We start from the raw sequence: 90,466 nt of genomic DNA on the forward strand, positions 1-90,466 counted from the left end.
GTGGTCCAGGCCATCGAGCTCGTGGTCACCACCCAGTTCGGCTCCACGTCCATGCTGCAGCGCAAGCTGCGCGTCGGCTTCGCCAAGGCGGGCCGGCTCATGGACATCATGGAGAGCAGGGGAGTGGTCGGGCCGAGCGAGGGCTCCAAGGCCCGCGACGTGCTGGTGAAGCCCGACGAGCTGGACGCCGTGATCATGACGCTGCAGGGGGAGCTGTGACCGACACCGACGTGACGGAGGTCGACGTGAGCGAGGTCGACGGCACGGACCTCGGCGAGATCGAGGTCCCGGCCACCACCGAGGTGCGTCGACGCGTGCCCCTGGCCGCCGCCCTCGGCGTGGCCGGTGCGGTGCTGGCGATCGCCTACCTCGTGCGCGCCGTCGACTCCGGCTCCGCGCTCGACTGGTCGCTGTTCGCCTTCATGACCGTGCTCGGCGGGGTCTACCTCGCCGCCCTGGTCGACGCGCGAGCCCCGCTCCTGGTCGCCGACGGCCACGGGCTGCGCATCCGGCGCGGCCGGTCCTGGCACGGCCTGCCCTGGACCGAGGTCGAGCGCGTGGAGCACCTGGCCCCGCGTGGGCCGCTGCGCGACGGGCGGCTCGACGTCATCGGCGCCGACGGCACCGAGTGGGGGGTCCGGCTGGGGCTCGCCTCGCGCGTGACCGGTGCCGGCGACGACCTGGCCACCACGCTGCTCGCGCACTCCGGCTACACCGCCGACGTCGTCGAGATCGACCTGGTCCCGGCCGACGAGCTCGTCGCCGACGAGCCCGACGACGAGTCGGGCGACCGGCCCGACGACGAGCCCGACCGCCCCACCGAGGCCGAGGGCGACGTCGAGGTCCGCGACCCCGCGGTCGTGACCCATGCGCCCGACGCGGCCGTCGAGGCGCCTGAGGACCGGCGCGAGGCGCCGGAGGCCCCGGCTGCTCCGGCTGCCCCGGCGGCGCCGGTGGCCTTCGCGAGCCCCACCCCGAACCCGCTGCGGGCACTGGTGCGCGCGGCCCGCTCGGAGTCGCGGCGCCACCAGGAGCCCGGCGCCGAGCCGGCGCCCGTGCCGGTGGAGAACGTCCGGCCGCTCACCGGCGACGACACCCAGTCGTGGTCGATGGACGCCCTGCCCGCCGACGAGGACGGCACGGTCGTCATCGGCGACCTGTCCGACGTCCCGCTCGCGGTCGACCCGGTGGTCGGCCCCGAGCTGGCCTCTGCCCGCGCCCGCCTGGGCCTGAGCATCGACCAGCTCGCCGACCGGACCCGGATCCGCCCCCACGTGATCGAGGCCATCGAGGTCGACGACTTCGCCCCGTGCGGCGGCGACTTCTACGCCCGCGGTCACCTGCGCACCCTCGCCCGGGTGCTCGGCGTCGACGTGGCGCCGCTGCTGGCCGCCTACGACGAGCGCTACGCCGACGCCCCCGTGGACCCGCGCCGGGTCTTCGAGTCCGAGCTGGCGACCGGCTTCGGCGGCTCCATCCGCGGCACCCGCGGCGGCCCCAACTGGTCGGTGCTCGTGGCCGCCGTGATGGCGGTCGTCCTGGTGTGGGCCGTGGCCCGGCTGGTCACCGAGGGCACCGGCGCCGAGGAGGCCCGTCCCCGGCTGAACGCCAGCGGCGGCCTCGCCAACGGCACGACGGCCAACGCCGCCAAGGTTCCGGTCGTGCTGACGGCCACCGGCGGCGGCGCCACCGTGGTGGTGCGCGACGCCGGCGGCAACGTCGTCTACGACGGCGCCATCGCCTTCATGCAGAGCGTCACCCTCAAGGTGGCCCCGCCCGTGCGCGTCCAGTCCAGCGACGGCTCGGTGACCGTGAGCGTCGACGGGGACGACCGCGGCGAGATGGGCAAGACCGGCCAGGAGTCCTCCGCCACCTACGTGGTCCGCTGAGCGAGCGCGCGGCCCGGTCGTCGTTTCGACGGCGACCGGGCCCGACCGGCATACTCGACGTCAACCATGGCCATCCACACGACTGACTCCCGCCCCCTGCTCTCGGTGGCGATGGTGACCCTCGGGTGCGCCCGCAACGAGGTCGACTCCGAGGAGCTGGCGGGCCGCCTGGAGGCGGACGGCTTCCTCCTGGTCGACGACCCCGCCGCGGCCGACACGGTCGTCGTCAACACCTGCGGCTTCGTCGAGGCGGCCAAGAAGGACTCCGTCGACACGCTGCTCCAGGCAGCGGACCTCAAGCAGTCCGCCGACCAGGGCGGCCGAGCGCAGGCGGTGGTGGCCGTGGGCTGCCTGGCCGAGCGCTACGGCAAGGACCTCGCCGAGTCGCTGCCCGAGGCCGACGCGGTCCTCGGCTTCGACGACTACCCCGACATCGCGGCGCGGCTGCGCTCCATCGTCGCGGGAGAGACCCACCACCCCCACACGCCGCAGGACCGCCGGCTGCTGCTGCCGATCTCCCCGGTGGAGCGTGCCGCCTCGACCGCGCCCGTCCCCGGCCACGGCGACACCGACGTCACCACCGTGGGCCTCGGCGGACCGGCCACCGGACCTCGCGCCGTACGCCGCCGGCTGGACGCCGGTCCCATGGCGGCGCTCAAGCTGGCCAGCGGCTGCGACCGGCGCTGCTCCTTCTGCGCGATCCCGGCCTTCCGTGGCTCCTTCATCAGCCGACGGCCCAGCGACGTCCTGCAGGAGGCCCGGTGGCTGGCCGAGCAGGGTGCGCGCGAGCTGTTCCTCGTCAGCGAGAACTCCACGTCCTACGGCAAGGACCTCGGTGACCTGCGGCTGCTCGAGACGCTGCTGCCCGAGCTGACCGCCATCGACGGCGTCGACCGCGTGCGGGTGTCCTACCTGCAGCCGGCCGAGACCCGTCCGGGTCTGGTCGAGGCGATCGCGACGACGCCCGGCGTGGCGGCGTACTTCGACCTCTCCTTCCAGCACGCCAGCGCGACGGTGCTGCGGCGGATGCGCCGCTTCGGCGACCCCGAGAGCTTCCTGGGCCTGCTCGACCAGGTCCGCGCGCACGCTCCCGAGGCCGGCGTCCGCTCCAACGTCATCGTGGGCTTCCCCGGGGAGACCGAGGACGACCTCGAGACCCTGTGCGACTTCCTGGTCGCGGCCCGCATGGACGTGACCGGGGTGTTCGGCTACTCCGACGAGGACGGCACCGAGGCGGCCTCCTACGACGGCAAGCACGACGAGGACGAGGTGCGCGCCCGGCTCGAGCACGTCAGCGGCCTCGTCGAGGAGCTCAACGCCCAGCGCGCCGAGGAGCGCATCGGCGAGCGCGTCGTCGTCCTCGTCGAGTCCCTCGAGGGCGACCTCGCCGAGGGCCGGGGCGCTCACCAGGGCCCCGAGGTCGACGGCACCACGACCGTGACCGACCTGCCCGACGGCGTCCGGGTCGGCGACCTGCTCACTGCGGTCGTCGTCGGCACCGAGGGGGTCGACCTGGTCGCTCGCGCGGAGGTCTCCCCATGAGCGCCGTCGACCCGCAGATGTCCACCGGCTCCAACTGGAACCTCCCCAACGCGCTGACCACCCTGCGCATCCTGATGGTGCCGTTCTTCGGGTGGGCGCTGCTCGTCGACGGCGGCGACTCCGTGCTGTGGCGCTGCGTGGCCTACGCGCTGTTCATCGGCGCGATGATCACCGACAAGATCGACGGCGACATCGCCCGCTCGCGCAACCTGGTCACCGACTTCGGCAAGATCGCCGACCCGATCGCGGACAAGGCGATCACCGGGATGGCCTTCATCGGTCTCTCCATCGTCGGCGACATCTGGTGGTGGGTCACCATCGTGGTCCTGCTCCGCGAGTGGAGCGTCACGCTGCTGCGCCTCTCGGTGCTCAAGCACGTGGTGATCGCGGCCGCGCAGAGCGGCAAGCTCAAGACCGTCCTGCAGGCCGTGGCCCTCGGCGCGCTCACGCTCCCGCTGCGCCAGGTCGACGGGGCGCTGGACGTGCCCGGCGAGGTCCTGTTCTACGTGTCCCAGGTGCTGCTCGCCGGCGCCGTCGCGATGACGCTGTGGTCGGGCTACGAGTTCTTCCGCGACGTCCGCAGAGCCCGCCGCGACGCGAAGGTCTCACCCTCCGCTTGAGCCTTATCCCGTTCCAGGGCTGGGATGCAGGCAGAACACGCGTCCGTGTCGCTGCCGTTATCGAATAGTTCATCCAGCAGGGGATTTCAGCGGACGATCCGGGGTTAGGGTGACGCACGTCCCGGTCGGGACCCTCCCTTTCACCCCCTGGAGAACGCTTCATGTCCTCTTCTCGTCAGAGATTGGCCACGGCACTCGGTCTCACCGTCGCCGCGACCGGACTCTCGGTCATCACCCTGCCCGCGGCCTACGCCGCGCCGGAGGACCTCGTCATCAGCGAGGTCTACGGCGGCGGCGGCAACAGCGGCGCGACGCTCACGAACGACTTCATCGAGCTGTACAACCCCACCGCGGCCCCCATCGACGTCTCCGGGTGGTCGATCCAGTGGCGCAGCGCCGGCAACACCGGTGCCGCCACCGGCGTGACGCCGCTCAGCGGCTCCGTCCCGGCCGGCAAGCACTACCTCGTCCAGCAGGGCGCCGGCACCGGCGGGACCACCCCGCTGCCGACGCCCAACGTGACCGGGAGCATCGCCATGGGCGGCACGGCGGGCACGGCGATCCTGTCCAACGGCACCGCGCCGGTGGACCCGGGCGTCAACAGCCTGGCCGCCAACCCGGCGGTCATCGACCTCGTCGGGGTCAACAGCAACGTCTGGGAGGGCGCGGGCAAGGCCCCGGCCATGGCCAACGCGACGTCGTCGTCGCGCAACGCCGCGGGTGCCGACACCGACAGCAACATCGCCGACTTCACCACCGGCGCGCCGACGCCGACCAACGCGGCCGGCGAGGTGCCGGACCCGCCGCAGGAGGTCACCGAGAGCATCGCGGGGATCCAGGGCACCGGGGCCACCAGCCCCTACGCCGGCGACATCGCCACCACCACGGGTGTCGTGACCGCGAGCTACCGCACCGGCGGCCTCGGCGGGTTCTTCCTGCAGACCGGCGGCACGGGTGGCCCGACCGACGCGACCCCGGGCGCCTCCGACGGCATCTTCGTCTTCGCTCCGGCGCTGGGTGCGGCCATGCCCGCCGTGGGCGCCTCCGTGCAGGTGCGCGGCAAGGTCGTCGAGTTCGGCGGCCTCACCGAGATGACCCAGATCTCCGCCAACGTCCCGGTCACGGTGACCTCGGTCGCGGCCCTGCCGGCGGTCACGCCGCTGGCCACGGCCTTCCCGACCACCGACGCCGAGCGTGAGGCCCACGAGGGCGAGCTGGTCCAGCCGACCGACTCGTTCACCGTGTCCAACGCCTACACGATCAACCAGTACGGCGAGATCGGCCTGGCCGTGGGCGACGCCCCGCTGCGCCAGCCCACCGACGTCGGCCGGCCCGGCTCCACCGGGTTCCAGCAGGCGGTGACCGACAACGCGGCACGCAAGGTGGCGCTCGACGACGGCGCCTCGATCGACTTCCTCGACACCGACAACGACAACGACGGGGTGGAGGAGCGGGCCAACATGCAGATCCCGCTGCCGTGGCTCACCCCGACCAAGTCCATCCGCGTGGGGGCCCAGGCCACCATCGACGAGCCCGTCGTGCTCGACTTCCGCAACAGCAGCTGGAAGTTCCAGCCGACCGAGCGCGTCGAGGGCGCCGGCGACGACGTCGCCACCTTCGAGGACACGCGGCCGGCCAACGCCCAGCCGCAGGACGTCGGCGGCAACGTCAAGCTGGCGACGTTCAACGTCCTCAACTACTTCAACACCACCGGCGCGGCCTTCGAGGCCCGCGGCGGCACCTGCACCTACTACGGCGACCGCGACAACGACCCGGTGGCCAACAACTCCTGCAACCCCAACGGGCCGCGCGGTGCCGCGGAGCCGGGTGACCTCACCCGTCAGCAGAACAAGATCGTGAGGGCGATCAACACCCTGGACGCCGACGTGGTCTCGCTCGAGGAGATCGAGAACTCCGTCAAGCTCCTGGGCGAGACCAACCGCGACGACGCCGTCTCGGCCCTGGTGAAGGCGCTGAACACGGCCGCCGGCTCCTACCGCTGGGCCTACGTCGCGTCGCCGGCCGCCGACCAGCTGCCGGCCCTCGCGGAGCAGGACGTGATCCGCAACGCGTTCATCTACAACCCGCAGGTCCTCGCGCCGGTGGGTGCCTCCAAGGTCCTCGTCGGCTCGGCGGCGTTCGCCAACGCCCGCGAGCCGCTCGCCCAGGCGTTCAAGCGGGTCGGCTCCACCGACGCGGCCGCCTTCGGCGTGATCGTCAACCACTTCAAGTCCAAGGGTGCCTCCGGTGCCACCGGCGACAACACGGACAAGAACGACGGTCAGAGCGCCTTCAACGGCGACCGGGTGCGCCAGGCCACCGATCTGGTGACGTTCGCCGACGCGTTCGCCGCCGAGCGCAAGATCGACGACGTCTTCCTGACCGGCGACTTCAACGCCTACACCTTCGAGGACCCGATGCAGGTCCTCTACGACGCCGGCTACGCCGTCGTCCCGTCGGGCACGTCCGGCGAGTACTCCTACAGCTTCGACGGTCTGTCGGGCTCGCTCGACCACGTGCTGGCCAAGACCGCCACGCAGCAGGAGATGGTGACCGGTGCCGACCAGTGGGAGATCAACGCCAACGAGCCGGTCGCCTTCCAGTACAGCCGGTTCAACTACAACCCGACCCGCTTCTTCAACGGCAACGACCCGTTCGCGGCGTCCGACCACAACCCCAAGCTGGTGGGGCTCAACGTCGGGACCACCGGCACCGAGGTGCAGCTGCTGGCGACCAACGACTTCCACGGCCGCCTGCTCGCCAACGGCGCCGAGGGTGGTGCCGCGGTGCTCTCCGGCGCGGTCAAGCAGCTGGAGTCGGAGAACCCCAACACGGTGTTCAGCGCCGCCGGCGACCTGATCGGCGCCTCGACGTTCGAGTCGTTCATCCAGGACGACGAGCCCACGATCGACGCACTCAACGAGGCCGGGCTCGACGTGTCGGCCGCGGGCAACCACGAGTTCGACAAGGGCTACGAGGACCTCATCGGACGCGTCCAGGACGCGGCCGACTGGGAGTACCTCGCCGCCAACGTCGACGAGCCCGGCGACGCCGACGAGCTCGCCGACAGCTGGGTCCAGGACTTCGGTGACATCAGGGTCGGCTTCGTCGGCGCCGTCACCGAGGACCTGCTCACGCTGGTCAACCCCGACCTGATGGAGGGCGTGGCCGTCACCGACGTCGTCGCGGCGACCAACGCCGAGGCGGCCGCGCTGCGGTCGGGCCCCGACCCGGTCGACATGGTCGTCCTGCTGGTGCACGAAGGGGCGTCGTCCACCAACGTGGCGGACGCCACCAACGACTCGGCGTTCGGCCAGATCGTCACGGGCGTCAGCCCCGACGTGGACGCCATCGTGTCGGGCCACACCCACCTCGCCTACAACCACTCGATCCCGGTGCCCGCCTGGGCCGCCGAGGGCCGCGCGGTGACGGAGCGTCCGGTGGTCTCGGCCGGTCAGTACGGCATGAACCTGAACCAGCTGAAGTTCCAGTTCGACGCGGACGGCGAGCTCGTCGCCAAGTCGCAGGCGATCCTGCCGCTGGCCACCGACGTCGACGGCTCCGGCCCCGGCACGGTGTTCACCGCCAACTACCCGGTCGACCCGGCGACGAAGACCATCGTCGACGCCGCCGTGGCCACGGCCGACACCCTCGGCGCCGTGCCGCTGGGCCAGATCGGCGGTCGCTTCGACCGGGCCAAGGCGGCCGACGGCACCACCGAGAACCGCGGTGGCGAGTCGGCGCTGGGCAACCTGGTCGCCGAGGTCCAGCGCTGGGCCACGGAGAGCCCGGAGGCCGGGGGAGCGCAGATCGCGTTCATGAACCCCGGTGGTCTGCGCGCCGACATGGTCGGCACCGGCTCGGGGGCCTTCCCCCGGACGCTGACCTACAAGCAGGCCGCGGTCGTGCAGCCGTTCGCCAACACGCTGCGCAACATGAAGCTCAAGGGCTCCGACATCAAGGCGGTCCTCGAGCAGCAGTGGCAGCCCACCGGCTCCTCGCGTCCGTTCCTCAAGCTGGGGGCGTCCGAGGGCTTCGAGTACACCTATGACCCGGCCAAGCCCCAGGGCTCCCGGATCACCTCGATGTCGCTCGACGGGGTGCCGATCGTGCTGACGCAGACGTACTCGGTCACGGCCAACTCCTTCCTCTCCGCCGGTGGCGACAACTTCGGTGCGTTCACCGCCGGCACCGACCAGCGCGACACCGGCAAGGTCGACCTCGAGGCGATGGTCGACTACATGGAGGAGTTCGCCGACGAGGCGCCGCTCCCGGTCGACTACACCCAGCGCGCCGTCGGGGTCTCCTTCCCCGCGGGCGCCCCGGCGGCCTACCCGGCCGGCGGCACCGTCGCCTTCGACGTGTCCTCCTGGGCCTTCACGGCCCCGGGCGACCTGAAGGACACGGCGGTGGTGGTCTCCCTGGGCGACGCCGAGCTCGGCACGTTCGCGCTCGACAACGCCGCGGTGGCGGCCTACGACGAGGCCGGCAAGGCCGCCGTCAGCGTGACGCTCCCCGCCGGGGTCGCGTCGGGACGCCAGGTGCTGACGCTCACGGGCGCCACCACCGGCACCGAGGTCGAGGTGCCCGTCACCGTGGCCGCCAAGGCCCCGGTGAAGGTGCCGGCGCGCTTCAAGGTGGCGCACAGCCCGGCCAAGGTCGTGGCCGGCAGGACGCGCGCCAACCTGCGCGTTCAGGTCGCAGCGACCGGCGCCACGCCCACCGGGGTCGTCACGATCCGGGGCACCGGCAAGGGCACGATCAAGGTGCGCCTGGTCAACGGCGTGGCCAAGGTCAAGCTGGCCGTCTGGAAGAACGCCGGCCGCAAGCGGCTGACGATCAGCTACGCCGGCGACAGCCGGGTCAAGGCCGGCACCACGAGGCACGTGGTGCGGGTGGTCCGTCGCTGACCTGAGGCACGCAGCACGACAGCGGGAGTCGGCCCTCGGGCCGGCTCCCGCTGTCGTCGTGAGGGGCAGGCAGAATGCCGACATGGCCCGGAAGACCTCGCCCGACCTCGCCGCGCTCGCCGCCTCCGTCAACGACGCGCTCGTGGCGGCGGGAGCCACCAGCGCCACGGCCGAGTCGCTGACCGGGGGCCGGCTCGCTGCCCTGCTGACGACCCCGCCGGGGGCGTCGCGCTCCTACCTCGGCGGCGTCGTCTCCTACGCCACCGAGGTCAAGACCGGCGTGCTCGGCGTCCCCGCGGACCTGGTGGCGGAGCACGGCGTGGTCTCGGCCGCCTGCGCGCGGGCGATGGCCGAGGGGGCGCGACGCGTCGTCGGGGCGACGTACGCACTGAGCACCACGGGCGTGGCCGGCCCGGACTCGCAGGAGGACAAGCCGCCGGGCACGGTCTTCGTGGCGGTCGCGGGACCCGACGGTGCCAGCGTGCTGTCGCTGGAGCTGACCGGCGACCGCGCCGCCGTCCAGCAGCGCACCTGCGAGGAGGCGCTGGCCGCGCTCCTGGGCGTGCTGCGTCAGGAAGAAACGCCTCTCCGGTAGCGTTGGGCACATATCCGGCCATCGATCTGGGAAGGGGACCCGCATGGTGCTGTTCCGCAGGCTCCTGGGGGACGTGCTCCGCGCCCGTCGCATGGAGCGGGGGATGACCCTGCGCGAGGTCTCCGCCGAGGCCCGGGTGAGCCTCGGCTACATCTCCGAGATCGAGCGCGGCCAGAAGGAGGCGTCCTCGGAGCTCCTCGCCTCGCTGTGCACCGCCCTCGACGCGCCGCTGTCGGAGGTCCTCAGCGAGGTCTCGCTGGCCGTCGCCATCGAGGAGGCCGCCCTTGCTGCCACCCCGATCTCCGTCAACGCCCGCCGCACGGCCGGCGACGTGGTGGCCTCCGCCGCCTGATCGCAGGCTGACCCTCGCCTACGCCGATCGGCGCGGGCGACACAGCAGCTCGCCGTGCAGGACGGCGAACCACGCGTCCTCGGCCTCTGCCCAGCGCCGCCAGCCCCGGCCCAGACGCGCCAGGTCGTCGGCGCTCGCCAGGCCACGCGCCGTGGCCTGCTCGGCCAGGCCCGAGGAGACGACGCGCTCGGCCCACAGGCCGCCCCACCACGCGACGTCCTCCGGCTCCGAGAAGCACCAGACGCCGGCGCTCGACGAGACGATCTCGAGGTCCGCCTCCAGCGCCCAGCCCTTCAGGCGGCGACCGGCGCCCGGCTCGGCGTCGTTGCCGCGGGCGACGTCACGGTAGAGGTCGAGCCACTCGGACAGCTCGGGCACCGCGGGGTGCCAGGTGAAGGCGGAGTAGTCGCTGTCGCGCACCGCGACCAGGCCGCCGGGCCGGCACACGCGGCCCATCTCGCGCAGCGCGGCGACCGGGTCGCTGAGGTGCTGCAGCACCTGGTGGGCGTGGACCACGTCGAAGGCGGCGGCCTCGTGGTCCAGCGCGTAGACGTCGCCGACCGCGAGCTCGACGTTGCCCACGCCGGTGTGCTCCGCGGCGGCGCGCGCCTCGGCGATCACGGCCTCGGACCGGTCGATGCCGACCACCGACCCGGCGTGGGCCAGGCGGGCGAGGTCGAGGGTGATCGAGCCCGGCCCGCAGCCGACGTCCAGGACCAGCGAGTCGTCCTGGATGTGCGGGAGCAGGTAGCCGGCGGAGTTCTCGGCCGTGCGCCAGCGGTGCGACCGGAGCACCGCGTCGACGTGGCCGTGGGTGTAGACGTCGTCGGGAGCGCTCATGTCCCTGATCGTGCCACCGCGCCGGCTCAGTCGTCGTCGGTGGCCGGCTGGCAGACGGGGCACCAGTACATCGCGCGCTCGCGCCCGGCCGGCCCGGCCATGGCCACCCGGATGGGGGTGCCGCACCGGCGGCAGGTGGACTGGTCGCGGCGGTAGACCCACAGCGGGTTGCGGAGGTCGCCGGTCGTGGCCTGGAGAGCGCGCTCCTTGTTGAGGTCGAGCATCTGCCGGGCGCGTCGCACGACCCGGGGCAGTGAGGGCACCCGGCCCACCGGCGTGCGCGGGTGCAGGCCGCTGACGAAGCAGAGCTCGGCCATGTACATGTTGCCGATGCCGGCCAGTCGGGTCTGGTCGAGCAGTGCCTCCCCGATCGGGCGGTCGGGGTCCTCGTGCAGCCGGCGCAGCGCCTCCTCCTCGTCCCAGTCGGGGCCGAGCAGGTCGGGCCCGAGGTGGCCCACCACCGAGTCCTCCTCGGCGGTGGGCAGCAGCTCGACGATGCCGAGCGAGAAGCCCACCGCGGTGGTGCGCGCGGTCTCCAGGACGACCCGTGCCTGGTGGGCCGGGCGCGACCACCGCTGCCCCGGGCGCATCACCCGCCACGACCCCTCCATCTTGAGGTGGGTGTGCAGCGTCCACCGCTCGTCCCCGAGCTCGATGCGCGTGAGCAGGTGCTTGCCCCGGGAGATGGTGGTGGTGACCGTGCCGCCGGAGAGGTCGGCGGTGGCGTGCTGCGGCACCCGCAGGTCGGTGCGGAGCAGGAGCTGTCCGGACAGCGCGCGGTCGAGCTTGCGCGCGGCGCGGTAGACGGTGTCGCCCTCAGGCACTGCGCAGCCTCAGTCCGCGCGGGGTCGCCACGAAGCCGGCCGCGTCCAGCGCCTGCCGCAGGGGCGTCGACCCGCCGCCGAGCAGGGCCGCGCCGTCGGCCTTCTCGACCGTGAGCCGACCCAGGGAGCCACGGCCGACGGCCTCGGCCAGCGACGCGGCGGCGGGCGTCAGCCGGTCGAGGTCGTCGGTCCAGGTGAGGAGCGTCTTGCCGCCGCGCTCGACGTAGAGGGTCAGGACGCCGTCGACGAGCACGACGATCGCCCCGGCCTTGCGCCCCGGCCGGTGCCCGGCGCCCTCGTCGGTCGGGCTGGGCGGCCACCCGAGGGCCGCGCCGTAGGGGCTGGCCGGGTCGGTGGCGGCGAGCGCGACCGCGCTCGGCTTCTGGTCGGGCGGCAGCTCGGAGAACGTGCGCAGCCGGTCGATGGCGCCGGCCGTGCCGAACTGGGCGGCGCCCAGGCCGTTGACGAAGTAGCCGCGGCGGCAGCGTCCGGAGTCCTCGAAGGCGGAGAGCACCTTGTAGACGGCGGCGAACCCGCCCGGCACCCGCTCGCTCATGACCGCGCCGCGGATGACGACGCCGTGGCGGTCGAGCAGCCGCTCGGCGGTGGCGTGGGCGCGACGCGTCGGGTCGGTGTCGATGGCAGGCAGCAGTGCCCACCGTCCGGCGGTCTCGGGCGGGCCCGTGCGGGCGGGACGTCCGGCGCGGGGCGGTGGTCGGCGGCTGCGGTGGCTGGGGGTGCCCGAGCGGGTGAGTGCGCGCAGCGGGACGAGGGTGTCGTTGCTGATCCGGCCGGCCCAGACGAGCTCCCAGAGCGCCGCGGACAGGGCGGCGTCGTTGACCGAGCGGACGGCGTCGGAGAGCTGCCGGAAGAACCACGCGCCCCCGGGCGCCAGCGCCTCGAGCACGGCGTCGTGGAGCTCGGCGTGCTCGAACGGCGCCGGCTCGGGCAGCGTGAGCGCGGCGGAGTCGGCGAGGTGGAGCGAGACCCAGCCGTCGGCGCCCGGCAGCGTCCCGTGACCGGCCCACAGCACCTCCCCGGAGGCGGTGAGCTCGTCGAGGTAGGCGGGGGAGTAGTCGCGGACCCGGCCGCCGAGCACGAGCGGCTCCAGGGCCGAGGCCGGCACCGGGGCGCCGGCGAGCTGGTCGACCGCGGCCAGGACGCCGTCGACGCCGCGCAGCCCGCGGCCGCTGCCGCCCGCGGCGACGAGGTGCTGCCAGGCGCCGAGGAAGCGCGCGAGAGCCTCCGGCTCGACCGGCTCGACCTCCTTGCGCAGCCGGGCCAGCGAGCGGCGGCGCAGCTTGCGGAGCACCTCCGCCTCGCACCACTCCGAGCCGGAGCCGGAGGGGCGGAACTCGCCCTCGAGCACCCGGCCCTGGGCGGCGAGACGCGTCAGCGTGTGGCGTACGACGGCCCCGCCGAGACCGAAGCGCTCGGCGACCTGCTCGGTGGTGAACGGGCCGTGGGTGCGGGCGAAGCGGGACACGAGGTCGCCGAGCGGGTCCTCGACGGGCTCGGTGAAGGCGTCCGGGGTGCCGGGCGGGACCGGGGTGCCGAGGCCGTCGCGCAGGCGGGCGACGTCCTCGACGACCGTCCACCGCTCCTCACCGCCGATGCGGACCAGGACCACCCGACGCGAGTCGGTGAGCGCGCCCAGCCAGCCGGTGACGTCGGCGCCGTCGACGGTGCGCTCGTCGATCTCGGCGACCGTGAGGGGGCCGAGCATTCGCAGGAGGTCGACCACGCCCTCGGCGTCGCGGGCACGCCGGTCGGTGGCGAGCCGCTGCAGCTCTGCCTCGACCTCGGTGAGCACGTCGGGGTCGAGCAGCTCGCGCAGCTCGGCACGGCCCAGCAGCTCGGCCAGCAGTCCCTGGTCGAGCGAGAGGGCGGCCGCGCGGCGCTCGGCGATGGGGGAGTCGCCCTCGTAGACGAACTGGGCGACGTAGCCGAACAGCAGCGTGCGGGCGTAGGGCGAGGGGCTGGTGGTCGAGACGTCGACGACCTGCACCTGCCGGCGCTCCACCGAGCGCATCAGCGCCAGGAGCGCCGGGAGGTCGTAGACGTCCTGGAGGCACTCGCGCACCGCCTCCAGGACGATCGGGAACGACGGGTAGCGCGAGGCCACCTCGAGCAGGGCGGCGGAGCGCTGCCGCTGCTGCCACAGCGGCGAGCGGCGACCGGGGTCGCGGCGGGGCAGCAGCAGCGCCCGGGCCGCGCACTCACGGAAGCGGGCGGCGAAGAGCGCCGAGCCGCCGACCTCCTGGGTGACGAGGTCCTCGATCTCGTCGGCCTCGAACACGATCACCTCGCCGGTGGGAGGCTCGGCGTCGGTGTCGGGGATCCGGATCACGATGCCGTCGTCGGAGGCCATCGCCTGCCCGTCGACGCCGTGGCGCTCGCGCAGCCGGGCGTTGATGGCCAGCGCCCACGGGGCGTGGACGGGCTTGCCGAACGGCGAGTGGACGACCAGGCGCCAGTCGCCGAGCTCGTCGCGGAACCGCTCCACGACCACGGTGGTGTCGCTGGGCAGGACGTTGGTGGCCTCGAGCTGCTCGTGGAGGTAGCTGACGAGGTTGCCCGCGGCCCAGGCGTCCAGCCCGCCCTCCTGCGCGCGCGCCTCGGCCTTCGCCTTCGGCAGCGCACCCAGCTCGCGGGTGAAGGCGCCGATGGCCGCGCCGAGCTCGGCGGGCCGGCCGAGGCCGTCGCCCTTCCAGAACGGCAGCCGTCCCGGGATGCCGGGGGCAGGGGTGACGAGCACCCGGTCGTGGGTGATGTCCTGGATGCGCCAGCTCGTGGCGCCCAGCGCGAAGATGTCGCCCACGCGCGACTCGTAGACCATCTCCTCGTCGAGCTCGCCGACCCGCTTGCCGGGGCCCTCGCCGCCGACGAGGAAGACGCCGAAGAGCCCGCGGTCGGGGATCGTGCCGCCGCTGGTGACGGCCAGCCGCTGGGCGCCCGGGCGGCCGGTGAGGCTGCCGGTGACCCGGTCCCAGACGATGCGCGGGCGCAGCTCGGCGAACTCGTCGGAGGGGTAGCGCCCGCTCAGCAGGTCGAGGGTCGCGTCGTAGGCCGAGCGGGGCAGGCTGCTGAACGACGCCGTGCGGCGTACGACGGCGAAGAGCTCGTCGACGTCCCAGGCGTCGAGGGCGGTGGCCGCCACCACCTGCTGGGCCAGCACGTCGAGGGGGTTGGTCGGGATCCGGAGGGACTCGATGCCGCCGATGCGCATGCGCTCGACGGCGACGGCGGTCTGGGCGAGGTCGCCGCGGTGCTTGGGGAAGAGCACCCCGCGGCTGGTCTCGCCGACCTGGTGGCCGGCGCGCCCGACGCGCTGGAGGGCGCTGGCCACCGAGGGCGGCGACTCGATCTGCACGACGAGGTCGACGGCGCCCATGTCGATGCCGAGCTCGAGGCTGCTGGTGGCGACCACGGCGGGGATGCGACCGCGCTTGAGGTCGTCCTCGATGAGGGCGCGCTGGTCCTTGGACACCGACCCGTGGTGGGCCTTGGCGATGATCGTGCCGACACCGCCGGAGGCGCCCGACTGGGCCATGATCTCGGCCGGCGGCCTGGACGGCGGCGCGGCTCCCGCGCCGTCCGCGCCGTCCGGGCCAGCCTCGAGCGCCTCGGCGCGGGTGGTGGCGATCTCGTTGAGGCGCGACGTCAGCCGCTCGGCCAGGCGACGGGAGTTGGCGAAGACGATCGTGGAGCGGTGGGCCTCGATCAGGTCGACGACGCTCTCCTCGACGTGGGGCCAGATGCTGGTGTTGCGAGGCTCGTCGGAGTCCTCGTCGTAGTCGTCGGGGGCGGTCATGTCCTCGACCGGGACGACGACCTTGAGGTCCCACTCCTTGTTGGCCGGGGGCGCCACGATGTCGACCGGCGCCGCGCCGCCGAGGTAGCGGGCGACCTCCTCCAGGGGACGCACGGTGGCCGAGAGGCCGATGCGCTGGGCCGGCTTGTCGAGCAGCTCGTCGAGGCGCTCCAGGGAGAGCGCGAGGTGGGCGCCGCGCTTGGTGCCGGCGACCGCGTGGACCTCGTCGATGATCACGGTCTCGACGCCCCGCAGCGACTCGCGCGCCTGGCTGGTGAGCATCAGGAACAGCGACTCCGGCGTCGTGATCATGATGTCGGGCGGCTGGGTCGTGAGCTTGCGCCGGTCTGCGGCGCTGGTGTCGCCGCTGCGGACGCCGACGCGCAGCTCGGGCACGGGCGTGCCGAGGCGGTCGGCGGTGTGGCCGATGCCGGTGAGCGGCGAGCGGAGGTTGCGCTCGACGTCGACGGCGAGCGCCTTGAGCGGCGAGACGTACAGCACGCGGCAGCGGCGCGTCTTGTCCTTCGGGGGCGGGTCGGTCAGCAGCCGGTCGATGGACCACAGGAACGCGCTGAGCGTCTTGCCGGACCCGGTCGGGGCGACCACGAGCGCGTGCCGCCCGGCCCCGATCGCCGCCCACGCGCCCGCCTGCGCAGGGGTCGGCTCAGCGAACGCCGCACCGAACCAGGTGCGGGTGGGTTCGCTGAACCTCTCGAGGGCCTCGTGCACTGCTTCATCCTGTCCTACGCCACCGACACCGCTGGCCGACCGCACCCCTCAGAGGGTCGGGCGGAGCATGGGGGGCTGGATGGCCGTGGCGTCGCCGCGGCGGTAGAGGAGGGCCTTGCGGCCGCCGGACTCCGACGCGGGGCCGGTGTCGCCGGTGGGCACGACGAAGCCGGCGGTGCCGAGGACCTTGCGGCGGAAGTTGCCGAGGTCGGGCGGCACGCCCCAGACCGCGGTGTAGACGGCGCGCAGGTCGGGCAGCGTGAACGGCTCGGTGACGAACTCCAGCGCCAGCGTCGTGTACTCGAGCTTGGCCCGCACCCGCTCCAGGGCGTCGGCCAGGATCTCGGCGTGGTCGAAGGCCAGCTCCGGGAGGCCGTCGACCGGCCACCAGCGCGCGCCGGCTGCGTCCGAGCCGGCGTCGGGCTCCGGCAGGTCGGGCGCGAAGGCGACGTGCGCCACCGAGACCACACGCATCCTCGGGTCGCGGTCGGGGGCGGAGTAGGTGCGCAGCTGCTCGAGGTGTCCGGAGAAGCGCGCGACGCCGGTCTCCTCGCGCAGCTCGCGCCAGGCGGCGGTCTCGGCGTCCTCGTCCGGCTCGACGAAGCCGCCGGGCATCGCCCAGCCGCCTTCGTACGGCGCCACCCCGCGCTCGACGAGCAGCACGCGCAGGGCGTCGTCGCGGATCGTGAAGATCGCGAGGTCGACCGCGACGGCGAAGGGAGGGTGCTCGCTCACGGCGCCACCACCTCGACTCCGGACTCCCGCATCGACGCGACGGCCGCCTCGCTGCTGGCCGGGGCGACGCCGGCGTGCAGGCCGTCGAGCAGCCGTACGCCGAGGTCGCGCCCGCGGGCGTCGAGGACCGTCTGCAGGACGCAGTAGTCGGTGGCGATGCCGACGACGTCCACGTCCGTCACGCCGTACGAGGTCAGCAGCTCGGCGAGCGGCCGGCCGTCCTCGTCGACGCCCTCGAACGCCGAGTAGGCCGGCGCCCCCTGCCCCTTGCGGACGTGGTGGCTCACCAGGTCCAGCACGAGCTCGGGCGCGTAGTCGCTCCCGGGTCCGTCGCTGACGCAGTGCTGCGGCCAGGTGGCGACGTAGTCGGGCTCCTCGCCCGCCGCGGCGAAGTGGCCGCCGTTGTCGGAGTGCGGGTCGTGCCAGTCGCGGGAGGCCACCACGGTGGCGTAGTCGGCCGCGTGCCCGGCGAGGTGCTCGCTGATCCGGGCGGCGACGTCGCGCCCGCCGGCGACGCCGAGCGACCCGCCCTCGACGAAGTCCTGCTGCACGTCGACGACGATCAGGGCCCGTCGTGCGGTGGCCTGCTCGACGGTCTGGTCGGTCTGGCTGGCGGTCATGTCGGCTCCTCGGTGGGGGTCTCGGGGGTGGCGGTGAGGTACGGCGGTCCGTGGCTGACCCCGAGCGCCTCGCGGGGGAGCGTGGCCAGCGCGGCCGCCGCATGCGCGCGGACCTCGTCGAGCGACGGCGTGTGGACCACCGCGCCCTTGCGGACCAGCGGCACCTGCACGCTGTCGGGGCCGGGCTCGCCGAGGGTGTAGGTCTCGGCGACCAGCGTCCCGTCCTCGTAGGTGCGGCGCACGGCCTTGCGGCCGCCGGTGGAGGCCTTGGCGGCGGACTTCTTCGCGACCGGACGCAGCTCGCCGTCGGGGGAGTCGGCGACGGCCACGAGCTTGTAGACCATGCTCGAGGTCGGGTGGCCCGAGCCGGTCACGACGCGCGTGCCGACGCCGTAGCCGTCGATCGGCGCGTCGGCCAGCGCCGAGATGACGTACTCGTCGAGGTCGCTGGTCACGGTGATCCGGGTCGAGGTCGCGCCGAGGGAGTCGAGCAGCTCGCGCGCCTTGCGCGACTCCACGGCCAGGTCGCCCGAGTCGATGCGCACGGCGCCCAGCGCCGGGCCGGCGACCTCGACCGCCGTGCGGATCCCGTCGCTGATGTCGAAGGTGTCGACGAGCAGCGTGGTGCCCACGCCCTGGGCGGCCACCTGGCTGCGGAACGCGTCGGCCTCGGTGGCGTGCGACAGGGTGAAGGCGTGGGCGGCCGTGCCGACGGTGGGCACGCCGTGCAGCCGGCCGGCGGCGAGGTTGCTGGTGGAGGCGAACCCCGCGACGTACGCCGCTCGCGCGGAGGCCACGGCCGCCTCCTCGTGGGTGCGGCGGCTGCCCATCTCGACCAGCGGCCTGCCCTCGGCCGCGGTCACCATGCGGGCCGCGGCGCTGGCGATCGCGGTGTCGTGGTTGAGCACGCTCAGGACGAGCGTCTCCAGGAGCACGCACTCGCCGAGCGTGCCGGTGACCGTGAGGATCGGGCTGTTGGGGAAGTACAGGTCGCCCTCGCGGTAGCCGTCGACGTCGCCGGTGAAGCGGAAGTCGCGCAGGTAGGCGGCCGTCGCCTCGTTGATGACGCCCCGCTCACGCAGCCACGCGACCTCGTCGGCGTCGAAGCGGAAGTCCTCGACGAGCCGCAGCAGCCGGCCCAGGCCGGCGAGCATGCCGTAGCGGCGGCCCTCGGGCAGGCGCCGCGCGAACGCCTCGAACACCGCGCGGTTGTCCACGCTGCCGTCGGTGACCCACGAGGAGAGCATGGTGAGCTCGTAGTGGTCGGTGAGCAGTCCGGCTGAGACCTTCATGTAGGGCGTCCGTCCAGTTGGAGTCAATCTGACTATAACGCGGTCAGAGTGCGGTGATCAAGCCACCCAGGGGTGCGGGTACCCGATCCAGGTCCAGTGCCCTCACCAACAGTCCCGCGTAGCGCAGCTTGTGGCCCGAGTGCGAGGAGAGGAAGCGGTGCAGCTGCGCGTCGACCGGTCGGGCGCGGTGGGCCGGCTGCTTCTGCAGCGTGGCGAACGACGCCAGTCCGCCCTCCGCCTCGATCACGCGCAGCACACCGTCGGTGCCGACCGCGCGGATCAGCTCGTCCTCGAGATCGGCGTCGCAGCCGTGGAAGCCCGCGGGGTCGGTGCCCGTGCGTGCCAGCACCCGCGTGACGTACGTCGCCGCGCCGACGTCGTACAGGCCGAGCGTGCGGCGGCGCGGGTCGGCGGCGGCGAGGTGGCGGCCGAGGTTGGTGACGCCGTGCATCGCGACCACGTCGACCCCGGCCAGGTCACGCCCCAGCCGCTCGGCGAGCGTCACCACCGCCCGCTCGTCGCTGGCGCCCTCCACCAGGACGAGCGTCATGCGCGACCCGCCTCGCGGACCGAGCGACGTCGCTCCATGCCGTCAACGTAAACCGGCTGGGGCCGGTCGGCGAGGGCTTATAGGGTCTCGCTCCGTGACCGAGTCGATGATCCGCGCCGTCGGGCTGCGCAAGAGCTTCGGCGACTTCGAGGCCGTCAAGGGCATCGACGTCGACGTCCGCCGCGTGCCGCGAGCTGACCACCGGTGCGCTCTCGTGGGCCTCGGCCGTCTCGGTCGTCTACCTCGTGGTCATGGGTCTGGTCGGCATGCTCGTCGTACGCCGCCGGCTCGACCGGCTGCTGCTCACCTGACCCGCCGGCTCAGTCGAGGCGCAGCGCCCACAGGGCGGTGTCGAGCCAGCGGTCCAGCTTGAACCCCACCTCCGGCAGCAGCCCGACCTGCTCGAAGCCGCAGGCGCGGTGCAGCGCCTCGCTCGCGGGGTTGGGCTGGGCGACGACGGCCAGCACCGTGTGCACGTCGTCGGCGCGCAGCGCGGCCAGCAGGTCGTCGTACAGCCGTCGGCCGAGGCCACGGCCGGCGGCCTCGGGAGCGAGGTAGACCGACGTCTCGCGGGTCCGGGCGTAGGCGGGCCGGGGGCGGTAGGAGGCGGAGTAGGCGTAGCCGAGGAGCCGCTCGCCCTCGACCGCGACGAGCAGGTGGTCGCCCCGCTCGGTGCTCTCCAGCCGCGCGGTCCAGTAGTCCAGCGGCGGGGGAGTCGTCTCGAACGTCGAGGTCGAGGTCAGGACCTGGTGGTCGTAGATCGCCTTGATCCCGGCCAGGTCGGCACGGGTGGCGGGACGGACGTGGGACTCCTCGGACATGGCGGCATTCTGTCCGACGTTGGCAGGATCCCCGGCGACCGGTGTCGGCGCCGGTTGAGAGGATGGCCGCATGTCGACCCCGCCCGCCCCCGAGCCGGACACCAAGGACTGGACCTGGGTCCTGATGCGTCCCTGCACCGACTGCGGCTTCGTGGCCGCCGACGTCGACCGCGCGGCTCTCGGCGCGGCGGTGCGCGCCAACGCCGAGGCGTTCGCGCTCGCTTTGCGTGCGCCGGGCGCGACCCGTCGTCCGGATGCGGGCACGTGGTCGGTGGCGGAGTACTCCTGCCACGTCCGCGACGTGCACCGGGTCTTCGAGGGACGCGTGCGGTCCATGCTGGAGGCGGACGCGCCGGTCTTCCCCAACTGGGACCAGGACGAGACCGCCCTCGCCGAGCGCTACGACCTCCAGGAGCCCGCCGTGGTCGGCCCCGAGCTCGTGGCGGCTGCCGAGGGCATCGCGGCGGCCTACGACGCGGTCCCCGACGACGCCTGGGAGCGGCGCGGCCTGCGCAGCAACGGCAGCGCCTTCACCGTCGACACCCTCGCCCGCTACCACCTCCACGATGTCGTCCACCACCTGTGGGACGTGCGCGACGCCGTGACCGTCGGCGCCTACGACGCCGCGGCGCTCGACTACCGCGACGCGACCCAGGTCATGCCCGACAGCGGCCGTCGGGTGATCCGTGCCTTCGCCGACTCGCTCCGCGCGGGTGCGCGGGTGCTGGAGATCGGGAGTGGTGGTGGTCGCGACGCCCGGGCCCTCGAGGACGTCGGCCTGAGCGTCCGCCGCACCGACGTGACGCCGTCGTTCGTCTCACTGCTGCGCGACACCGGCGTCGACGCCGACGTCCTCGACCCGCTCACCGACGACCTCGACGACCCCGCCCGACCCGGTCAGCCCTACGACGGGGTGTGGGCCGGTGCCTCGCTGCTGCACGTCGCGCGAGCCGACCTGCCGGTCGTCCTGACCCGTCTGGCCGCGGCCACCCGTCCCGGCGGCGCCCTGCGCATGTCGGTCAAGGAGGGTGACGGCGAGGGGTGGTCGACCCACGGCGTGGTCCGCGCCCCCCGGATGTTCGTCTACTGGCGCGAGCAGCCCCTCCGCTCGGTCCTCGACGCCGCCGGCTGGCTGGTCGAGGACGTCCACCGCGCGGTGAGCGACAGCGGCGAGCACTGGCTCGGCGCGACGGCGAGGCGCCGATGAGGCACACCGAGCTCTGGGCGCGGCTCGAGGCCGCCCTCGGCACGGCCTACTACCGGGTCTGGGCCGACCAGTTCGTCATGGGCGACCTCGGCAGCCGCACCGTCACCGAGGCCCTCGACGCGGGATTCGAGCCCAAGCAGGTGTGGGCGGTCGTGTGGCGCACCCTCGAGCTTCCCGACCGGGAGCGCTGAGGCCACGGTGCCGACGCTGAGGGACACCACGGACGTCGTCGCCGTCCAGGCCGCGACCGTCCGCGCGCTCGTGCTGTCGCAGGCCGTCGGCGCGCTCGGCATCACCATCGGCATCGCCACCGCCTCGCTGCTGGCACGCGACCTGTCCGGGTCGGAGAGCCTGGCCGGTCTCGCGGGCACGTTCCAGGTGCTGGGCGCGGCGCTCTCGTCGTACCTGCTGGCGCGGGTGATGGCGGTCCGCGGGCGTCGCGTCGGGCTCACGACCGGGCTGCTGATGGGGGCGGCGGGAGCGCTGCTCGCCGTCGTGGCCGGGGTGATCGGCTCGATGCTCCTGCTGCTCGTGGGAGCGCTGCTGATCGGGGCGACGACGGCGGCCAACAACGCGTCGCGCTACGCCGCCACCGACCTGGCGCCTGCCGAGCGGCGCGGCCGCGCGCTGTCGACCGTGGTGTGGGCGACCACCGTCGGCGCGGTGGTGGGGCCCAACCTCACCGGCCCGTCGGCGGCCTTCGCCGACCTGCTCGGCATCCCCGAGCTGACCGGCCCCTTCGCCCTGGGCGCCATCGGCATGCTCGTCGCTGCCGTGATCGTGACCGTGCGGCTGCGGCCAGACCCGCTCCTCCTGGCCCGCGAGCTGGCCGAGGTGCCCGCCGCACCGCCGAGCGGCACCTCGTGGGGCCGGGCGCGCCAGGCCGTCCGCGAGCGGCCCGGGCTGGGGCTGGCCGTGACGGGCCTCGCCGCCGCTCACGCCGCGATGGTCGGGGTGATGACGATGACGCCGATCCACATGGAGCACGGCGGCGCCGAGCTGCGTGTCATCGGCATCGTGATCAGCGTCCACGTGCTCGGCATGTTCGCGTTCTCGCCGCTGGTGGGTCTGCTGGCCGACCGCGTCGGCCGGCCGCCGGTCCTGGCCGCAGGCGGGCTCGTGCTGCTGGTCTCGCTGGTCCTCTGCTCGACCGCGCCCGAGGGCACCTCGTGGCAGATCTTCGGCGGTCTCTTCCTGCTGGGGCTCGGCTGGTCGCTGGCCACCGTGTCGGCGTCCACGATGGTGGCCGACCTCGCCCCGCTCGAGGCCCGCACCGACGTCCAGGGCATGGCCGACGTCGTCATGGGCGTCTCGGCGGCCAGCGCTGGCGCCCTGGCCGGGCTCGTCGTCGGGCTGTTCGGCTACCCCGTGCTGGCGCTGGTCACCACCGCGCTCGCCGCCGGCGTCGTGGCCGCGGCCTATGCTGCGCCGAGCCGCCGACCCCAGGAGTGAGCGCATGACCCCCATGGCAGACACCGACACTGTGGCCGACGTCGCCGTCATCGGAGGCACGGGCTTCTACTCCTTCCTCGACGACCCCACCGACCACGTCGTCGACACGCCCTACGGCGCTCCGTCCGCGCCGGTGTCGGTCGGTGAGGTGGCCGGGCGCCGGGTGGCGTTCCTGCCGCGCCACGGCGCCCACCACGAGGCGCCCCCGCACGCGATCAACTACCGCGCCAACCTCTGGGCGCTGCGCTCGCTGGGGGTGCGCCAGGTGCTGGCGCCGTGCGCCGTGGGCGGCCTCGGCTCCTCGGTGGCGCCCGGCGACGTGGTGGTGCCCGACCAGCTCGTCGACCGGACGCACCGCCGCATCGGCAGCTACGTCGAGACGGGTGCGGTGCACCTGCCCTTCGCCGACCCCTACTGCGCCGGGGTCTCCGGCGCCGTCATCTCCGCCGACCCCGACGTCACCGCGGGGGGCACCATGGTGGTCATCGAGGGTCCTCGTTTCTCGACGCGCGCCGAGTCGCGCGACTACGCCTCCCGGGGCTGGTCGCTGATCAACATGACCGGGGCCCCCGAGGCGGCGCTGGCCCGCGAGATGCGCCAGTGCTACGCCGCGATCGCCCTGGTCACCGACATGGACGCCGGCGCCGAGTCCGGCGAGGGCGTCGGCCAGGAGGAGGTCTTCGCCCTCTTCCGCGCCAACCTCGAGCGCCTCACCGGCCTGCTCACCGGCGCCATCGCCGCGCTGCCCGACCCCGACGGGTGCTCGTGCTCCTCGTGGGCCGACGGGGTCGAGCTCACCTACGACGTGCCGTAGGGCGTTGCCGCGGGTTGCGGTTTCACCAAGGTATGCAGGGAACGTGTCACTTTCCTCGGTCTGCAGCGCACGGGAAGTGACGTCTGGGCTGCATACCTTGGGGAAACCGCCCGCGGCACCGGCGCCCCGCCGCACACCCTTCCGCGGCACGCGAGACCGTCCTACAGTCCGAAGATGAAGCTCCGACTGACTCCCTCGTTCGTCGTCGCCGTGCTCGCCCTCGTGGTGGCCACCGGCGGCGTCGGCTACGCCGCAGGCCGGATCGGGTCCGCCCAGATCAAGGACAACAGCGTCCAGTCCAAGGACGTCCGCAACAACACGCTCACCTCCAAGGACGTCCGCAACAAGTCGCTCACCGGCCAGGACCTGCGGGAGGGCTCGCTCGGTCGCTCGACCACCTACACGCGCTGCGGCCCGGGTGAGCTGTTCATCTTCGGCGCCTGCGTCCTGCCCGCCCCCTACGGGCCGAGCGACTACGACATGGCCACGTTCATCTGCTCCGGCCTCGGGGGTCGGCTGCCCACGATCGCCGAGCTCCGCTACATCGCGGACCAGCCCGGGTTCACTTGGGCGGACGGCAACCCGGCGCAGTACGAGTTCACCAGCACCTGGACGACGGCCGCGCCGATCCATCCCATGGCCTTCGACCAGCAGGCCTTCAACTCGTACGGTGATGCGAGCGCCCAGGCGTTCCACTTCCACTGTCTCAAGCTGCGCTGACGACGAGCAGCGGACGCCGCGGTCACACCTCGACCGCGGCACCGGCCTTGCCGGCCTCGGCGTAGGAGCGCACCACCGAGGTGGTCAGGGGGAAGTCGACAGGGAGGTCGCGGAAGAGCAGCCGAGACGCGGTGGCGGCCGCGGCGCTCGCCTCGGCGGCCACCTCGTCGGCCAGCGCGGCAGGGGCGTGGATGACGACCTCGTCGTGGAGGAACAGGACGAGGTGCGGGCGGGAGGCGAGGGGGCCGGTCCCGCCGAGGCGCCAGAGCCGGTTGCGCAGGTCGGCGATCCAGCACAGCGCCCACTCGGCGCCGGTGCCCTGCACGACGAAGTTGCGGGTGAAGCGGCCGTAGGCGCGGCGGCGCCGGGCCTGCGCATCGGGGTCCGCCGACGGGCCGGAGGGCTCCGGCTCCCAGGCGTCGCCCAGGGTGTCGCCCAGGGCAGGGGCCCCGCGTCCCAGCAGCGTGCGCACCACCTGGCCGCGCTCGCCCGCGCGGGCGGCGTCCTCGAGCAGCCCGAAGGCCTCGGGGTAGCGACGCGTGAGGCCGGCGACCATGCGACCGCTCTCGCCGCTGGTGGCGCCGTACATGGCACCGAGGAGCCCGAGCTTGGCGTCCTGGCGGCTGCTGACGGCCCCGTCGTCGACCATGCCCTGGTAGAGGTCGGCCCCGCGCGCGGAGCGCGCCAGCGCCCGGTCGCCGCTCATCCCGGCGAGGACCCGCGGCTCGAGCTGGGCCACGTCGGCGACCACGAGCACCCAGCCGTCGTCGGCGACCGCAGCGGGGCGCACCTGCGCCGGGAACGACAGCGCACCGCCGCCGTTGGAGGACCAGCGTCCGGTGACCGAGCCGGCCGGCTGGTAGACGGGGCGGTAGCGACCGCCGCTCACCCACTGGTCGACCCACGCCCAGCCGTTGGTGGAGAACAGGTGCGAGAGCTGCTTGTGGCGCAGCAGCGGAGCGATGCACGGGTGGTCGAGCCGTCGCAGCGACGACGCGCGGGTGTCGGTGACCTCCAGGCCGGCCCGGCGCAGCGCTGACAGCAGCTCGGGCCGTGAGTCGGGGTTGAGGCCGGGGGCGGCGAGCGCCTCGCGCACCTCGGAGGCCACCTCCTCCAGGCGCTGTGGCCGGGCGCCTCGCGGCGGCCGCGGACCCAGCAGGTCGCCCAGCAGGCGCTCGTGGACGTCGGCGCGCCACGGGACGCCGGCGTGGGTCATCTCCGCGGCGACCAGTGCGCCCGACGACTCGGCGGCGAGCAGGAGGCCCAGGCGGGCCGCCTCGGGAGAGGCCGCCGCCGCCGCCAGCTGCCGCGCGTCCTCGAGGTCGGCACGCAGGTGCTCGGACGCGCCGTCGGCCGAGAAGAGGGTGGGCTCGGAGGGTGCCCGCGGCCCGAGGTGGTCCCACTGCTCGGACTCCTCCCCGGCCAGCAGCGCGCCGTCCACGGCAGGCGCCCGTCGCAGGAGGTGGTGCCCCAGGCGCAGGTCGTGGCAGCGCGCCACCCGCACGCCCGCGGCCAGCAGCGGGGGGTACCACCGGGCGGTGTCGTCCCACACCCAGCGCGGGCCGTCGGGCTCACGCTCCCGGACGTACGCCGCCAGGTCGGACAGGGCGATCTCCGAGCGGCCCTGCGGGTCGGTCACGAGCACGCGGTCGTCGGGAAGGCGCGAGAGCGCGACGCGGGTCATGGCGGCCCGACGAGCTGCAGGTCCAGCCAGGCGGCGAGGTCGGCGAGCTCGTCGTGGACGGCGCGGGTCATGGCGCGCGTGAACGGCACGTCCTCGTGCAGCGCGTCGACGCGCAGCTCGCCCTCGCGGCGGTCGGCGGTGGCGTCGACCTTGCCCACGAGCCGGTCGCCGTGGAGCACCGGAAGCGCCCAGTAGCCCCAGAGCCGCTGCTCCCTCGGCTTGTACATCTCCAGCTGGTAGTCGAACTCGAAGATCTCGTCCATCCGCCGGCGGTCGTGGATGAGGCGGTCGAGCGGGGAGAGCAGGGCGGTGCGGCCGGCGAACGGCTCGTCGAGCAGCTCGGGGTCGATGCGCCAGCGGCCCTTGACGCCCTCGACCACGGTCGGCTCGCCGGCCTCGCCCACGTGGCCCGGCTCGCCGGGGACCTGGGCGCTCCTCGCGCGGGCGATGCCCAGGGCTCGCAGCCGTCGCTCGTCGCGCACGCGCTCGGCCTCGTCGGCCGGCACGACCGGGTCGTCGGGGTAGACGCGCTCGGCGAGATCCCACAGGGTCTCCCGCTCCTCGCGTCCGGCCGCCGCGACCTCTCCCCGGGCGACGAGGAGCTTGAGCAGCATCACGACGTTGCGGTGGTGGTTCCAGCCGCTGGAGCGCCACGGGCGCTCGCAGGTGTCGGGCAGCTCGCTCGCGGGCAGTGGCCCCGACGTGCGCAGCCGGTCGAGGACGTCGAGCCGGCACGCGGTGTTGGCCTCGACCCACGCCCGCTGCTCCTCCTGCCAGGGCCGCAGCTCACCGCGCCCGGGCCAGTCGGCCATGTCGGCACGGAACAGCGCCAGGTCCTCGCAGGGCCGGAGGTAGCCGTGCAGCTCCAGGACCCGCTGCTCGTCCACGGCCGCGCGCAGCGCGTCGGGGGAATAGGTCGAGCCCAGGCGGCTCCACAGGACCAGGTCGGCGCTGGGTGCCACGTGGCGGGTGGGGTCGTCCTGGACCACCGTCAGCCGGCGCAGCACGGCCAGGAGGTCGGTGGGGCGCTCGGCCGTGAGCAGCTGACCGCGCAGCGCCAGGCGGCGCGCGTCGGTGCGGGAGAGCTCGTGGTCGGGCACGCGGTGAGGGTACGACGACGTACCGACTAGTGCCCCTGCTCCTCGCCTGGCTCCTCGTCGTGCTCCTGGCCGGGGCCCGCCGGCAGGGTGAGGTGGGCGGTCCGCACGACGCCGTCGTGCCGGAAGTCGAGGTACAGCTGGTAGGCGCCCTCGCTGGGCACCTCGACCCCGAAGTCCACCTCGGGCCCCGCCTGCGTGGTCCCGTCGCCGGGCTCGCCGGACGGGTGGACGTGCAGGTAGGCGAGGTCGCCCTCGCGCAGGGCGACCAGGTGCCCGTAGGCGCCGAGGTAGGGCTGCAGGTCGGTGACCGGCACGCCGTCACGGGTGATCGTCAGGCCCAGCTCGGCGTGCGCACCGGCCGTGAGGTCGCCGGCGACCGTGACGGTGTAGCCGTCGACGGTGGTGGTGCGGGTCTCGGGCTGGGGCGCCGCCGCGGCGGCGGAGCCCGGCACGGCGAGGTCCGCGCCCAGGGTCAGCGGCTCGCCGCCGGCGGGGGAGAAGTCGGCGAAGACCCGCCAGCTCCCGGCGGTGAGGTCGAGGGGCGTGGTCCAGGTGCCGTCGTCCGCGAGGGTCGGGTGGACGTGCTGGTAGCCCTCGAAGTCGCGGCGCACGGCGACCAGGTGCAGCCGCTGCTCGTGCTCGACGTCGTAGTCGGTGACCGCACCGTGCGGGCCCTGGATCGTGAAGGACAGGGTGCGGTCCCGGCCGGGGGAGAGCCGTGGGTCGGCGAGCACCAGGCGGTACCCGTCCTGCGCGGACATCAGCCCGCCGAGCAGGCCCACCGGGACGGCGTCGTGGGCGACGGAGCCGTCGTCGTGGGCGTCGCCGTCGTCGTGGGCGCTGCTCACCGGCTCGGTGTCCACGGGGCCGAGCGCGGAGCCGGCCGCGAGCGCGAGACCGAAGACGGCGGCGAGGCCCACGACGAACACCAGGACCCTTCGGGGTGTGGTGAGCTCCCTGTTCATGCGAGGTACTATACCCCCCTAGGGTAGCGACGCAAGGAGGACGCGGACATGACGCACGACCACGGAGCGATGGGCCACGGCGCGGGCTCGGGCCTGAACGCGATGGCGGCGAGCGCCACGCTGCACTGCCTGACCGGCTGCGCCGTGGGCGAGGTGCTCGGCATGATGATCGGGGCGGCGGTGGGACTCTCCACCGTGGCGACGGTCGTCCTGGCCGTGGCCCTGGCCTTCCTGTTCGGGTACTCGCTGTCGACCCTGCCGCTGCTGGCCTCGGGACTCTCGGTGGGCGCGGCCCTGTCGGTGGTGCTGGCGGCCGACACCCTGTCCATCGTCACGATGGAGCTGGTCGACAACGGCGTGATGATGCTCGTGCCCGGAGCGATGGAGGCGACGCTGGCGGAGCCGGTGTTCTGGCTGAGCATGGCGCTCGCGCTGGGCGTCGCCTACGCCGCCGCCTACCCGGTCAACCGGGCCCTGCTGGCGCGGGGCAGGGGGCACGCGCTGACGCACGACTTCCACGGCGCCCCCGTGGTGCGCCGCTGGGTGCCGACCCTGGGCACCGCCACCCTCGCGGTGGCGATCGGTGCCTTCCTGGTGGGCGGCCTGGTCGCCTCCCTGTCGGTGCCCGACGAGCCCGCGCCGTCGCAGCGGCACGCGGAGGGCGACACGCCGCACGCCAAAGCGTGAGTCGAACAGGTGTTCGGGTTAGGTTGGTCTCCGTAAGCAGGCGCAGCCACCCCGCCGACACCGACGCTGTCCACAGCCCCGCTCCTCGCGGCACCGGACTGTCGGCGGTCCGGTCTAGCGTCCAGCCAGACGACAACGACAACCGACGAAGCTCGCTCACACAGACGAAGGACGGACACATCATGGCTGGTGGAGACCGCGACAAGGCCCTCGACGCGGCACTGCTCAACATCGAGAAGCAGTTCGGCAAGGGGTCGGTCATGCGCCTCGGCGACGAGACCCGCGCCCCCCTGGAGGTCATCCCCACGGGGTCGATCTCCCTCGACGTCGCCCTCGGCCTCGGCGGCCTGCCGCGCGGCCGCGTGGTGGAGATCTACGGACCGGAGTCCTCCGGTAAGACGACGGTCGCCCTGCACGCCGTCGCCAACGCCCAGCGCGCCGGCGGCATCGTGGCGTTCATCGACGCCGAGCACGCGCTCGACCCCGACTACGCGAAGAACCTCGGCGTCGACACCGACGCCCTGCTGGTCTCGCAGCCCGACTCCGGTGAGCAGGCGCTCGAGATCGCCGACATGCTGATCCGCTCGGGCGCGCTCGACCTGATCGTCATCGACTCCGTGGCCGCGCTCGTGCCCCGCGCCGAGATCGAGGGCGAGATGGGCGACAGCCACGTCGGCCTCCAGGCCCGGCTGATGAGCCAGGCGCTGCGCAAGATGACCGGTGCCCTCAACAACTCCGGCACCACGATGATCTTCATCAACCAGCTGCGCGAGAAGATCGGCGTGATGTTCGGCTCGCCCGAGACCACCACCGGTGGCAAGGCGCTGAAGTTCTACTCCTCGGTCCGCCTCGACGTGCGCCGCATCGAGACCCTCAAGGACGGCACCGACATGGTCGGCAACCGCACCCGGGTCAAGGTCGTCAAGAACAAGGTGGCCCCGCCGTTCAAGCAGGCGGAGTTCGACATCATGTACGGCAAGGGCATCAGCCGCGAGGGTGGCCTGATCGACGTCGGCGTCGAGGCCGGCCTGGTCCGCAAGGCCGGTGCTTGGTACACCTACGAGGGCGACCAGCTCGGCCAGGGCAAGGAGAACGCCCGCACCTTCCTCAAGGACAACCCCGACCTGGCCAACGAGCTGGAGAAGAAGATCCTCGAGAAGCTCGGTGTCGGCCCCCAGGTCGACGCCCCCGCCGACGACCTGAGCGACGAGCCGATCGGTGTCGACTCCTTCTGAGCCCGACCCCTGGCTCGGCGACGTCCGTGACGGGGTGGCGGCGTGGACCCGGTCCGCGCCACCGCTCCCGTCCGCGGACCTCCCTCCGGACCCCGTCGCCGACGGTCCGGACGCCGACCTGGAGTCGGTCGCCCGCAAGATCCTCCTGGACCAGCTGACCGGTCAGGCCCGCTCCCGCAGCGAGCTCGCCACCAAGCTGGCCAAGAAGAACGTCCCCGACGACCTCGCGACCCGCCTGCTCGACCGCTTCGAGGAGGTCGGCCTCGTCGACGACGAGGCGTTCGCCCGCCTCTGGGTCGCCAGCCGTCAGCCGGGCAAGGGCCTGGCGCGACGGGCCCTCGCCCAGGAGCTGCGCCGCAAGGGCATCGACGACGAGGTCGCCCGCGAGGCGCTCGACGAGATCGACCCGTCGGAGGAGGAGCACTCCGCGCGCCTGCTGGTCCGCAAGAAGCTGCGGACCCTCACCCGCGTCGACGACACCACCGCCACCCGACGCCTCGTCGGCATGCTCGCCCGCAAGGGCTACGGCTCCGGCCTCGCCTTCTCGGTCGTCAAGGACGAGCTCCGCAACGCCGACCGCGACGCCCCCGACCTCGACGTGTAGCCGGGCAGCGAGGGGGCGACGCCCCGCGCGAGCGGATGCCACAATCATCGCGTGGCCGACGAGCGCGAGATCCTGACCTACGAGATGTTCGGCGGCGCGGTGCGCGACCTGGCGCAGCAGGTGGCCGACGACGGCTACGAGCCCGACCTGGTGCTCTCGATCGCCCGCGGCGGGCTGGGGCTCGGGATGGGCCTGGGCTACGCCCTGGACGTCAAGAACCTCTCGGCGGTCAACGTGGAGTTCTACACCGGCGTCGACACCCGCCTGGACGTGCCGATCATGCTGCCGCCCACGCCGGCGGCGGTCGAGCTCGCCGGCCTCAAGGTGCTGATCGCCGACGACGTCGCCGACACCGGCAAGACCCTGGAGATCGTGCGGGAGTTCTGCGCCGACCACGTGGCCGAGGCACGGATCGCGGTGATCTACGAGAAGCCGTGGACGGTCGTGAAGCCCGACTACGCCTGGCGGCGCACGGAGCGCTGGATCGACTTCCCCTGGTCGAGCTCTCCGCCGGTCGTGCGACGCGGTGGTGCCGCGGACGCATGAGCGGGGCGACGACCCGCCTGGTCGTGCACGACCGGGGGCACGAGCTGCTGGGCGCGGTGCACCCGGGGGAGTCGTGGGCCGCGGCCGCCCGTCGTACCGTCGCCAGCCTGCACGCCGACCCGGTCCCGGTCGACCTGTCGGGCGAGGTCAAGCAGTTCCGTCTCGACCACGACAACCGCGTGACAGTCCGACCCATGACCCCCGGCGACCTCCCCGACGTCGCGCGCTGGCGTGCGGCCGAGCACGTGCGCCGGTGGTGGCCGGGCGACGGGGCGGCGACGCTCGAGGCCGTCACCGCCACGTACGGACCCTCGATCGACGGGATGACCCCCACGCGGATGTACGTCGCGGAGGTCAACGGCCGCTCGATCGGCTTCCTCCAGGACTACCGGATCCGCGACTACCCCGACTTCGCGATGCTGGCGCCCGACCCGGACGCCGTCGGCGTGGACTACGCGATCGGCGAGACGGGCTGGCTCGGGAGGGGGTTCGGTCCGCGCATCCTGTGGGCGTGGATGCCCCGGGCGCTGCGCCGCTTCCCGGACGCCCGCTGCCTGTTCGCGGCTCCCGACCACCGCAACACCGCATCGCTGCGGATCCTGGAGAAGGTGGGCTTCGCCCCGGGGGTGTGGTTCGACGAGCCGCAGAGCGACGGGGGCGTCGCCACCATGGTCGGGTGCACCCTCGACGTCGCGACGGTCCTGGCCTGAGCGAGCCGGGTCGGCCTGGGATAGTGCTCCCATGACCCTCGCCACCGTCGAGCCCCTCGTGCGGCTCCCTCCCGGACCCGTGACGCTCGCCGACATCCCCGCGGACGGCAAGCCCGGCTTCGACGGCACCAAGGAGGAGGGGGAGGCGGCGCTGGCCGCACTGGGTCCCGAGCTCGCCGACGTGCAGGAGCGGCTCTTCGCGGAGCGCACCACCGGCTCGCCGCGACGGATCCTGCTCGTCCTGCAGGGCATGGACACCTCCGGCAAGGGCGGGGTGCTGCGCCACACCGTCGGCCTGGTCGACCCGCAGGGCGTGCAGATCAAGGCGTTCAAGGCCCCCACCAAGACCGAGCTGAGCCACGACTTCCTCTGGCGGATCCGCAAGGAGCTGCCCGAGCCCGGCCACATCGGCGTCTTCGACCGTTCCCACTACGAGGACGTTTTGATCGGGCGCGTGCACGAGCTGGCCGACGCCGAGGAGATCGAGCGCCGCTACGACGCGATCAACGAGTTCGAGGAGGAGCTGGTCGCCGGCGGCACCGTGGTGCTGAAGGTGATGCTGCACATCTCCGCGGCCGAGCAGAAGGCGCGCCTCCTGGCCCGGCTCGACAACCCCGAGAAGTACTGGAAGTTCAACCCCGGCGACGTCGACGAGCGCGCCCACTGGGCGGCGTACCAGGACGCCTACGAGGTGGCGCTGGAGCGCACCAACACCGAGCTGGCGCCGTGGCACGTCGTGCCGAGCGACCGCAAGTGGTTCCGCAACCTCACCATCGCGCGGCTGCTGCACGAGAAGCTGCTGCAGATGGCGCCCACCTGGCCGGCTGCGGACTTCGACGTGGAGGAGCAGCGCGCGCGCCTGGTCAACGAGGTGCTGGTGACGTGATCCCGACCGTCTCCGTCACGCGCTACATCACGCCGCTGCGCGAGGGCGGCAGCCTCCCCGGTGTGGTCGAGGCCGACGACCTGGGCACCTACGTCTGCAAGTTCCGCGGCGCCGGTCAGGGCGTGCGGGTCCTCGTGGCCGAGGTCGTGGTCGGCGAGCTCGCGCGCCGCATGGGCCTGGACACGCCGCGCCTCGTCGCGCTGGACCTGGACCCGGAGATCGCCCGCTACGAGGCCGACGAGGAGGTCCAGGACCTCCTCAACGCCAGCCCGGGCCTCAACCTCGGCGTCGACTTCCTGCCCGGCTCCTTCGGCTACGACGGCGACCTCCCGGCGGGTGCGGGCGACGCGGCGGCCGTCGTGTGGCTCGACGCCTTCTGCGCCAACGTCGACCGCACCTGGCGCAACCCCAACCTGCTGGTGTGGCACGGCAACCTGTGGGTCATCGACCACGGCGCGTCGCTGTACTTCCACCACGCCTGGTCCGGTGGCGTCACCGACCCCGCACGCTTCGCCGCGCAGCCCTGGGACCCCAGCGACCACGTCCTGCTCGACCGGGTCCGCGACCTGAGCGGCACCGACGAGCGGCTCAGCGCGCTCGTCACGCCCGAGCTGCTGACCGAGGTCGTCGCCCAGGTGCCCGACGTGTGGCTCGAGCCGGTGCCCGGCACCGAGGACCCCGAGGCCCTGCGGGCGGCGTACGTCGCCTTCCTCACCGCCAGGCTCGGCACCCGCCAGTGGCTCCCGACGGTGGCCGGCTGATGTCGCGCCTCGCCTACCAGTACGTCGTCCTGCGCTGCGTGCCGCGCGTCGAGCGCGAGGAGTTCCTCAACGTCGGGGTGGTGGTCTACTGCCAGGCCGCCGACTACCTCGCCGCCGCCTGGAACGCCGACCGCGAGCGGTTGCAGGCCCTCGACCCCCGCCTCGACGTCGACCGGGTGTGTGACGCGCTGGCCTACGTCGACGCGATCTGCGCCGGCGACCCGCGCGGGGGATCCGCCGCTCTCCAGCCCCGGGGCCAGCGCTTCGGCTTCCTCAAGGCCCCCAAGAGCACCGTCCTCCAGCCCGGCCCCGTCCACGGCGGCGTCACGACCGACCCGCCCCGGCAGCTCGAGCGCCTCCTCAGCCAGCTCGTCGGCTGACGGACGAGGGTCGCGCGGGGTCCGGGGGTTGAGGAAGGCGCGCTAGCGCCTGTCTCGAAACCCCGCGCGGGGGCTTGATGCGCAGGTGCGCCGTCCGGAGGTTTCGAGACGGTTGCTGGCGCAACCTCCTCAAGCAACGGGGTCGGAACCCTCAGACAGGCACGAGCTCCACGGCGCCGACGGCGTAGCGCGCCAGGATGGTGCGGGCGACCTCGGGGTGGGCGCCGAGGGGCTCGGCGACCGCCACGGCGCCGGCCTCGAGAGCGAGCTCCGCGGCTCGGTCGACCAGGGCCCCGGGGGCCAGGAAGAGCGACGCGACGGCGATGTGGCGACGGCCTTCGGCGCGGAAGGCGCGCACGGCCTCGCCGGTGGCCGGCGGGGCGCTGGCGGCGTAGGCCGCGCTGACGGGCAGCTTGTGGTGAGTGCCCCACAGACGGGCCAGACGGGCGACGGCCTGGTTGGCCAGCGGGTCGGTGGAGCCGGCCGCGGCCAGGACGAGCGCGTCCAGCTCACGCACGCGGGAGCTGCGCAGCGCCTCGCGCAGCCGCTCGTCGAGCACCTCGAGGAAGCAGGCCTCCAGCCCGAGGATCGACGTCACGCGGATCTGCAGGCCGGGGTGGCGTCCGGTCGCCTCGGCGACGGCCGCGGGCACGTCGACGGCACCGTGGTAGGTCTCGCTGAGCAGCAGGGGGACGACGACGATCTCGTCGTGCCCGGCCTTGACCAGCCGGTCGACGACGGTCTGGAAGTGGGGCTTGGCGAGGTCCAGGAACGCCTTCTCGACGCGCAGGTCCGGGCGCATGGCCTTGACCTCGGCGACGAGGGCGGTGATGGTCTTGGTCGACCGCGAGTCACGACTTCCGTGAGCCAGGGCCACCAGTGCAGGAGCAGCCATCAGCGCGGCCTCCTCTCGTGAGCGGGTGGAGCAGAGACACCGACGACGCTGTCGGGGACGTGGGACCGGGAGTCGTTCATGAGTGGATCCCGCACTCGGTCTTGGTGGTGCCGGCCCAGCGCCCGCTGCGCGCGTCCTCGCCGGGGGCGACGCGTCGGGTGCACGGAGCGCAGCCGATCGAGGGGTAGCCGTCGTAGACGAGCGGGTTGACCAGCACGCCGTTCTCGGCGATGTAGCGCTCGACCTGCTCGTCGGTCCACCGCGCGAGCGGGGAGACCTTGACCTTGCCCTTCTTGGCGTCCCAGCCGATGACCGGCGCGATCACGCGGTTGTGGGTCTCGGCGCGGCGCAGCCCCGTCGCCCAGGCGTCGTACGACGCCAGCGAGTCGGCCAGCGGCTTGACCTTGCGCAGCGCGCAGCACAGGTCGGGGTCGGTCTTGTAGAGGTCCTTGCCGTACTGCGCGTCCTGCTCGGCCACCGTCTGCACGGGGGTGATCGTCAGCAGGTTGACGTCCAGGGTGGCCTGCACCGCGTCGCGGGTGCCGATGGTCTCCACGAAGTGGTAGCCGGTGTCGAGGAAGACCACGTCGACGCCCGGGACCGTCTTGGCGGCCAGGTCGGCGAGCACGGCGTCTCCCATCGAGGAGGTGATGCAGAACCGCTCGCCGAAGGTGGCGGCGGCCCACTCGATGATGTGCTCGGCCGGTGCGAGCTCGAGCTCGGCGCCCCAGTGGGACACCAGCTCGCGCAGCTCCTCGGGGGAGCGGCCGGCGGTCAGCGAGCCGCGGTTGGCGCGGGCTGCCGCGGTGGTGGCGGTGGTCATGCCTTCACCTCCCGCCGCAGCATCCCGAGCATCGTGACGGTGAACGCGCGCTGGCACGACCGACACTCCCACGCGCCCTTGACCGAGGAGTCGTCCGACTCGTGGGGCCACAGGTTGTCGTCGGCGCAGTAGGGGCAGTGGAACGGCACGGCGCGCTCGGTGCTCATGCCGGACTCAACGCCTTCTCACCGCGCAGCAATTCCTCGTCGGCGCGCGCGACCCACGTCGCGAAGCGCTCGCCCTCGGTGCGGGCGGCCAGGAAGTTGCCGACGACGACGGTGATGTAGTCGTCGAGACCGGCGCTGGTCACCTTGTGGGCGCGCAGCTTGCGGCCGAAGTTGGCGTCGAGCCCGGTGGCGCCGCCGAGGTGCACCTGGAAGCCCTCGACCTGCTCGCCGTCGGACATCACGAGCTGTCCCTTGAGGCCGATGTCGGCGACCTGGGTGCGGGCGCAGGCGTTGGGGCAGCCGTTGACGTTGACGGTGATCGGCGTGTCGAGGTCGGGGAAGCGCTTCTCCAGCTCGCCGACGAGCAGGCGGGCCCGCTCCTTGGTGTCGACGATCGCCAGCTTGCAGAACTCGATGCCGGTGCAGGCCATCGTGTTGCGGCGCCAGTTCGACGGGCGGGCGCTGAGGCCGATCTCGTCGAGCCGGGCGACGAGCGCCTCGACCTTGTCCTCGTCGACGCCGATCAGCACGATCTTCTGGTACGGCGTCAGGCGGGCGCCGGCCACGCCGAACTCCTCGATCAGGTCCGCCAGCTGCACCAGGAGCGAGCCGGACACCCGGCCGACCGTGGGCGCGATGCCGACGTAGAACTTGCCGTCCTTCTGGGGGTGGACGCCGATGTGGTCGCGGTGGCCCACCGGGGTCGGCGGCGAGGGGGTGGAGACGAGCTCGCGCCCGAGGTACTCCTTCTCCAGCACCTCGCGGAACTTCTCGACGCCCCAGTCGGCGACCAGGAACTTCAGCCGCGCCCGGGAGCGCAGCCGCCGGTAGCCGTAGTCGCGGAAGATGCCGGCCACGCCCGCCCAGGCGTCGGCCACCTCGTCGAGCGGGATCCACACGCCGAGCTTGGCGGCCAGCATCGGGTTGGTCGACAGCCCGCCGCCGACCCACAGGTCGAAGCCGGGGCCGTGCTCGGGGTGGACGGTGCCGACGAAGGAGATGTCGTTGGTCTCCGGGCACACGTCGTGGCCCGGGTGGCCGGTCACCGCGGTCTTGAACTTGCGCGGGAAGTTGGAGAAGTCGGGGTTGCCGATGAAGCGGCGGTAGATCTCCTCGAGCGCGGGGGTCCCGTCGATGATCTCGTCGGTGGAGACGCCCGCGACGGGGGAGCCGAGGAACGGCCGGGGCGAGTCGCCGCACGCCTCGAGGCTGCTCAGGCCGGCGGCGTCGAGCCGGTCCCAGATCTCGGGGACGTCCTCGACGCGGATCCAGTGGTACTGGATGTTCTCGCGGTCGGTGACGTCGGCGGTGTCGCGCGCGAAGTCGACGCCGATCTGCCCCAGCGTCCGCACCGCCCCGGCGTCCAGCAGCCGGCCGTCGGAGCGCACCCGCAGCATGAAGTACTCGTCGTCGAGCTCCTCCTCGCCGAGCGTGGCGGTCTTGCCGCCGTCGAAGCCGGGCGCCCGCTGCGTGTACAGCCCCATCCACCGGAAGCGGCCGCGCAGGTCGGCGGGGTCGATCGAGGCGAAGCCGCGCTTGGAGTAGATGTTGATGATCCGGGCGCGGACGTTGAGCGGGTCGTCGTCCTTCTTGGACTGCTCGTTCTTGTTCAGCGGCTCGGTGTAGCCGAACGCCCACTGACCCTCGGCCCGCTTGGGGCGGGGGACGTCGGTGTGGGCCGGGGGCTGGGCCTGGAAGCGCTGGTCGGGCATGAGGAGCTGGTCCTTCGCTGAGTGCCGCGCGGCGCCTGCTCAGCAGGGGCGCGGGATGATCGGGGTGGCGTCGTTCAGCGGGGCCAACACATCGCGCTGCGCGTACGCCCGAAGTCCACGTGGCGACGTACCACGAGGTAGGCGTGCGTCCGGGCGCTGATCATGTCAAGCAGTCTCACGGTGCGGACGCCCTTCTCACAAACCGGAATCCCATGATGTGGACGGCGCGTCCATCATGCGAGACGCCGGCACTGGGGCGACGCCTGGAGCTGCCGGTCGTGGGGCGTACGTCACACGGCCGGCCCGCAGGCTCGCTCCGCGCAATGGCCCATTCAGGTCATGCGCCCCGCAGCCGCGCGGAGGACGGTGGAGGGAGTCGATCCCACCACCACCAGGAAGAGGCCCGCACCATGACCAGTCCCACGACCCCTCGCTTCCTCAGTCGCGAGAACCTCAGCCGAGACGTGCGCACCGCCGTCGTCGCCCTCCTCGTCAGCGTCCTGGCGATGGCGAGCCCCAGCGTCGCCGCCAAGATCAAGAACGCCGACAAGGTCGACGGCAAGGACGCCGTCGGGGCGGCCGCCTCGGTCAAGCAGCGCAAGGGCAAGCTCGTGGCCACCAACCGCAAGGGCTACCTGCCCGACAACATCATCAGGAGCGCGCGCAACGCCGACCGGCTCGACGGCCTGGACAGCGCGGCGCTCGTGACCAGGACGGCCGCGCGCGGCGAGGTCCTGCGCGGTGAGTGGGCCGCGTGGGGAGGTGGCAGTGCCGGCTACGTCGAGGACACCGTCTCCTTCGGCAAGACGCTGCCGGTCCGGGTCCCGTCCACCAGGATCACCGTGCTCGATGAGGGCGCCCCGTTCACCGCCAACTGTCCCGGCCCCGGACAGGTCGTGCCCCGCGCCTGGCTGTGCGTCTACACCAACACCCAGGGCGGCGTGACCGGGCTGAACGGCTACAACGCGTCCGACGGCAGCAACCACACCTCGACGATCGGCTTCGGCGTCTACGGCGACTGCATCAGCGCGTCCTGCTACCAGTACGGCAGCTGGGCGGTGCGCGCCGGCAGCGCCGCCGACGCGCCGCCGCGGCCGGCACCTCGAGCCGCGTCCAACCCGCGATGAGGTTTCGGCCGTGACGGCGGCGCTGGCTAGGCTGCCGTCATGGCCGACCTGAACGCCCTGACCAGCAGCGCCTACTCCCAAGCTCTTGAGGTGATCGCCTCGGTCGAGCCCCGCATCGCGGAGGCCACCCGCCAGGAGCTGGCCGACCAGCGCGGCTCGCTCAAGCTCATCGCCAGCGAGAACTACGCCTCGCCCGCGGTGCTGCTCACCATGGGCACCTGGTTCAGCGACAAGTACGCCGAGGGCACGGTTGGCCACCGCTTCTACGCCGGCTGCCAGAACGTCGACACCGTCGAGACCCTCGCGGCCGAGCACGCCCGCGAGCTGTTCGGCGCCGAGTACGCCTACGCCCAGCCCCACTCCGGCATCGACGCCAACCTGGTGGCCTTCTGGTCGATCCTCGCCCACCGCGTCGAGGGTCCCTGGCTGGAGAAGGCCGGCTCCAAGAACGTCAACGAGCTCACCGACGCCGACTGGGAGTCGCTGCGCAAGGAGCTGGGCAACCAGCGCCTGCTCGGGATGAGCCTGGACGCCGGCGGCCACCTGACCCACGGCTTCCGCCCCAACATCAGCGGCAAGATGTTCCACCAGCAGCAGTACGGCACCGACCCGGAGACCGGGCTGCTCGACTACGACGCGCTGCGTGCCAAGGCCCGCGAGTTCAAGCCGCTGATCCTGGTCGCCGGCTACTCCGCCTACCCTCGCCGCGTGAACTTCGCGAAGATGCGCGAGATCGCCGACGAGGTCGGCGCCACCCTGATGGTCGACATGGCCCACTTCGCCGGCCTGGTCGCTGGCAAGGTGTTCACCGGCGACGAGGACCCCGTGCCGCACGCCCACGTCGTCACGACCACCACCCACAAGAGCCTGCGCGGACCGCGCGGCGGCATGGTGCTGGCCACCGAGGAGTACGCCCCGTCCGTCGACCGCGGCTGCCCGATGGTGCTCGGCGGCCCGCTCTCGCACGTGATGGCAGCCAAGGCCGTCGCGCTGGCCGAGGCCCGCCAGCCGGCGTTCCAGACCTACGCGCAGGAGGTCGCCGACAACGCCAAGTCGCTGGCCGAGGGCTTCCTCAAGCGCGATGGCGACCTCGTCACCGGCGGCACCGACAACCACCTGGTGCTGCTCGACGTCTCGCGCTTCGGCCTGACCGGTCGCCAGGCCGAGTCGGCGCTGCTCGACGCGGGCGTCGTCACCAACCGCAACTCCGTCCCGGCCGACCCCAACGGCGCCTGGTACACCTCCGGCATCCGGCTCGGCACCCCCGCGCTGACCACGCGCGGCTTCGGCCACGACGAGTTCGACCGGGTCGCCGAGCTGATCGTCCACGTCTTGCAGAACACCCAGCCCGGCACGACCAAGGCCGGGGGGCCGTCCAAGGCGTCCTACGTCCTGGCCGACGGCGTGGCCGACAAGGTCAAGGACGCCTCGGCCGAGATGCTGGACAAGCACCCGCTCTACCCCGGGCTCGAGCTCTCCTAGAGGCAGCGGTACTCCAGCTCCGGCCGTCCGCCGGAGCCGTAGCGCGGCTGTCGCTCGGCGCTGCCGGTGTCGGCGAGGTGCTCGAGGTAGCGCCGGGCGGTGACCCGGGAGGCGCCGACGACGGCGGCGACCTCGCTCGCCGACAGCGGTACGTCGCTCGCGCGCAGGGCGGCGGTGACCTCGCGCATGGTGTCGACGCTCATGCCCTTGGGCAGGTCGGCGCCGGCGACGGGTCGCAGCGAGCCGAGCATCCGGTCCACCTCGTCCTGGGCCACCTCGTCGGTCGCGGCGTCCAGCTGGGCGCGGTAGGCGGCGTACTGCTCGAGCTTGGCGCGGAAGGTCGCGAACGTGAACGGCTTCAGCAGGTAGAGGACGACCCCCTGGGCCACCGCGTGCCGCACCACGTCGGTGTCGCGCGCCGCCGTCACCGCGATCACGTCGCACAGCTGGCCCGCGGCGCGCATCCGCTGCAGCAGCCCGAGCCCGTGGCCGTCGGGGAGGTGCATGTCCAGGAGCACCAGGTCGACGGCCGCGTCGGAGGCGAGGAAGCGCGCCGCCTCGGCGGCCGACCGGGCGGTGCCGGCCACCTCGAAGCCGTCCAGTCGGGCGACGTACGACGCGTGCGCCTCGGCGGCCAGCGCCTCGTCCTCCACGATGAGGACCCGGGTCGTCACGTCGCCGCCTCCGGGCGCGGCAGCTCGACGGTGAAGCGCGCCCCGCCGAGCGGTGACCCGTCCACCCGCACCCGACCGCCGTAGCGCCGAGCGACCTGGGCGACCAGCGCCAGGCCGACGCCACGGCCGCCGGAGGCCTTGGTGGACCAGCCGCGCTCGAGCGCGTGCGCGGCCTCCTCCTCGTCCAGGCCGGGGCCGCTGTCGCCGACGACCACCCGAAGCAGGTCGCCGTCGGTCTCGAGCGACACCTCGACGCGGCGGGTGTCGGACCCGGTGACGGCGTCGAAGGCGTTGTCGAGGAGGTTGCCGAGCACGGTGACGAGCTCGCGGGAGGAGACGGCGGCGTCCTCGGGGATGCGGCCGGTGATGCCCAGCTCGATGCCGCGCTCCACGGCCTCGGAGGTCTTGCCCAGCAGCAGCGCGGAGACCACGGGGTCGCCCACGGCCCCGACGACGCGGTCGGCGAGCAGCTGGGCGACCTGGAGCTCCTCGGTCGCGAAGTCGACCGCCTCCTCGGGCCGGCCCATCTCGATGAGCGACACCACGGTGTGCAGGCGGTTGGCGGCCTCGTGGGTCTGCGAGCGGAGCGACTCGGTGAGCCCCCGCACGACGTCGAGCTCGCCGGTCACGGTGCGCAGCTCGGTGTGGTCGCGCAGCGTGACGACCGAGCCGACCTCCCGGCCCTCCCACGCGGCGGGCGACGAGGAGACCAGGAGCATGCGGTCGCCCGCGAGGTAGAGGTCGTCGGGGTGCGGGGTGCGACCCAGGGCGGCGGCGACCAGGGCCGGTGCCAGCCCGAGGTCGTCGAGGCGCCGCCCGACCACGTCGCCCGGCAGGTCGAGCAGTCGCCGCGCCTCGTCGTTGACGAGCTGGACCCGGCCCTCGGAGTCCAGGAGCAGCAGCCCCTCGCGCACGGCGTGCAGGACCGCGGAGTAGTACTCGTACATCCGGGTCATCTCGCGCTCGCCCAGGCCGTGGGTCTGGCGCCGCAGCCGGCGGGACACCAGCCAGGCGCCGAGCAGGCCGGCGCCGAGCACCAGCGCCGCGGAGACGCCGATCAGCACGAGGTCGTCGCGCAGGGCCCGGTCGATCGACGAGATGGTGATCCCGACCGAGACCAGGGCGACCACGCGGTCGCCGTCGTGGACCGGCACGACCGAGCGCATCGAGGGGCCGAGCGTCCCGGCGTACTCCTGGGTGAACACCCCGCCCCCGGGCGCGTCGCCCAGGTCGCCGACGAAGCGCTCGCCGACCAGTGAGGCGGTGGGGTGGCTGAAGCGGGTGCGGTCCAGGCCCATGACCACCACGAAGTCGGTGCCGGTGTCGACGCGCACCTGCTCGGCGTAGGGCTGGATCGCGGCCGAGGGCTCCGCGTCGTCGAGGGCGTCCACGACCGCGGGGGAGTCGGCCACCGCCTGGGCGACCCCGACCACGCGCTCGACCGCGGAGTCGCGGGCGTCGCGCCGGGCGTCGTACGTCGCGAGGGCGAGGGAGACCACGACCAGCAGCAGCACGACGAGCACCTGGAGCAGCAGCACCTGGCGAGCGACCGACGTCTCGCGGCGGCGCACGCGGGTGCCCGCGGCGGTGTCCACGAGGTGATTGTGCCCCACCGTCTCCGGGCACTGCGTGAACACAACGACCACAAGGGTGACCGCGGTCACAGTCGGCGTGATCGTGGTCACCGTGCCGGGGGACCGCCCGGCCGAGGACCGGAGGACGCATGACCAGCACCCCAGACGTCGCGGAGAAGGCACCACGCCGCGACCGGACCCACTACCTCTACATCGCGGTGATCATCGCCGTGATCGCGGGCATCGCGGTCGGGATCGTGTTCCCCGACTTCGCCCTCGAGCTCCAGCCGCTCGGCACGGGCTTCGTCAGCCTGATCACGATGATGATCCAGCCGATCATCTTCTGCACGATCGTGCTCGGCGTCGGCACGGTGGCCAACGCGGCGCGCATCGGCAAGGTCGGTGGGCTCGCGCTGCTCTACTTCATCACCCTGTCCACGGTGGCGCTGGCGATCGGCATGGTGGTCGGCAACTTCCTGCACCCCGGCGAGGGCCTCCAGCTGAGCGACGAGATCGCGCAGGCGGGGCAGGCCAAGGCCGCCGAGGGCAAGGCGGAGAGCACCACCGAATTCCTGCTGGGCATCGTCCCGACGTCGCTGCTGTCGGGGCTGACGTCCGGCGAGGTGCTGCAGACGCTCTTCATCGCGCTGCTCATCGGGTTCGCGCTGCTGAAGATGGGCGAGGCCGGCAAGCCGATCCTGCGCGGCGTCGAGATCATACAGAAGCTCGTCTTCCGCGTGCTCTCGATGATCATGTGGGCGGCGCCGGTTGGTGCCTTCGGCGCGATGGCGGCCGTCACCGGCGGGGGCGGGGTCGATGCCCTGCAGAGCCTCGCGGTGCTGATGATCGGCTTCTACGTCACCTGCGGGCTGTTCGTCTTCGTCGTCCTCGGGACGCTGCTCAAGCTCACCACCGGCGTCAACATCTTCTCGCTGATGCGCTACCTGGGTCGGGAGTTCCTGCTGATCCTGGCGACCTCCTCCTCGGAGTCGGCGCTGCCCCGCCTGATCGCCAAGATGGAGCACGCCGGCGTCGACCGCACCACCGTCGGCGTGGTCGTGCCGACCGGCTACTCGTTCAACCTCGACGGCACCGCGATCTACCTGACGATGGCCTCGCTGTTCATCGCCGAGGCGCTGGGCGACCCGCTCTCGATCGGCGAGCAGATCTCGCTGCTGGTCTTCATGATGATCGCCTCCAAGGGCGCGGCGGGCGTCACCGGCGCCGGCCTCGCGGTCCTCGCCGGCGGACTCAACTCCCACCGCCCCGAGCTCGTCGACGGCGTCGGCTTCATCGTCGGCATCGACCGCTTCATGTCCGAGGCCCGCGCGCTGACGAACTTCGCCGGCAACTCGATCGCCACGGTGATCATCGGCCACTGGACCGGCGGCCTCGACCGCGGCCAGCTCGACCGCACGCTCGACGGCACCGACCCCTTCGACGAGGCCACCATGGTCGACGACCACCCCGACCGCGACGGCGACGGCGTCGGCGACCCGCCGGGCAGCCCCACCGAGGAGCCCGCCCTCCGCTGACCTCGCGGGGGTTTCGAGACGGTTGCCAGGGCAACCTCCTCAACCCCCGGGTCGTCCCGGGGGTTGAGGAAGGACGAAGTCCTGTCTCGAAACCCCTCGTGGCTCAGGGCGCTCAGGCGACGGGGAGCGTGCGGTCCACGATGGTGCGCAGGTCGCCGCGGTCGAGGGCGCCGTAGACGCCGTCGTACGACGAGCCGAGGCGCGAGGCGCAGAAGACGTCGGCGACCTCGGGCGGGCCGAAGCGCACCAGCAGCGAGCCCTGCAGGCACAGCGCCATCCGGGCGGCGAGGCGCCGGGCGGAGACCTCGAGCCCGGCGGCGTCGCCCAGCATCGCCAGGGTGTCGTCGACGGCGCCGTCCAGGCGGGCGTCGGCGCCGCGGGCGAGGCCGACCTCGGTGATCCAGGCCGCGAGCACCTCGGGCTCGCGCCCCAGGGCCCGCAGCACGTCGAGGGCGTTGACGTTGCCCGAGCCCTCCCAGACCGAGTTGAGCGGTGCCTCGCGGTAGAGCAGCGGCATCACCGACTCCTCGACGTACCCGTTGCCGCCGAGGCACTCCAGCGCCTCGGCCACGTGACCCGGCGTGCGCTTGCAGACCCAGAACTTCGCCAGCGGCAGGGCGATCCGCCGCAGGGCCGCCTCGTGGGGGTCGTGGCGCCGGTCGACCGCGGACGCGAGCCGCAGCGCCAGCGCGGTGGCGGCCTCCGACTCGACGGCCAGGTCGGCCAGGACGTTCTGCATCAGCGGCTTGTCGAGCAGCAGCGACCCGAAGGCTGAGCGGTGAGCGGCGTGCCAGGAGGCCTCCGACACGGCGCGCCGCATCAGGGATGCGGAGCCCAGCACGCAGTCGAGGCGGGTGGCGGCGACCATCTCGATGATGGTGCGCACGCCGCGGCCCTCGTCGCCGAGCCGGTGGGCGAGCGTGCCGTCGAACTCCAGCTCCGAGGAGGCGTTGGAGCGGTTGCCGAGCTTGTCCTTGAGGCGGACGACGTCGACCTGGTTGCGGGTGCCGTCGGGCAGCACGCGGGGGAGCACGAAGCAGGTCACCCCGCTCTCGGTCTGGGCGAGCACCAGGAACATGTCGTTCATCGGCGCCGAGGTGAACCACTTGTGGCCGTGGAGCGTGTACTCGCCGTCGACGGACGTGGGACGGGCGACGGTCACGTTGGCGCGCACGTCGGAGCCGCCCTGCTTCTCGGTCATGCCCATGCCGACCAGCGCCCCGCGCTTCTGCGCGACCGGCCGCAGGCCGGGGTCGTAGGTCGTCGAGGCCAGCAGCGGCGTCCACTCCTTCGCGACCGCGTCGTCGGCGCGCAGGGCCGGCACGGCGGCGTACGTCATCGAGATCGGGCAGCCGTGTCCGGGCTCGGTGTGCGACCACGCCATGAAGCCCGCCGCGCGGCGCACGTGGGCGTGGGGGCTGCCGGCCTTCTGCTGCTCCCACGGCGTCGCGGCCAGCCCGTGGCCCACCGCGCGCGCCATCAGCCAGTGCCACGAGGGGTGGAAGGAGACCTCGTCGATGCGGTTGCCGAAGCGGTCGTACGGCGTGAGCACCGGGTGGTGCTCGTTGGCGAGCCGGCCGTGCTCGCGCGCCTCCGCGCTGCCGGCCTGCGCCCCGATCTCCGCGAGGTCCTCGAGGACGTCGGGGCCGGCGTGCCGCACGACGGCCTCGCTCAGCGCGGCGTCGGCCGTGACCACGTTGTGGCCCACCAGCGGGGGCGCCTGGTTGGTGGTGACGCGCACCTCACGCCGCGTCGGGGTTGGCGAGTCCGGGAGTGCCATGCGACTACCGTAAGCGGCATGGTGGCGGAGACCCGGGAGACCGCCTCGTCCGGGCGGACGTGGACCCGACCGCGCCGTCTCCTGGACACCTTGTGGCGCCTCGTGGTCACGACCGTCAGCGCCTGCCTGCGCTACCGCGTGACCGGTCTCGCGGCCGAGGCGGCGTTCTTCGCGGTGCTCTCCGTGCCGCCCCTGGTCTTCGCGCTGGCGGGCGCCATCGGCTACGTGTCGGAGCGGTTCACCGCGGCCCAGGTGGAGGACGTTCGGCAGGCCGTGATCGACCTGTCGTCGTCGTTCCTCACCGACAGCGCGGTCAACCGGATCGTCGTGCCCACCATCGACGAGGTGCTCGACGGCGGCCGCTTCGACGTGATCTCGCTGGGCTTCGTGCTGGCGCTGTGGTCGGGCTCGCGCGCCCTCAACGTCTTCGTCGACACCATCACGATCATGCACGGGCTCGGAGGGCACCGCGGCATCATCAAGACCCGCGCGCTCTCCTTCGTGCTCTACATCCTCGCGCTCATCACCGGCGCGGTCTCGATCCCGCTCGTCGTCGCCGGGCCCAAGCTGGTCCGCGAGGTCCTGCCGGACAACGCCGAGTTCGTGATGAGCTTCTACTGGCCGGTCGTGGTCGTCGTGTGCATCTGCTTCCTCGCCACGCTCTACCACCTGTCCGTGCCGGTGCGGACCAACTGGAGCTTCAACCTGCCCGGCGCGACGTTCTCGCTGGTCGCCTGGATCGTCGGCTCCTACGTCCTGCGCTGGGTGCTCACGATCACCGCCGCCGACTCCAAGTCCATCTACGGTCCGCTCGCCGCGCCGATCGCGGTGCTGCTGTGGCTCTACATCCTGGCCCTGGCGGTGCTCATCGGGGCGGCGGTCAACGCGGCGTTCGACACCGTCTTCCCGCAGAAGGGGACGGCCAGCGCCCGCCAGGAGCTGATGCACCGCATCAGGAACCGCATGTCGAAGGAGAGGTCCTGACCCGATCCGCGGCGGGCGCCCGCTAGATTCGCCACGTGGTCGACGCGACGGGGGATCAGGCGGGCAGTGCGTTCCGTGGCAGCATCTCCCTCCCCGACGTCGTCCGGTCGCCGTGGTGGGAGCTGGGCCGCCGGCTGCTGCTGGCATTCGGGATCCTGCTCGGCACGGTGCTGCTGGTCTACTTCGACCGCACCGGCTACCGCGACGGCAACGACCCGACCAACTACGTCAGCTTCACCGACTCGATCTACTACACGACCGTCACGCTGAGCACGACCGGGTACGGCGACATCGCCCCGGTCAGCGACCAGGCCCGCCTGATCAACGCGTTCGTGATCACCCCCGCCCGCATCGCCTTCCTGGTCCTGCTGATCGGCACCACCCTCGAGGTGCTGGCGTCCCAGGGCCGGGAGATGTTCCGCGTCTCTCGCTGGAGGAAAAAGATGGGTCACCACGTCGTGATCGTCGGCTACGGCACCAAGGGCCGCAGCGCCGTCGAGACGCTGGTCAACAACGGCCTGGAGCGCGAGAGCGTGGTCATCGTCGACCCCAGCCCCACCGCGCTGGCCGACGCGCACGCCGACGGCCTCGCGGTCGTCTCGGGCGACGCCACCCGCCGCGAGGTGCTGCGCCGCGCCGGCGTCGCGGAGGCCGACCAGATCATCATCACCACCAACCGCGACGACTCCAACGTGCTCGCGGCCCTCACCGTCCGTCAGCTCAACCCCGACGCCTGGATCGTCGCGGCGGTCAAGGAGCAGGAGAACGCCCCGCTGATGCGCCAGTCCGGCGCCAACTCGGTGATCACCTCCTCCGACGCGGTCGGCCGTCTGCTCGGCCTGTCGTCGCTGTCGCCGACGCTGGGCGCGGTGATGGAGGACCTGCTCAGCTACGGCGAGGGGCTCGAGGTCGCCGAGCGCGACCTGCTCGTCAGCGAGGTCGGCAAGCAGCCCCAGCAGCTGCCCGACCAGGTGATCTCGGTGGTCCGCGACGAGAAGGTCTACCGCTACTTCGACCCCGTCGTCACCCAGCTGGCCCGCGGCGACCGCCTGGTCGTCGTACGGCCCGCCAAGGAGCTGCCGTGGGCGCCCCGGCCCGGCACCCACGACGAGGAGTCGGCCTCCGACGACTGATCGAGGGATCCTCACGGGGTCGAACACCTGTTCGAACGTGTGAGACGATCGTCCCCATGGCCGGGGGCATGGGTGGCGGGTGGAGCAAGCAGGGCAGCGGCGTCCCGCTGTCCGAGCGGGTGCGACCCGGCGCCGCCTCCCGGCCGGCGGTCGCGTCGCTCGGCGACCCCTGCCCGGCCCGGCACTGCTGGGTCTCCGACGCGATCGACCGGCACGGCGCGAAGCGGCCGGGGCTGCTGGTCGAGTGGCGCCAGGCCGCCGACGGCTGGGAGGGCCGTGTCGTCTACGTCGTGCAGCTGCGACCCGACGCGTGGCAGCTCGTCGAGGAGTGGGTCCCGGCGGCGTTGCTGACCCCCTCGTAGGGGAGCGCCCGGGCACGAAAGAGCCGAACCGCTGGCGTCTCGGGTCACCAGCGGTTCGGCGGTCACTACGCTAGCCGACCAGCGGCCTTGCCCCCAGGGGTTCGCCGCGATCTGACCCACATCGCCACCGAGATGGCTCGAAGTGACTAGGCCGTGCTCACCCTGACGGGCTATCAGCTCCGGCGGGAGATCCGGGACGGGGTATGGCGTCGGCGGTCTCTTTCGAGGTGCAGTCCTCCCGATAGGGCTGCGTAAGCCCTGACGCTCGAGACCGCCGACAGGACCAACCTACGGCGACGCGCGTGAGCCGCGCCTCATCCCCGCGGGTGATTGTTCGGACTGCGGACTAATCCGCTCGGGGTGTAGGTTCAACGAGAAGACCACCGCTCCGCCTCCTATGAGTAGGCGGAACGGTGGTCTCGGTCGTATGCGGCGCAGAGTGCGAGTGAGACATCACCCGACCCGTCCGATCCAACCCGACGAGAGTATGCGATCACGGAGACTTACGCACCCCTCTCATCAGAAGTCGCGTCTCGGATCATCGGGTCACGCCGCCCGCGCTACGACGACGCGTCGTCGTCGCCGGCCGCCCCGTCCCGGACCTCGTCGAGCGCAAACCCGTGCTGGACCGCCCAGGCGATCGCCTGGCTGCGGTTGGTCACGCCGATCTTGCGGTAGGCCGAGCGGATGTAGGTCTTCACCGAGTTGATGCTCAGGTACAGACGGCGGGCGATGTCGTCGTTGCCCAGGCCCATCGTGATCAGGCCGAGCACCTGCACCTCGCGCGGTGACAGGCCGTGGCCGCCGCCGAGCTGGGTGGGGTTCCCGGTGTAGTCGAGGGCGTCGTCGTCGCGGTCGCCGGCCAGGTCGCCCAGCCCGGCGGACCGGATGACCTGGTGGATGGCCGCGGCGTCCGCGGACATGGAGATGGCACCGTCGGCACCCTTCTCGAACGCCTGGTTGGCCAGGTCGGGTCGCAGGTCGCGGGCCACCGCCACGACGGCGGCATGCGTCTCCTTGACCAGCCAGTCGAACTCGTCGGTGCTCCCGCTCGTCAGCCCGGCGACGTCGTAGAGGACGACGTCGACGCCCGGGTCGACCGCCAGATCGGCTCCCCGCCCGAGGAGCTCGTAGGGCATAGGCATCTCCTGGACGACGGAGGACAGGCCGCGGTAGACCACGTCCTCGTCGGTGACGATCGCGATGCGGACGGGGTCGCCCGCCCTCCGCGAAGAAATGGTCACTGACGTCGCCTCGTTCGACAGGCTGGCACGGTGTCGATCACGGCCAGATGAGTTCTCTCGGACCGACTTCCCTGGTCCTTCACGATCCAAACACCCATCTGGACCACCCGGCAAGTTCTCGCCGCCGCGCTCAGCGGCGCTGGCCCCACCCCGAGGGCGGGCCCATCAGGTCGACGGCACGGCGGATCCCGATGGTCACCCCGATGCCCACCACGCCGATGCTCGCCAGCAACGACCCCAGCGTCATGACCAGCCACGCGAAGACGAAGCCGATCGTGGTGCCGCTGCCGGAGTCGCCCTCGGCGCTGTTGCTCGCGAGCAGGAAGAAGAACGCGCCGACCACGAGGACGCACAGGCCCACGGTCAGGAAGCCGAAGCCGTCGACGTACTTGGTGGGCAACGGGGTCTCGTCGATCGTGGTGAGGAGCTCCTCGGTGCGGCTGGCGGGGGTGCGGACGGTCACGGCCAGCTCCTCGAGGGCCGCCCGCAGCTCACGCTGGATGGTGCCGGCGTGGAAGTCGAGGGCGACCACGCCGGAGTCGGTGAGGAGCTCGACGCTCATCGGCGTGGGGAACGACGCGACGCGCAGCTCGCGCAGCGGGTAGTGCGCCAATCCCTCGCCCTCGGTCTCGCGCAGCGTCAGTCCGTCCGGGCTCAGCGAGAGCTGGTGGGGTACGTCGTCCTTGGTCACCGCCCACGAGCGGGTGTCGACTGGCTGCTGCTCCATCGGGTCCTCGTCTCCTCGATCCGTCCCCTGGAGCGGACGGTCACCGGGGTGCTTTCCCCGTTGCGGGGCGGTTCATGCCTTCTGGTGGGTGCCCGGGTCCCCGTAGGGTCGGACCATGGCGAAGAAGACGTGGTCGGACCTCACTGCGAGCCAACGGCGGCTGGTCGTCGTGGGCGGCCTCGCGGAGGTCGTGCTGACGACGGTGGCCTCACGTGACCTCGCCCGGCGCCCGGCGTCCGAGGTGCGCGGGCCCAAGACGGCGTGGGCGCTCGCGCTGGCCGTCCAGCCGGTCGGCCCCCTGGCCTACCTCGTCGTCGGTCGCCGCTAGGGCCGAGTCCGCCTGGCCGGCGCGAGCGGCGTCGCCGGTCGTTGCCGCCCCGCCAGGCGTACGCCGTAGCGGCGCAGCGGGTCCTCGAACCAGACGTGCGCCACGTGCGCGGCGACGAAGGCCAGCGCGATGCCCACGGTGGTGGAGAGCAGCGAGCCCGCGAAGCCCCAGTCGGAGGGCAGCACGCTCTCGGCGGCGTTGAGCCCGAAGTTGTGCAGCAGGTAGAGGGCGTACGACAGCGCGGCGACGTAGGTCATCGGGCGTGAGCCGAGCCAGTCCGTGCGCGTCGAGGTGGTGGTGACGAGGCCCGCCAGCACCAGCGCTGCGACCAGGCTGAAGACGGGGTAGAGCCGGCCCTGGGGGAGCACCTCGTCGGTGCCCAGCTGCAGGGCCACGAGCACCGTGGCGAGGAGCAGCAGCACCGGTGGCCGGCCGACGAGCGCCAGCCGCTCGTAGGAGGGGCGGTGGTGCAGCAGCGTCGCGACGAGGCAGCCCAGGGCGATCGGGGTGTAGCTCTCGAGCGAGACGCCCCAGCCGCCGCCGAGGTAGCCGGCGACGCTGCAGCCCAGTGCGATCGCGGTCAGCGCCACGGCCTGGGGGAGCGGGCGGGCCTTCAGCAGCACGAAGCCGAGCACTGGCCAGACGAAGTAGAACTTCTCCTCGATCCCGATCGACCACGCCATGTCGAACGGCACCAGCACGTCGCCGTTGAAGTAGAGCGAGTGCTCGGGGAAGAAGAGCAGGAAGTAGGGGATGTTCTCCACGAACGCGTCGCGCCGCTCCGGCTGCATGCCCAGGCCGAGGATGAGCACGCAGTAGAGCGCGAAGACCGCGAGGTACATCGGGTAGATGCGGAACGCGCGCCGGACGTAGAACGCGCGCAGGTCGACCCCGCGCGGGCTCTGGTCGTGCTCGCGCAGCAGCAGCGTGGTGATCAGGAAGCCGCTCAGCACGAAGAACAGCGTCACGCCCGACGGTCCGTGCAGGCGTGGCCACACGTGGGGGTACGCCGGGTGCGCGGTGAACACGAGCAGCACCGAGATCGCGCGCACCCCGTCGAGGGCGGGGAAGCGGCGCAGCGCGCGGAAGTCCGCGTGCGCGACGTACCCGCCCATGTGCCCCCCTCGCACCCCGCCGAGCCGGCGGCAGGAGTCGATCCTAGGCGGCGGCTCGGGATCCGGCTCGATCACGACCGTGGCGCTCCGCCGCGGCCTTCAGCTCTCGCAGGCCACTCCGTCGCCGTCGCGGTCGAGGTCGTAGGGGTCGGAGCCGTCGATGTAGATCGGGCCGTACGCGTACTCCGGTCCGTCGCCGGACCCTCCCGCGCAGTCGTAGTCCGACGAGGGGGTCAGGCACGGCCGGTAGCCGGAGGTGCAGTTGCTCGGCGGCGGCGGCGGCGGCGGCGGTGGCTTCACGACGGACGACACCACCAGGCCGATGGTCGAGCCAGGCTTGGCGCGAGCCGTGCGTCCGGGCGTTTGCTCCAGCACGACCTTGTTCTTGCCCGACTCGCGTCTCGCCGTCGACACCGAGACCTTGAAGCCGGCGGCCTTCAGTCGGTCGACGGCCTCGGACTCAGACAGTCCGACGACGCCGGGGACCCCGGGGAAGGGGGAGGCGACGACGAGGACCACTCCTGAGCCGGGCACCATCGACGAGCCGACCTTCGCCTTCTGCCGCAGCACGGTGCCGGGTGCCTTGGCGGAAGGCACGCGGCGGATCATCTCCACCACCAGGCCGGCGGCGACGAGCTGGGCCTTCGCCTCCTGGCGGGTCAGCCCCACGAGCTGCGGAACCACCGATCGAGCCGGTGGTGCCTCGCTCTCCGTGACGGGCTCGGGCTCTGCCTCGGCGGTGGGGGTGGGCGTCGGGTCCGACGAGCTGGTCGGAGCCGAGGACTCGGCGCTCGAGGACTCGGGGCTTCGAGCCGATTCGCGGTCGGAGCTGGGGCCGGAGCCTCCTGCCATCACCCCGGCTGCGAACAGCACCAGAGCGGCCACCAGCACCCCCGGCACCAGCGCCCACCAGTACTGACGGCGGCGTTGCGCGATTCCGGGCGCGGCTGCGGTTGGGGTTGCGCGGGTAACCGTCCAGCCGTAGGGCTTCGCCGAGGTGTGCGGTGTCCAGGCGTGCCCGTCGAAGTAACGGATCAGGCCCGGGTCCACCGGGTCGTGGTACCAGCCGGCGTGCGCGCCGTGCGGTGGCGTCGTTCGTGTCATGTCGTGGCCCCCTGAGTGCTCAGGAGTACCAGCAGAACGTCGCCCCTGTCAGGCGAACCGGCCAACGTGCCACTCGGTCAGGCGGTGCTGTCGTCGGAGCGCTCGTCCTGCTCGCGCTCCTCCTCCTGCTCCTTCTCGACCCGCTTCTTGATGCCGCGCAGGCCGGGGAGCTTGCCGAGCATCTCGTTGAGCTCCTTGGAGACGTCGAGGAGGTCGTGCAGGTCCGGCGCGACGGAGCTGAGCGTCTCGAGCATCGGGAGGACGTCGGACTCCATCTTGTCCGCGAGCTCGGGGAGGTGTCCGACCAGCGCCACGATCGCCTCGATCTCGTCGGGGTCGGTGGTCTTGGCGATCCGGTCGAGCACCGGCAGGAGCTGGGTCATCGGGGGGACCAGGTCGGCGAGGAGCGGCTCGATCCGGGCGACCATCGGCTCGGCCCGGCCCAGGAGGCTGTCCGCCCTGGCGAGAAGGGGATCGGCGTCGTCGAGCATCCCGCTGACGCGGTCGGACAGCGGCTCGAACGACACCAGCGCGTGGTCGGCCCGCCTGCGCGTCTCGTCCGCGGCCTCCACCACCTCGTCGGCCCGCTGCCGGGTCTGCTCGATCCTCGCCATCAGGGCGACGACGTCGTCGAGGAGTCGCTCGGCACTGTCGAGCAGGCGCAGCACGCGCGGCCCGGCGGCGACGAGCTGCTCCACCAGCGCGCGCACGTCCGAGGGTCCGGGGATGGAGGGCAGTCTCATCACACAAACCTACGAGGCGTGCGGGGCGAACCGGGCACGGGAACTGGTGCACTTTCGCTGCGCGCAGCGAGGGAATGAAGCCGGTCGGTTCCGGGCACGGGGTCTCCTGTCGACGGTGTCGGCACGGCAGCCGCCGGCTGACGTCGACTTACGTTGTAAGTTGAAGTCGAACCTACGCCCCGACCGCAACCGACGGAGTCCCCGATGCCCGACGAGCCCACCGAACCGATCGACCATCCCGCCGGGCACCGCCGCCGGTCCGCGAGGGCCACCGTCGGTCGACTCCCTCGCAGTGCGGCCGCGTTCGTCGCCCGCGACCGGGTGACCTGGCGCCAGTCGGTCGAGGGGTCCGGCGTGCTGTGGCTGCTGGTCGCCGTACCTGTCGGCGCGCTGGTGCTGCGTCGGATCGTCAAGCGGCGCTAGCACGTCCGAGCCCGCCGACGAGGCGGACGCTCAGTCCAGCAGGTGCTTGAGCGCCCTCCCCATCACCTCGTTGCGCGCTGACGCTGTCGCGATGCCCTCGAACCCGAAGCCCATCAGCAGGGAGTCGGGCGTCGAGATGGCGGCGCCGACCGGGAACCCGCTGGCGTCGGTGGCCAGCCAGTCGTTGCTGTTGGGAGCACTGCCGGCCGGGGCGCCGGGGGTCGCCCAGCCGTCCAGGCCGCTCTCGAACGACGTGGTCGTGCCGTCGGGGTAGGTCACGTCGTCGACGAAGGCGCCGAGGTTCTGGGTGCCCCAGTCGCTGGCGTAGGTGATCGACAGCTCCACCTCCGCCCCGGCCCACGCGGCCAGGTCGACGCTCCACTCCTGCCACCCGCCGGAGCTGCCCGACGCGGCGTGCCACACGCCCGTCGTACCGGTCGGCGTGCAGTTCTCCGACGCCTCGTCGTACGTCGTGTAGCGGTCGAGCTGCGGGTGCAGGTCTCGCCAGCCCGCGGCGCAGCTGTCGCCGGTCGCCTGGGTGGTGTGGCCGTTGGCGTCGGGGAGCGTCGTCCAGTCGTCGCCGCCCGGCGTGCGGGCCTCGACGAACACGTGGTCCCACGCGCCCTCGGTGTCGTAGGACGTCCAGAACCCGAGGGAGCCGCCGCCGACCGGCACCGTGACCGTGCGGGTGAGCCGCTTGTAGGAGACGTCGGCGATCTGGCTGTAGACGTAGCGCGACCCGGTGTGCGGGTCGAACGGCCCACCCGGCTTGTCCCAGCGGGCTGACGGCCAGCTCTCGAACTGCGGGAACTCCTCCACCGGCAGGATGCCGCTGGTCGAGATGAACGACGACGTGGCGTCCTGGTTGTCGGCCGACTCGGGACCGTTCATCGACCACCCGAGCCCGTTGAACGGGTCGGCGGTCCCGGTGACGTCGTGCACGTCGCCGTTCTCGTCGAGGCCGTCGCCGGGGACGGCGAGGTAGCCGCCGAACCAGTACTGCAGCACGTCGTTGGTGCCGTCGCCCGAGCCGCGCAGCGGCAGGCAGCGACGCTCGTCGACGCCCGGAGGCAGCGGGTTGCAGTCGATCGTGCCCTGCGGGTCGTAGAGCTGCGTGCCGAGGTTGGCGGTGTACTGCTCGCCGGCCTGGTCGCCGGTGTACATCACCTTGCCGCCCTCGTTCATGTACGCACGGAACTCGAGCATCTCGTCCAGCGCGAGCCGGTCGACGTTGCCGGCGCCGCGCCCGGCGGTGCGAGTCACGACGTCGTCGCCGGTGTACCAGACCACCGCGTCGTAGTGGCTCAGCACGCCGAGGGCGTCCGGCGCCACGCGGCCCTGCGCGTCCACGTCGTACACGTCGGCCTGGTGGCCGTTGGCGGCGAGGGCGTCGAGGTAGGACTGCAGGTGGTGCGGTCCGGGCGTCTGCGCGGGGGAGGCACCGGTGTAGTCCTCGGCCGCCACCACGAGCACGCGCTCCCTCTTCCTGGACTCCGCGACCGCCTCGTAGGTGAACGACGGACTCCGCTTCCCGCGCGCCTCGAACCACACCTTGACCGAGTCGCCCGGCTTCGTGCCGCGCACGGTGCCGCGCACCTGGCGGTAGTGGGTCGAGGTCATGCCGTAGCGCTCGCCGCCGCGCCACTCGCGCGTCGGCGCCGACTGCGTCCGGCCACCGTTGACGCGCCACTTGGCGGTCACCCGGCCGAGGCTGCGCTTGGCGAGCACGGCGACCGGCTGCGGGTCGCCGTAGGACTTGGCGAAGCTGAGCTGGACCCCCGGCAGGCCGGACTTGTAGGGGTCCTCGCTGTCCAGGTAGAAGGGCTTGGTCTCGATGCCGAGCGACGACTTCGGGTCGTCGGGGTCGCTCGCGGAGGCGGCAACCGACTCGGCGAAGGGCAGGTTGCGCGCGAACTCCTCCTGCACCAGCGCCTCGTCGTCGGGGAAGACGAAGCCGCAGGTCTCACAGCCGGGGGAGAGCTCCGGCGTCCACGCGAGCGTGCCGGTCGCCTCCTGGGCGTAGCCGTCGATCTCGCCGTTGGTGACGTAGAGGACGTCGGAGGACAGACCCGGGTGGAAGTCGGCGATCGCCGGGTTGTCGAGGTTGCCCGAGAGCGCGTGGTAGATCGGGTCGTCCGCGGTCGGCGTGCCGATCTGCCAGCCGTCGTTGTAGAGCAGCCACCGCCCGTTGGAGTGGTAGTTGACCATGAACTCCGCGCGCGCCGTCCGGAACAGCCGCATCGCCGCCTTGGTCTCCGGCTCGGACGCCGGCGCCGGGCCTCGGTAGGTCTCGCTCGAGGGGATGGGGGAGGAGCCCTCGTTGTCGTAGCCCCAGTGGGAGGGGAAGTTGCGGTTGGGGTCGACGCCGTCGCCGACCTGGGTGACGCCGTCGCCGTTGTTGTCGCGCAGGTTCTTGCGCCACAGCCGCTCGACGTCGAACGTGTACTGGTAGCCGTCGGGGTTCATCACCGGCACGAACCACAGCTCGGTGCCGGCCAGCAGCCGCCGCACGCTCCGGTCACGTGCGCGCCAGCGGTCGAGGTAGCTGGTCATCAGCCGCCGCGTCACCTCGGTCGCGATCCACTCCCGCGCGTGCTGGGTGGCGCTGTAGATCACCGCCGGCCGGGACCCGTCGCGCCGCCACCGTGCGCCGTACGTGAGCTTGAGGGCGAGGATGTCGCGCCCCTGGTACGTCGTTCCGAGCTTGACCAGCTTGGCGACGTCCGGGTTGCGCCGAGCCGCGGTCACCATCTGGTCGCGGATGCCGCCGGGTTCGTCGTACGACTTCCACACGGTGTAGCCGCCCACCGCCTGCGCCTTGGCGAACTGACGGACCGTCTGCCCGCCCTTCACCTTGGTGAGCGTCAGGTCGATGCCCTGCGCCCGCAGCTCCTCCGCCTCGGCGGGCGTGAGGATGAGGTCGACCTGCGACGTCTCGCCGGTCGGATGTGCCTCGGTGAGGTCGTAGCCCTGCTGCGCCAGGCTGCCGAGCTGGTCGGCCGTCACCTTCTTAGCGACGTAGGCGTCGAGCCGGCCGTCGCTCTTTGCGGCGCTCGGCGCCTGCGTGGGTGGTGTCTCGGCTGAGGACGGCGCCAGGCCGACCCCCAGTGCGGCGACCACTGAGCCGGCGATGAGTACAGACGCAACACCACGCATGACGACCTCCCGAGTCGGTATGACCTGGGTCACACTGCCACTCACGGAAGCAGCCAGGAAGAGTCCGAGCGAACTATCTAGACCACAGGAGCCACCGGCCGAGCGCAGAGCCTTGGTGACTAGGTGTCGCGCCCACTTCGATTCGCCGGCACCAAAGCCGCATCGTGGGGTTTGTCGCCGTTAAGGTCGGGGCGAGCTCGGGTGGGCTCGGCGAGGCAAGGGGTAGAAGACGTGAATGGTGCAGAAGAGAGCCAACAGCCGGCAGCTGACGACGGGGTTCGACGTGGCCTGTTGACGCGCACCATCTACGAGATCCTTGAGCAGAGTCCTGTGCCAATGCACAGCTCAGAGGTGTTGGCGAGCGTCGAGCAGCTCGTCGGATTCACTGACCAGGAGCTGAGCAAGAATGCGAGCGATCAGCTGAGGTGGCGGACGGCTGCGACGCGGGCGCTGTCGTGGTCGACCTTTGCGGGGTGGCTGGAGCGAGATGCCGCCGGCAAGTACCAGTTGACTGAGGACGGCGCTGAGGCGCTGGCAGAGTTGTCGGCTGATGACCTGAGCCTCGAGGTGAGCCGCCGCTATCGCGCCTCAAAGCGCCAGCGCGATGCCCAGGGATGGGGTTCGTTCCTCGACTGGGCGCGCGAGCTGGTCGCCGTGGTCGACCTCGACGCTGAGGAACGTGGCTATAAGCTGAAAGCTGCTGAGAGATGGGCAGCGGCTGGCGCGGCTTGCGCTGCCGGCGCCATCGATTGGGCTGATCAGTTGCGGCAGGCATCCGGATCAGGAAACCTGGTCGACTCATTCGCGCAGGTGTGGCTGCGCAATCGGATTGACGATCATCCAGACCAATTGCGGGCAGCAGTCGGGCGGCTGTATGAGGCCGGAACTGTCGACGCCGTCGAGGCATTCTCCGAAGAGCTCAACTCCTGGGGCGAGTACGTGAGCCCTGGTGACCGCACTGTGTTCGCTTCGTGCGTTCTGCTCGGTCGCGACCCGACGAGCTTTGCTCCGTACCGACCGACCCTCGTGAAGAACTGGGCAGCCCGGGTCGGAGAGTCCGCTGGGGAAGCCCCCCGGGAGCGATACGCCGCGCTGCTCTCACTCTGCGACGGGCTGAGGGAGCGCTGGAGTGACGGCGAGCCACCGCTCCGTGACCGACTCGATGCCCAGGGCCTCGGCTGGGCGGTTCTCAAGTGGTCGGCTCCGGACACCTGGCCTCCGCTGAAGCGAGCCGAGCTGCAGCACTGGCGTGAAGCAGTCGCTGGTGATGCGCGTGTCGAGCGCGGCACCGGAATCTGCCCCACCATGGAGAGCGCGGCGTGGGAGGTGCTGGTCGCTGGGTTGACCGGTCAGACGTCGGCGGTCGTCAAGGGAGTGCGCAGCTGGACCGTCTCCAATGCGCAGGACCTGGCCGCGCGGCTAATCACTGGAAACTCCGGGCTGGGCTTTTCCGATCGGCTGACTCAACAACTGGACGGCGCGGCGGACGGGGTGCGCTGCCTTGCGGCGGAGTTGCTCTACGTCCGAGACGCGCCGCTGCACGACGTACGACCGATCACCAAGGCGAACCGGATCAACGGCATCCTTGCCGAGATGTCGGGTGCGCCGACGCTGCCCGAGGAACTGCTGTCCGCTCTTGATGACGGGCGCGCGTTCGCTGGAGGGCAGGGTTACCACACGCGGGCTCCGGAGCACCTGCAGTGGCTGTGCCGCTTCGTCCTGCACTGGCTGGAGCAGCCTTCGGATGTTGTGGACGACGTGCTGCGCGACCCGTTCGCCCTCCGAAACCTGACTGCGAGCGTGCCCCAGGACTCCCCGTCGATCCGTTACGTCCTTGAGTATCTTGCTTGGCCGGGCTTCTATCCCTCGGTCGTGAGCGCCGCGCATCGCCGAAAAATCCGAAACGGCCTGATCTCGGACGTGGGGGAGCCGAGCGGCGACGGCGACGCCGAGGTGACGCGGGATCTGGTTGCCCTCCTGATCAACCACAGACGGAAGAACAAGAACTTCCGGTCGTGGTACGACCCGCCTTACGTCAACCGTTGGCGGCCCAAGAGCCACACCGGACCGCGCGCCTGGTTGGTGCGCGCCGACCATCCTGACGACGTGGCCGGGTGGCTACGGGACGGCACAGTAGCGTTGCGTGACGAGGCCGGCCTCGCCCTCGTCCCCGGACTGGGACCTGCGGAGATCACGGGGCTCGTCGCCGATGGCTACTCGCACTACCCGCCGTCGCAACGCCAGGAGCTGGCGACCGCCATGCATTCGTTCATGGATGCAATGACTGATGACGACTTGGTCGTGGCGCTGACCGACGAGCACCTGTCGGCCGGTGTCATCGATGACGATGGCGAACAGGGCTCGGTCCTCGCCCGCCGAGTCGCGTGGGGCAAGGCGCGCACCCCGCTCTCCGAGCTCTCACCCAAGCTGAGCGCGGCACTGGAGCAGGAGGGGCACGTCGTGGATCTGACGGGCGTGATCGACCTCCTGCGATCCTTGCCGGATCCCGATGGCACGCCCGATCCTGGGCCGACGCCCCCCTCGCCTCCTCCACGCGCCATGCTGCAGGCGGTCTCCGCTGCCCTCGCCCACGAGTTGTTCATGCCGGTGGCGCCGTTGCAGGAGATGGTTGAACTGCTTAACCGTCGTCGTCAGCTCGTGGTCTACGGTCCGCCCGGCACAGGCAAGACATTCGTCGCAAAAAAGCTGGCGGAGCGACTGGCCGGCTCACAAGACCCGAGCCGGGTGCGCCTGGTGCAGTTTCACCCGTCCTACGCCTACGAGGACTTCTTCGAGGGTTTCCGACCGGTCGAGAACGACGGCGTCGCGCACTTCGCGCTCCAACCCGGGCCGCTCAAGTTGATGGCGGCGGAGGCGGCCAAGGCCGAGAATCAGGACAAGCCCTACGTCCTCATCATCGACGAGCTCAACCGCGCGAACCTTGCGAAGGTTTTTGGGGAGCTGTACTTCCTCTTGGAGTATCGCGAGGAGACCGTTCGTCTGCAGTACAGGCCCACGGAACCGTTCAGCTTGCCCGACAACATGTTCATCATCGGGACAATGAACACGGCCGACCGCTCGATTGCGCTGGTGGACGCCGCCATCCGCAGGCGCTTCCCCTTCTACGAGATGCACCCCCAGCGGGAGCCGGTAAAGGGAGTGCTAGCCGCCTACGCCTCTCGCACCGCGGTTGCCGACGACCGGGTGGCGCTTCTAGAGGAGCTGAACGCGGCCATGGGGCAGCGGGGTCATGACCTGCACATCGGGCCGTCGTATTTGATGCGCGATTGGCTGACTGAGCCTGGCGCGCTGGACCTTGTGTGGCGCTACGACATCCTGCCTCTGCTCCACGAGCACTTCTACGGAAGCAAGACTCCGGAGGCCGTCGACCAGGAGTTCGGGCTGGCTTCGCTCCGGAAGCGCATCATGGGGCGGCAGACTGTCGCGGCGGCCCAGATCGCCGACTCGGTGCTGCCCGCGGAACCGGATGCGCCGGAGGACACTCAAGTTCCGGACGTCCGATGAGTCTCAGGCACGTGTCTCTGGGCGAGCTCGACGCCGAAGGTGTGGAGGCGGTCCTTGGAGCTGACCAAGCCGCAGCGCTGGCCGAGACCAAGCTCGTGGACGTGCGACGGCTTGGAGCGGACACCTACTGCCTGTTGCCGAATGGCCGTGTCGGGGCTGTGCGCTTCGAGGACCTGCAGGTTGAGGTGACGCCGAAGGAGAAGCTGGGCGTAGCTCACCTGATCTTCCTTCTTGGCTACGCCAAGGACCCGGGTTTCCGGCCAGATGGCGTCACCTCCGAGACCTACGGCGACCTGTGGCCAGCGATGGCCAACTCGCTTGGGGCGGCAGTCGAGCGGGCGCTGGTGCGGGGTCTGCTTCAGGCGTACCGAACTGAGCAGGAGGCTCTGCTGACTGTACGCGGCCGAATCGTGTTCGACGAGCAACTTCGTCGGCGTCCGGGCGCCGTCGTACCGATTGAGGTGAGGTATGACGACTACAGCGTTGACATCGCCGAGAACCAGGTACTGCTGGCCGCGATTCACCTGATGCTTGGCGTACCGCGGGTGCCGGCCGAGGTGCGCCGCCGGCTCCTCCACCTGGCCGCACGTTTCGAGGGTGTCACCCGCCTGCTGCCCGGCAGGGGGCTGCCGCGGTGGCACCCGAGCCGGCTCAACGAGCGGTACCACGACGCACTCGGCCTCGCGGAGATCCTCTTGCGCCACGGCTCCGCCCGCGCGACCAGCACTGGCGTCGAGATGTCTGCCTTCGTCGTCGTGATGTGGAAGGTCTTCGAGGACTTCGTCACGACTGCGCTCAAAGAGGCGCTTCGCGACGTTCCCGGTCGGGTCCAACCCCAACTCTCCGCATATCTGACCGGGGACGGAGACTGGGCCTCGGGAATGAGCGGCAAGGGTGCTGACGACCCGCACGGCGATGTCGCGATGAACGTGGACGTGGTCCACCTCGACGACGCGGGCATCCCGCGCGTCGTCTTCGATGCGAAGTACAAGTTGGCCTCGGTCACCGGTGAGTACGCCAACGCTGACCACTACCAAATGCTGGCCTACTGCACGGCGTTGAGGGTTCCCATCGCGTGGCTCGTCTACGCGGGAGGTGGGGCCGACATCCGTCGCTCGGTCAAGCATGCTGACGTCGAGGTCGTTGCCGCGCCGATCGACCTGCGCCAGTCGCCGGAGCGGGTCTTGGGCCGCATCGCCGAGATCGCACGGTCGGCGATGGTTATGGCAGAGCCTCGCTTGCCAACCGCTCGGCCCAGCTGAGGAAGCCGAAGGGAAGCAGGCGGCCTGGCCTATTCGACCGCGCGCCCGGCTACCACGATTGTCACAGGCACTCTCTACGTGGCGCAGTCAACCTTGGCGACGAGTACGCTCCATCGAACTGTTCCCGGATGCGAGGCGTTGACATGACAGAGGCTCCAGCCCAGCTATGGCGACAACAGCTTGATGAGATAGCCGTCGTAGATGGGGAGTCAGACGAACGCACGCAGATGTTGCTCTGGCTGCTCAGGTCGGTATACGACCAAGAGGAGCTAGACAGCTACGAAGGTGTGTTCGCCCGTCGACTTCGGGTTCAGACCCGGGCTGGTGCTGTGTGGATCGACGGACTCGCGCACCACCCGCGGGGCGACGTCATGGAGCACGTTGTGCTGGTTTGGATAGATGAGGGAGACCTACGTGAGCAACAGTTCGCGGGAGCGGTCGCGCTCGCTAGTCTCGCTGAGCATGAACCACAGCTCCTAGAGTCCGCCATCTTGAACACGGACGCGGCGACTCGGCTGCAGAATGATCTGCTGAGAGCAAGGAGTGACGCGCGGAATTTCACTTGGAGAGTCGCTGCTGTCTCCCCGGTTGCCTGGGACGACGACCAAGGTCCAGAAGGGGCACGACTTGAGCCATGGGACGCCAACCGGATGGCTGGAATCGCCGCCGCGCAGCGGGCGCCGGGATTGCTTAGAGAGGTCCTAACGGTCGACGTCCCGGAAAGTCAACGGCTAGCGACAAAGTCCGGTTCGAGGAAGGTGTTCGTTGCCCCTGTCTCAGGCCGAGAGATCGCCGAATGGCCGGGCATTGATAGTCGACGACTTTTTGATCTGAACGTTCGGTTCAGCCTGGGAGGAACCTCAAGGGTTCGACAATCCCTTGATGGGGCTTTCGCGGAACGAAATCAGGAAGATTTTATCGCATTCCACAATGGCTTAACCGTAATTTGCCACGAGGTTCGAGAGTCACCGTCCAGCCTGGATATAGTCGATGTTTCGGTGGTAAACGGGGCGCAATCCGTTATTGCCCTAAGAGCAAATCGTCATAAGATCACCGAAGATCTCCGGGTTCTTGTGAAATTTGTTGAGGTCGGCGACGACGACCAGTTGGCGCGGCAGATAGCCGTTAGAAGTAACACTCAGAATCCCGTCAGTGGACGAAACCTCCGTGCTTTGGATGAATCGCAGGTGAGGTTTGCGCAGGAACTCGCCGTTCGCGGCTATGTTCTCGATACCAGGCCAGACACGAGTAGAGTTCCTGTCGAGAAGACCATCCGAAATGACGACGCGGCTCAGTGGATCTGTGCTGTCTATCTGGAACGCCCGTGGCTCGCCGTAAAGCGCACCTCGCTGTTTAATCCCGAGATATTCCAGGACATTTTCGGCCCGGACAGAACGCCCGAGCAGATCATCCTCCTGAACACGTTGCGCGGTGTCGTCAACTCCTTTAGGGAACAGTTCCCACCTTCGATGAGGAGGGCATGGCTGTTGACGGCCTTAACTTGCATGTACCTGTGTGGTCAACTCCTGCGGTTCGACGACGATCACAATCGCGTGCTATTACATCCTGAAGTTTTTGAGGGAGACGCGGACGTGACTGTAGCGTCGCTCATTCCGGTGGCTCAATTTGTGGTCAACTTCCTGAACGAACGCCACGAGCGATCTCGCGAGAGCAGTGAAGAAGACGATTTTCGAGTCCAGTTCAAAAGGCAGCGGACATTGCTCGAAATGTCGGCCGAAATCAAGAAGAAGTGGCGGCTCGAAAAGCGGGACCGTAGGGCATGAGCGACCGGCGTGCACTCGTTGTTGGAGTGGGGCATTATGACTCATGGGATCCGCTTCCGGCCTGCTTGGCTGACGCTGATGAGATGGAACGCGTGCTCGAGACGCATGCAGACACTAGTCCCAACTTCGACGTAACCGTCCTGCGGTCTGACGCGGGTAGAGCGCTTAGTGCTGAGGACCTGATGTTCGAATTCGACCTGCTTCTTGAGAAGTCCGCTGGGTTCGACCTAGTGTTCTACTTCAGCGGTCATGGAAGCGTCACAAAGTACGGACTCCAGCTAGCACTTGCGCACGCTGAGGGCGACTTCGATTCAGGGGTGAATTTTGATGTCCTCATGCACCGAGCAAGCCAGGAAACGTACGAATCATTGACCGTAATTCTCGACTGCTGTTTCTCGGGTTCGGCCTCCAATATCGGACTGAGCGATCACTTAGGCTTGTCAATCATGCGACCGAATACAACAATCTTGGCTAGTTCGCAGGCTGGCCGCCCGTCCCATGCAACGCAATCTTTTAGTCATTACACTCGCGCCCTCGTAGAGGGGTTCGATGGATTGGCCGTCGATGCGTTAGGACAAGTGACACCGTTCGAACTGCATCGTCGAGCCATGATAGAAATGCGCAACTTAGGCAATAGTCCTCCAGTGCTTAAGTCACACAACTCGGATCTGCTGGTGCTGAGGCAAGCATAAAGAAGGCCGCCTGGTCGACGCGCAACAACCGATGGTGGTGCCAGCGGCTAGACCTCGTCAACGGCAAGCGTGACCGTTGGTTCAACTGGCAGTGGTCGCGCACGCAGAGCCCGGGCATCGCGGTGCATGTTGATCGGAGTGTTCATCAGGACGGTGGTGGTCATGAGTTCGAAGAATCGGCCAGGGGCCAACTCGCTGGGGATCAGGTCGTGCCTGAGAGTCACTTGTGGGAGCGAGTTGACGCTGATCTGGACTCGTGGGACTTGCTGAGCGGCGGAGTCACTGGGAATGGCCAGATCAATGTCGATTGGGGCTGCATCCTCTAAAGCGCCGGCGTCGTCCCCCGGCGGAACGGGAGAGTTCCACTCCGGAACAATAAGTCCAACTGCGTCGTACGCGTCGTCCTCACGACCCAGCTTCGCCAGCAGGTCGAGGAGCCAGGCTGCGGTATCGGACTCCTCGGTGAACGCGGTCGAGCGGAGCGAATACATGAAACCGAGCGCGGCCTGCGGATGACGGAGGCTAAGGTTCTTGGCGTCGCCATAGGACTCTTCGACGCGATTGGCGGCGTTCTTCCCGAAGGACGAGTCCATGCGTTTGGTCGAGATCATCAGCTCGGGACCCGTCTGCCACGTGCTCATCACGACGTCGACCTGCTTGACGTAGTTCTTTCCGAGCAGGTTGGCACTGGCGCTCGCGGTTCCCCCGCTGAATCCTTTGTCGAGTCGTTGTTGGACCGCGCTTCGTAGGTCCCTGGGGAGACTCTCAACCAAGGCCGCCACGTCGGGCGGAAGGACGCGCGGAGCCTCGGCCCGGGGCCAGACACGGTCAGGGTGGAACCCCGCGCGACGCAGCTCGTAAGCAGTCCAAACATCAACCGCGAGGGCGGGCACGCCGGACTGAGAGAGCGCCCCAAGGAACACCGGAACACCGAGCAGGCGCTCGAGGGTGCTGTAGTCGGGCCGGAATTCGAGGTTGTTGTTGACTACGACCCACGGGTTAACTCCCCGAAGCGGTGCTTCGGCAACAACTTGATCAAATAGCCCCCAAGCCTGGGACTTCATAGTCGGTTCAGCCACGTGGAGCAACCTCTCGGCCGCGCGCAACACGACGCTTTGTCATCTCCGCTCGGGCCTCGCGCACCGCGTCGATCTCGCGATCTCGCAGACCAAGCGCTCCGGCAAGCAGCACGTCGTCAACCAGACGCACTGCATCCAGCAGCCGCCCCCCGCGCAAGTGATCGGAGACCGGTCGGCGCAGAGCTAACAATTCGACTCGATGCGCACCGACCAGTTCTACCGACGGAACGGGAAGGACATCTGCTTCGCGAGGCTCGAGTTTCAACATGCCTCCGCCATAGGCGCGGCCGACGGTTTCTGCCCCCAGTAGCGTCATCGAGTTGAGGGAGGCGAGTGGCAGCAACTGGGCTCCTATGTCGCGGTACTCGGCACGCAGGAAGATTCCGTGCACCGAGTTGAGGTGATGTGCCCCAGCCCTGTTGGTGGTAATCCTTGGGGTGTCCGCGTTCATGTACGTCAGAAATAGGTCAGCCTGCCGGACATAGGGCACACGCCACCACGGATTGCGGACCCTGCACTTATAGGCGAGGTGTACGCCGGCGGCCTCCCCCGCTTCAATGTATTTTCTCGCGGCAGGGGACGGGTCCTGAACTGGACGGAACAGCCAGGTGGCCGCGCCGCGGTCGCCGAGTGCCGAGTGTGATCGGTTAGTGAACGAGAGCCCGCGCAGATGTCGTGAGCCTGGCGGGCTTAGCCGGATCAGGTCGCTCTGCACTAAGCCCAACTCTTCGACGCGCGTAGGGGAGAGGGCGAAGTACTTATTGTTTCCCGTCACCATGCCAAGTGTCGTTTCACCCCATGCTTGAAGCTCGGAGAACCCTGATGAGCCTGTCGCAGTGACGTACGCCGCGTCCGCGGCACCCGAGAGCATGAGTCCACTCCACTTGGCGCTGGGTGAGGAGGGCTTCCACTTGCGTCCCATCGCGAACTCGGAAAGGGCGGCCGCGTCCTGAACCTGAAAGATGTCGCAGTGATCCGTGCCCTTGGTTCCGGATCGGCCGAAACCATCCGCGAGCAAGAGCACGACCTCCTCTTGGACACCAGGAAAGACACGATCGACAAAGAGAACAAGGCCAACCGAGCGGAAGTGCTGCATGAGGAAGCGGCGTACGTCGGCCGCGTAGTTGACGGTCAACAGTTCGGCGGGAAGGACGAGTCCGAGGCGGCCCCCTTCCTTCAAGAACAGTGCCGAGTGAACGGTAAAGGCAGCCCAGGAGGACGCCAGCCCGGTAAGCGAGACACCCGCCCGGAGGGCCGCTTCCCGAGCCCTGAGGCGCGCGTCGCCGCTGAAGTCCTGGTAGCGGACGTACGGCGGGTTCCCGATGACGGCGTCGTACGAGCCGTCGGGGGTACACGCGAAGAAGTCACCCGATCGGATGGAGGCTCGAATCCCTTCGGCGCGAAGTGTCCGCTCACTCTCAGCCGCCGATGGCGAGTGCAGTTCGACTCCATCGAGCGCACCTTGGTGGCGGCCGTCTCGGCCAGCCTCGTGTAGGAAGATCGCCTCCCCACACGAGGGCTCAAGGATCGCGTCATCTTCAGATTTGACGGCCCAGTCGGCGATGAATCGCGCCACCGGTTGGGGGGTGAAGAACGCCCCTCGCGCCTTGCGCAGCGCAGCAGAGTCACCTGGAAGCATGGGGCCATCCTGCCGTACACGACCGACAGCGCATGGAAGCCGCGCCTCACTTGGTCGGCATACCAAGTCGACCACGAGAGCCGACCGCCTGGTGGCTCTGTGGTCCGGGGATTCGTCAGACGGTCAGACACGAGCCATGAAGCCAGGCATTGCGTGGTGATGAGCTTGTGGCCGTGCCCACCCTTCGCGAACGCCGAGGTGGGGTTCTGCACTAGCGGCAAGGATTAGTCGTCCTTCGGCCGCTCGGGGGCGCTCATTAAATGAGAAGAGATGCCAAGGCTCTCGGCTCTGAGGGCAGCGTTGACGTCCTGCGTCAGAAAGAAGCACCTGGCCGGCGGGTGCCCAATGAAGTCACGCAGCCTGGCGAGCCGGTCAAGTAGCTCGTCGTCGTTGTTGGGCAGCTTGACGTGGTGGAGCGGGTCCATGAGGAGCTGAAGCGTGATCTCGCCACCATGGGGTGATGACGCGAAGGCTACTGGGGATCCGCCTCGACCTCTTAGGTGTCCGTGGAGCCATCGGGCGACGTTAATCGCCCGCTGTCGACTTCTGCCGTTGCGATGCCCGACTCCATCGAGTTCGTCGACCAGGAGGATGGGCACGATGAGGCGTAGTTCTCGCGTCTCAGAAACGCGCGACTGCGGTATCTCGCTAACCAATTGGAACCATGGCACCTTGGCGAGCGAGACGGTCTGATCGATCCACACATTCGAATCAACCAGGACCAGACTTGCATCTCTCCCCAGGCTCAGTGCTGAGCAGGCGCGCCGGATCACCGCTGCGGTGTCCTCTAGCAGCCTTTTGCGATGTTGTAACTCGGCGTTCGCGCCCCTCACATTGGCCGCGGTCGGTTCAGGGTTCGCGGCTATAGACCAGTAGCGAGGACTTGTGAGGAGACGTTCGAGGTCGCGTGGGGAGAGCTTGCGCTGGAGCGTTTCGACTCCGGCGTCAACCCAGGCGAGGTAGCTCTCCACCATCTCGCGTTGTCCACCATGCACGGCGCTGGTCCTGTTGATGACATCTTGGAGCGCGATTGCCAGGTCCTCCCCAGTGCCGGTGGTCGGCCAGAGCATCAAACGTCGGTCCATGACATCCACCTTCAATTGGGCTCGGGATCACGACAGGTCCACTGGCAGGGTAGAGATGGACCTGCAGTGCCCTGGGCGACGGACACAACCTTCCACGCGCTATCAGGATGTCCGCGCGTCGGTGAAGTTATTCGCGAGACAGGTCGACCCCAAGAGCCGATGCAAAGCCTTGTGCCCGCCGGCAGAGGTGGCCAGAGGCGAGTAGATGCGTTCCACTTGCAGGCCTTGTGTTCGATCTGTGCCAGGAACCAAGGCTAACCAGCAGGAAATTCGGTGGGCGATACTGGGTTTGAACCAGTGACCTCTTCCGTGTCAGGGAAGCGCGCTACCACTGCGCCAATCGCCCATTGTGAAGTTGTGGAGGTGGGTACGGGATTTGAACCCGTGTACACGGATTTGCAGTCCGTTGCCTCGCCTCTCGGCCAACCCACCGTGACGGCCAGGCCTCCAACGACCTACTCCGAGCGGACAACGAGACTCGAACTCGCGACCTCAACCTTGGCAAGGTTGCGCTCTACCAACTGAGCTATGTCCGCACGCTCATCTGCTCCCACCCGAGGGCCGGACCTGATGTGCGTGAGAACCGTACCCGATGGTTCGCGGCGGTCCCAAACCGGCCACGCCGTGTGTCGCCGAGCCGGTCCCGGAAGCCCGCGGTTGCGCCTCCTAGAGTGGCCGGATGCGCGCCTGGATCGACGGAGACCTGCTGGATGACCCGACGGGACCGGCCGTCTCGGTCGTCGACCACGGGGTGACCGTGGGGGACGGGGTGTTTGAGGCGATCAAGGTCGTCGATGGTCTGCCGTTCGCGCTGGAGCGTCACCTGGAGCGCCTGCAGCGCTCCGCGAGCGGGCTGGGGCTGCCGGAGGTCGACCTGGACGCCGTACGGCGTGGGGTGCGGGCCACCGTGGAGGGACAGGACCTGCCGCTGGGGCGGATCCGGATCACGGTGACCGGCGGGCCGGCGCCGCTGGGCTCGGGCCGGGGCGACCACGCGCCGACGATGATCGTGGTGGCCGCGCCGATGGACCCGTCCGCTGCGACGACGACAGTGGCGACTGTCCCGTGGCCGCGCAACGAGCGAGGGGCGACCGCCGGCCTCAAGACCACGTCGTACGCGGAGAACGTCATCGCGCTCGCCGAGGCGAAGCGGCGTGGGGCGACGGAGGCGGTCTTCGCCAACCTCCAGGGACACGTGTGCGAGGGCACGGGCTCGAACGTCTTCTACGTCGTCGACGGCGAGCTGCGCACGCCGACGCTGGCCAGCGGATGTCTGGCCGGCGTGACGCGGGGCCTGCTGCTCGAGTGGTACGGCGGTCGGGAGGTCGACGAGCCGCTGGAGGTCGTCGCCGCGGCCAGTGAGGTGTTCCTCGCGTCGACCACGCGCGACGTGCAAGGGGTCGAGCGCTGGGACGGGATCGAGCACGTGGCGCCCGGGCCGGTCACGCAGGACGCGCTGGCGACCTGGCGCAAGCACGAACCGGAGCTACTCGGCTTCTGAGCCCGTCAGCAGGTCGTGGACGAGGCCGTCGAGGTCGAGCAGGCCGGCTTCTTGGCCGAACGGCACCGCGTCCCGCGTCTGCGCGAGGAACGTGTGCAGCTCGGACGTGCGGGCCTGCGTGAGCAGCCGGCCGCTGGGGGAGTGGAAGTCGAAGACCACGACCGCGCGGCCCTCGTCGTCGATCGAGGGCCACAGGCGGATGTCACCGTCGCCGGCCGGCTCCGTGAGTCCCTGGACGACCAGCGAGCGGGCCACCGCCCAGCTGACGTCGCCGCCGGGGATGTGGAACGTCAGCCACACCGCGTACGGGTCGTCGGAGCGATAGCCGAACGAGGCGACGAAGACGACGTCCGCGCCGCGCTCGTCGAGGCAGCGCAGGGTGATGTCCTGGCTCACGGCGGGGCTGACGGGCTGCGTCATGACGATCCTTGTCCGAGGTCCTGGTGTCTGAGGACGAGATGGTGGTCTCGAGAAGGTCTGACGCAGTGTGAGAGCGTTTGGTTGCATCCTCGGCGGAAGTTTTTTCGGCGGGGGGCTTTACGGAGCTGTTCTGTCCCTCCGTTGGCGGTCGGCTCGCGGGGTCTCGACGGGCGCTTGTCGCTGGCGCTCCTCGCTGCTCGACCATCGGTAGTGGGGGCGCGAGTGTGAGAGGTCCGGCGGGATGGGCTAGAGTCTGCGACCGCAGTAGAGGGGCGATTGGCGCAGTGGTAGCGCGCTTCGTTCACACCGAAGAGGTCACTGGTTCGAACCCAGTATCGCCCACCCTCACACCGCTTCTTCCGGCCTCGATCGGCCGTTCTTCTGCCAGCGCGCGGCGATCGTTCTAGCCTGAGCAGGATCTGCTGTCTCACGCCCGGTGGTATGCCATGCGTCGCCCGCTCTCGCTCCTCGTCGTCGCCTCGCTCGCGCTCCTCGGCGCGGTCGTGGCCGGTCCTCCGGCTGCCGTCGCGGCCGACCCTTTGACGGGGCGGCTGGTCGACGCGACGGGGTCGCACTCGGCCGTGGCGGGGGCGACGGTCCGGCTTCGTAAGGTCAAGGGCGGCGAGCCGGGGCCCGTGGTCGACACGGATACGACGAACGGCAAGGGAAGGTTCGAGCTGGACGCCGGGCCCGGCGCCGACGACGAGTACTACGTGCAGGTCGTGCCCGGGACCTATCAGGGCGGGTTCGTCGGCGACGGCTACGTGCAGCCGAGGGCGGCGGGCGCCATGACGTACGGCCCGCACGCCGCGATCGGCAAGATCCTCGCCAACCCGGCGTACATCCAGGGCCGCGTCGTCAACAGCGTGACCAAGCGCCCCGTGCGCGGCGTGAGGGTGACCGCGCGCAGCGCCAACGACCTCGGCCAGGTCGAGGGCGCGGACACCACCGACCGGCAGGGCCGCTTCCGGATCAACCGCCTCGAGTGCGAGGACGACTGCTACCTGCGGGTCAACGGCGCACCGAGGGGCCACGAGGTCGGCTACCGCGCGTGCGACGCCGGCGTCGTGCCGGCCTGGGGCGACGCGTGCGCCTCGCCGATCGGCCGGATCGGCCGGGTCTTTCTCGACAAGGGCTGACCGGGACGGCCGGGCGGGGCGATACTCGGGCGCGCTGTCACGGCGGACCTCGATAGCATCGAGTGTCGGCCCGGACCCGGGTCGTCGTCGTTTGCCAGTCAGGAGCCCCACGTGTCCGAGATCAAGGTCGTCCGCATCCACGCCGGTGAGCGTGAGGAGCGGACCACCACGACGGGCACCAAGGCGTGGGAGCTGTTCGCCGAGGACACCGAGGTGATCGCCGCCCGCGTCGGCGACCACGAGCAGGGCGAGCTCAAGGATCTGTCGTACGAGCTGCAGGACGGCGACGAGGTCGCCGGGGTGGCGATCGACAGCCAGGACGGGCTCGACATCCTGCGCCACTCGACCGCGCACGTCATGGCGCAGGCCGTGCAGGAACTCTTCCCGGATGCCAAGCTCGGCATCGGTCCGCCGATCGAGAACGGCTTCTACTACGACTTCGACGTCGAGAAGCCGTTCGTGCCCGAGGACCTCGACAAGATCGAGACCCGGATGCGCAAGATCATCAAGGAGGGCCAGCGCTTCGCGCGGCGCGTCACCAGCGACGCCGACGCGATCGACGAGCTGCAGGACGAGCCGTACAAGATCGAGCTCATCGGGCTCAAGGGCTCCGGCAAGTCCGACGACGCCGCCGAGGGCGCGAGCGTCGAGGTCGGCGCCGGCGAGCTGACGATCTACGACAACATCAAGCGCAACGGCGACGTCGCCTGGAGCGACCTGTGCCGTGGGCCGCACCTGCCCACCACCAAGCGGATCCCGGCGTTCAAGCTGATGCGCTCGGCGGCGGCGTACTGGCGCGGCGACGAGAAGAACAAGATGCTCCAGCGCGTCTACGGCACCGCCTGGCCGTCCAAGGAGGAGCTCGAGGCGCACCTGCACCGCATCGAGGAGGCCGAGCGCCGCGACCACCGCAAGCTCGGTCGCGACCTGGACCTCTTCAGCTTCCCCGACGAGATCGGCTCCGGCCTGGCGGTCTTCCACCCCAAGGGCGGGGTGATCAAGCGGGTCATGGAGGACTACGTCCGCCAGCGGCACATCGAGGAGGGCTTCGACTACGTCGGCACCCCCCACATCTCCAAGGAGGGGCTCTTCCAGCTCTCGGGGCACCTGCCGTACTACAAGGACACGATGTTCCCGTCGATCGAGTTCGAGGGCGCGGACTACTACCTCAAGGCCATGAACTGCCCCATGCACAACCTGATCTTCAGGTCGCGCGGGCGGTCCTACCGCGAGCTGCCGCTGCGGCTGTTCGAGTTCGGGTCGGTCTACCGCTACGAGAAGTCCGGCGTCATCCACGGCCTGACCCGCGTGCGCGGGCTGACCCAGGACGACTCGCACTCCTACGTCACCCCCGAGCAGGCGCCGGCCGAGATCAAGCACCTGCTCGACTTCGTGCTCGGGTTGCTCAAGGACTTCGGGCTCGACGACTTCTACCTCGAGATGTCGACGCGCGACGACTCCAAGCCCGACAAGTTCGTGGGTTCCGACGAGGACTGGGCGACCGCGACCGCCGTTCTGGAGCAGGCGGCGCGCGACAGCGGCCTGGAGCTCGTGCCGGACCCGGGCGGGGCGGCGTTCTACGGCCCCAAGATCTCGGTGCAGTGCCGCGACGCCATCGGGCGCACCTGGCAGATGTCGACGATCCAGTACGACTTCAACCAGCCCAAGGGCTTCGACCTGCACTTCACCGCCTCCGACGGCTCGCGCCAGCAGCCGGTGATGATCCACTCGGCGAAGTTCGGCTCGCTGGAGCGCTTCTTCGGCGTCCTCGTCGAGCACTACGCCGGCGCGTTCCCGCCGTGGCTCGCGCCCGTGCAGGTGCAGGGCATCCCGATCGCGGAGCGCCACGCCGACTACCTGTACGACGTCGCGCGGCGGATGAAGTCGGCCGGCCTGCGGGTCGAGGTCGACGACTCCGACGACCGGATGCAGAAGAAGATCCGCAACGCGCAGCTGCAGAAGGTGCCGTTCATGGTGATCGCAGGCGACGACGACGTGGCCGCCGGAGCCGTGTCGTTCCGCTACCGCGACGGTCGCCAGGACAACGGCGTCCCGATCGAGGAGGCCATCGAGCGTGTGAGCGCCGCGGTGGCCACGCGCGAGCAGGTCTGAGTCGGCTCCGGCGATCGAGCAGCGAAGGCGTTCTGCGCCTGAGTGCCTGTCGAGATCCCCGAGGCCCTGCGCGGGCGGTGGGGGTCTCGACGGGCGAGGAACCTGGGAACCACGTGAGGTCCGCTTCGGTGGGTGGTTTCGAGGCTCGCTGCGCTCGCACCTCAACCACCGGGGCCCCGAGGAGGGGCGACGTGGGGGCCGCGGACGCCTAGGCTGTCCCTCCGCAACCATCGGAGCTGATGAGCATGGCCGACGACATCGACCTCTTGCGTCAACGGGTCAACAGCAAGCGCGAGAAGCTCGACAAGGCGGTGACGGTCGCTGACCTCACCCTGCAGCGCGTCGAGTCCGTGTCCACCGTCTTCGACGAGGCGGACCGCGAGCGGAAGCGTCTCGAGTCGTCGCTGAAGCTCGCCGAGCGACGAGCGAAGCGACTCGCGCAGGAGACCAAGCGCGCCAGCCGTCTGGCGCGCGAGGCCGACGAGGACCGTGCGGACGCCGAGAACGAGCTCACCGAGCTCCTGAAGCGCCGCAGCAAGCTCGAGAAGAAGCTGGCTAAGTCCGAGGCGGCCCTCGCCGCGGCGGAGGCTGCGGTCAGTGTCGAGCAGGCAGCCGCTGCGCCGGCCCCTCGCAAGCGCGCCGGGACAGCGACCAGGTCGTCGACGCCTCGGAAGGCGGCCGTCAAGAAGTCGACCGCCCGCAAGTCGAGCGCCGCGAAGTCGACCGCCACGAAGTCGACCGCCACGAAGTCGACCGCCAAGAAGTCGACCGCTCGCAAGGCCCCGTCCAGGCGGGTATCCCGGGCGTAGGCGCCCGCCCGCTCGCCGGTGCCGCTGGCGTGGTTTCGAGGCTCGCTGCGCTCGCACCTCAACCACCGGGTTCCCCTGGGTGCTGCGCGGGTGCGGGGGTCTCGACGGGCGCTCGTCGCTGGTGCTCCTCGCTGCTCGACCACCGGTGGAGTGGTTTCGAGGCTGGCTGCGCTCGCACCTCGATCACCGGGTTCCCCGAGGTGCTGCGCGGGTGCGGGGGTCTCGACGGGGGCTCGTCGCTGGTGCTCCTCGCTGCTCGACCACCGGTGGAGTGGTTTCGAGGCTCGCTGCGCTCGCACCTCAACCACCGGGTTCCCCTGGGTGCTGCGCGGGTGCGGGGGTCTCGACGGGCGCTCGACCACCGGAGGGTGGTTTCGCGGCTGGCTGCGCTCGCACCTTGACCACCGGGTTCCCTGAGGTGCTGCGTGGGTGCGGGGGTCTCGACGGGCGCTCGTCCGCCGGAGGTGTGGTTTCGAGGCTCGCTGCGCTCGCACCTCAACCACCGGGTGGTGGCGTGTGATGGGGTGTCTCCATGGCTAGGACTATTGCTACGACGACCGAGGTCGATCTCGAGGGGCTGCTGGAGTTCGTGCGGCCGCGGCACCAGATGGTGCTGATCACCTCGCGGCGCGACGGGCACCCGCAGTCGTCGCCGGTCACCGGAGGGGTGGACGACGAGGGGCGGGTCGTGATCTCGACCTACCCGGAGCGGGCCAAGACGGCCAACGCGCGGCGTCAGGGCGAGGCGACCGTGCTGGTGCTCTCCGACGCCTTCAACGACGCGTGGGTGCAGCTCGAGGGTCCCTGCGAGGTCATCGACCCGCCGGACTCCGTGGAGCCGCTGGTGGACTACTACCGCAGCATCGCGGGGGAGCACCCCGACTGGGACGAGTACCGCCAGGCGATGCGCGACCAGGGCAAGTCCCTGCTGCGCATCACGCCCACCCGCTGGTCGCCGATCGCCACCGGCGGCTTCCCGCCCCGCCTGGCCGACTGACCGGACGGACCCCTGACCGTGCGCCGCCTGCTGCCGCTGCTCGTCCTGGCGCTCCTGGTGCCCCTGGCCGGGTGCGGCGGCACGCCCGAGGAGGGCGACTCCGCGCCCGGGACGAGCGCCTCGCCCACGCCGACCGCCGTACCGCCAGACAGCGCGAGCCCGCCTCCCGCGGTCGAGAGCGAGCGCGACGAGCTGGCCGACCTGGCGGAGCAGGCCGCGACCGAGCAGCCCACCGGCACCATCACGCCGTACGGCGGTCCGGTGCTGGGCGGCGACGTCAGCTGGCCGCAGTGCCCGAAGGGCCTCGGGATCCCGCAGAAGCGCACGCTCGGCATGCCGATGCCGCTCCCGGAGGCGCGCTACGTCGTCATCGGCCTTACCAACGGCCCGGGCCTCTACCCCAACCCGTGCCTGGCCGACCAGGTCGCCTGGGCGCGCGACCGGCGGCTGATGGTGTCGGCGTACGCCGTGTCGAGCTTCCCGGAGCCCGACGCCCTGGCGCGTCACGCCGACGAGGGGCCCTACGACGGCACGACGCGGCTGGGCGCGCTGCGCAACGCCGGCTACCAGCAGGCGGGGTTCAACGTCGCGTCGATGCGCACCGCCGGGCTGCAGACGCCGTTCGTGTGGATCGACGTGGAGCCGGTGCCCGACTTCGAGTGGAGCGGGGACCTGGTGGCCAACGCCGCGGTCGTCGAGGGGGTGGCGCGCGGCTACGTCGAGGCGGGCTACGCGATCGGCGTCTACTCCACGCCGTCGCTGTGGGACCGCGTGGTCGGCGGGCTCGAGCTCGGCGTGCCGGAGTGGCGCGCGGCCGGTCAGACCTCGAGGGCCGAGGCGGAGTCGCGCTGCGGCGACGACTGGGTGATCCAGGGCGGCGAGAGCGTGATGGGGCAGTGGGTCGAGGCCGACCGCGACCAGAACGTCACCTGCGGCGACGTCCACCTCGACATGGGGGCGTGGTTCCACCAGTACTGACCCGCGTCCCCGCCGCTACCCTTCACCCGTGGACGAGGAGATCGTGCAGGACGGCATCGGCGACGCCGACGACCTCGACCGCCTGTGGACGCCGCACCGGATGGCCTACATCCGCGGCGAGAACAAGCCGGCGGACGCGACGTCGGGGGAGTGCCCGTTCTGCCGCATCCCGCACCTCGGCGACGCCGAGGGCCTCGTCGTACGGCGGGGCGCGCTGGCCTACGCCGTGCTCAACCTCTACCCCTACGCGCCGGGCCACCTGATGGTCGTGCCCTACCGCCACGTCGCCGACTACACCGACGTCACCGACGAGGAGGCCGCCGAGATCGCCGACCTCACGCGCCAGGCGATGCGGCTGGTCCGCTCGGTCTCCGGCGCGGGCGGCTTCAACGTCGGCATGAACCAGGGCGCCGTCGCGGGCGCCGGCATCGCCGCCCACCTGCACCAGCACGTCGTGCCGCGCTGGGTGGGCGACCAGAACTTCATGCCGATCATCGGTCGCACCAAGACGCTGCCCGAGCTGCTCACCGACACCCGCGCGCTGCTCGCGGAGGCCTGGGACCGCGCGTGAGCGAGGTCCTGCGGACGCCGGACGAGCACTTCGCCGACCTCGCGGGCTACCGGTTCGCGCCGCACTACATCGACGTCGCCGCCGACGGCGTCGACCCGGTGCGGATGCACTACCTCGACGAGGGGCCGCGGGACGGGCCGGTCGCCCTGCTGCTGCACGGCCAGCCGACGTGGTCCTACCTCTACCGCACGGTGCTGCCGGTGCTCGTGGAGCGCGGCATCCGGGTGATCGCACCCGACAACATCGGCTTCGGCCGCTCCGACAAGCCGTCGGAGCCGACCGACTACACCTTCGCGCGGCACATCGCCTGGATGCGCGGGCTGGTGACCGGCCTCGACCTGCGCGACGTCACGCTCGTGGCGCAGGACTGGGGCGGCCCGATCGGCCTCAGCGTGCTGGCCGCCGAGCCGGACCGCTTCGCCCGCGTCGTCGCGGCCAACACGATCCTGCACACGGCCGCCCCGGCGCTCGCCGGCCGCCTCACCTGGGCGGTCCACGGCACGGGGGAGTCGCGGGTGGTGCTGGAGGAGGGCTTGGTCGACTACCTGCTCTACACCCAGCGGACGCCGGTGCTGCGCCCGAGCGACTTCCTCGGCGCGGCCACGGCGACCCCGTTGTCGCCCGCGACGCTGGCGGCGTACGACGCGCCGTTCCCGGAGCCGCGCTACACCGCCGGGCTGCGCCAGATGATCGCCCTGCTGCCGCTGACCCGCAACGACGTCGGCGCGCGGATCGGGCGGCGCACGATGCGGGCGCTGGAGGAGTTCGATCGGCCGTTCGTCACCTGCTACTCCGACGGCGACCCCGCGACGCGCGGCTGGGACACGGTGTTCCAGGAGCGGGTGCGGGGCGCGCAGGGCCGTGACCACGTGACCATCGAGGGCGCCGGCCACTTCCTCCAGGAGGACGCCGGCGAGCAGCTGGGCCGCGTCGTCGCCGACGTGATCGCGACGACCTGACCTGCACCGTCGCTCCGCGGTTGGGACGGGGAGCCCGGCAGCCGCTAGCCTCCGCACATGCTCGAGAGGTTCAAGTCGTTCTGGCAGAACGTCATGCTGGCGCCGTTCGTCAACCTCTTCATCAAGCTGGGCATCAGCCCCGACACCGTCACCCTCGTCGGCACGCTCGGCGTCGCGGCGGGGGCGCTGATCTTCTTCCCCCAGGGCGAGCTGCTCATCGGCGTCCTCTTCATCACGGCGTTCGTCTTCAGCGATCTGGTCGACGGCCAGATGGCCCGCAAGACGGGCAAGACCTCGAAGTTCGGGGCGTTCTGGGACTCCACGCTCGACCGCATCGGTGACGGCGCGATCTTCGGCGGCCTGGCGCTCTACTTCGCCGGTCCGGGCGACTACTACCTCTACCTCTGCCTCACCCTCTACTGCCTGGTCATGGGCTCGGTGACCTCCTACGCCCGAGCCCGCGCGGAGTCGCTGGGCTGGGACGCCCGCGGCGGGCTGGCCGAGCGCGCCGACCGGCTGGTGTCGATCTTGGTGATGACCGGCCTCGGGGCGATCTTCGACCTGCCGATCCTGATGTACGTCACGCTGTGGGCGCTCGCCGCCGCCAGCACCTACACGGTCGTCTACCGCGTGCTGAAGGTGCGGCGCCAGGCCCTCGCCGAGGACGCCGCTCCGGCCTGACGGCACTACGCTGCCCCCATGGCTGACAGCACCCCCACCACCGACTCCCCGGACACCTCCAGCGGCACCGGCACCACCCGCGTCAAGCGCGGCATGGCCGAGATGCTCAAGGGCGGCGTGATCATGGACGTCGTCACGGCCGAGCAGGCCAAGATCGCCGAGGACGCCGGCGCGGTGGCCGTGATGGCGCTCGAGCGCGTGCCCGCCGACATCCGCGCCCAGGGCGGCGTGAGCCGGATGAGCGACCCCGACATGATCGACTCGATCATCGCGACCGTGTCCATCCCGGTGATGGCCAAGGCCCGGATCGGGCACTTCGCCGAGGCGCAGGTCCTGCAGAGCCTGGGCGTCGACTACATCGACGAGTCCGAGGTGCTCACCCCCGCCGACTACGCCAACCACATCGACAAGTGGGCGTTCACCGCGCCGTTCGTCTGCGGCGCCACCAACCTCGGCGAGGCCCTGCGCCGCATCACCGAGGGCGCGGCGATGATCCGCTCCAAGGGCGAGGCCGGCACCGGCGACGTCTCCAACGCCGTCACCCACATGCGCACCATCCGCCAGGAGATCCGCCGCCTGGGCTCGATGGCCCACGACGAGCTGTACGTCGCGGCCAAGGAGCTGCAAGCGCCGTACGAGCTCGTCGAGGAGGTCGCCGTGCGCGGCAAGCTGCCCGTCGTGCTCTTCACCGCCGGCGGCATCGCGACGCCCGCCGACGCGGCGATGATGATGCAGCTCGGCGCCGAGGGCGTGTTCGTCGGCTCGGGCATCTTCAAGTCCGGCAACCCCGAGCAGCGCGCGGAGGCCATCGTCAAGGCCACCACGTTCTTCGACGACCCCGACGTCGTCGCCAAGGTCAGCCGCGGGCTGGGCGAGGCCATGGTCGGCATCAACGTCGAGGAGATCCCGCAGCCCCACCGGCTCGCCGAGCGCGGCTGGTAGCCGGTGACCACCCCCACGATCGGCGTCTTCGCCCTGCAGGGCGACGTCCGCGAGCACCTGCGCGCGCTCGAGACGCTGGGGGTGACCACGCTCGCCGTACGACGGCCCAGCGAGCTGGAGGCGTGCGACGCGCTCGTGCTCCCCGGCGGGGAGTCGACGACGATGGCCAAGCTGGCGCGCACCTTCGAGCTGCTCGAGCCGCTGCGCGACCGGATCAAGCGGGGCATGCCGGTGTTCGGCACGTGCGCCGGGATGATCCTGCTGGCCGACCGCGTCGAGGACGGCACGGCCGACCAGGAGACCCTCGGCGGGCTCGACATCACCGTGCGGCGCAACGCCTTCGGCCGCCAGGTCGACTCCTTCGAGGGCGAGCTGGCGATGACCGGCGTCGAGGGCCCCGTGCACGGCGTCTTCATCCGCGCCCCGTGGGTCGAGGCCGTCGGGCCCGGGGTCGAGGTGCTCGCCCGGGTCGAGCCCGACGGCGACGCGGGTAGGATCGTCGCGGTCCGCCAGGGCCCGCTGCTCGCGACGTCGTTCCACCCGGAGGTGGGCGGCGACACGCGGATCCACCAGCTCTTCGTCGACCTCGTGCGTGCCACGACCACCGACGAGCCATAGAACAGTCACAGAAGAGGGACGCATGTCTGGCCACTCCAAATGGGCGACCACGAAGCACAAGAAGGCGGTCGTCGACGCCAAGCGCGGCAAGATGTTCGCCAAGCTGATCAAGAACATCGAGGTCGCGGCCCGCATGGGCGGCGGGGACCCGACCGGCAACCCGACGCTGTACGACGCCATCCAGAAGGCCAAGAAGTCCTCGGTCCCCAACGACAACATCGACCGCGCGGTCAAGCGCGGCTCCGGTGCGGAGACCGGCGGCGCCGACTACCAGACGATCATGTACGAGGGCTACGGCCCGTCGGGCGTCGCGATGCTCATCGAGTGCCTCACCGACAACAAGAACCGCGCCGCCATGGAGGTCCGCACCGCCATGAGCCGCAACGGCGGCTCGCTGGCCGACCCCGGCTCGGTCTCGTTCCTCTTCCACCGCAAGGGCGTCGTGGTGGTGCCCCGCGAGCAGGAGGGGCGCGAGGTCTCCGAGGACGACGTCCTGGAGGCCACCCTCGAGGCCGGCGCCGACGACGTCCACGACCTCGGTGAGGCCATCGAGGTCATCTCCGAGGCCACCGACCTGGTCGGCGTGCGCACCGCGCTGCAGACCGCCGGCATCGACTACGACTCCGCCGAGGCGTCGTTCGTGCCCGACATGCAGGTCGAGCTGGACAAGGACGCCGCGGGCAAGATGTTCCGCCTGGTCGACGTCCTCGAGGACCTGGACGACGTGCAGAACATCTTCGCCAACTTCGACGTCTCCGACGACGTCATGGCGCAGCTCGACGACGACTGACCTCGCCCGTGGGTTGAGGAGGTTGCGCAGCAACCGTCTCGAAACCCAGTGAGCGAGGTTCTCGCCGGCCCGCTGGGTTTCGAGACGGGCGCCAGGGCGCCCTCCTCAACCCCCGGAAGGGCGTGTCGCGCCGACGGTGCGGGGGAGCCGGCGGATAGCGTGGCCTCCGAACGTGTGTTCGGACGAGAGGCGACGTGATGAGCAGGCCCATGCGGGTGCTCGGGATCGATCCCGGGTTGACGCGCTGCGGCATCGGCGTCGTCGAGGGCAGCGTCGGACGACCCCTGTCGCTGGTCGACGTCAACGTCGTACGCACCTCCTCGACCCTGCCGGTCGCCGAGCGGCTGGTGACGATCGAGCGGGGGATCGACGCCTGGCTCGACGAGTACCGCCCCGACGCCGTCGCCGTGGAGCGGGTCTTCGCCCGCTCCGACTCCAGCACGATCATGGGCACCGCCCAGGCCAGCGGCATCGCGCTCGTCTGCGCCGCGCGGCGCGGCCTGCCCGTCGCGCTGCACACCCCGAGCGAGGTGAAGGCCGCCGTCTCCGGCAACGGCCGCGCCGACAAGGCGCAGGTCGGTGCCATGATCACGCGCATCCTGCGGCTCGAGACCCTGCCCAAGCCCGCGGACGCCGCCGACGCTCTGGCGCTCGCCATCACCCACATCTGGCGCGGCGGCGCCCAGGCCCGCATCGACGCCGCCGTGGCGGCCACCCGTGGCCGCGCCGCCACCCCGTCCTTCAGGAGCAGAGCTTGACCAGGAGCAACGCATGACCAGGAGCAGGGCATGATCGCGTTCGTCCGTGGCCAGGTGGCCGCGCTGTCCGTCTCGAGCGCCGTCGTCGAGGTCGGCGGCGTCGGGCTCGAGCTGATGTGCACCCCCGGCACCCTCGCCACCCTCCGCCCGGGGCAGCAGACCACGCTGTCGACGAGCATGGTCGTGCGCGAGGACTCCCTCACGCTGTTCGGCTTCGTCGACGACGACGAGAAGGCGACGTTCGAGCTGGTGCAGACCGCCTCCGGCGTCGGCCCCAAGGTCGCCCAGGCGATGGTGGCCGTGCTGAGCCCCGACGACGTGCGCCGCGCCATCGCCGGCGACGACGTCAAGACCCTCACCCGCGTGCCGGGCATCGGCCAGAAGGGCGCCCAGCGCATCATCCTGGAGCTCAAGGACCGGATCGGACCTCCGACCGCCGGTCGCGCGGCCACCCCGGGCGCGACGGCCGCCCCCTGGCGCGACCAGGTCGCCCAGGGCCTGGTCGGCCTCGGGTGGTCCACCAAGGACGCCGACGCCGCGGTCGAGAGCGTCGCCGCCGAGGCCGGCGACCAGCCCGACGTCGGAGCGCTCCTGCGCGCCGCGCTCCGCTCGCTGAGCAAGGCCTAGCCGATGCACGAGGACGAGCTCGAGGTCGCCGAGGAGCAGTACCTCCGCTCGCTCACCGCCGCCGAGGCCGAGGGCGACGAGCGGGTGATCGAGGCGGCCCTACGGCCGCGCTCCCTCGACGAGGTCGTCGGGCAGCACCGCGTGCGCGAGCAGCTGGGGCTGGTCCTGGAGGCCGCGCGCCAGCGCGAGCGCGCGCCCGACCACGTGCTCCTGTCGGGGCCCCCGGGTCTCGGCAAGACGACGCTGGCGATGATCATCGCCCACGAGATGTCCACCCCGCTGCGCCTCACCAGCGGACCGGCCATCACCCACGCCGGCGACCTCGCCGCCATCCTGTCGGGCCTCAACGAGGGCGACGTGCTGTTCGTCGACGAGATCCACCGGATGTCGCGGCCGGCCGAGGAGATGCTCTACATGGCGATGGAGGACTTCCGGGTCGACGTCGTCATCGGCAAGGGACCCGGCGCCACCGCCATCCCGCTGGAGATCCCGCCGTTCACACTCGTCGGCGCCACCACCCGCGCGGGCCTGCTCCCCGGGCCGCTGCGCGACCGCTTCGGCTTCACCGCCCACCTGGAGTTCTACGCCCCCCACGAGCTCGACCTGATCGTCCACCGCTCGGCCGGACTGCTGGGGGTCGACGTCACCGACGACGGCTCCGCCGAGATCGCGTCGCGCTCACGGGGCACGCCCCGCATCGCCAACCGGCTGCTGCGCCGGGTGCGCGACTACGCGCAGGTGCGTGCCGACGGCGTGGTGGGGCTCGACGTGGCCCGGGCCGCGCTCGAGCTCTACGAGGTCGACGAGCTCGGGCTCGACCGGCTCGACCGCGCCGTGCTCGACGCCCTCTGCTCGCGCTTCGGCGGGGGACCGGTCGGCGTCTCGACGCTGGCGGTCGCCGTGGGGGAGGAGCGCGAGACCGTGGAGGAGGTCGCGGAGCCGTTCCTGGTCCGCAACGGCTTCCTCGCGCGCACCCCGCGCGGCCGGGTCGCGACGCCCGCCGCCTGGCGGCACCTGGGGCTCAACCCGCCCCGGTCCTCGCTTCCAGGCGTCGAGGACACCCTGTTCGAGGACTGATTCGCGGTCGCGGGGTCGGCCACGGTTAGACTCTCCCGTCGGTCGGTCCGCCCTGTCTGGGCAGAGGCCGATCTCCCTCATCGCCGGTTGGAAGGTCTTGTCGTGCCAGAGCTCGTCCAGCTCTTGCCCCTCGTGGGCATCGCTCTCCTCTTCTGGCTCCTGGTCATCCGACCGGCCTCCCGCCGGCAGCGGGAACTCGGACGCATGCAGTCGTCGTTGTCCGTAGGGGACGAGGTCATGCTCACCTCCGGCATCTACGGAACGCTGCGGGAGCTCGAGGACGACCGGGTCCAGGTAGAGATCGCGACGGGCGTCGTCATCAACGTCGCCCGCGGCGCGATCGGCAACGTCGTCCCACCCCCTGGGCCGGAGCTCGGCCCCGCCGAGCCCGAGGAGAACTGACATGGCACGCAAGCCCCCTCGCCCGGGACGCACCCTGGTGGTGTTCTTCCTCGGCACCGCGCTCCTCTACGGGCTCGTGGCGCTCGCAGGGTCCTGGAAGCCCGAGCTCGGCCTCGACCTCCAGGGCGGCACCCGGATCACGCTCGTCGCCAAGGGCGACCCGAGCACGGAGAACCTCGACGAGGCCCGCCAGATCATCGACCAGCGCGTCAACGGCTCCGGCGTCTCCGAGGCCGAGGTCGTCACCCAGGGTGGCGACATCATCGTCGTCGAGATCCCCGGTGACCCGCGCCGCGACCTCGTAAGCATCGTCGAGCGGCAGGCGCAGCTGCGCTTCCGGCTCGTCGCCTGCTCGGAGTCGAGCGGCTGCCAGCCGCCGGGCGGAGCCGGCACGCCCGCTCCCCAGGCGCCGGCACCCCAGGAGCCGGGCCAGCAGCAGCCCACCGCGCCGTCGGTGGAGCCCAGCGCCCCGTCCGCGGAGCCCACCGCCCCGGCCGTCACGCCCTCGGGCAACAACCGCGTCGCCCCCGGCTTCGCCACGGACGAGACTCCGTCGCCCAGTGAGACGCCCAGCGAGGCTCCCAGCGAGTCCCCGGTCGGCACCCCCACCGACGCCCCGGACGACGGCACCGGCGTCCCCCCGGCCGACAACCCGACCGCCGACCCCAGCGCGCTGCCCGAGAGCTTCGACGAGCGCGCCGTGGCGCCGCTCGACGAAGCCGTCGCCTTCATGCGCGGCGGCTACACGCAGGCCGACTACGAGGCGTTCAACGCCTACCAGTGCGACGACAAGGGCCTGATCTCCAAGGTCGAGGGCGCACCCACCACGCTGCCCGACGTGCCCTCGGACGACCCGCTCCAGTCGCTCGTCGCGTGCTCGCCGCCCGAGGACGCCGTCGGCGACCAGCCGGCCCGCCCCTCGGAGAAGTTCCTGCTCTCCAAGGCCGTCATCGCCGGCACCGACCTCGAGGACGCCGGCTTCGCGATTCCGCAGAACTCCGTCAACTACGCCGTCACGCTCGACATCGGCGGCAAGGGCGAGGACGTCTTCTCGCAGGCGTCCAGCACCCTGACCAAGAACGTCGAGCAGTTCGCGATCGTGCTCGACGGTGCGGTCATCTCCAACCCGACCTTCACCAGCAACATCCCGGACGGGTCCGCGCAGATCACCGGCAACTTCACCGAGACCCAGGCCTCCGGGCTCGCGACCAGCCTCAAGTACGGGTCGCTGCCGATCTCCTTCGACGAGCCGTCCACGCAGACGATCGGCCCCTCGCTCGCGGGTGACCAGCTCACCGCCGGTCTCACCGCGGGTGCCTTCGGCCTCGGGCTCGTGCTCATCTACTGCCTGCTCTACTACCGCGGTCTGGGCCTGGTCGTCGTGGCCTCGCTGCTCGCCGCCGCGGTCGTGACCTACGCGCTGGTGCTCCTGCTCAGCGAGACCGCCGGCTTCACGCTGACCCTGCCCGGCATCGCCGGCCTGATCATCGCGGTCGGTGTCACCGCCGACTCCTTCATCATCTTCTTCGAGCGCATCCGAGACGAGATGCGAGAAGGCAAGACGATGCGGGTCGCCGTGGAGAGCGGCTGGAAGCGCGCCAAGGTCACCCGGCTCGCGGCCCAGGTCGTGTCGCTGCTGTCCGCGGCGGTGCTCTACATCTTCGCGACCGGCGCGGTGAAGGGCTTCGGGTTCGCCCTGGGCCTGTCCACCATCGTCGACCTGGCGATCCTGTTCTGGTTCACCAAGCCGATGGTGTCGTGGCTGGCACGCTTCCGGTTCTTCAACAGCGGTCACCGCCTGTCCGGCCTGAGCGCCGGCACGCTGGGCCTCGACGCCCCACCCACGCCTGCCGCAGCGGGCGCCACGACCGGAGGTAAGGCCTGATGGGCAAGGCATCTCGGCTCGGCAACGAGCTGTACACCGGACGCCGCTCGATCGACTTCGTCCACCGCCGGCCGCTCTGGTACGCCATCACCGGCGTCATCGTGCTCCTGGCCATCGGCGCGATCGCGATCCGCGGCCTCAACTTCGGCATCGAGTTCACCGGTGGCACCGAGTACCGCGTCCCGGTGACCGGCCAGGCCACGCAGGAGACGGCCGACGAGCTGCGCGAGGCCGTCGCGTCGTCCGGGGTCGAGGGCGCCGAGTCGCCGACCGCAACCACTGCCGGCAACAACATCCTCCTGCAGGTCGAGGAGCTCAGCCAGGAGGAGAGCGACCAGGTCGCCGAGGCGATCCGCACCGTGGTCGACGTACCGGAGAACGACCTGGCGCAGGACGAGATCGGCGCCAGCTGGGGCCAGGAGGTCGCCAAGCGCGCCGGTCTCGGCGTCGCGGTCTTCCTCGTCCTGGTGCTGCTCTTCATCGGCGCCTACTTCCGCGAGTGGAAGATGTCGGTGGCGGCGTTCGTCGCGCTGGTGCACGACATCGTCATCACGGTCGGGGTCTACGCCCTCTCGGGCTTCCAGGTCACGCCCTCGGCGGTCACCGGTCTGCTCGCGATCCTGGGCTTCTCGCTCTACGACACCGTCGTGGTGTTCGACAAGGTCCGGGAGAACACGCACGAGCGCCTCAAGAGCGGCCAGGGCTACGCCGACGCCGCCAACCTCGCGGTCAACCAGACGCTGGTGCGCTCCATCAACACCGGCATCGTGGCCCTGATCCCGATCGGCGCCATCCTCTACGTCAGCGCCATCCAGCTGGGTGCGAGCTCGCTGCAGGACCTGGCGCTCGCGCAGTTCGTCGGCATGGCCGTCGGCGTCTACTCGTCGGTCTTCCTCGCGCCGCGCGTGTTGGTGCACCTCAAGTCGGGCGAGAGCGCGGTCAAGGAGCAGGAGCGTCGGGCGAAGGCCCGCGCCCGTGCCGCCGCCGACCGCTACGCCTCGGTCCCGACGTTCGTCGAGGACATGCCGGTGGTCGACGAGCCCGACGACGACGAGCTCGACGACGAGGGCCAGCCGCCGACGCGTCCCACCGCGCCACCGCGGGCCGTCGAGGCCAGCGACCGCGGTCGCGTCGCCCCGGCGCCGCGCAAGCCCGTGCGGCAGAGCAACGCCGCCGGCCGGGTGCAGCCCGTGCGCCAGCCGAAGTCCAAGCGCGACAAGAAGTGAGCCACGCCGGTGAGTGAGGCCGCGCGGGCCGCCCTGGAGCGGCTGATCGTGGACGTCCCCGACTTCCCGGAGCCCGGGATCGTCTTCAAGGACATCACGCCGCTGCTCGCCGACCCCAGCGGCTTCGCCGCGGTGGTGGAGGCCATGGCCGCCGCCGGTCGCGACGGCGACGGCAACGTCGTGGTCGACAAGGTCGTGGGCATGGAGGCGCGCGGCTTCATACTGGCCGCCCCCGTCGCGCTCGCGCTGGGCGTCGGGTTCGTGCCGGTGCGCAAGGCCGGCCGGCTGCCGCGCCCGACCCACGCGGCGTCGTACGCGCTGGAGTACGGCGAGGCCACGCTGGAGGTCCACCAGGACGCGATCTCGGCGGGCCAGCGGGTGCTGCTCGTGGACGACGTGCTGGCCACCGGCGGCACCGTGCGGGCGACCGTCGGCCTGGTCGAGCGCTGCGGCGGCACGGCGGTCGCGGCGGCGATGCTGATGGAGCTGTCGTTCCTCCCGGGACGCGAGGCGATCGGTGACCTGCCGCTCACGTCGCTGATGGTCGTCTAGGCGAACTAGACTCGAGGAGTGACCGAGGAACGCACCGCCCCGCCCACGCGGGAGCGCGCGCCGGAAACCGCGTCCTCGGACGCGTCCCCGCCCTCGACGCGCAGCATGCGCGCCCGGCTGGCCCGCATGGGCACGCGCAGCCCGAGCGCCAACCCGGTGCTCGAGCCGCTGTTCCGTGCGGTGCGTGCCAACCACCCGAAGGCCGACCTGACGCTGCTGGAGCGCGCCTACACGACGGCCGAGAAGATGCACGGCACGCAGATGCGCAAGAGCGGTGACCCCTACATCACCCACCCGCTCGCGGTCACCACGATCCTGGCCGACATCGGCATGACCGAGTCGACGCTGGTGGCGGCGCTGCTCCACGACACGGTCGAGGACACGCCGTACACCCTCGACGAGTGCCGCAAGGACTTCGGCGACGAGGTCGCGCGGCTCGTCGACGGCGTGACCAAGCTCGACAAGGTCCAGTACGGCGACTCGGCGCAGGCCGAGACCATCCGCAAGATGATCGTTGCGATGTCGCGCGACATCCGGGTCCTGGTCATCAAGCTCGCCGACCGCCTCCACAACATGCGCACGCTGCGCTACGTCCCGGCCAAGAGCCAGGAGCGCACCGCTCGCGAGACCCTCGACATCTACGCGCCGCTGGCCCACCGCCTCGGCATGAACACGATCAAGTGGGAGCTCGAGGACCTCGCGTTCGCGACCCTGCACCCGAAGATCTACGACGAGATCGTGCGGATGGTCGCGGAGCGCGCGCCCTCGCGGGACCAGTTCCTGGCCGAGGTCATCAGCCAGGTGGAGCAGGACCTGCGCGACGCAAAGGTCAAGGCGACCGTCACCGGGCGACCCAAGCACTACTACTCGATCTACCAGAAGATGATCGTCGGCGGCCGCGACTTCTCCGACATCTACGACCTGGTCGGCATCCGGATCCTCGTCGACGAGGACCGCGACTGCTACTCCGTCCTCGGCGTCCTGCACTCCCGGTGGAACCCCGTGCTGGGGCGTTTCAAGGACTACGTCGCGATGCCGAAGTTCAACATGTACCAGTCGCTGCACACGACGGTCATCGGCCCGCAGGGCAAGCCGGTGGAGATGCAGATCCGCACCTTCGCCCAGCACCGCCGCGCGGAGTACGGCGTCGCCGCTCACTGGAAGTACAAGGAGGCCGGCCGCTCCGGCGTCGACACCGACCAGCGCGGTGACATGGACGACATGTCGTGGGTGCGCCAGCTGCTCGACTGGCAGAGCGAGGTCGAGGACCCGGGCGAGTTCCTGGAGTCGCTGCGCTTCGAGATCAACCGGGCCGAGACCTACGTGTTCACCCCGCGCGGCGACGTCATCGCGCTGCCCGCGGGGGCCACGCCCGTCGACTTCGCCTACGCCGTGCACACCGAGGTCGGCCACCACACCATCGGCGCGCGGGTCAACGGCCGGCTGGTGCCGCTGGAGTCGACGCTCGACAACGGCGACGTGGTCGAGGTGTTCACCTCCAAGGCGCCCAACGCCGCCCCGTCGCAGGACTGGCTGACGTTCGTCCGGTCCCCGCGTGCGCGCTCCAAGATCCGCCAGTGGTTCACCAAGGAGCGGCGCGAGGAGGCGATCGAGAACGGCAAGGACGAGATCGCCAAGCTGATGCGCAAGGAGGGTCTGCCGCTCAAGCGCCTGCTCTCCCACGAGTCGCTGATGCTCGCGGCCGCCCACTTCAAGATCGCCGACGTCTCCGCGCTCTACGCCGCCGTGGGGGAGGGCAACCTCAGCGCCCAGGCCGTCGTACGCCGGGTCATCGAGCTGCACGGTGGCAAGGAGGGCGCCCAGGAGGACCTCGCCGAGGCCGTCACGATCACCGGTCGCCGCGGACGCTCCAAGATCCCCACCGGCGGCGACGCCGGCGTCATCGTCAAGGGCTCGCCCGACGTGTGGGTCAAGCTCGCCAAGTGCTGCACCCCGGTCCCGCCCGACGACATCCTGGGCTTCGTCACCAAGGGCGGGGGAGTCTCCATCCACCGCCGCGACTGCACCAACGCCAACTCGCTGCTGTCCCAGCCGGAGAAGGTCCTCGAGGTCGAGTGGGCGCCCACCGCCAGCTCGACGTTCCTGGTCAACATCCAGGTCGAGGCCATCGACCGCGCCCGGCTGCTCTCCGACATCACCATGGTGCTGTCCGACGCCCACGTGAACATCCTCAGCGCCAACCTCTCCACCACCCGCGACCGCGTCGCCAAGAGCCGCTTCACCTTCGAGATGGCCGAGGCCAAGCACCTCGACACCGTCCTCAAGGCCGTCCGCGGCGTCCCCGGCGTCTTCGACGCCTACCGCGTCACGCAGTAGCCGAGCGCCGAGCTGACCCCACGGTGGTTGAGGTGCGAGCGCCAGCGAGCCTCGAAACCACCTACGGTGGTCGAGCAGCGAGGAGCGTCAGCGACGAGCGCCCGTCGAGACCCCGTGAGCCACAAGCGCCCAGCGCCACCCACGGTGGTTGAGGTGCGAGCGCCAGCGAGCCTCGAAACCACACCGCCGATGCGTGGCTGGAGTTGGCCCGCGCGCGTAGCAGCCCGGGTCTCGGCGTCAAGGATCGCCTTCGGCGCCCGCTTCGCGGTGGCCTCCGGCCGTCCTTGACTCCGAGCCTCTCCCGGGCTGCTGGGACGGCGCACGGGCGGCGGCGGCTTCGCCGCGCCGCCCGCAAACAGCGCGGGCCCCGCCGATCGGTCACCCACGTCGGCAGTTCGAGCCTGATGCCGACCTCTCCACGCTTGGCCGGCCCGAAGCGGTGACGAACTGCCGACGCTGAGTGCCGCTAGTCGCACCACCAGTCACACCAGCCTCACCAGGGGTGCCGCGCTTTGCGCGGGCGGCGCGGGCGGAGCCCGTGTCGCCCCGTGCGCCGTCAAGCCGGTCGAGAGAGGCTCCGGGTCAAGGACGGCGAAGCCGCCGCGAAGCGGGCGAAGCTCCTTGACGCGGAGACGCGACCGGCTATGCGCGCGGCACCCCAGTCCGGCCCCGAGGAAGCAGTCAGAGGTGCAGGGGTCTCGACGGGCGCTCGTCGCTGGCGCTCCTCGCTGCTCGACCACCGGTGCCTTGCGGTGCGGTGGCGTGGTTTCGAGGCTCGCTGGCGCTCGCACCTCAACCACCGTGGGTCGCCGCCCGGCGTGCGGGTCACCGGGTCTCGACGGGCGCTCGTCGCTGGCGCTCCTCGCTGCTCGACCACCGGTGCCTTGCGGTGCGGTGGCGTGGTTTCGAGGCTCGCTGGCGCTCGCACCTCAACCACCGTGGATCGCCGCCCGGCGTGCGGGTCACCGGGTCTCGACGGGCGCTCGTCGCTGGCGCTCCTCGCTGCTCGACCACCGGTGCGTTGCGGTGCGGTGGCGTGGTTTCGAG

General features: G+C 71.1%; 80 protein-coding genes and 4 tRNA genes (1 of these 84 running past the window's edge). 53 read left to right on the forward strand and 31 right to left on the reverse strand.

Going from position 1 to position 90,466, the window contains the following annotated elements:
- The 7 genes from IRQ30_RS04225 to IRQ30_RS04255 all read left to right on the forward strand — a co-directional run.
- A protein-coding gene (locus IRQ30_RS04225; protein WP_193611777.1) for a DNA translocase FtsK crosses the window boundary here: on the forward strand, positions 1-219 show its end. 2,454 nt of this gene lie to the left of the window's left edge; the window shows 219 of its 2,673 coding nt (coding positions 2,455-2,673); the start codon falls outside the window, past its left edge; its stop codon occupies positions 217-219.
- On the forward strand, positions 216-1,889 hold the full coding sequence (locus IRQ30_RS24090; RefSeq protein ID WP_193611778.1) for a helix-turn-helix domain-containing protein: 1,674 nt from the start codon (positions 216-218) through the stop codon (positions 1,887-1,889). The genes IRQ30_RS04225 and IRQ30_RS24090 overlap by 4 nt, the downstream gene beginning before the upstream one ends.
- Before the next feature lie 66 nt (positions 1,890-1,955).
- Positions 1,956-3,431 carry a MiaB/RimO family radical SAM methylthiotransferase gene (locus IRQ30_RS04235; protein WP_193611779.1) on the forward strand — a complete coding sequence of 492 codons (1,476 nt, stop codon included), beginning with the start codon at positions 1,956-1,958 and terminating at the stop codon, positions 3,429-3,431.
- Positions 3,428-4,051: a CDP-diacylglycerol--glycerol-3-phosphate 3-phosphatidyltransferase gene (pgsA, locus tag IRQ30_RS04240; protein WP_193611780.1), complete on the forward strand. Its 624-nt coding sequence runs from the start codon at positions 3,428-3,430 to the stop codon at positions 4,049-4,051. Before IRQ30_RS04235 ends, pgsA (IRQ30_RS04240) begins: the two co-directional genes overlap by 4 nt.
- A gap of 182 nt (positions 4,052-4,233) precedes the next feature.
- A complete protein-coding gene (locus IRQ30_RS04245) occupies positions 4,234-8,961 on the forward strand; it encodes an ExeM/NucH family extracellular endonuclease (protein ID WP_193611781.1) in 4,728 nt (1,575 codons plus the stop codon).
- Between the two features lie 82 nt (positions 8,962-9,043).
- A complete protein-coding gene (locus IRQ30_RS04250; protein WP_193611782.1) occupies positions 9,044-9,556 on the forward strand; it encodes a CinA family protein in 513 nt (170 codons plus the stop codon).
- A 43-nt stretch (positions 9,557-9,599) separates the two neighbouring features.
- Complete coding sequence (locus IRQ30_RS04255; protein WP_193607757.1) at positions 9,600-9,908, forward strand: helix-turn-helix domain-containing protein; 309 nt, start codon at positions 9,600-9,602, stop codon at positions 9,906-9,908.
- 18 nt (positions 9,909-9,926) lie between these two features.
- Here the strand turns inward: IRQ30_RS04255 and IRQ30_RS04260 are convergent, their stop codons facing one another.
- The 8 genes from IRQ30_RS04260 to IRQ30_RS04295 form a co-directional block, all read right to left on the reverse strand.
- Positions 9,927-10,748 carry a methyltransferase domain-containing protein gene (locus IRQ30_RS04260; RefSeq protein ID WP_193611783.1) on the reverse strand — a complete coding sequence of 274 codons (822 nt, stop codon included), beginning with the start codon at positions 10,746-10,748 and terminating at the stop codon, positions 9,927-9,929.
- A gap of 26 nt (positions 10,749-10,774) precedes the next feature.
- Complete coding sequence (locus tag IRQ30_RS04265) at positions 10,775-11,572, reverse strand: Fpg/Nei family DNA glycosylase (RefSeq protein ID WP_193607755.1); 798 nt, start codon at positions 11,570-11,572, stop codon at positions 10,775-10,777.
- On the reverse strand, positions 11,565-16,115 hold the full coding sequence (locus tag IRQ30_RS04270; protein ID WP_193611784.1) for an ATP-dependent helicase: 4,551 nt from the start codon (positions 16,113-16,115) through the stop codon (positions 11,565-11,567). Before IRQ30_RS04270 ends, IRQ30_RS04265 begins: the two co-directional genes overlap by 8 nt.
- 48 nt (positions 16,116-16,163) lie before the next feature.
- Entirely contained in the window at positions 16,164-16,850 is a 687-nt protein-coding gene (locus tag IRQ30_RS04275; RefSeq protein ID WP_193611785.1) for an NUDIX domain-containing protein, read from the reverse strand.
- Positions 16,847-17,470, reverse strand: coding sequence for an isochorismatase family protein (locus IRQ30_RS04280; protein ID WP_193611786.1), 624 nt, complete (start codon positions 17,468-17,470; stop codon positions 16,847-16,849). Before IRQ30_RS04280 ends, IRQ30_RS04275 begins: the two co-directional genes overlap by 4 nt.
- Positions 17,467-18,762 carry a nicotinate phosphoribosyltransferase gene (locus IRQ30_RS04285; RefSeq protein WP_193611787.1) on the reverse strand — a complete coding sequence of 432 codons (1,296 nt, stop codon included), beginning with the start codon at positions 18,760-18,762 and terminating at the stop codon, positions 17,467-17,469. Before IRQ30_RS04285 ends, IRQ30_RS04280 begins: the two co-directional genes overlap by 4 nt.
- Positions 18,763-18,805: 43 nt before the next feature.
- Positions 18,806-19,312: an ATP-dependent endonuclease gene (locus IRQ30_RS04290; protein ID WP_193611788.1), complete on the reverse strand. Its 507-nt coding sequence runs from the start codon at positions 19,310-19,312 to the stop codon at positions 18,806-18,808.
- A gap of 320 nt (positions 19,313-19,632) precedes the next feature.
- Complete coding sequence (locus tag IRQ30_RS04295; RefSeq protein ID WP_193611789.1) at positions 19,633-20,133, reverse strand: GNAT family N-acetyltransferase; 501 nt, start codon at positions 20,131-20,133, stop codon at positions 19,633-19,635.
- Positions 20,134-20,203: 70 nt separating this feature from the next.
- On the opposite strand from IRQ30_RS04295, the gene IRQ30_RS23205 reads away from it, so the two are divergent.
- The 5 genes from IRQ30_RS23205 to IRQ30_RS04325 all read left to right on the forward strand — a co-directional run bounded on the left by IRQ30_RS23205 (position 20,204) and on the right by IRQ30_RS04325 (position 24,326).
- Positions 20,204-21,340, forward strand: a complete 1,137-nt coding sequence (locus IRQ30_RS23205; RefSeq protein WP_227466947.1) for a methyltransferase — start codon at positions 20,204-20,206, stop codon at positions 21,338-21,340.
- Positions 21,337-21,531 carry a DUF3046 domain-containing protein gene (locus IRQ30_RS04310; protein WP_193611790.1) on the forward strand — a complete coding sequence of 65 codons (195 nt, stop codon included), beginning with the start codon at positions 21,337-21,339 and terminating at the stop codon, positions 21,529-21,531. Before IRQ30_RS23205 ends, IRQ30_RS04310 begins: the two co-directional genes overlap by 4 nt.
- A gap of 7 nt (positions 21,532-21,538) precedes the next feature.
- Positions 21,539-22,792, forward strand: a complete 1,254-nt coding sequence (locus IRQ30_RS04315; protein WP_338089568.1) for an MFS transporter — start codon at positions 21,539-21,541, stop codon at positions 22,790-22,792.
- 4 nt (positions 22,793-22,796) lie between these two features.
- Complete coding sequence (locus tag IRQ30_RS04320) at positions 22,797-23,606, forward strand: S-methyl-5'-thioadenosine phosphorylase (RefSeq protein WP_227466948.1); 810 nt, start codon at positions 22,797-22,799, stop codon at positions 23,604-23,606.
- Positions 23,607-23,780: 174 nt separating this feature from the next.
- A complete protein-coding gene (locus IRQ30_RS04325) occupies positions 23,781-24,326 on the forward strand; it encodes a hypothetical protein (protein WP_193611791.1) in 546 nt (181 codons plus the stop codon).
- Between the two features lie 22 nt (positions 24,327-24,348).
- Here IRQ30_RS04325 and IRQ30_RS04330 read toward each other — a convergent pair whose 3' ends face one another.
- Genes IRQ30_RS04330 through IRQ30_RS04340 form a run of 3 tightly spaced genes read right to left on the reverse strand, consistent with a single transcriptional unit; the run spans position 24,349 to position 28,075 of the window.
- Complete coding sequence (locus tag IRQ30_RS04330; RefSeq protein WP_193611792.1) at positions 24,349-26,010, reverse strand: bifunctional 3'-5' exonuclease/DNA polymerase; 1,662 nt, start codon at positions 26,008-26,010, stop codon at positions 24,349-24,351.
- Positions 26,007-27,110: a DNA glycosylase AlkZ-like family protein gene (locus IRQ30_RS04335; RefSeq protein WP_193611793.1), complete on the reverse strand. Its 1,104-nt coding sequence runs from the start codon at positions 27,108-27,110 to the stop codon at positions 26,007-26,009. Before IRQ30_RS04335 ends, IRQ30_RS04330 begins: the two co-directional genes overlap by 4 nt.
- 26 nt (positions 27,111-27,136) lie before the next feature.
- On the reverse strand, positions 27,137-28,075 hold the full coding sequence (locus IRQ30_RS04340) for a hypothetical protein (RefSeq protein ID WP_193611794.1): 939 nt from the start codon (positions 28,073-28,075) through the stop codon (positions 27,137-27,139).
- Positions 28,076-28,123: 48 nt separating this feature from the next.
- Between IRQ30_RS04340 and IRQ30_RS04345 the strand changes: the two genes are divergently transcribed.
- The 8 genes from IRQ30_RS04345 (at position 28,124) to IRQ30_RS04380 (ending at position 33,884) form a co-directional block, all read left to right on the forward strand.
- Positions 28,124-28,762, forward strand: coding sequence for a DUF4396 domain-containing protein (locus IRQ30_RS04345; RefSeq protein ID WP_227466949.1), 639 nt, complete (start codon positions 28,124-28,126; stop codon positions 28,760-28,762).
- Positions 28,763-28,941: 179 nt separating this feature from the next.
- Positions 28,942-29,997 carry a recombinase RecA gene (gene recA / locus IRQ30_RS04350; protein ID WP_338087772.1) on the forward strand — a complete coding sequence of 352 codons (1,056 nt, stop codon included), beginning with the start codon at positions 28,942-28,944 and terminating at the stop codon, positions 29,995-29,997.
- Positions 29,981-30,601 carry a RecX family transcriptional regulator gene (locus tag IRQ30_RS04355; protein ID WP_193611795.1) on the forward strand — a complete coding sequence of 207 codons (621 nt, stop codon included), beginning with the start codon at positions 29,981-29,983 and terminating at the stop codon, positions 30,599-30,601. The genes recA and IRQ30_RS04355 overlap by 17 nt, the downstream gene beginning before the upstream one ends.
- Before the next feature lie 51 nt (positions 30,602-30,652).
- Positions 30,653-31,147, forward strand: a complete 495-nt coding sequence (locus tag IRQ30_RS04360; protein WP_193611796.1) for a phosphoribosyltransferase family protein — start codon at positions 30,653-30,655, stop codon at positions 31,145-31,147.
- Entirely contained in the window at positions 31,144-31,857 is a 714-nt protein-coding gene (locus tag IRQ30_RS04365; protein ID WP_193611797.1) for a GNAT family N-acetyltransferase, read from the forward strand. The genes IRQ30_RS04360 and IRQ30_RS04365 overlap by 4 nt, the downstream gene beginning before the upstream one ends.
- A gap of 31 nt (positions 31,858-31,888) precedes the next feature.
- The gene (locus tag IRQ30_RS04370; RefSeq protein WP_193611798.1) at positions 31,889-32,743 is read left to right on the forward strand and encodes a PPK2 family polyphosphate kinase; all 855 of its coding nucleotides are present in this window, start codon (positions 31,889-31,891) and stop codon (positions 32,741-32,743) included.
- Positions 32,740-33,504 (forward strand): HipA family kinase, encoded by a 765-nt coding sequence (locus IRQ30_RS04375; RefSeq protein ID WP_193611799.1) that lies wholly within the window; start codon positions 32,740-32,742, stop codon positions 33,502-33,504. Before IRQ30_RS04370 ends, IRQ30_RS04375 begins: the two co-directional genes overlap by 4 nt.
- Positions 33,504-33,884 carry a DUF3037 domain-containing protein gene (locus IRQ30_RS04380; protein WP_193611800.1) on the forward strand — a complete coding sequence of 127 codons (381 nt, stop codon included), beginning with the start codon at positions 33,504-33,506 and terminating at the stop codon, positions 33,882-33,884. The genes IRQ30_RS04375 and IRQ30_RS04380 overlap by 1 nt, the downstream gene beginning before the upstream one ends.
- A gap of 151 nt (positions 33,885-34,035) precedes the next feature.
- Here IRQ30_RS04380 and IRQ30_RS04385 read toward each other — a convergent pair whose 3' ends face one another.
- The 4 genes from IRQ30_RS04385 to IRQ30_RS04400 all read right to left on the reverse strand — a co-directional run bounded on the left by IRQ30_RS04385 (position 34,036) and on the right by IRQ30_RS04400 (position 37,481).
- The gene (locus IRQ30_RS04385) at positions 34,036-34,779 is read right to left on the reverse strand and encodes a sirohydrochlorin chelatase (RefSeq protein ID WP_193611801.1); all 744 of its coding nucleotides are present in this window, start codon (positions 34,777-34,779) and stop codon (positions 34,036-34,038) included.
- Positions 34,780-34,855: 76 nt separating this feature from the next.
- Positions 34,856-35,602 carry a phosphoadenylyl-sulfate reductase gene (locus tag IRQ30_RS04390; RefSeq protein WP_193611802.1) on the reverse strand — a complete coding sequence of 249 codons (747 nt, stop codon included), beginning with the start codon at positions 35,600-35,602 and terminating at the stop codon, positions 34,856-34,858.
- Complete coding sequence (locus IRQ30_RS04395; protein ID WP_193611803.1) at positions 35,599-35,769, reverse strand: hypothetical protein; 171 nt, start codon at positions 35,767-35,769, stop codon at positions 35,599-35,601. The genes IRQ30_RS04390 and IRQ30_RS04395 overlap by 4 nt, the downstream gene beginning before the upstream one ends.
- Positions 35,766-37,481 carry a nitrite/sulfite reductase gene (locus IRQ30_RS04400; protein WP_193611804.1) on the reverse strand — a complete coding sequence of 572 codons (1,716 nt, stop codon included), beginning with the start codon at positions 37,479-37,481 and terminating at the stop codon, positions 35,766-35,768. The genes IRQ30_RS04395 and IRQ30_RS04400 overlap by 4 nt, the downstream gene beginning before the upstream one ends.
- A gap of 410 nt (positions 37,482-37,891) precedes the next feature.
- Here IRQ30_RS04400 and IRQ30_RS04405 point away from each other — a divergent pair, with 410 nt between their 5' ends.
- Both IRQ30_RS04405 and IRQ30_RS04410 read left to right on the forward strand, forming a co-directional pair.
- Positions 37,892-38,608, forward strand: a complete 717-nt coding sequence (locus IRQ30_RS04405; RefSeq protein ID WP_193611805.1) for a hypothetical protein — start codon at positions 37,892-37,894, stop codon at positions 38,606-38,608.
- A 39-nt stretch (positions 38,609-38,647) separates the two neighbouring features.
- Positions 38,648-40,090, forward strand: a complete 1,443-nt coding sequence (locus tag IRQ30_RS04410) for a glycine hydroxymethyltransferase (protein ID WP_193611806.1) — start codon at positions 38,648-38,650, stop codon at positions 40,088-40,090.
- Here the strand turns inward: IRQ30_RS04410 and IRQ30_RS04415 are convergent.
- Both IRQ30_RS04415 and IRQ30_RS04420 read right to left on the reverse strand, forming a co-directional pair.
- Positions 40,087-40,764: a response regulator gene (locus IRQ30_RS04415; RefSeq protein WP_193611807.1), complete on the reverse strand. Its 678-nt coding sequence runs from the start codon at positions 40,762-40,764 to the stop codon at positions 40,087-40,089. The genes IRQ30_RS04410 and IRQ30_RS04415 overlap by 4 nt on opposite strands.
- A complete protein-coding gene (locus IRQ30_RS04420) occupies positions 40,761-42,359 on the reverse strand; it encodes an ATP-binding protein (protein ID WP_193611808.1) in 1,599 nt (532 codons plus the stop codon). Before IRQ30_RS04420 ends, IRQ30_RS04415 begins: the two co-directional genes overlap by 4 nt.
- A gap of 128 nt (positions 42,360-42,487) precedes the next feature.
- Between IRQ30_RS04420 and IRQ30_RS04425 the strand changes: the two genes are divergently transcribed.
- Entirely contained in the window at positions 42,488-43,873 is a 1,386-nt protein-coding gene (locus IRQ30_RS04425; protein WP_193611809.1) for a cation:dicarboxylate symporter family transporter, read from the forward strand.
- Positions 43,874-43,985: 112 nt separating this feature from the next.
- Here IRQ30_RS04425 and IRQ30_RS04430 read toward each other — a convergent pair whose 3' ends face one another.
- Positions 43,986-45,653, reverse strand: a complete 1,668-nt coding sequence (locus IRQ30_RS04430) for an acyl-CoA dehydrogenase family protein (RefSeq protein ID WP_193611810.1) — start codon at positions 45,651-45,653, stop codon at positions 43,986-43,988.
- An 18-nt stretch (positions 45,654-45,671) separates the two neighbouring features.
- Between IRQ30_RS04430 and IRQ30_RS04435 the strand changes: the two genes are divergently transcribed.
- From IRQ30_RS04435 to IRQ30_RS04445, 3 genes are read left to right on the forward strand one after another with little or no spacing between them, the layout of a single operon-like run.
- The gene (locus tag IRQ30_RS04435) at positions 45,672-46,637 is read left to right on the forward strand and encodes a YihY/virulence factor BrkB family protein (RefSeq protein WP_193611811.1); all 966 of its coding nucleotides are present in this window, start codon (positions 45,672-45,674) and stop codon (positions 46,635-46,637) included.
- A gap of 35 nt (positions 46,638-46,672) precedes the next feature.
- Positions 46,673-47,770: an NAD-binding protein gene (locus IRQ30_RS04440; protein ID WP_193611812.1), complete on the forward strand. Its 1,098-nt coding sequence runs from the start codon at positions 46,673-46,675 to the stop codon at positions 47,768-47,770.
- A gap of 56 nt (positions 47,771-47,826) precedes the next feature.
- Positions 47,827-48,132 (forward strand): hypothetical protein, encoded by a 306-nt coding sequence (locus tag IRQ30_RS04445; protein ID WP_193611813.1) that lies wholly within the window; start codon positions 47,827-47,829, stop codon positions 48,130-48,132.
- 560 nt (positions 48,133-48,692) lie between these two features.
- On the opposite strand, the gene IRQ30_RS04450 is transcribed toward IRQ30_RS04445, so the two are convergent.
- Positions 48,693-49,376, reverse strand: a complete 684-nt coding sequence (locus IRQ30_RS04450; protein ID WP_193611814.1) for a LuxR C-terminal-related transcriptional regulator — start codon at positions 49,374-49,376, stop codon at positions 48,693-48,695.
- 130 nt (positions 49,377-49,506) lie between these two features.
- Positions 49,507-50,103, reverse strand: coding sequence for a hypothetical protein (locus tag IRQ30_RS04455; RefSeq protein ID WP_193611815.1), 597 nt, complete (start codon positions 50,101-50,103; stop codon positions 49,507-49,509).
- 115 nt (positions 50,104-50,218) lie between these two features.
- Here IRQ30_RS04455 and IRQ30_RS04460 point away from each other — a divergent pair, with 115 nt between their 5' ends.
- The gene (locus tag IRQ30_RS04460) at positions 50,219-50,431 is read left to right on the forward strand and encodes a PLD nuclease N-terminal domain-containing protein (protein WP_193611816.1); all 213 of its coding nucleotides are present in this window, start codon (positions 50,219-50,221) and stop codon (positions 50,429-50,431) included.
- Here IRQ30_RS04460 and IRQ30_RS04465 read toward each other — a convergent pair.
- From IRQ30_RS04465 to IRQ30_RS04475, 3 genes are all read right to left on the reverse strand, one after another.
- Entirely contained in the window at positions 50,428-51,546 is a 1,119-nt protein-coding gene (locus IRQ30_RS04465; RefSeq protein WP_193611817.1) for an acyltransferase family protein, read from the reverse strand. The two genes, IRQ30_RS04460 and IRQ30_RS04465, sit on opposite strands and share 4 nt — an antisense overlap.
- A 99-nt stretch (positions 51,547-51,645) precedes the next feature.
- Positions 51,646-52,650 carry a PASTA domain-containing protein gene (locus IRQ30_RS04470; protein WP_193611818.1) on the reverse strand — a complete coding sequence of 335 codons (1,005 nt, stop codon included), beginning with the start codon at positions 52,648-52,650 and terminating at the stop codon, positions 51,646-51,648.
- Positions 52,651-52,727: 77 nt separating this feature from the next.
- The gene (locus IRQ30_RS04475; protein ID WP_193611819.1) at positions 52,728-53,393 is read right to left on the reverse strand and encodes a hypothetical protein; all 666 of its coding nucleotides are present in this window, start codon (positions 53,391-53,393) and stop codon (positions 52,728-52,730) included.
- A gap of 204 nt (positions 53,394-53,597) precedes the next feature.
- On the opposite strand from IRQ30_RS04475, the gene IRQ30_RS04480 reads away from it, so the two are divergent.
- Positions 53,598-53,816 (forward strand): hypothetical protein, encoded by a 219-nt coding sequence (locus IRQ30_RS04480; protein WP_193611820.1) that lies wholly within the window; start codon positions 53,598-53,600, stop codon positions 53,814-53,816.
- 30 nt (positions 53,817-53,846) lie between these two features.
- On the opposite strand, the gene IRQ30_RS04485 is transcribed toward IRQ30_RS04480, so the two are convergent.
- Positions 53,847-56,936: a M14 family zinc carboxypeptidase gene (locus IRQ30_RS04485; RefSeq protein ID WP_193611821.1), complete on the reverse strand. Its 3,090-nt coding sequence runs from the start codon at positions 56,934-56,936 to the stop codon at positions 53,847-53,849.
- Positions 56,937-57,263: 327 nt separating this feature from the next.
- Here IRQ30_RS04485 and IRQ30_RS04490 point away from each other — a divergent pair, with 327 nt between their 5' ends.
- The 4 genes from IRQ30_RS04490 to IRQ30_RS24340 all read left to right on the forward strand — a co-directional run bounded on the left by IRQ30_RS04490 (position 57,264) and on the right by IRQ30_RS24340 (position 64,235).
- Positions 57,264-60,497 (forward strand): AAA family ATPase, encoded by a 3,234-nt coding sequence (locus IRQ30_RS04490; protein ID WP_193611822.1) that lies wholly within the window; start codon positions 57,264-57,266, stop codon positions 60,495-60,497.
- Positions 60,498-60,508: 11 nt separating this feature from the next.
- Complete coding sequence (locus tag IRQ30_RS04495) at positions 60,509-61,759, forward strand: 5-methylcytosine restriction system specificity protein McrC (RefSeq protein ID WP_193611823.1); 1,251 nt, start codon at positions 60,509-60,511, stop codon at positions 61,757-61,759.
- Between the two features lie 143 nt (positions 61,760-61,902).
- Positions 61,903-63,543, forward strand: coding sequence for an AIPR family protein (locus IRQ30_RS04500; RefSeq protein WP_193611824.1), 1,641 nt, complete (start codon positions 61,903-61,905; stop codon positions 63,541-63,543).
- The gene (locus IRQ30_RS24340; RefSeq protein WP_193611825.1) at positions 63,540-64,235 is read left to right on the forward strand and encodes a caspase family protein; all 696 of its coding nucleotides are present in this window, start codon (positions 63,540-63,542) and stop codon (positions 64,233-64,235) included. The genes IRQ30_RS04500 and IRQ30_RS24340 overlap by 4 nt, the downstream gene beginning before the upstream one ends.
- Before the next feature lie 47 nt (positions 64,236-64,282).
- Here the strand turns inward: IRQ30_RS24340 and IRQ30_RS04510 are convergent, their stop codons facing one another.
- The 6 genes from IRQ30_RS04510 to IRQ30_RS04535 form a co-directional block, all read right to left on the reverse strand.
- Positions 64,283-65,314: a hypothetical protein gene (locus IRQ30_RS04510; RefSeq protein WP_227466950.1), complete on the reverse strand. Its 1,032-nt coding sequence runs from the start codon at positions 65,312-65,314 to the stop codon at positions 64,283-64,285.
- Positions 65,307-66,953: an Eco57I restriction-modification methylase domain-containing protein gene (locus tag IRQ30_RS04515; RefSeq protein ID WP_193611826.1), complete on the reverse strand. Its 1,647-nt coding sequence runs from the start codon at positions 66,951-66,953 to the stop codon at positions 65,307-65,309. The genes IRQ30_RS04510 and IRQ30_RS04515 overlap by 8 nt, the downstream gene beginning before the upstream one ends.
- Positions 66,954-67,177: 224 nt before the next feature.
- Complete coding sequence (locus IRQ30_RS04520; protein WP_193611827.1) at positions 67,178-68,038, reverse strand: PIN domain-containing protein; 861 nt, start codon at positions 68,036-68,038, stop codon at positions 67,178-67,180.
- 274 nt (positions 68,039-68,312) lie between these two features.
- Positions 68,313-68,384: transfer RNA gene (locus IRQ30_RS04525), tRNA-Val, on the reverse strand.
- Between the two features lie 12 nt (positions 68,385-68,396).
- A tRNA-Cys gene (locus IRQ30_RS04530) sits at positions 68,397-68,470 on the reverse strand.
- A 31-nt stretch (positions 68,471-68,501) separates the two neighbouring features.
- A tRNA-Gly gene (locus tag IRQ30_RS04535) sits at positions 68,502-68,574 on the reverse strand.
- A gap of 143 nt (positions 68,575-68,717) precedes the next feature.
- On the opposite strand from IRQ30_RS04535, the gene IRQ30_RS04540 reads away from it, so the two are divergent.
- Positions 68,718-69,539 (forward strand): aminotransferase class IV, encoded by an 822-nt coding sequence (locus tag IRQ30_RS04540; protein WP_193611828.1) that lies wholly within the window; start codon positions 68,718-68,720, stop codon positions 69,537-69,539.
- On the opposite strand, the gene IRQ30_RS04545 is transcribed toward IRQ30_RS04540, so the two are convergent.
- Positions 69,525-69,959, reverse strand: a complete 435-nt coding sequence (locus tag IRQ30_RS04545) for an SsgA family sporulation/cell division regulator (protein WP_193611829.1) — start codon at positions 69,957-69,959, stop codon at positions 69,525-69,527. The genes IRQ30_RS04540 and IRQ30_RS04545 overlap by 15 nt on opposite strands.
- A gap of 270 nt (positions 69,960-70,229) precedes the next feature.
- On the opposite strand from IRQ30_RS04545, the gene IRQ30_RS04550 reads away from it, so the two are divergent.
- The 20 genes from IRQ30_RS04550 (at position 70,230) to IRQ30_RS04645 (ending at position 89,419) form a co-directional block, all read left to right on the forward strand.
- Positions 70,230-70,301, forward strand: a tRNA-Val gene (locus IRQ30_RS04550).
- A 104-nt stretch (positions 70,302-70,405) separates the two neighbouring features.
- On the forward strand, positions 70,406-71,098 hold the full coding sequence (locus IRQ30_RS04555) for a collagen binding domain-containing protein (RefSeq protein WP_193611830.1): 693 nt from the start codon (positions 70,406-70,408) through the stop codon (positions 71,096-71,098).
- A 111-nt stretch (positions 71,099-71,209) separates the two neighbouring features.
- Positions 71,210-73,210: a threonine--tRNA ligase gene (thrS, locus tag IRQ30_RS04560; RefSeq protein WP_193611831.1), complete on the forward strand. Its 2,001-nt coding sequence runs from the start codon at positions 71,210-71,212 to the stop codon at positions 73,208-73,210.
- 239 nt (positions 73,211-73,449) lie between these two features.
- Entirely contained in the window at positions 73,450-74,019 is a 570-nt protein-coding gene (locus IRQ30_RS04565) for a hypothetical protein (protein ID WP_193611832.1), read from the forward strand.
- 532 nt (positions 74,020-74,551) lie between these two features.
- Positions 74,552-75,016: a PPOX class F420-dependent oxidoreductase gene (locus IRQ30_RS04570; RefSeq protein WP_193611833.1), complete on the forward strand. Its 465-nt coding sequence runs from the start codon at positions 74,552-74,554 to the stop codon at positions 75,014-75,016.
- An 18-nt stretch (positions 75,017-75,034) separates the two neighbouring features.
- The gene (locus IRQ30_RS04575) at positions 75,035-75,994 is read left to right on the forward strand and encodes a glycoside hydrolase family 25 domain-containing protein (RefSeq protein WP_193611834.1); all 960 of its coding nucleotides are present in this window, start codon (positions 75,035-75,037) and stop codon (positions 75,992-75,994) included.
- A gap of 28 nt (positions 75,995-76,022) precedes the next feature.
- Positions 76,023-76,565, forward strand: a complete 543-nt coding sequence (locus IRQ30_RS04580) for an HIT family protein (RefSeq protein WP_338088011.1) — start codon at positions 76,023-76,025, stop codon at positions 76,563-76,565.
- Positions 76,562-77,524, forward strand: coding sequence for a haloalkane dehalogenase (locus IRQ30_RS04585; protein ID WP_193611835.1), 963 nt, complete (start codon positions 76,562-76,564; stop codon positions 77,522-77,524). Before IRQ30_RS04580 ends, IRQ30_RS04585 begins: the two co-directional genes overlap by 4 nt.
- A 57-nt stretch (positions 77,525-77,581) precedes the next feature.
- The gene (gene pgsA, locus IRQ30_RS04590) at positions 77,582-78,205 is read left to right on the forward strand and encodes a phosphatidylinositol phosphate synthase (protein ID WP_193611836.1); all 624 of its coding nucleotides are present in this window, start codon (positions 77,582-77,584) and stop codon (positions 78,203-78,205) included.
- Positions 78,206-78,223: 18 nt separating this feature from the next.
- Positions 78,224-79,147 carry a pyridoxal 5'-phosphate synthase lyase subunit PdxS gene (gene pdxS / locus IRQ30_RS04595; RefSeq protein ID WP_193611837.1) on the forward strand — a complete coding sequence of 308 codons (924 nt, stop codon included), beginning with the start codon at positions 78,224-78,226 and terminating at the stop codon, positions 79,145-79,147.
- A gap of 3 nt (positions 79,148-79,150) precedes the next feature.
- The gene (pdxT, locus tag IRQ30_RS04600) at positions 79,151-79,765 is read left to right on the forward strand and encodes a pyridoxal 5'-phosphate synthase glutaminase subunit PdxT (protein ID WP_193611838.1); all 615 of its coding nucleotides are present in this window, start codon (positions 79,151-79,153) and stop codon (positions 79,763-79,765) included.
- 22 nt (positions 79,766-79,787) lie between these two features.
- A complete protein-coding gene (locus tag IRQ30_RS04605; protein WP_193610440.1) occupies positions 79,788-80,555 on the forward strand; it encodes a YebC/PmpR family DNA-binding transcriptional regulator in 768 nt (255 codons plus the stop codon).
- Positions 80,556-80,764: 209 nt separating this feature from the next.
- The gene (ruvC, locus tag IRQ30_RS04610) at positions 80,765-81,313 is read left to right on the forward strand and encodes a crossover junction endodeoxyribonuclease RuvC (RefSeq protein ID WP_193610453.1); all 549 of its coding nucleotides are present in this window, start codon (positions 80,765-80,767) and stop codon (positions 81,311-81,313) included.
- Positions 81,314-81,343: 30 nt separating this feature from the next.
- Positions 81,344-81,940 carry a Holliday junction branch migration protein RuvA gene (ruvA, locus tag IRQ30_RS04615; RefSeq protein WP_193611839.1) on the forward strand — a complete coding sequence of 199 codons (597 nt, stop codon included), beginning with the start codon at positions 81,344-81,346 and terminating at the stop codon, positions 81,938-81,940.
- 3 nt (positions 81,941-81,943) lie between these two features.
- Complete coding sequence (gene ruvB / locus IRQ30_RS04620; protein WP_193610438.1) at positions 81,944-83,017, forward strand: Holliday junction branch migration DNA helicase RuvB; 1,074 nt, start codon at positions 81,944-81,946, stop codon at positions 83,015-83,017.
- A gap of 102 nt (positions 83,018-83,119) precedes the next feature.
- Complete coding sequence (gene yajC, locus IRQ30_RS04625) at positions 83,120-83,419, forward strand: preprotein translocase subunit YajC (RefSeq protein WP_193611840.1); 300 nt, start codon at positions 83,120-83,122, stop codon at positions 83,417-83,419.
- A gap of 1 nt (position 83,420) precedes the next feature.
- Positions 83,421-85,304 (forward strand): protein translocase subunit SecD, encoded by a 1,884-nt coding sequence (secD, locus tag IRQ30_RS04630; protein WP_193611841.1) that lies wholly within the window; start codon positions 83,421-83,423, stop codon positions 85,302-85,304.
- A complete protein-coding gene (gene secF / locus IRQ30_RS04635; RefSeq protein ID WP_193611842.1) occupies positions 85,304-86,530 on the forward strand; it encodes a protein translocase subunit SecF in 1,227 nt (408 codons plus the stop codon). The genes secD and secF overlap by 1 nt, the downstream gene beginning before the upstream one ends.
- A gap of 9 nt (positions 86,531-86,539) precedes the next feature.
- On the forward strand, positions 86,540-87,082 hold the full coding sequence (locus IRQ30_RS04640) for an adenine phosphoribosyltransferase (RefSeq protein WP_193611843.1): 543 nt from the start codon (positions 86,540-86,542) through the stop codon (positions 87,080-87,082).
- A gap of 105 nt (positions 87,083-87,187) precedes the next feature.
- The gene (locus IRQ30_RS04645) at positions 87,188-89,419 is read left to right on the forward strand and encodes a RelA/SpoT family protein (RefSeq protein WP_193611859.1); all 2,232 of its coding nucleotides are present in this window, start codon (positions 87,188-87,190) and stop codon (positions 89,417-89,419) included.
- The last annotated feature ends 1,047 nt before the right edge of the window (positions 89,420-90,466 follow it).

Origin of the sequence: Nocardioides lijunqiniae (assembly GCF_015024225.1) — a bacterium.
Classification (GTDB): domain Bacteria; phylum Actinomycetota; class Actinomycetes; order Propionibacteriales; family Nocardioidaceae; genus Nocardioides; species Nocardioides lijunqiniae.

Bases quoted from the DNA above. Each gene is read 5' to 3' on its own strand.
- IRQ30_RS04235 (WP_193611779.1), top strand. From the start codon at position 1,956: ATGGCCATCCACACGACTGACTCCCGCCCCCTGCTCTCGGTGGCGATG.
- pgsA (WP_193611780.1), top strand. From the start codon at position 3,428: ATGAGCGCCGTCGACCCGCAGATGTCCACCGGCTCCAACTGGAACCTC.
- IRQ30_RS04250 (WP_193611782.1), top strand. From the start codon at position 9,044: ATGGCCCGGAAGACCTCGCCCGACCTCGCCGCGCTCGCCGCCTCCGTC.
- IRQ30_RS04255 (WP_193607757.1), top strand. From the start codon at position 9,600: ATGGTGCTGTTCCGCAGGCTCCTGGGGGACGTGCTCCGCGCCCGTCGC.
- IRQ30_RS04260 (WP_193611783.1), bottom strand. From the start codon at position 10,748: ATGAGCGCTCCCGACGACGTCTACACCCACGGCCACGTCGACGCGGTG.
- IRQ30_RS04280 (WP_193611786.1), bottom strand. From the start codon at position 17,470: ATGACCGCCAGCCAGACCGACCAGACCGTCGAGCAGGCCACCGCACGA.
- IRQ30_RS04285 (WP_193611787.1), bottom strand. From the start codon at position 18,762: ATGAAGGTCTCAGCCGGACTGCTCACCGACCACTACGAGCTCACCATG.
- IRQ30_RS04290 (WP_193611788.1), bottom strand. From the start codon at position 19,312: ATGACGCTCGTCCTGGTGGAGGGCGCCAGCGACGAGCGGGCGGTGGTG.
- IRQ30_RS04295 (WP_193611789.1), bottom strand. From the start codon at position 20,133: ATGTCCGAGGAGTCCCACGTCCGTCCCGCCACCCGTGCCGACCTGGCC.
- IRQ30_RS23205 (WP_227466947.1), top strand. From the start codon at position 20,204: ATGTCGACCCCGCCCGCCCCCGAGCCGGACACCAAGGACTGGACCTGG.
- IRQ30_RS04310 (WP_193611790.1), top strand. From the start codon at position 21,337: ATGAGGCACACCGAGCTCTGGGCGCGGCTCGAGGCCGCCCTCGGCACG.
- IRQ30_RS04320 (WP_227466948.1), top strand. From the start codon at position 22,797: ATGACCCCCATGGCAGACACCGACACTGTGGCCGACGTCGCCGTCATC.
- IRQ30_RS04325 (WP_193611791.1), top strand. From the start codon at position 23,781: ATGAAGCTCCGACTGACTCCCTCGTTCGTCGTCGCCGTGCTCGCCCTC.
- IRQ30_RS04330 (WP_193611792.1), bottom strand. From the start codon at position 26,010: ATGACCCGCGTCGCGCTCTCGCGCCTTCCCGACGACCGCGTGCTCGTG.
- IRQ30_RS04340 (WP_193611794.1), bottom strand. From the start codon at position 28,075: ATGAACAGGGAGCTCACCACACCCCGAAGGGTCCTGGTGTTCGTCGTG.
- IRQ30_RS04345 (WP_227466949.1), top strand. From the start codon at position 28,124: ATGACGCACGACCACGGAGCGATGGGCCACGGCGCGGGCTCGGGCCTG.
- IRQ30_RS04365 (WP_193611797.1), top strand. From the start codon at position 31,144: ATGAGCGGGGCGACGACCCGCCTGGTCGTGCACGACCGGGGGCACGAG.
- IRQ30_RS04370 (WP_193611798.1), top strand. From the start codon at position 31,889: ATGACCCTCGCCACCGTCGAGCCCCTCGTGCGGCTCCCTCCCGGACCC.
- IRQ30_RS04380 (WP_193611800.1), top strand. From the start codon at position 33,504: ATGTCGCGCCTCGCCTACCAGTACGTCGTCCTGCGCTGCGTGCCGCGC.
- IRQ30_RS04385 (WP_193611801.1), bottom strand. From the start codon at position 34,779: ATGGCTGCTCCTGCACTGGTGGCCCTGGCTCACGGAAGTCGTGACTCG.
- IRQ30_RS04390 (WP_193611802.1), bottom strand. From the start codon at position 35,602: ATGACCACCGCCACCACCGCGGCAGCCCGCGCCAACCGCGGCTCGCTG.
- IRQ30_RS04395 (WP_193611803.1), bottom strand. From the start codon at position 35,769: ATGAGCACCGAGCGCGCCGTGCCGTTCCACTGCCCCTACTGCGCCGAC.
- IRQ30_RS04400 (WP_193611804.1), bottom strand. From the start codon at position 37,481: ATGCCCGACCAGCGCTTCCAGGCCCAGCCCCCGGCCCACACCGACGTC.
- IRQ30_RS04405 (WP_193611805.1), top strand. From the start codon at position 37,892: ATGACCAGTCCCACGACCCCTCGCTTCCTCAGTCGCGAGAACCTCAGC.
- IRQ30_RS04410 (WP_193611806.1), top strand. From the start codon at position 38,648: ATGGCCGACCTGAACGCCCTGACCAGCAGCGCCTACTCCCAAGCTCTT.
- IRQ30_RS04425 (WP_193611809.1), top strand. From the start codon at position 42,488: ATGACCAGCACCCCAGACGTCGCGGAGAAGGCACCACGCCGCGACCGG.
- IRQ30_RS04430 (WP_193611810.1), bottom strand. From the start codon at position 45,653: ATGGCACTCCCGGACTCGCCAACCCCGACGCGGCGTGAGGTGCGCGTC.
- IRQ30_RS04435 (WP_193611811.1), top strand. From the start codon at position 45,672: ATGGTGGCGGAGACCCGGGAGACCGCCTCGTCCGGGCGGACGTGGACC.
- IRQ30_RS04445 (WP_193611813.1), top strand. From the start codon at position 47,827: ATGGCCGGGGGCATGGGTGGCGGGTGGAGCAAGCAGGGCAGCGGCGTC.
- IRQ30_RS04455 (WP_193611815.1), bottom strand. From the start codon at position 50,103: ATGGAGCAGCAGCCAGTCGACACCCGCTCGTGGGCGGTGACCAAGGAC.
- IRQ30_RS04460 (WP_193611816.1), top strand. From the start codon at position 50,219: ATGGCGAAGAAGACGTGGTCGGACCTCACTGCGAGCCAACGGCGGCTG.
- IRQ30_RS04465 (WP_193611817.1), bottom strand. From the start codon at position 51,546: ATGGGCGGGTACGTCGCGCACGCGGACTTCCGCGCGCTGCGCCGCTTC.
- IRQ30_RS04470 (WP_193611818.1), bottom strand. From the start codon at position 52,650: ATGACACGAACGACGCCACCGCACGGCGCGCACGCCGGCTGGTACCAC.
- IRQ30_RS04475 (WP_193611819.1), bottom strand. From the start codon at position 53,393: ATGAGACTGCCCTCCATCCCCGGACCCTCGGACGTGCGCGCGCTGGTG.
- IRQ30_RS04480 (WP_193611820.1), top strand. From the start codon at position 53,598: ATGCCCGACGAGCCCACCGAACCGATCGACCATCCCGCCGGGCACCGC.
- IRQ30_RS04500 (WP_193611824.1), top strand. From the start codon at position 61,903: ATGACAGAGGCTCCAGCCCAGCTATGGCGACAACAGCTTGATGAGATA.
- IRQ30_RS24340 (WP_193611825.1), top strand. From the start codon at position 63,540: ATGAGCGACCGGCGTGCACTCGTTGTTGGAGTGGGGCATTATGACTCA.
- IRQ30_RS04515 (WP_193611826.1), bottom strand. From the start codon at position 66,953: ATGCTTCCAGGTGACTCTGCTGCGCTGCGCAAGGCGCGAGGGGCGTTC.
- IRQ30_RS04520 (WP_193611827.1), bottom strand. From the start codon at position 68,038: ATGGACCGACGTTTGATGCTCTGGCCGACCACCGGCACTGGGGAGGAC.
- IRQ30_RS04540 (WP_193611828.1), top strand. From the start codon at position 68,718: ATGCGCGCCTGGATCGACGGAGACCTGCTGGATGACCCGACGGGACCG.
- IRQ30_RS04545 (WP_193611829.1), bottom strand. From the start codon at position 69,959: ATGACGCAGCCCGTCAGCCCCGCCGTGAGCCAGGACATCACCCTGCGC.
- IRQ30_RS04555 (WP_193611830.1), top strand. From the start codon at position 70,406: ATGCGTCGCCCGCTCTCGCTCCTCGTCGTCGCCTCGCTCGCGCTCCTC.
- IRQ30_RS04565 (WP_193611832.1), top strand. From the start codon at position 73,450: ATGAGCATGGCCGACGACATCGACCTCTTGCGTCAACGGGTCAACAGC.
- IRQ30_RS04570 (WP_193611833.1), top strand. From the start codon at position 74,552: ATGGCTAGGACTATTGCTACGACGACCGAGGTCGATCTCGAGGGGCTG.
- pgsA (WP_193611836.1), top strand. From the start codon at position 77,582: ATGCTCGAGAGGTTCAAGTCGTTCTGGCAGAACGTCATGCTGGCGCCG.
- pdxS (WP_193611837.1), top strand. From the start codon at position 78,224: ATGGCTGACAGCACCCCCACCACCGACTCCCCGGACACCTCCAGCGGC.
- IRQ30_RS04605 (WP_193610440.1), top strand. From the start codon at position 79,788: ATGTCTGGCCACTCCAAATGGGCGACCACGAAGCACAAGAAGGCGGTC.
- ruvC (WP_193610453.1), top strand. From the start codon at position 80,765: ATGCGGGTGCTCGGGATCGATCCCGGGTTGACGCGCTGCGGCATCGGC.
- ruvA (WP_193611839.1), top strand. From the start codon at position 81,344: ATGATCGCGTTCGTCCGTGGCCAGGTGGCCGCGCTGTCCGTCTCGAGC.
- ruvB (WP_193610438.1), top strand. From the start codon at position 81,944: ATGCACGAGGACGAGCTCGAGGTCGCCGAGGAGCAGTACCTCCGCTCG.
- secD (WP_193611841.1), top strand. From the start codon at position 83,421: ATGGCACGCAAGCCCCCTCGCCCGGGACGCACCCTGGTGGTGTTCTTC.
- secF (WP_193611842.1), top strand. From the start codon at position 85,304: ATGGGCAAGGCATCTCGGCTCGGCAACGAGCTGTACACCGGACGCCGC.
- IRQ30_RS04645 (WP_193611859.1), top strand. From the start codon at position 87,188: ATGCGCGCCCGGCTGGCCCGCATGGGCACGCGCAGCCCGAGCGCCAAC.